The organism is Streptomyces sp. NPDC005794, from assembly GCF_042871445.1.
Classification (GTDB): Bacteria; Actinomycetota; Actinomycetes; order Streptomycetales; family Streptomycetaceae; genus Streptomyces.
In genome coordinates this window covers 1-115,343 of record NZ_JBIAIN010000025.1, presented here as the reverse complement: position 1 = coordinate 115,343, position 115,343 = coordinate 1, and the positions used below count along the sequence as shown (strand labels likewise).

At 71.6% G+C, this 115,343-nt stretch carries 61 protein-coding genes and 10 pseudogenes (1 of these 71 running past the window's edge); 33 read left to right on the top strand and 38 right to left on the bottom strand.

Annotated elements, in window-relative coordinates; genetic code table 11:
• The 4 genes and pseudogenes from ACFYQ5_RS31440 to ACFYQ5_RS31425 form a co-directional block, all read left to right on the top strand.
• Positions 1 to 105, top strand: partial view of a hypothetical protein gene (locus tag ACFYQ5_RS31440; RefSeq protein ID WP_389202479.1) — the final stretch only. Its footprint begins 219 nt before the window's first position; the window shows 105 of its 324 coding nt (coding positions 220-324); its start codon lies off the left edge, out of view; the stop codon is at positions 103 to 105.
• 675 nt (positions 106 to 780) lie between these two features.
• Positions 781 to 1,203: pseudogene (locus ACFYQ5_RS31435) on the top strand (transposase); the annotation flags it as partial.
• Positions 1,204 to 1,254: 51 nt separating this feature from the next.
• Positions 1,255 to 1,641, top strand: a pseudogene (locus ACFYQ5_RS31430) (LLM class flavin-dependent oxidoreductase); the annotation flags it as partial.
• A gap of 97 nt (positions 1,642 to 1,738) precedes the next feature.
• Positions 1,739 to 1,882: a hypothetical protein gene (locus ACFYQ5_RS31425; protein ID WP_389202489.1), complete on the top strand. Its 144-nt coding sequence runs from the start codon at positions 1,739 to 1,741 to the stop codon at positions 1,880 to 1,882.
• Positions 1,883 to 1,924: 42 nt separating this feature from the next.
• On the opposite strand, the gene ACFYQ5_RS31420 is transcribed toward ACFYQ5_RS31425, so the two are convergent.
• From ACFYQ5_RS31420 to ACFYQ5_RS31400, 5 genes are all read right to left on the bottom strand, one after another.
• Positions 1,925 to 2,515: an antibiotic biosynthesis monooxygenase gene (locus tag ACFYQ5_RS31420; RefSeq protein WP_389202478.1), complete on the bottom strand. Its 591-nt coding sequence runs from the start codon at positions 2,513 to 2,515 to the stop codon at positions 1,925 to 1,927.
• A gap of 27 nt (positions 2,516 to 2,542) precedes the next feature.
• Entirely contained in the window at positions 2,543 to 3,982 is a 1,440-nt protein-coding gene (locus tag ACFYQ5_RS31415; protein WP_389202477.1) for an aldehyde dehydrogenase family protein, read from the bottom strand.
• Positions 3,983 to 4,140: 158 nt separating this feature from the next.
• Positions 4,141 to 6,912, bottom strand: coding sequence for an ATP-binding protein (locus ACFYQ5_RS31410; RefSeq protein WP_389202475.1), 2,772 nt, complete (start codon positions 6,910 to 6,912; stop codon positions 4,141 to 4,143).
• Positions 6,912 to 7,814 carry an LLM class flavin-dependent oxidoreductase gene (locus ACFYQ5_RS31405; RefSeq protein ID WP_389202472.1) on the bottom strand — a complete coding sequence of 301 codons (903 nt, stop codon included), beginning with the start codon at positions 7,812 to 7,814 and terminating at the stop codon, positions 6,912 to 6,914. Before ACFYQ5_RS31405 ends, ACFYQ5_RS31410 begins: the two co-directional genes overlap by 1 nt.
• Positions 7,811 to 10,051 carry an LLM class flavin-dependent oxidoreductase gene (locus tag ACFYQ5_RS31400; protein WP_389202471.1) on the bottom strand — a complete coding sequence of 747 codons (2,241 nt, stop codon included), beginning with the start codon at positions 10,049 to 10,051 and terminating at the stop codon, positions 7,811 to 7,813. Before ACFYQ5_RS31400 ends, ACFYQ5_RS31405 begins: the two co-directional genes overlap by 4 nt.
• Positions 10,052 to 10,170: 119 nt before the next feature.
• On the opposite strand from ACFYQ5_RS31400, the gene ACFYQ5_RS31395 reads away from it, so the two are divergent.
• Positions 10,171 to 10,563 carry a helix-turn-helix domain-containing protein gene (locus tag ACFYQ5_RS31395; protein ID WP_023536348.1) on the top strand — a complete coding sequence of 131 codons (393 nt, stop codon included), beginning with the start codon at positions 10,171 to 10,173 and terminating at the stop codon, positions 10,561 to 10,563.
• A gap of 109 nt (positions 10,564 to 10,672) precedes the next feature.
• Here the strand turns inward: ACFYQ5_RS31395 and ACFYQ5_RS31390 are convergent, their stop codons facing one another.
• Both ACFYQ5_RS31390 and ACFYQ5_RS31385 read right to left on the bottom strand, forming a co-directional pair.
• Complete coding sequence (locus ACFYQ5_RS31390; RefSeq protein WP_389202484.1) at positions 10,673 to 11,605, bottom strand: zinc-binding alcohol dehydrogenase family protein; 933 nt, start codon at positions 11,603 to 11,605, stop codon at positions 10,673 to 10,675.
• Between the two features lie 415 nt (positions 11,606 to 12,020).
• Positions 12,021 to 12,389, bottom strand: a complete 369-nt coding sequence (locus ACFYQ5_RS31385; RefSeq protein ID WP_389202469.1) for a hypothetical protein — start codon at positions 12,387 to 12,389, stop codon at positions 12,021 to 12,023.
• Between the two features lie 72 nt (positions 12,390 to 12,461).
• Between ACFYQ5_RS31385 and ACFYQ5_RS31380 the strand changes: the two genes are divergently transcribed.
• The 5 genes and pseudogenes from ACFYQ5_RS31380 (at position 12,462) to ACFYQ5_RS31360 (ending at position 16,936) form a co-directional block, all read left to right on the top strand.
• Positions 12,462 to 12,800: a hypothetical protein gene (locus tag ACFYQ5_RS31380; RefSeq protein ID WP_389202468.1), complete on the top strand. Its 339-nt coding sequence runs from the start codon at positions 12,462 to 12,464 to the stop codon at positions 12,798 to 12,800.
• Positions 12,801 to 12,961: 161 nt separating this feature from the next.
• Complete coding sequence (locus ACFYQ5_RS31375) at positions 12,962 to 13,156, top strand: hypothetical protein (protein ID WP_389202467.1); 195 nt, start codon at positions 12,962 to 12,964, stop codon at positions 13,154 to 13,156.
• A gap of 56 nt (positions 13,157 to 13,212) precedes the next feature.
• Positions 13,213 to 14,347: pseudogene (locus ACFYQ5_RS31370) on the top strand (IS630 family transposase).
• 630 nt (positions 14,348 to 14,977) lie between these two features.
• Positions 14,978 to 16,438 (top strand): tetratricopeptide repeat protein, encoded by a 1,461-nt coding sequence (locus ACFYQ5_RS31365; RefSeq protein WP_389202465.1) that lies wholly within the window; start codon positions 14,978 to 14,980, stop codon positions 16,436 to 16,438.
• A 159-nt stretch (positions 16,439 to 16,597) separates the two neighbouring features.
• Complete coding sequence (locus ACFYQ5_RS31360) at positions 16,598 to 16,936, top strand: GNAT family N-acetyltransferase (protein WP_389202463.1); 339 nt, start codon at positions 16,598 to 16,600, stop codon at positions 16,934 to 16,936.
• 53 nt (positions 16,937 to 16,989) lie between these two features.
• Here the strand turns inward: ACFYQ5_RS31360 and ACFYQ5_RS31355 are convergent, their stop codons facing one another.
• From ACFYQ5_RS31355 to ACFYQ5_RS31340, 4 genes are all read right to left on the bottom strand, one after another.
• Positions 16,990 to 17,373 carry a toxin Doc gene (locus ACFYQ5_RS31355; protein WP_389202461.1) on the bottom strand — a complete coding sequence of 128 codons (384 nt, stop codon included), beginning with the start codon at positions 17,371 to 17,373 and terminating at the stop codon, positions 16,990 to 16,992.
• A 207-nt stretch (positions 17,374 to 17,580) separates the two neighbouring features.
• Entirely contained in the window at positions 17,581 to 17,856 is a 276-nt protein-coding gene (locus tag ACFYQ5_RS31350; protein ID WP_389202460.1) for a hypothetical protein, read from the bottom strand.
• A gap of 722 nt (positions 17,857 to 18,578) precedes the next feature.
• Positions 18,579 to 19,328: a hypothetical protein gene (locus tag ACFYQ5_RS31345; protein WP_389202482.1), complete on the bottom strand. Its 750-nt coding sequence runs from the start codon at positions 19,326 to 19,328 to the stop codon at positions 18,579 to 18,581.
• Between the two features lie 4 nt (positions 19,329 to 19,332).
• Positions 19,333 to 20,151 carry a FadR/GntR family transcriptional regulator gene (locus ACFYQ5_RS31340; protein WP_389202458.1) on the bottom strand — a complete coding sequence of 273 codons (819 nt, stop codon included), beginning with the start codon at positions 20,149 to 20,151 and terminating at the stop codon, positions 19,333 to 19,335.
• 115 nt (positions 20,152 to 20,266) lie between these two features.
• Between ACFYQ5_RS31340 and ACFYQ5_RS31335 the strand changes: the two genes are divergently transcribed.
• From ACFYQ5_RS31335 to ACFYQ5_RS31300, 8 genes and pseudogenes are all read left to right on the top strand, one after another.
• The gene (locus ACFYQ5_RS31335) at positions 20,267 to 21,313 is read left to right on the top strand and encodes an ABC transporter ATP-binding protein (RefSeq protein WP_389202456.1); all 1,047 of its coding nucleotides are present in this window, start codon (positions 20,267 to 20,269) and stop codon (positions 21,311 to 21,313) included.
• 58 nt (positions 21,314 to 21,371) lie between these two features.
• Positions 21,372 to 22,577: an ABC transporter substrate-binding protein gene (locus ACFYQ5_RS31330; RefSeq protein WP_389202454.1), complete on the top strand. Its 1,206-nt coding sequence runs from the start codon at positions 21,372 to 21,374 to the stop codon at positions 22,575 to 22,577.
• Between the two features lie 6 nt (positions 22,578 to 22,583).
• Positions 22,584 to 23,468, top strand: a complete 885-nt coding sequence (locus tag ACFYQ5_RS31325) for an ABC transporter permease (RefSeq protein ID WP_389202453.1) — start codon at positions 22,584 to 22,586, stop codon at positions 23,466 to 23,468.
• 43 nt (positions 23,469 to 23,511) lie between these two features.
• On the top strand, positions 23,512 to 24,330 hold the full coding sequence (locus ACFYQ5_RS31320) for an ABC transporter permease (RefSeq protein WP_389202451.1): 819 nt from the start codon (positions 23,512 to 23,514) through the stop codon (positions 24,328 to 24,330).
• Between the two features lie 508 nt (positions 24,331 to 24,838).
• A pseudogene (locus tag ACFYQ5_RS31315) lies at positions 24,839 to 25,014 on the top strand (transposase); the annotation flags it as partial.
• Between the two features lie 209 nt (positions 25,015 to 25,223).
• Positions 25,224 to 25,715: pseudogene (locus ACFYQ5_RS31310) on the top strand (transposase); the annotation flags it as partial.
• Positions 25,716 to 25,776: 61 nt separating this feature from the next.
• On the top strand, positions 25,777 to 26,319 hold the full coding sequence (locus ACFYQ5_RS31305) for a transposase (RefSeq protein WP_389202450.1): 543 nt from the start codon (positions 25,777 to 25,779) through the stop codon (positions 26,317 to 26,319).
• A 97-nt stretch (positions 26,320 to 26,416) separates the two neighbouring features.
• Positions 26,417 to 27,207, top strand: a protein-coding gene (locus ACFYQ5_RS31300) for an IS5 family transposase (RefSeq protein ID WP_389202481.1) whose coding sequence is annotated in 2 segments (ribosomal slippage) — positions 26,417 to 26,732 and positions 26,732 to 27,207 — 792 coding nt in all. Because the reading frame shifts where the segments join, the coding sequence is not laid out codon by codon here.
• A gap of 43 nt (positions 27,208 to 27,250) precedes the next feature.
• Here ACFYQ5_RS31300 and ACFYQ5_RS31295 read toward each other — a convergent pair.
• Positions 27,251 to 27,736 carry a hypothetical protein gene (locus ACFYQ5_RS31295; protein WP_389202448.1) on the bottom strand — a complete coding sequence of 162 codons (486 nt, stop codon included), beginning with the start codon at positions 27,734 to 27,736 and terminating at the stop codon, positions 27,251 to 27,253.
• A gap of 89 nt (positions 27,737 to 27,825) precedes the next feature.
• Between ACFYQ5_RS31295 and ACFYQ5_RS31290 the strand changes: the two are divergent.
• Both ACFYQ5_RS31290 and ACFYQ5_RS31285 read left to right on the top strand, forming a co-directional pair.
• Positions 27,826 to 28,016 (top strand): annotated as a pseudogene (locus ACFYQ5_RS31290) (transposase); the annotation flags it as partial.
• Positions 28,017 to 28,026: 10 nt separating this feature from the next.
• Positions 28,027 to 28,278: pseudogene (locus ACFYQ5_RS31285) on the top strand (integrase core domain-containing protein); the annotation flags it as partial.
• Positions 28,279 to 28,420: 142 nt separating this feature from the next.
• Here ACFYQ5_RS31285 and ACFYQ5_RS31280 read toward each other — a convergent pair.
• The 3 genes from ACFYQ5_RS31280 to ACFYQ5_RS31270 form a co-directional block, all read right to left on the bottom strand.
• Complete coding sequence (locus tag ACFYQ5_RS31280; protein WP_389202447.1) at positions 28,421 to 29,158, bottom strand: hypothetical protein; 738 nt, start codon at positions 29,156 to 29,158, stop codon at positions 28,421 to 28,423.
• A gap of 283 nt (positions 29,159 to 29,441) precedes the next feature.
• Entirely contained in the window at positions 29,442 to 29,864 is a 423-nt protein-coding gene (locus tag ACFYQ5_RS31275) for a hypothetical protein (RefSeq protein WP_389202446.1), read from the bottom strand.
• On the bottom strand, positions 29,864 to 31,003 hold the full coding sequence (locus tag ACFYQ5_RS31270) for a molybdopterin-dependent oxidoreductase (RefSeq protein ID WP_389202444.1): 1,140 nt from the start codon (positions 31,001 to 31,003) through the stop codon (positions 29,864 to 29,866). Before ACFYQ5_RS31270 ends, ACFYQ5_RS31275 begins: the two co-directional genes overlap by 1 nt.
• Positions 31,004 to 31,042: 39 nt before the next feature.
• Here ACFYQ5_RS31270 and ACFYQ5_RS31265 point away from each other — a divergent pair, with 39 nt between their 5' ends.
• Both ACFYQ5_RS31265 and ACFYQ5_RS31260 read left to right on the top strand, forming a co-directional pair.
• Positions 31,043 to 32,509 carry a glycosyltransferase 87 family protein gene (locus ACFYQ5_RS31265; protein ID WP_389202443.1) on the top strand — a complete coding sequence of 489 codons (1,467 nt, stop codon included), beginning with the start codon at positions 31,043 to 31,045 and terminating at the stop codon, positions 32,507 to 32,509.
• A 52-nt stretch (positions 32,510 to 32,561) separates the two neighbouring features.
• Complete coding sequence (locus ACFYQ5_RS31260; RefSeq protein ID WP_389202441.1) at positions 32,562 to 33,614, top strand: NAD-dependent epimerase/dehydratase family protein; 1,053 nt, start codon at positions 32,562 to 32,564, stop codon at positions 33,612 to 33,614.
• Here the strand turns inward: ACFYQ5_RS31260 and ACFYQ5_RS31255 are convergent.
• The gene (locus tag ACFYQ5_RS31255; RefSeq protein WP_389202440.1) at positions 33,589 to 34,701 is read right to left on the bottom strand and encodes a sensor histidine kinase; all 1,113 of its coding nucleotides are present in this window, start codon (positions 34,699 to 34,701) and stop codon (positions 33,589 to 33,591) included. The two genes, ACFYQ5_RS31260 and ACFYQ5_RS31255, sit on opposite strands and share 26 nt — an antisense overlap.
• A 6-nt stretch (positions 34,702 to 34,707) precedes the next feature.
• Positions 34,708 to 35,418, bottom strand: coding sequence for a response regulator transcription factor (locus ACFYQ5_RS31250; protein WP_389202439.1), 711 nt, complete (start codon positions 35,416 to 35,418; stop codon positions 34,708 to 34,710).
• A gap of 114 nt (positions 35,419 to 35,532) precedes the next feature.
• On the opposite strand from ACFYQ5_RS31250, the gene ACFYQ5_RS31245 reads away from it, so the two are divergent.
• The 3 genes from ACFYQ5_RS31245 to ACFYQ5_RS31235 are packed head-to-tail and all read left to right on the top strand — an operon-like array spanning position 35,533 to position 37,555.
• Complete coding sequence (locus ACFYQ5_RS31245; RefSeq protein ID WP_389202437.1) at positions 35,533 to 36,252, top strand: glycosyltransferase family 2 protein; 720 nt, start codon at positions 35,533 to 35,535, stop codon at positions 36,250 to 36,252.
• On the top strand, positions 36,249 to 36,884 hold the full coding sequence (locus tag ACFYQ5_RS31240) for a DUF2064 domain-containing protein (RefSeq protein ID WP_389202435.1): 636 nt from the start codon (positions 36,249 to 36,251) through the stop codon (positions 36,882 to 36,884). Before ACFYQ5_RS31245 ends, ACFYQ5_RS31240 begins: the two co-directional genes overlap by 4 nt.
• Positions 36,881 to 37,555: a class I SAM-dependent methyltransferase gene (locus ACFYQ5_RS31235; protein ID WP_389202433.1), complete on the top strand. Its 675-nt coding sequence runs from the start codon at positions 36,881 to 36,883 to the stop codon at positions 37,553 to 37,555. The genes ACFYQ5_RS31240 and ACFYQ5_RS31235 overlap by 4 nt, the downstream gene beginning before the upstream one ends.
• 168 nt (positions 37,556 to 37,723) lie before the next feature.
• On the opposite strand, the pseudogene ACFYQ5_RS31230 reads toward ACFYQ5_RS31235, so the two are convergent.
• From ACFYQ5_RS31230 to ACFYQ5_RS31220, 3 genes and pseudogenes are all read right to left on the bottom strand, one after another.
• Positions 37,724 to 37,869, bottom strand: a pseudogene (locus tag ACFYQ5_RS31230) (relaxase domain-containing protein); the annotation flags it as partial.
• A gap of 1,300 nt (positions 37,870 to 39,169) precedes the next feature.
• Complete coding sequence (locus ACFYQ5_RS31225) at positions 39,170 to 40,264, bottom strand: endonuclease/exonuclease/phosphatase family protein (RefSeq protein WP_389202431.1); 1,095 nt, start codon at positions 40,262 to 40,264, stop codon at positions 39,170 to 39,172.
• A gap of 597 nt (positions 40,265 to 40,861) precedes the next feature.
• Positions 40,862 to 41,635: an NADPH-dependent F420 reductase gene (locus ACFYQ5_RS31220; RefSeq protein WP_389202429.1), complete on the bottom strand. Its 774-nt coding sequence runs from the start codon at positions 41,633 to 41,635 to the stop codon at positions 40,862 to 40,864.
• A gap of 110 nt (positions 41,636 to 41,745) precedes the next feature.
• On the opposite strand from ACFYQ5_RS31220, the gene ACFYQ5_RS31215 reads away from it, so the two are divergent.
• Complete coding sequence (locus ACFYQ5_RS31215) at positions 41,746 to 42,594, top strand: LysR family transcriptional regulator (RefSeq protein WP_389202427.1); 849 nt, start codon at positions 41,746 to 41,748, stop codon at positions 42,592 to 42,594.
• Positions 42,595 to 43,016: 422 nt separating this feature from the next.
• Here the strand turns inward: ACFYQ5_RS31215 and ACFYQ5_RS31210 are convergent, their stop codons facing one another.
• Positions 43,017 to 44,027, bottom strand: a complete 1,011-nt coding sequence (locus tag ACFYQ5_RS31210; protein WP_389202426.1) for a methyltransferase domain-containing protein — start codon at positions 44,025 to 44,027, stop codon at positions 43,017 to 43,019.
• Positions 44,028 to 44,876: 849 nt separating this feature from the next.
• Between ACFYQ5_RS31210 and ACFYQ5_RS31205 the strand changes: the two genes are divergently transcribed.
• The gene (locus ACFYQ5_RS31205; protein ID WP_389202425.1) at positions 44,877 to 45,494 is read left to right on the top strand and encodes a DedA family protein; all 618 of its coding nucleotides are present in this window, start codon (positions 44,877 to 44,879) and stop codon (positions 45,492 to 45,494) included.
• Between the two features lie 10 nt (positions 45,495 to 45,504).
• Here the strand turns inward: ACFYQ5_RS31205 and ACFYQ5_RS31200 are convergent, their stop codons facing one another.
• From ACFYQ5_RS31200 to rraA, 14 genes are all read right to left on the bottom strand, one after another.
• The gene (locus tag ACFYQ5_RS31200) at positions 45,505 to 46,353 is read right to left on the bottom strand and encodes an ABC transporter permease (protein WP_389202423.1); all 849 of its coding nucleotides are present in this window, start codon (positions 46,351 to 46,353) and stop codon (positions 45,505 to 45,507) included.
• On the bottom strand, positions 46,350 to 47,372 hold the full coding sequence (locus tag ACFYQ5_RS31195; RefSeq protein WP_389202422.1) for an ABC transporter ATP-binding protein: 1,023 nt from the start codon (positions 47,370 to 47,372) through the stop codon (positions 46,350 to 46,352). The genes ACFYQ5_RS31200 and ACFYQ5_RS31195 overlap by 4 nt, the downstream gene beginning before the upstream one ends.
• Positions 47,372 to 48,331 (bottom strand): TauD/TfdA family dioxygenase, encoded by a 960-nt coding sequence (locus tag ACFYQ5_RS31190; RefSeq protein ID WP_389202420.1) that lies wholly within the window; start codon positions 48,329 to 48,331, stop codon positions 47,372 to 47,374. The genes ACFYQ5_RS31195 and ACFYQ5_RS31190 overlap by 1 nt, the downstream gene beginning before the upstream one ends.
• Positions 48,332 to 48,434: 103 nt before the next feature.
• Positions 48,435 to 49,223, bottom strand: a complete 789-nt coding sequence (locus ACFYQ5_RS31185; protein ID WP_389202419.1) for an FkbM family methyltransferase — start codon at positions 49,221 to 49,223, stop codon at positions 48,435 to 48,437.
• A gap of 126 nt (positions 49,224 to 49,349) precedes the next feature.
• Positions 49,350 to 50,291, bottom strand: a complete 942-nt coding sequence (locus ACFYQ5_RS31180; protein WP_389202417.1) for a TauD/TfdA family dioxygenase — start codon at positions 50,289 to 50,291, stop codon at positions 49,350 to 49,352.
• Positions 50,292 to 50,302: 11 nt separating this feature from the next.
• Positions 50,303 to 51,097, bottom strand: a complete 795-nt coding sequence (locus ACFYQ5_RS31175; RefSeq protein WP_389202415.1) for an alpha/beta fold hydrolase — start codon at positions 51,095 to 51,097, stop codon at positions 50,303 to 50,305.
• Positions 51,098 to 51,209: 112 nt separating this feature from the next.
• A complete protein-coding gene (locus ACFYQ5_RS31170) occupies positions 51,210 to 51,446 on the bottom strand; it encodes an MbtH family protein (protein WP_389202413.1) in 237 nt (78 codons plus the stop codon).
• A 2-nt stretch (positions 51,447 to 51,448) separates the two neighbouring features.
• The gene (locus ACFYQ5_RS31165; RefSeq protein ID WP_389202411.1) at positions 51,449 to 58,612 is read right to left on the bottom strand and encodes an amino acid adenylation domain-containing protein; all 7,164 of its coding nucleotides are present in this window, start codon (positions 58,610 to 58,612) and stop codon (positions 51,449 to 51,451) included.
• Positions 58,612 to 74,343 (bottom strand): amino acid adenylation domain-containing protein, encoded by a 15,732-nt coding sequence (locus tag ACFYQ5_RS31160; protein ID WP_389202409.1) that lies wholly within the window; start codon positions 74,341 to 74,343, stop codon positions 58,612 to 58,614. The genes ACFYQ5_RS31165 and ACFYQ5_RS31160 overlap by 1 nt, the downstream gene beginning before the upstream one ends.
• Positions 74,343 to 80,738: an amino acid adenylation domain-containing protein gene (locus ACFYQ5_RS31155; RefSeq protein WP_389202406.1), complete on the bottom strand. Its 6,396-nt coding sequence runs from the start codon at positions 80,736 to 80,738 to the stop codon at positions 74,343 to 74,345. Before ACFYQ5_RS31155 ends, ACFYQ5_RS31160 begins: the two co-directional genes overlap by 1 nt.
• Positions 80,735 to 99,574, bottom strand: a complete 18,840-nt coding sequence (locus tag ACFYQ5_RS31150) for an amino acid adenylation domain-containing protein (protein WP_389202404.1) — start codon at positions 99,572 to 99,574, stop codon at positions 80,735 to 80,737. Before ACFYQ5_RS31150 ends, ACFYQ5_RS31155 begins: the two co-directional genes overlap by 4 nt.
• A gap of 117 nt (positions 99,575 to 99,691) precedes the next feature.
• Complete coding sequence (locus ACFYQ5_RS31145; RefSeq protein WP_389202402.1) at positions 99,692 to 99,970, bottom strand: acyl carrier protein; 279 nt, start codon at positions 99,968 to 99,970, stop codon at positions 99,692 to 99,694.
• Between the two features lie 155 nt (positions 99,971 to 100,125).
• Positions 100,126 to 101,922: a fatty acyl-AMP ligase gene (locus tag ACFYQ5_RS31140; RefSeq protein WP_389202400.1), complete on the bottom strand. Its 1,797-nt coding sequence runs from the start codon at positions 101,920 to 101,922 to the stop codon at positions 100,126 to 100,128.
• Between the two features lie 1,380 nt (positions 101,923 to 103,302).
• Positions 103,303 to 103,785 carry a ribonuclease E activity regulator RraA gene (gene rraA / locus ACFYQ5_RS31135; protein ID WP_389202398.1) on the bottom strand — a complete coding sequence of 161 codons (483 nt, stop codon included), beginning with the start codon at positions 103,783 to 103,785 and terminating at the stop codon, positions 103,303 to 103,305.
• 160 nt (positions 103,786 to 103,945) lie between these two features.
• On the opposite strand from rraA, the gene ACFYQ5_RS31130 reads away from it, so the two are divergent.
• The 5 genes from ACFYQ5_RS31130 (at position 103,946) to ACFYQ5_RS31110 (ending at position 112,058) form a co-directional block, all read left to right on the top strand.
• Positions 103,946 to 104,824: a GntR family transcriptional regulator gene (locus tag ACFYQ5_RS31130; RefSeq protein ID WP_389202396.1), complete on the top strand. Its 879-nt coding sequence runs from the start codon at positions 103,946 to 103,948 to the stop codon at positions 104,822 to 104,824.
• A 260-nt stretch (positions 104,825 to 105,084) separates the two neighbouring features.
• Complete coding sequence (gene acnA, locus ACFYQ5_RS31125; RefSeq protein ID WP_389202394.1) at positions 105,085 to 107,724, top strand: aconitate hydratase AcnA; 2,640 nt, start codon at positions 105,085 to 105,087, stop codon at positions 107,722 to 107,724.
• A 205-nt stretch (positions 107,725 to 107,929) separates the two neighbouring features.
• Positions 107,930 to 109,102, top strand: coding sequence for an ABC transporter substrate-binding protein (locus ACFYQ5_RS31120; RefSeq protein WP_389202392.1), 1,173 nt, complete (start codon positions 107,930 to 107,932; stop codon positions 109,100 to 109,102).
• A gap of 69 nt (positions 109,103 to 109,171) precedes the next feature.
• Entirely contained in the window at positions 109,172 to 110,959 is a 1,788-nt protein-coding gene (locus tag ACFYQ5_RS31115; RefSeq protein WP_389202390.1) for an ABC transporter permease, read from the top strand.
• Positions 110,952 to 112,058, top strand: coding sequence for an ABC transporter ATP-binding protein (locus ACFYQ5_RS31110; RefSeq protein ID WP_389202389.1), 1,107 nt, complete (start codon positions 110,952 to 110,954; stop codon positions 112,056 to 112,058). Before ACFYQ5_RS31115 ends, ACFYQ5_RS31110 begins: the two co-directional genes overlap by 8 nt.
• A gap of 428 nt (positions 112,059 to 112,486) precedes the next feature.
• Here ACFYQ5_RS31110 and ACFYQ5_RS31105 read toward each other — a convergent pair.
• From ACFYQ5_RS31105 to ACFYQ5_RS31095, 3 genes and pseudogenes are all read right to left on the bottom strand, one after another.
• Positions 112,487 to 112,944: pseudogene (locus ACFYQ5_RS31105) on the bottom strand (transposase); the annotation flags it as partial.
• 104 nt (positions 112,945 to 113,048) lie between these two features.
• Positions 113,049 to 113,684, bottom strand: coding sequence for a peroxiredoxin (locus tag ACFYQ5_RS31100; RefSeq protein ID WP_389202387.1), 636 nt, complete (start codon positions 113,682 to 113,684; stop codon positions 113,049 to 113,051).
• Positions 113,685 to 114,051: 367 nt separating this feature from the next.
• Complete coding sequence (locus ACFYQ5_RS31095; protein WP_389202386.1) at positions 114,052 to 114,867, bottom strand: 2-dehydropantoate 2-reductase N-terminal domain-containing protein; 816 nt, start codon at positions 114,865 to 114,867, stop codon at positions 114,052 to 114,054.
• A 34-nt stretch (positions 114,868 to 114,901) separates the two neighbouring features.
• On the opposite strand from ACFYQ5_RS31095, the pseudogene ACFYQ5_RS31090 reads away from it, so the two are divergent.
• Positions 114,902 to 115,343, top strand: a pseudogene (locus tag ACFYQ5_RS31090) (IS5 family transposase); the annotation flags it as partial.

Here is a 115,343-nt window from a genome sequence, read left to right as displayed (position 1 = left end):
CCGTGCTGCTCGGTTTCTATGCGCGGATCATCGCCGCGGTCGACAAGGGGACTCCTGGGCAAGCGAGCGAGGCGCGTCGTTCTGTCGCGATGTACAGCTTGCTGATCGCGTCGGTCCTGCTGTCGCCGGCGCTCGTGCTCGCTGTCATCGCCCGGGCCGTGGACACCGCGAGCCGCGGCGACCTGTTCGTCATCGTTCCGGTGAGCGTCGTCGTCTACGCGCTTGCCATCGAGATGGGGCGTTTCATCGTGTTCGATGCCGCGGAGCGGCAGGCCTCGGCGGAGTTAGCGATCGCAGCGGCCGAGGCGAAGCTGAGGCGATTCCCGGTGAGAACGGCGAGGCCCGGATGGCTTCTGCCGCTCACCCATGTCGTGTTCCCGGCCGTGGCAGTCGGGGTCACGACGTGGTTGCTCAACCGCGGCACTGCCGACGCAGCCATCGCGGCTGCGATCGTGGGGTTGACCGGCGGCATGCTGGCGCTTGGCGGGGTCGGCGCTGCCTACCTCTGGTACGACTCGCGAGGGCGAGAACGATTCGGCATCGTGATCCCGCTCGTGATGATCGTGCTGACGATGCTTCAGGGGGCGTTGGCACTCGCGCTCCGTCTGGGGTGGTCGGGAGTCGCGAGTGGCCTGTTGATCATCGTCGGCGGGTTTATCACGCTGCGGTATCCGAGGCGCTCTGCGGCTCGGCCTGTGACCTGGACGGTCAAGGCGTGGGCGCTGGCGAGCGTGCGCCGCTCGATCAAACGCGGTCGCGACCGGGCTCAAGCAGAGCGAGCTCCACACTGGCGCGGGACTGCTCACAGACCGCCAGCACGCGCGTCTCGAGGCGCTGTTCGCCATCTCCGAGCACGTCGAGGTCGAGGCGACCTGGGGCATCTACCAGCGCATGATCGCCGCTTACCGCGAGCCCGGCCGCTCCCTGGGGAAGAAGGCCATGCAAGCGGTGATCGACGCCCTCGCCAGCGGCGTCCCGGCCGCGCTCGTCGAGTTGCGCAAGCTCGGCCGCACTCTGAAGCAACGCGCCGCGGACGTCCTCGCGTTCTTCGACCTGCCCGGCATGTCCAACGGCCCGGCCGAGGCGATCAACAACCGCCTCGAACACCTCCGCGGCACCGCCCTCGGCTTCCGGAACCTGACTCACTACATCACCCGGCCGCTCCTCGAAGCCGGCGGATTCAGACCGCGACTACACCCCTGATTGCGAAGAGCCCTACATGACACGGACACGATTCCGTGGCAGCTGCGCACCATGCTCGACCCGTTCGTGGCGCTGAGCGTTGCCGCGAGCGTCACCGAACGGGTGATGCTGGGCACATCCACCCTCGTCGCACCCTGGTACTCCCCCTTGCTGCTCGCCCGGTCGCTGACCGGTGTCGACGTGGTGAGCGGGGGACGTCTCATCACCGGCCTCGGAACCGGCTGGTCGCCCGAGGAGTACCAGGGAGTGGGCGTTCCCTGGCAGGAGCGGGGTGCGCGGCTGGACGAGTGTCTGGACGTGCTGGAAGCCGTGTGGACCACCGAGCCCGTCGCGCGGCACGAGGGCAGGCACTACACCTTCCCCGCCGCCCACATCGGGCCCAAGCCGCTCCAGCGCCCCCGGCCCCCGATCTACCTGTCCGGCTTCGCCCCGGCCTCCCGACGCCGGGCGGCCCGCCGCGCGGACGGCGTACTTCCCGTCGCGGTGCCCGTGCATCGACGCCATCCTGAGGATCAACCCCACCACCGAGTCGACCGTGCCGGAGATCGCGGACATCATCCTCCGTACGGGAGACGAGACGGACGTCGACCACGTCTTCGTCGACTTCGTCCACCTGGCCGACCAAGGCGTGGACCAGGCCCTGGAACTGCTGCGTCAGACGATGGAACTGTCCCGCTGAAAGCCGAGCCGCAAGACGGCGCGGTCCGCCCCGAGGGCCGCGTCATCGCGTCGGTCCCTCGCGCGCGGTCGAGGTGGCGGCATAGAGCCAACGGCGCAGGACGAGGGTCACAGCCGGCATCATCAGATACGTCATCAACGTACTGAACAGCAGCGCGAGCATCAGCACCCGCGCCACAAGCGGCCAAGCACGGAGCGTCGGCCCCAAAAGACCGTTGCCGATCAGGGAGATCGGGAGTACGGCCGCGAAGGCGGCGAGCGCCATCTTCCACCGAGGCGGCGCCGTCGTGGGCGTGTCGTGCGCAGTGGTGAACAGGGTCTCCATTCCGGAGAGTTCGCGACGCGCCACCTCGCTCTGATGATGGCCCTCACAGTGGTCGAAAAGTGCGGCCCGCTCAGGTGACGTCGTCCAGTGCCGCGCGGCCTCCTGGTCGCGGAACCGGTGGATCAGAACCCATGGCCCGGCGGCCGTGGCAGGCCGGAACAACCCGTCCCCCAGGTGCCCGGGAAACGCTGAGGCGGTGTCGGTCACCCGCCCGAACCACTCCCGGAAGTCCTGCTCGTAGCCGGGTTCCACAACGCGCGCGGTCAGCAGGGTGACGTCGGCCGGGCCGACGTCGTCCGTCTCGGTCATCGATTCTCATTCCGCCGTCGAGAGCTGTCAGAGCTGCGGTGCCACATGCACGAGGTGCTTGGTCTCCTGGAACTCCTCGATCCCGCGGATGCCGTTCAGGCGGCCCACTCCCGACTGCTTGAAGCCGCCCTCCTCGAACTGGTCGTGGACCATGGCCCAGGTGTTCGTCCAGACGGTCCCGGCCTGCAGTTCGCGGCCGACGCGCAGGGGGCGGTCGACATCACGGGTCCAGATGCTCGCGGCCAGGCCGAACTCGGTGGCGTTGGCACGCGCCACGGCGTCGGCCTCGGAGTCGAACACCTCGAAGGTGGCGACCGGCCCGAACACTTCGCGCTGCACGATCGGCGAGGACACGTCGGCGACCTCGATCAGGGACGGGCCGAGGAGCGCCCGATCCCGCTTGCCCCGCACGAGGACGGTGGCGTAGTCGGCCGCGGCGGCCACGGTCTGTTCGACCCGTTGGGCGTTTCCTTCGTCGATCATGGCGCCCATCTCGCTGGCGGGGTCGTCGCCGGGCCCGACCCGGACCGTTTCGAGGGCGGCGACGAGCCGCCGCCGGAGTTCGTCGGCCACGCCGCGCTGGACCAGTACCCGGCTGCCCGTCATGCAGAACTGGCCCGCGAACATGGTGACGGCCTTGGTGAGCACGGGCATGACGGCGTCCAGGTCAGCGTCGTCGAAGACGAGCATCGGCGTCTTTCCGCCCAGCTCCATGGACAGCGTTTTCAGCGTCGGGGCGGCCTGTTCCATGATCACGCGGCCGACCGCGGTGGAGCCGGTGTAGCTGATCACGTCGACATCCGAGGAGGAGACGAGTTCCGGAGCCCCGGCGTTTCCGCTCTCGGTGAAGACGTTGAACACGCCCGGGTCCAGGCTCGGCGTGTCGGCGATGATCTCGCTCAGCACTCCGTTGACCAGGCCGGTCTGCGCCGGCATCTTCATGACCACGGTGCAGCCGGCGGCCAGGGCGGGTGCGAAGGATCGCGCCGAGAGGATGACCGGTGAGTTCCACGGCACGATCACCGCGGCGACGCCCGCGGCTTCGCGCAGGGTCATCGAGTACATGCCGGGCCGCACTTCCCCGGCCCTGCCGTGGTCGGTGAGGGTAAGCGCCGCGTGGTAGCGGAGTTTGGGGATGGTGCCTTCGACTTCGAGGGCCGCCTCGGCGAGTACTTTTCCGTTCTCCCGCGCAAGGAGGGTGATCAGTTCGTCCTTGCGGTGCTCGAGCCGGTCGGCCAGTTCGTGCAGCGCTGCCGCACGCCGGTGGCGGTCGCGGGGCCATGCGGTGGAGTCGAAGGCCCTTCGGGCCGCGGCCACGGCGGACCACGCCTCCCGCGCACCGCCGTCGGCGAAGGTGCCGAGCAGGCCGTTTGTCGCGGGGCTGCGTGACTCGCCGCGGGAGCCGGATTCCTGCCACTGCCCGTCGATGTAGTGGCGCGCGTGGGGCAGGGTTTCGGATGTGGGCATGAGGTGACCTCTCGTCATGCGTCGCACGGCGTTTCGCCGCGGGTCCGCGGGCCAACGTCAGCGACGCTACAAATCAGGGCCGGTGAGCGAATCGGGCGGGCAATCCGTCGTTTCCGCCGGAGGCGTCGTGCGCCCGCTCCGCCGCGGCCTCTCTGCGCTCACGGCGGCTCACAACCGGCGTGAAGGTCGCTCAGCTCGGTTCGCGTGTTGATGCCGAGCTTGGCGAACACGTTCCCGAGGTGGTGGCCCACGGTGCGGTGGCTGATCCGCAGCTGTACGCCGATCTCGCGATTCGTCAGCTCTTCGGCGGCCAGTTGGGCGACTCGCTGTTCCTGGGCGGTGAGCCGGTTCATCGCCCTGGTGTCCGAGCTCCCCCGGCGTCCCCGCGATCCGGCGAGGTCCTGCTCGCGCTGCGCGCGTTGGCGCAGCGGCTCGGCACCGAGCCGGTCGAACGCCTCCAAGGCGGCGCCGATCCGGACGCGCGCATCGGTCCGCCGGCGGCCCCGTCGCAACCACTCGCCGTAGAACAACTGAGCGCGCGCGTAGAGCAGCGGGTGGGATCGGGCACCCGGCACGTCGAGTGCGGCCCGGAAGGCACCCTCGGCCTGGGCGCCGCCGAGGAGCCCGCGCGTTACGTGCGCGGCACAGCGGGCCCACGGCGCTCCGGTGCGCCGCGCCCAGGCTTCGAGCACCCGTACCCGTTCGTCCGCGAGGTCGCTTCTTCCGACGCGCACGGCCGCCTCGGCTGTGTCGAGAGCGGCCAGGAGCGCGAAGGTCGGGTGTTCCGCGCCATGGCCCGGCTCGGTCAGGCGCACCAGGATGTCCAGTGCTTCCTCGGGACGCTCGTGAAACAGCGCGGCCATGCCGCGGTTCCAGTGCGCGGCGGCGCTCAGCGCGCGGACGCCCTGCGGGAGTGACGTCTCCAGAGTCCTGGCGGTGGTCTCCGCGACGGCGCACTCGTCACCACGCGCGGCGGCGAGCCAGCCCAGGCTGGTGCGGCAGTGGGAGGCGATGTGGTCGGCACCCAGGTCCTGGGCCAGCCGCAGTCCCTCCGCGGCCGAGGACTCCGATTGCGGCCAGTGGCCGGCAGCGTTGTCGAGCATCGCGGTCTGGGCCAGGGCGGCGGCGAGCCGACCGCGCTCGCTGCGCCGCCGCAGGTGCGGTAACCGGCGGCGCAGCGCATCCGCCATGGGCTTGTCGATCCCCCAGGCCAGGGCGAGGGGTGTCGGCGGCAGCAACGGCAGGATGGTCGTACGGGCCCGCGCGGCGGCATCACCTAGGTCGGGGGTGTCCGCCGGCGCCGCGTCGGCAGACACGTCGTCGCTCCACCAGGCAAGCGTGCCGGGTAATCCGGTCCGGCCCTCGACGTCGTCTTCGAGCAGCAGTTCCAGCGCTCTGTCCCGCAGGTCGCCGCGTCCGACGGACCAGGCGGCGCGCATGGCCAGCGTGCCCAGTTCCAGCGCCGTTCCCGGTTCCGGGACGCGCTTCATGTCGGTGATCAGGAAGTGGTGCGCCATCTCGGGCATGCCTCGGGCGAACTCCATGATCCCCCGCAGACCCCGGCTCCGCCGGGCGACGTGAGCACCGGGGGCCAGCCGTTCCGCGTCATCGAGCAGGCGCTCCGCCGTGTCTGCCCACCCGGCGTCCCAGGAAGCCCTGGCCGCCTCGGCAAGGCGTTGTGAGGCGTCGATCGGTGCGGCCGACAGTTCGGCGGCCCGCCACCACGCCCGTGCCGCCGTGTTCGTGGCCCCGCGGAGCCGGGAGCGGGCGGCGGTCCGTTCGAGGAGCCGCGCGACGTCCTCATCGCGTCCGTGGGCCAGGGCGGCGAGATGCCATGCGCGCTCCTCCGCCTCGTCCGGCATCGTGGCGGCCAGGGCGCGGTGAGCCCGGCGCCTCGTCGCGGCACCGCAGCCCTCGTAGACGGCTCTGCTCACGACGGGGTGCCGGAAACCGACGCGGTTGCCCGCCACGTGGAGCAGGCCCGCGTTGGTCACTTCCTCCCAGACGGCGTCACCGGCACCCAAAGCACGGCCGGCCCGCTGCACCGTGAGCCGGTCGCCGTGCTCCTCGGCCGCCGCGAGCACGGTCAGCAACTGCGCCGGAGGGCTCAGGGCCTCGATCCCGGCACGGAAAGCCTGCTGCAGGCGCGGCCCGACGGGCGGTCGTCCTCGCTTCCGGCGTTGCTCGGCGTCGTCAAGGTCGCCCCCGAGCGTGGCCAGTTCGTGCAGCGCCAAGGGGTTGCCCCCGGCCTCCCGGACCATGTTCCGCGTCGTCGCCTTGTCGGTGAGCGGCGCCACGGCCGCCACAAGCTGCCGCGCGCTCTCGTCGCTCAGGCCGTCGACCCGCACGTCGGCCACGCCTTCCCAGGGCCGGGCGGCCGGATCGCTGTGATCGGCGAGCACGACGACCACGGGATGCGCTCCTACGCGTCGAGCGACGAACCCCAGGCACAGCGCGGTGGCCTCGTCGAGCCACTGCCCGTCGTCCACCACGAGGAGCACGGGCTGCCGCTCGGCGAGTCCGCAGAGCAGCGACAGCACGGCCGCCCCGACCACCAGGCGGTCCGTCGGCTCACCGCTCAGCCCGAGCGCGGTACGCACAGCGGCGGCCTGGGCCGTCGCCAGCAGCTCGACACGATCGGCCAGCGGTCGCAGCAGCCCGTGCAGCCCCGCGAAAGCCAGGTTCGACTCGGGCCGGGTGGCCGAGTGGCTCAGCCGGACGAAGTCCGCGGCCTGGCCGTGCAGGTGGCGAAGCAGAGCTGACTTGCCGATACCCGGCTCGCCCCACACCACGAGCGCGCCACCGCTCCCGCCGCGGGCCTGCGTAAGCAGCCCGTCGAGAACCGCGGTCTCCTCGCGGCGTCCGAACAGCTCCGTCGGCGCCGCCGCTGTCGCAGCTCCGTCACCAGGCCCGCCACGCGCCCACCGCATCACGTCACGCGTTCGGACTGGACGAGTTCGCGGGCGCGCGGCGCGACCTCGTGACCGAAGAGGTTCAGGTCGGCAGGCTCGTCCGAGGCGAGGATGAACCCGGATACGCCGTACTGCAGGGCGAGGTCGGCGATCTGTTCGGCCCAGTCGCCGGGAGTCCCCTGCAACAGGCCGCCGGCGGCGCCGGACGTGAATCGGCCGCTCAGGTTGAGCAGGCGGCTGACCGCCGCGGGCTCTCGACCGGCGGCGGAGGCGGCCTCGTCGATCTGCTCGTTCATCGCGCGCAGCGATGCCGGGCCCTCGGGCAGGAAACCCAAGGAGGGCAGCCAACCGTCGGCGATCTTGCCCGTCAACCGGAGCATGCGCGGCTTGTAGGCACCGATGCGGATCGGGATGCGATGGGCGGGTGCCGGGCCGCGCTTTGCGCCGTTCACGGTGTAGAACTCCCCGGTGACACGGAGGGGCCCGGTCTCGTCGGTGGCCCACAGCCCTCGGATCACGTCCACGGCCTCCTCCACCGCCCGCACGGCCTGGGCCGGTTCGAGCCGGCGGCCTCCCATCGCGACGATGCCGTCCCAGAACGCGCCCGCGCCGATGCCCAGTTCGACTCGCCCACCGGTCAGCCGGTCCAGGCTCGCGGCGGCGCGGGCCAGTACGGCGGGGGGCCGCAGCGGAAGGCTCAGCACGTTGCCGCTGATCCGGATCCGTTCGGTGCGTGCGGCGACGTACGACATCAGGGTCCAGGTGTCCTGGAACGCCGACTGGTAGGGGTGGTCCTGGAAGCTGACCAGGTCGAGGCCGGCCCTCTCGGAGGTCAGGGCCAGCTCGACCGGCGCCTGAGGCGGGCGGGCGGTGGGGGTGATGAAGCTGCCGAACCACAGTTCGTGGCCGTAGTCGCTCATGGGGTGCTTCCTCCGGGGTGGTTCGCCGCGGGCGTGAGGGCGAAGTTGTCGCCGAACACGCCCTCGGGGTCGTAGACGCTCTTCAGCTCGCGCAGACGCGAGAGGGTCCGTGGGGGCCAGGCCGCGGCGATCCGCTCGGGCCGGAGGCTGGACTCGAAGCTGATGTAGAGACCGTCGAGGAAGGGGCTCAGCCGGGCCCAGGCCCGGTCGACCACCTCGTCGGCACCGCCCATCACCACGAGCGAGAAGTTCGCGTCGCGGTGGGCGTAGGCCGTGGCGTCCGCGGGAACATCGGCGACGGCGCCGCCGACCGAGCGGAGCTGGAACCATCCGATCGCGCCGCTGCGGATCATGCGAGCCGCCGCCGCGGCGAACTGCGGGGTCACGTGCCGGAGCAGACCGCTGCGTGAGACCGGTTCGCCGTGGGAGACCGGTGGGTCGTCGCTCGCGTTGTCCATCACGGCCGCGTAGGAGGTGATGACGACGTCCTGGGCGTACATCGCGGAGATCGCGGCCAGTGGCTCCAACCGGGCGCGCACGGTCTCCGGGTCCGAGGAGTCAACCATGGTGCGGCTCACCGCGAGCGCTGGTCGTCCGCCGCGTGGGGGCGCCACGATGACGAAGCTGGTGAGGTCCCGCGGTGAGTCCTCGACCGCCCGGCCCCACTCGACGAGGTAGCGCTCGAGGTCGCTCGCGTCCTGAGTGAGCCGGGCGAAGGCGACCGCGCCCACGTCATCGGCCTCGAACTCGAAGGCAGTGACGATCCCGAAATTCGCGCCCGCCCCTCGCACGGCCCAGAAGAGATCGGGGTTCTCCGAATCGTCGGCCCGCACGACGGAGCCGTCCGCGAGCACCATCTCCACGGCCCGCAGGCGGTCGATGGTCAGTCCGTGCCCGCGCGCGAGGTACCCGATGCCCCCCGCCGTGGCGAGGCCGCCCACCCCGACACCCCCGTAGTCGCCCGAACTCAACGCCCAACCGTAGGGCTCCAGTGCGGCCGCCACCTCCGCCCAGCGCGCACCCGGGCCGATGCGCACCCGGCGTGTCTTCCTGTCGAGCACCTCGATCGCATTCATCAGTGACACGTCGATGACGATCCCGCCGTCATTGGTGGAGCGGCCGGAGACCCCGTGTCCGGCGCTTCGCCGAGACAGGGCCACGCCGGGATGCCGGCGGGCGAACGCGAGCGCCTGGGTCACCTGCTCGTTCGTCGCCGCCCGCAGGATGATCCCGGGCGCACCGCCGCGCAGGTACCCGGACCGCAGCCGGGCGTAGGCCGGATCACCGGGCTCGACGACCTCGGCCACCTCCGGCGGAGCGCCCTCGTAGTCGATCCCCGGCAGGCGCCTGGCGCGCACGGCGGACCGCCGGACCCGCGCGCCCGACCATCCGCGCGGAAGCACCGCGTCCACGGCCGCCCGCAGGGCCGGGGCGACCTCGCTCGCGAAGCCTGCCGCGACGTCTCGCTCCACGGTGTCCAGCACGATGGTGCCCACCCCGTGCTCGACGACGAGTGGCAGCAGGTCGTTCACCCAGTCCGCGGCGGTCCCGGTGAACCTGCCTGTCCGCTCGCCGAAGCCACCGCGGATCGTGACCCGTCTGCGGATCTCGCGGGGATCGCGGCCTGCCCCTCGCGCCGCCTCGTCGACTGCGCGGTTGCCCTGCGTCAACGTGACGGCGTCGCACCCCGTCGACCACTCGTCAGCCCGCAGCCCGACCAGCCGGAGCAGGTCTTGGCCCTGGCCGTCCACGGAGATCGGCACGTCGTGCGCGGGCGCGGCCTTCTCAGCTCCCGCGAGACGGTAGAAGCGGCCGGTGAACCGGCCAAGGCCACGGTCGAGGACATTCCAGAGCTCGCGAACGACGGCGATCGCTTCACCCAGTGCCGCGACCGAATCGGCTGTCCCGGACGCGGCGGCTGACGGGCCCGCTCGGAAAGCCAGTTCGACCCTGCCTTCGGTGAGCCGATCCAGGCTTGCGACGGCTCGTGCGAGCATCGCCGGATGGAGGGTGGCGGGGCGTGCCTCCAGCACCAGTCCGAGAGAGACCGTCGCCGCGGCGATCCAGGACGCCACAGTCGACGGTTCGAGATCGTCGCCGGCGGTTCCGGCCGGGACGACCAGCAAGTCCAGTCCCCACTGCTCGGCCAGGCCCGCCGCCGCGACCAACCGGCCGGGCCCGCAGTCGGCGTCAGAGGGCAGGTGCAGCCCGAACCTCAGCGCGTGCCCGTAGTTCATAGCGCGTGGTGACAGGCCGAGTGTGCGTTCATGGACCAAGGCTGCACGGCGATGATCACAGGCAACAAACGGGACATGACCAGGTCATTAAAAGTGACACGCTCCAGTATCGTGACCGTATGACCGGTCCTCGACAGCCCGATGATTCCTCCGCCACCGCGGGCCAGAGCCGCCCGGAAGCGGGCTATGAACACATCGACGACGACGTGTGCCGCAGTTTTCAGCGCTCGGTCGAGATCGTGGGCAAGAAGTGGAGCGCCGCGGTGCTCCTGGCGGCGATGCGGGGCGCGCGCCGATTCGTCGACTACCGAGCGCGGATCCCCGGAATCTCGAACCACCTTCTGTCCCAGCGTCTGCGTGAGCTCGAGGGTCACCGACTCATTGAGCGGCTCGTGGTACCGACGACGCCGGTCCAGATCACGTACCGGCCCACCGAACAAGGCGCCAGCCTGATGCGTGTCCTGCATCCGCTGATCGAATGGAGCGCCAAGAACGAGGACATGGATACCTGACGAGCTGGTCGCATGCCGCCCACGCACCCGATCCGTTGCGGACTGGGACCGGTGATTGCGCGGGCGGCCGCTCGCGGTGTGGCTTCAGCGGTGCGGGGACAGGAACGGGTTACGGGACCAGGACGATCTTTCCCGTGGTGTGGCCGGCCATGATCTCGCGGTGGGCAGTGGCGGCCTCGCGCAGGGGGTAGCTGTCCGCGATCACGATGCGCAGGCGGCCTGCTGTCGCGGCTTCCGTGAGCTGCAGGCGGGCGGCTTGGCGGATCTCGGTGCCGGGATCCGCGCCCGGCACACCACCCAGGAGCTTGATTCCCGCGCGAGCCCCGCGCTCGTGGCCCGCGATGGTGGCGATACGCAAGCGGTCCGGCACGAGCTCCACGGAGACGTCCACCGCCTCCTCGGTGCCCACGAGATCGGCGGCCGCGTGCACGCCCTCCGGCGCCACCGCGCGCACCCTGTCCGCCAGTCCCGGACCGTAGACGACCGGGATCGCTCCCAGCTCTCGCAGGAGGTCGTGCTTGGCCCGGCTCGCCGTGGCCACGACCGTCGCGCCGCGTGCCACCGCGAGCTGCACGGCCACGAGACCGACGCCCCCCGCGGCACCGTGGATCAGCACCGTATCGCCCTTGCCCAAGCCGATCGCCTCAAGCGTGTGTACGGCTGTGGCCCCGGCGGCCAGCAGCCCGCCGGCCTGCTCCCAGGACAGGGCGACAGGCTTCGGCACCACGGACGGGGCCGGTACCACGATGTCGGCGGCGTAGGCCCCCGGTGCGGAGTAGGTGATCACTTCGTCACCCACTGCGATCGCACCTGCGGGGCCGATCGCGTCGGTACCGACGGCTGTCACCACGCCCGCCGCCTCGACACCGAGCCGCACCGGCAGTCTCTCGGGATCGGTACCAAAGGCACCGCTGTATGACTGGTAGTCGAAGGGATTGACGCCGGCCGCGCGGACCTTGATCCGTACCTCGTTCGGCCTCGGCTCCGGGACGGCGACATCGATCACCGACAGGACCTCGGGACCGCCATATGCGCCCGCCACTACCGCAGTTGTTTCGCTCATACGAGAGGACAACAGGTGCGCGAGGTGCCCCATTCCCTCGGTCCGACGGGACCGATCGCCCGGGCCAGGCACGGTCGCGTCGCTCAGGGCCGGGGCGCCGCCCCGAGCGGGGACTCGTCCACGAATGCACAGCGAGAGCTATCTTGCCGCGCGGGCGTCCGCGTCCTTGGTCGACGGAGCCGCCTTCCAGAAGGCTGTGGGCGTGGGCGACGTCGGCCAGCGGCAGCACGGCGCCGATCACCGGCCGGAGTGCTTTCCGAAGCTACCGAAGGCGGTCAGTTTCATGGCGGTGCCGCGTTCAGCTCGTGTGAGCAGGGGCTGACCGAGGTCTCGCTCGAGCCGATTGGGCTGCTGGGTGAGCGCCGGTGCGCCGGTGCGGTGCCTACGTTGTGGGTCACCTCCGCCTGGGGCGGCCAGGGTAGGACCCTGCGGGGCGGAGCGGGACATCGTTCTTGAGGAGAGCCAGACGCACCGAGGCCAGGCTCGTTCCTTCACGGTCAGCGATGTCCTGGAGTGACAGGTGGTCCTGCTCGTACCAGGTCCTCCATTGGCCGACACGCATGGCTGTCTGCTGAGTGTGCCGGAAGCGGGGCGGGCTCCAGTCGACCGGATGCTGTGACAGCAGGTAGATGGCGTGGGCTGATGTGATGTTGAGCGCCTGTGCGACGCGGGAAATGGAGAAGTCGCCGGCGCGTACGGTCCGGTGGAGGTTGGCCACGGTGATGCTGCCCGGGTCGGGGCCGGGCAGTTGCAGGCGGCGCATGTCGACGGAACTGAGCGTCCGTCCGGGCCGACTACCGACTGGGGGTGGACACCCGCACGGGCGGCGCTGGGAATGCTGCCGCAGGTCGTCGTTCTCATCGCTGGCGGCGCGTTCATCGGTCCGTTGGTCACGCGCGTCGGTCTCGACAAGGCCGCCTGGCTCAGCGCCGGAGCGGTCGTGTGCGGGCTCGCCGTCTACGGGCTGCTGGGCCGCTTCGGATACGTGTGGGTCGCCCTCGCGCTCGTGCTCGTCGTCGCCGGTATGCGCGTCGCGGGTGGCTCCGGCTCCAGGGCCGGGGCCAGGGGTGTGCCCAGCCCGCGATGCACACTGTACGGCCGTCCGCGCGTCCATCCCGTGGTACCGGGGCCCGGACCCGGCACGAAGACGCTGCCGAAACCTTTCGACGACTGAGGTGTTGAGACCATGCACGCCCACGGCTGAGGGTGATCCTTGGCGGAACCAGGGACAACGGAGGCACGTGTCTGATGGAGTGACGTGGGGAAGGCATCTGGTACGGCACGTGCCCCCCGGCTGATCTCTCCGGAGAAGGGACGAGGATGTTGTCGGAGGCAATGACCGCGCTGGCTGCCGCAGGAGGAACTGCGGTGGTGGAGGCCGCCAGCACCGACGCATGGGCAGGGCTGCGCCAGCAGCTAAGCCGTTGGTTCGGCAGGGGAAACACGCAGTGCGAGAGCGCCGAACTGGAGCACCTCGACCGGACCGCAGGTGAGCTAGTGCCGGATCAGGCAACGTTTGCCCTGTTGTGATGTGACGCGCCGTCCGGGTGCTGTGCCGATTGGCGCGTGACGGTCACCCTGTTCGGGTGGCGATACGAGTGCAGGTCCGTGAGATCGATGATGACGAGGGGCGGCGGCTGCTGCGGATCATCCGCAGGGGCACCGGGTCGGTGGTGACCTGGCGGCGGGCCCAGATGGTGCTGCTGTCCGCGCAGGGCATGCCGGTGGCAAGGATCGCCGAGGTGTCGTTCACCAGCGACGACCGCGTTCGGGACGTGATCCACAACTTCAACACCGACGGTTTCGACTCGCTGTATCCGAAGTACTCCGGTGGTCGGCCGAAGACGTTCACGCTGCCTGAACGCCGCGAGATCAAGAAAATCGCCAAGTCCAAGCCCACCGAGCATGACCTGCCGTTCTCGACCTGGAGTCTGACCAAGCTGGCGGACTTCCTGGTAGCCGAGGGGGTGGTCGACGACATCAGCCACGAGGGCCTGCGCATTCTGCTCCGCGAGGAAGGCGTCTCTTTTCAACGCCTGAAGACCTGGAAGACCTCGCGTGATCCGGATTACGCGGCCAAGAAGGCCCGCGTCGAGCACCTCTATGCGATCGCCGACGGCGAGGTCATACCCGAGGACGGCGAACCCGAAGTCATCTTCTGCATGGACGAGTTCGGACCCCTCAATCTGATGCCGCACCCGGGCCGACAGTGGGCCGAACGCGGAGGCAAGCACAAGGATCCCGATCGTGAGCCCCGCCGGCGGCGCCGGGCGACCTACAACCGCTACGGCGGCGTGCGACACCTGTTCGCCGCCCTGGACCTGGCCAAGGACAAGCTCTACGGCCACATCAAGCCGGTCAAGAGACGGACGCAGTTCCTGGAGTTCTGCCGCTACCTGCGCACGCTCTACCCGCGAGAAATCCGGGTCGCGATCGTCAGTGACAACTTCTCCCCGCATCTGACCACGAAGAAGTGCCAGCGCGTCGGCACCTGGGTGACGGCGAACAACGTCGAGATGGCCTACACCCCGACCAACAGCTCCTGGCTCAACCGCATCGAGGCCCAGTTCACGGCCCTGCGCTACTTCACCCTCGACGGCACGGACCACGCCGACCACAAGGAAGCAGGGCAGCATGATCCGCCGCTACATCATCTGGCGAAACCGCCACGCCGACGACCAACGCCTACGCGCCGTCGTCGACAGGGCAAACGTTGCCTGATCCGGCACTAGATGCAGCGGGGCCGGCCGAGCTGGAGCGGGTACGCATCCGTCAAGAGGCGGCGTGGCAGGCTCGTATCGCGGCCCTGCTGGAAGGCCTCGAATACACCGAGCGGGCCCAGGCCGCCGAGCAACTGAGCGTCTTGCTTGACCAGCGCATCCCTCCAGGTGGGGTATCGGCCAGCCAGAGTGGGCAGGCCGTCGGCGGAAACGTAGACATCCGTGCCGTCCACGCGTCCGCAGCCGCCTGGAACATGGGCAGCGTGACTCTGGGAAACCCTCCGCAGCCGGCACCGCCCCAGGGCTGAGCGGACCCGGCACCACCTCAGTCACGAGCCCCGCACCGTCCGCATCTGTACGGGCGACACATGGCGGGGTCGCCGCCTACAGCATCGGGCAGCTCCACCAGCATATTTCCGAGAAGCGGAACGTTGCCCGGATCGATCGCCCTCGGCCTGTCGCGTCGTGGACAGCGCAGCAGCTCGGCGTCCACCCCGCCATTCATGGCACCACCCCACCGGATGACGAGGGCGCTTTCGTACTCCCGGACTACATCGAACGCGACCACGACCGGCAGCTGCGCGACCAGCTGGTTAAGGCGGCCTCCGCCGGTCAGGCGACGCTGGTGCTCGTGCGCGGAGAGTCCTGCACGGGCAAGACCCGCACCTCCTTCGAAGCCATCCGCGTCTGTCTGAAGGACTGGCAGCTGGTTTTCCCGAAGAACGCCAGGAGGCTCCTCGCCCTGCTCGATGCCAACGACCTCACCCCGCGCACTGTCCTGTGGCTCAACGAAGCCCAGAATTTCCTCACCGGGACCGACGGAGAGGAGGCCGCCGCCGCATTACACAGCCAACTGGAGCAACCTGCATCGGTCGTGATCCTGGGCACGCTGTGGCCCGAGTACCACCGCACCCTGACCACTACGCCGGAGCCCGGTAAGGACGCACACTCGAACGCCCGCGCCTTGCTCAACCAGGTCAAACCGGTCGACGTTCCGGCGTCCTTCACCGCCACGGCCCTGCGAAACTCGATCGTTGACCGCGACCGATCGCTGGCCACGGCCATGAGCACGAGCACCGGCGGGAGGATCACTCAGACCCTCGCGGCAGGCCCGCAACTGGTCGATCACTACCAACAGGCCACCAGCCACAGCCCCTACGGCCACGCCGTTATCACCACGGCCATGGACGCCCGCCGCCTCGGCCACACCTCACCCCTGCCGACTGCACTTCTCAAGGCCGCTGCCCCGGGCTACCTGACCGAGCAACAGCGTGCCGCCGCGGACCCCGACACCTGGTTCGCCCACGCTCTCGACTATGCGCGGGAAAAGGTTAAGGGCGTGGTCGCAGCCCTGGAACCCGTCGCCAACCCGGATGGCATGGGCGCCCTCCCAGACATCTACCGCCTGAGCGACTACCTCGACCACCACGCACGCACCATCCGCTGCTACGCATTCCCGCCGGACTCCTTCTGGACCGCGGCCCGGGACCACGCAGCCAGCACAGCAGACCTGGAGGCCCTGGCCGAAGCGGCCGATCAGCGGGGCCGTTACGGCATCGCGGCAGACTTGTACCAGCGGGCCGCCGACGCCGGGGGCACGGGTGCCCTGGCGGAGCTGGCCTGGCGGCGCGGGCGGGCCGGGGATCTCGACGGCGCGGAACCGCTCGCCCAGCAGGCCGCCGAGGCCGGCGACACGGGCCCCCTGGTGGAGCTGGCCTGGCGGCGCGGGGAGGCTGGGGATCTCGAGGGCGCGGAACGACTCGCCCAGCAGGCCGCCGAGGCCGGCGACACGGGCCCCCTGGTGGAGCTGGCGTGGCGGCGCGGGGAGGCTGGGGATCTCGACGGCGCGGAACGACTCGCCCAGCAGGCCGCCGATGCCGGAAACATCAACGCCCTGGTGCGGCTGGCACGGCGGCACGAGGAGGCTGGGGAGCTCAACGGCGCGGAACGACTCGCCCAGCGAGCTGCCGACATCGGAGGCAGAGACGCCCTGGTGCGGCTGGCGCGACTACGCGAGCGGGCCGGAGACGCCGAAGGCGCGAAACGGTGGAGGCGATTCGGTCTGGAAGCTGACGGCACTTCAGCTCAGTAAAGGTCTACCCACAGGGCCCCGGTGGCTGAGCGGACCCGGCAGGAGCATGTAGCGGAAGGTGGTGCTGAGCGGCGAATTAGGCCGAGTGCCTGCTGCCCACCATGATCAGAATGGACGCCAAGACCGTAGCCATCGAGATGGTGCGACAGTTCAACTACTTTGCCCCTGCCGGCCCGTGGACTGATCGGGTTCGGCCGCATTGCCACCGATCCTCACCAACCCCGCGGTGCCACCTTCGGCTTCGCGCTGAACTCCAAGGTCTGGGCATTCGGATACGGCGTCGAATCGGTGCGCCTCCTCCTCGCGCTCGGCTTCGAGGACCTGAAGCTTCACCGCATCTGGGGAGCACGATCGCCTTTGAACGAGGCGTCGGCAAGGACCATGGCGAAGGCGGGCATGGTGGAGGAGGGCGTCATCCGACAGCACATCGAGAGAGCCGGAAAGTGGCGTGACTCGGTGGTGCACGCGATCGTCGAGGACGACTGGGCCGCTGCGTAACTACGCAATCTAATTCAGGCCGGGAGCGGTGGGCCACGCCGCCCCGGCCTCGCTCACAGCTCTGTCCGCAACGACCGCAGACGCTCGGCGATGTCGTACGAGTCCAGCTGCAGGCCGCGAATGTCGGAGATCAGCTCACGCCAGGCTTCGAACTTCGTGTTGACCTGCTCTCCGTGCATCCCTAGGTACGCGACGGCCACGCCGAAGCCGTACAGCTCGTTGCGAGCAGGCAGCGGACGCAGGACGACGCACTCCTCCAGCATCACGGCGGCCCGCCAGAAGGCGTCCGGGTTGTGCTGGTCGTGGCGGGGCGGGTCAATCTTGTGCCTGGCGGCCAAGCCGGCGAACACGGAGTAGTCGTTGACCGCCAGGTCGTCCAGTAGATCCGCCTGACGTTCCAGGAACCAGCGGTAGTCCACGTAGTACTCGGCAGGCACAGGTCAGGCCGCCCGCGGGGCGAGCGCGGCCGCCGTGGGGCCTCCGTACTCGGCGTCGAACGCCGTGGCGGTCGCCCGGGTCGCCGGTCACCCGGCGCTGGGCGTTTACGGTCCCTCTGCCGCCGCCTGGCCAGGCAAGTGCTCAGCCTTGCCGTGCCCATTTATAGCTGCGTGGCGCAGCAGGCCTCGTAGTGGCCTGGCTGATGCTCAGGACCCAGCGGGTGCGTTGACCGGCATAGCGTTTTTGAAGTCGGTGAACGTGATCGTCGCTGCGATGTCGGGGTCGGACGCGAAGTGGATCTTCTGGCGTACGCGTACGACTCGGCCCTTGTTGTCGATCCATGCGTCTGCGTCGATTGTGGTGGCAGGTCGCAGATTGCGTCCGACGGCCCTGTCCACCGATTCGATGTCCTTCGGGGTGAGGCGGGCCGATACGCGCATAGGTTCGCTGTCCTGGTGCACGGAGGCGCTGTGATCGAGCATGAGCCGCACGTACTACGGAAGCCGGTCCGTGGGTATACCCCCTTTTGCCGCCGACGCAGGGAACTCCTGCCATGGCCCGTGGGTTCCGGCGGCGCGCCGGTACACCTTCTGCCGGGTGATCACGACGTCTTCGGTGTACTGCTCTGTTGTGTCTGTCGTGCGCCCTGTGAATGGCGCGTTGAGGTTGACCCGCCCTTCCATGAACTGGAGTTGTTCGGGCCCTGACTGTGTGATGGCTCTGAGCGCGGCCGAGTACGGGACGTCGTCGGCCGCGGCCAGCCGATCGCGGACTACCTGCGGGCCGCCGTTCGGTGGTGCGGGCTGGCTCGAGGAGCATGCGGAGAGCATCAGCCCCAAGAGCACCAGAGTCAGGGGCACTGTCCGGCGGTGCGACACAGGTGGATCCTCTGAGTGCTGAGCCCGAGCAGGAAACACTCAGGCCGCAGGTGGATGGTGGACTCATCCTGTCCGGCCTCGGAGATCAGGCGGGGCTCAGGGAGAGGTGGTGTGATCAAGATTGCGTCAGACAGTTACGGAATTGCCTTCTCGGCCCGCACAACCTTCCGACCGGCGTACGTCGCCCCTGCACAAGCTGGTTGACATCCATCACATCGATATCAACGACCCTTCACCACACAGAGTCACCACCGAATGTGAGACAGAGCCGCTTGTTGGACAGACCCGGCCACGGCACGCATTCGTGGCTTCCGGCAGAGCCAGGCTTACGGGCGTCCTGCCGGGGGTGCCGCCGTCACCAGAATGAGGGGGACACCGTCGCAGGGCCGCAGGTGCAGCCCTCCGTGTTGGGCGCCGTCTGCCGGTCCGGTCAGTACCGCCGCGAAGTCCGGACCCTTGGTGAGCGATCCGACCAGGTGGCGGGGGTCGGTCGAGGAGGCGACGCGGCCGCGCGCGTTGACCAGGCGGGCAGGCCCTGGGAGGCGTTGGAGCAGAGGCATGACGACCGCTTCGAAGCGCCGCAGATAGATGTCTGCCGCGGCCACCCCCGTGAAGCGGCCCTCGACTGTCACCGGCGCGGCGAGGGTGAGGCTGTACTCGTCGGAGCAGAGGTAGTCGACATAAGGTCCCGCGACCGCCCGCTGTCCGGTGTCGCGGGGCAGGGAGAACCAGTCCCAGTGGGTGTAGTCGTAGTACGCCGAGTGGTCCGGGTCCAGGTCGAGCAGCAGCGGATGGACGGCCCCATCCGCGCGGGTCTGCCACCATTCCAGCCACCCCGGTACGTCGTCGAGGAGTCCGGGCGTCGCCACGAAGCCGATCCCCGAGACCAGGTCGTACTGGGTGAGGCAGGTGTGCAGGCCGGGGCGGAGGGCGGCCAGATCGGCCGACATGGGACGGCGGCCGTCCCGCATGGCCGAGGCGAGCACCGCGTGTGTGTCCGCAGCGATCCGGCCCACGGCTTCGAAGACTCCTTCGAGGGCGTCACCAACGCGGGCGTCTACGTCGGCGACCGTCATCACCTCAAGGACTGCCGCTCCGGCGTTTGCGAGACGGGTGTTGCTGCTCAAGGGAGCCCTCTTTCAGACGGGGACCGCGCTCGCCGTCGGTATAACCGAGGCGGAGTTCGATCAGGCGCGCCATGGAGGTCTGCACGCATTGTTCGGCCAGAGCCCCAGCAAGGTCGCCCGCACCATCATGCACGGCGGAGATTACGGCGCGGTGACGGTCCACAACGTCCTTGAGGTACTCGTCCTCGCCGAGCACGAGACGCAGCAGCGCCCCCAACTCGCCCCGGAAAGTGACTTCTTCCCTGGTCAGTCGGGGTGACTGGGCCGCCGCGGCCAGCTCCACATGGAAGCGCCCGAGGATACGGCTCCGCGCCGCCGTGCCCTCGGCCTCCGCCAACTCTCCCAGGGACCTGCGCAATTGGCGCAGATCCTCGGGGTCGGTGCGCTGGGCGGCGAGCCGGGCGGCGGCACCCGAGACGGCCGCCCAGTGGTCGGCCAGATCGCGGAGTTCCTCGGTGCTCCAGTCGGAGAGCCGGGCGCGCAGCCGGTCTTCCGCCGGCCCGGCGGGCACGGTGACGAAGCTGCCACCGCCACGGCCCCTGCGCGTGATGACCAGGCCCTGCTGTCGCAGCGCCATCAGTGCTTCGCGCAAGGTCACGGTGGAGACGCCGAGCTGCGCGGCGAGGTCGGTCTCGCCGGGCAGCTGCTCTCCGTCGGCCAGCAGCCCGAGGTCGATGGCGTCACCGAGCCGCCGGACCACGGCATCCACGCGGGCCAGGGTGTCGACGGGTGTGAAGACGGCGTTACGGACGCCGGGTTTGTCGTGGTTCACGTAGTACCACCTCGCTGACTGTACCAAAGCTTTACCTTAGCCGGGTATTGAAATTAGAACTATGACTTCATATGTTTAGGGCTAACGCCCGTCAGCACCAGAAAGGTTCCCACCCATGGAGGGGAAAGCCATCCGGCTGCAGAGCCTGCGCAAGTCCTTCGGCCGGACAGATGCCGTGGCCGGAGTCGACCTGGAGATCGCGGATGGCGAGTTCTTCTCGATGCTGGGCCCCTCCGGCTCGGGCAAGACCACCGTGCTCCGGCTAATCGCCGGCTTCGAGGCACCCACCAGCGGCACCATCGAGCTCGCCGGCTCCGATGTCACCCGCCTGGCCCCCTTCGGACGGGACGTCCACACCGTCTTCCAGGACTACGCGCTCTTCCCCCACATGACCCTGGAAGAGAACGTCGCCTACGGCCTCAAGGTCCGCAAGGTGTCCAAGACGGCGCGTACGAAGCAGGCCCGGGAGGCACTGGCGAGTGTCCAGCTCGCGGACTTCGGTGCGCGCCGCCCGTCCCAGCTCTCCGGCGGCCAGCGGCAGCGCGTGGCGCTGGCCCGGGCACTGGTCGGCCGCCCGAAGGTGCTGCTGCTGGACGAGCCACTCGGCGCCCTCGACCTCAAATTGCGCGAGCAGATGCAGGTCGAGCTCAAGGCGATCCAGCGCGAAGTCGGCATCACCTTCGTCTTCGTCACGCACGATCAGGAGGAAGCGCTGACGATGAGCGACCGGATCGCCGTGTTCAACCAGGGCCGCATCGAACAGGTCGGCACCCCCGCTGAGATCTACGAGCGGCCCGCCAGCGCCTTCGTCGCGGGCTTCGTCGGTACGTCGAACCTGCTGAAGGACCGGGCCGCGGAGCAGATCGTGGGCAGCCAGGGAACTTACAGCGTCCGACCGGAGAAGATCCGCCTGTTCACCGAGAGCCCAGGGTCCGCAGCCGGGTACAAGCCGGACCACTCCTCCGCCACCGGCACCGTGGCGGAGGTCGTCTACCTGGGAGACGCGACTCGTTTTCTGGTGGATCTCGACGCAGGCGGCCGACTCACTGCCGTCCAGCAGAACCTGGAGACCTCCTCCGAGGACGTCGCCGCTTTCCGCGGCTCCCGGGTCACGCTCCGATGGCACCAACGCCACAACTTCCGGGTCCCCGAGGCCCGGTAAACGCACCACCCCCCACACGCACCATCCCACCTTTCCCCCCTCTTGTGGAGATATCTCCGTGCGTCTGCACCGATCATCCCGAGCAGCGGCTTCCGCTGTCGGTGTCCTGCTCCTCGCCACCGCTTGCGGTTCCTCGGACACCACGAGCTCTGCGCCCGGCAGTACCGGCTTCACCCCGCCTGAGCTCACCGCGCAGAAGACCCTCGGCAAGTCAGAGGGCCAGGTGAACCTGATCGCCTGGGCCGGTTACGCCGAGGACGGATCGAACGACCCCGCGGTCGACTGGGTAACCGACTTCGAGAAGCAGACCGGATGCCAGGTCAACACCAAGATCGGAGGCACGTCCGACGAGATGGTCAGCCTGATGAAGACGGGGCAGTACGACGCGGTCTCCGCCTCCGGCGACGCGTCGCTGCGGCTGATCGCGTCCGGTGACGCCGCGCCGGTCAACACCGACCTGGTGCCCAACTACAAGGACGTCACCTTCGACCTCAAGAAACAGAAGTGGAACTCGGTCAAGGATGTTCCTTACGGCATCCCGCACGGCCGCGGCGCCAACCTCCTGATGTACAACACCAAGGAGGTCTCCCCGGCCCCCACCTCCTGGTCCGCCGTCTTCGACAAGTCCTCGGCGTACAAGGGCAAGGTCACTGCGTATGACTCGCCGATCTACATCGCGGACGCGGCGCTCTACCTGATGGCGACCAGGCCCTCGCTCGGCATCAAGGACCCGTATGCCCTTGACCAGGAGCAGTTCGACGCTGCCGTCGCCTTGCTGAAGGAGCAGAACACCAACGTCGGCGAGTACTGGAGCGACTACCTCAAGGAGGTATCCGCCTTCAAGAGCGGCAACTCTGTGATCGGCACCACCTGGCAGGTGATCCTGAACGCCGCCCAGGCCGAGAATGCGCCCGTCAAGGCGGTCCTGCCGGACGAGGGCTCCACCGGCTGGTCGGATACCTGGATGATCTCCGCCAAGGCCAAGCACCCCAACTGCGCCTACAAGTGGATGAACTGGATCATCTCCCCCAAGGTGAACGCGCAGGTCGCCGAGTACTTCGGAGAGGCCCCGTCCAACGAAAAGGCGTGCGCCTACACCACGGACGAGGACTTCTGCACCACCTATCACGCAACCGACGCACTGTACTGGGAGGGCGTCCACTTCTGGACCACGCCCATCGAGGAGTGCCTGGACGAACGTACGGACGTCAAGTGCGTGCCGTACACCAAGTGGGCCCAGGCCTGGACCGAGATCAAGGGCTAAGCATTAATGAAGAACACCGTGCCGGCCGCCGGATTCGTCCGGCGGCTTGCCGGGACTCTGCACCGGCATCCCAAGCTGGGGCTGTCCCTGCTCCTCACCGCACCGCTGGCCTGGCTGGTCCTGGCCTACCTCGGCTCCCTGGCCGCGTTGTTCATGTCCGCGTTCTGGACGACCGACTCCTTCACCTCCGATGTGGTGAAGGTCTGGAACACGGACAACTTCACCTCGCTGTTCACCACCGGCGTCTACCGGCAGGTCGCCCTGCGTAGTCTCGGCGTCGCCCTCGCGGTCACCGTGCTCTGCGTACTGATCGCCTTCCCCGTGGCCTTCTACACGGCCCGGATCGCGAGCCCCAAGTGGCGGCCCCTGCTGGTCGTCGCGATCCTCACCCCACTCTGGGCGAGTTATCTGGTCAAGGCGTACGCCTGGCGGCTCATCCTCGCCGAAGGCGGTCTGCTGGACTGGGCGCTGAAGCCGTTCGGGCTCGAGGGCCCCGGCTACGGACTTACCGCCACCGTTCTTGTACTGACGTACCTGTGGCTGCCTTACATGATCCTGCCGATCCACGCCGGACTGGAGCAGATACCCGCCAACCTGCTGGACGCCTCCGCCGACCTCGGCGCCCGGACCGGACGAACCTTCCGCTCCGTGGTGCTGCCGATCATCCTGCCGTCCATCGCGGCCGGCTCGGTCTTCACCTTTTCGCTCAGCCTCGGCGACTACATCGCCGTACAGATCGTCGGCGGAAAGAGCCAGCTCATCGGCAATCTCATCTACTCCAACATCACCCTGGACCCGCCGCTGGCCGCCGCGCTCGGCACCGTGCCCGTAGTGATCATCGTCCTCTATCTGCTCGCCGTGCGCCGTACCGGAGCACTCAGCAATCTCTGATCCGATCCGATCTGTATGCGAACGCACAGTGGAGTCCTGCACGATGAACCTCTCCCGCCCCGCGCGCATCACCCTGCGCATAGCCGCCGGAGTCGGCTTCGCGGTCATCTACATCCCGCTGCTGCTGGTCCTGGTCAACTCCCTCAATCCGGACCGCAGTTCGGGCTGGCCGCCACCCGGGCTCACCTTTGACTGGTGGGCGGTGGCCTGGCACAGCACCGGAGCCCGCGGCGCGCTGTGGACCTCGGTCAAAGCCGGGCTCGGCGCCACCATGATCGCGCTCGTGCTCGGCACGCTCATCGCCTTCGCGGTGCAGCGCTACAAGTTCTTCGGCCGCGAGGCGATCTCCTTCGTGGCCGTCCTGCCGATCGCGCTGCCGGGCATCGTCACCGGCGTCGCGCTCAACTCCGCCTTCCGTACGGTGCTCGAACCCCTCGGCGTGGGACTCGGGATGTTCACGGTGATCGTCGGCCACGCCACCTTCTGCATCGTGGTCGTCTTCAACAACGTGATCGCCCGGCTGCGCCGGATGTCCGGTTCGTACGAGGAAGCCGCCATGGACCTGGGCGCGCACAGCTTCCGAACCTTCGTCGACATCACCTTCCCCCTGGTGCGCTCAGCGCTGGTCGCGGGCGGGCTGCTGGCCTTCGCGCTGTCCTTCGATGAAATCGTGGTGACCACCTTCACGGCGGGCCCCGGCGTCCAGACGCTCCCCGTCTGGATCTTCTCCAACATGGCCCGACCTCAACAGGCCCCCGTCGTCAACGTCGTCGCCGCCGTACTTGTCCTGCTGTCCGTCATACCGATCTACCTGGCCCAACGGTTGTCGTCGGACGCCGCAGCCTCCGGCAGCCGCATCTGACTGTTGCAGCCGCATGGTGCAACCTCACTCAGGATTTACACCGCGATGAGGCGCAGGCTCGGCGCTCCGCTGTCGAGGGGCGCCTTCGCCCGGTGCTGACCGTTGACGTAGCAGTGTGCCGTCAGGACGGCCCGCCGGTACAGCTGGCTGGCCGCCGCGGCAGCGCATTCATTCGTCCGACGGTACCGACGGCCTTCCTCTACCGATACGCGCCCGGTGGATGCGCTGCCGAGTGCACGACATCGCCGGTTCGCACCGGCCGCATCGCGTATATCGCACTGGATGCGCTCAGCGGCCGGCTTCTGGGCCGCGGTGCGGGTCCGGCCACTGGGGGCGGTGCGCCCGCTGGTCGTCCTGGCGCACCGAGTACGGTGCGCCAGCGTCCTCCCGGTCGGCGTACTTCTTCGTCCTCGCACGGGCTCTGTCGCCGGCCTTCGTGAAGGACTGCCCGAGGAATCGACGAACGCGACCGCGTCCCTCTTGAACTCCTCGGTGTACCGCTTCGTGCGTCGCGATGAACGCGGCACTGACGGATTCGATGACCAAGTTGCCCGAACTACGCAAGACCCTCACCTGGGACCGCGGGAGCTCTCCGGCCACGCCCAGTTCGCCATGGAGAGCGGGACGCGGGTGTTCTTTGCTGACCCGCACTCGCCCTGGCAGCGACCGACGAACGAGAACACCTATTGGTGCAGCCTTGGCGGGCCGGGCTTCTTCGACGGGAGAGGCTCGGCGGGACCGTCGGGTGACTCGGAGAACACGTGCCGAAAGGCTTTCCGTTGAGATGTCCACGGCGGTCCACAGGGCGAGAGCTCTGGCCGGGAGTGACTTGATAGAAGCCTGCTGAGCCGTCAACTCGCAATAGGTCTGTCCCCTGGCCAGGGCCCTCGCGTCTGTCCCGTCATCCGCGACAGCAGACAAGAGGACAACTCGATGGTGACAGTGGGGATCGACCGCACAAGCACGTCCACGTCGCAGTGGCCATCGACGCTGACGGCAAGCGGCTGACCAGGCCGTTGACCGTCAAGAACGACGCGAACCTGATCAGCGTCCTGCTGAAATGGATCCGCACGATCGCCGATGGAACCCCGGTCACCTGGGCTATCGAGGACGGCCGCGGCTTCGCCCGCCGCTTGGCCGACGGTCTGCTGCTGACCGGCCACGAGGTGGTCTGGGTCCCCACCCGGCTGATGGCCGCCCACCGCAAGCTCCACGCCGCCACCGGCTCGAAGTCCGACCCCGTCGACGCCGCCGCGGTCGCCCACGCCGCGATCGCCACCCCCGGCCTGGACCGACACCGCATCGACGACCGCGTGCGCGAGCTGCGCGTGCTCGTCGACTCACGGGCCGACCTCGTCCGACGCCGCACCATGGTGATCAACCAGCTCAAGGCACACCCACCTCTGGCTCGACCACACACCCGGCGACCTCACCCGCCGGCCCGGCATGACCTCGCTGACTCTGCTGGTGGACACCACGGACATGAGCGCCCACGTCCGCCGGGTGCTGACCGAGATGACCACGGAGATAGACGGGCTGAACAAGCGCGTCCGCGGACTCGAAACCACGATCCGGGAACTGGTCACCCCACTGGCACCCACGCTCCTGGAGATCACCGGGATCAGCCACGTCTCCGCAGCGGTCCTCCTCGCGGAGATCGGTGACATCACCCGCTTCACCAGCTCAGCGAAGCTCGCCCGCTACACCGGGACCGCACCGATCCCGGTCTACTCCTCCGACAAGGAACGCTACCGACTGCACCGAGGCGGCAACCGGCGACTCAACAGCGTGCTCTACACGACGTCCATCGTCCAGCAGCAATTCCACCCAGGCGCACGAGCACTCCTGGCCCGCCACGAGCCGACCAAGGGAGCCCGCGGAGCCCGACGCATCCTCAAACGCCACCTGATCGACGTCATCCACCGCGCCATGACCCAAGACCGAGCTACCTGGCAGCACCACATCACCCAACACCAGCTCGCCGCTTGACATAGAGCTCGTAACACGATCTTGCTGAAGTGTGCTGGCGGGGCGTAACCGGTGTGACGATTCGGCCGTTCGTGAGGGTGTGGGTACTCGACCGTGGATCGTGGACGATGAGTTGTGGGCGCTGATCGAGCCGTTGCTGCCACCGTGGCCGGGTCGGTCGCCGGGGCCGCAGCCGGTCTCGGACCGGCTCTGCCTGCAGGGCATCCTGTTCGTCCTCTACAACGACATAGCCTGGCAACTCCTGCCGCTGGAGCTGGGGTTCGGCTCAGGCCAGACGTGCTGGCGGAGACTGGACCGGTGGCAGAAGGCGGAGGTCTTCGACCGGCTGCACCGGATCCTGCTCGCTGAGCTGAACACGGCCGGTGAACTCGACTGGTCGCGGGCGTGCGTGGATGGTTCTCACATCCGCGCCAAAAAAGGGGACCCGACACCGGCCCGTCGCCGGTCGACCGCAGGAAAACGGGCAGCAAACACCACCTGATCTGCGACGGACACGGCACCCCGCTCAAGGTCATCACGACCGCGGCCAACGTCAACGACGTCACCCAGACCCTCGCCCTGGTCGACAGCATCCCACCCGTCGCGGGCCGCCCCGGCCGGCCCCGCCGCCGGCCCGACGCCCTGCTCGGCGACAAGGGCTACGACTCCAACCCGAACCGCGACGAACTGCGCAAGCGCAGAATCCTGCCCGTCATCTCCCGCAAGGGCTGCCCGAACATCAAGGGCCTGGGCAAACTCCGCTATGTCGTCGAGCAGACCTTCGCCCTGCTTCACCACTTCAAACGCCTCGCCGTCCGCTGGGAACGTCGCACCGAACTCCATGACGCCTTCGTCTCCCTCGCCTGCAGCCTCATCTGCTGGCGGCGGCTAAGGAAGACAACTGAGTGAGCACCACGATGGGAAGAATTTGACCAAGGTCGCGCATGCCGACCTACTCAGCGTTGCGCCTGCGGCTCCAGTCCCGCTCTCCCAGTCGTCTGATTCGCCAGGCAGGCAGCGGGTGGCTGGCCTCCGTGACGATGAAGTGCGCCATGTCGACCAGCATGCGTCGAACAACCGAGATAGGGACGACCAGATCGTCCCATTGGTTGTAGTTGGCGTGAAGGCGAATCTGATCGTCGGAGACGCGCTCCAGGACACAGCTTTCCACGCCCAGTAGTAGCTCGTCGCCGGCCTCGATCTTGAGCCATTGCAGAAGGACTGACGAGATTGCCCAGTCGGGGCCACACTGGTCAACGAATTCCTCCGCTGCCCATCGCAAAGTCTGTGGCGTGTCCTCGGGGGCCCTGATCAGAGCCCTGCCGAAGACGGGAGGATGCATCGTGCCGTCCTCGCTCACGTCAGCTGCGGCGATCACCTCCAGACCGAAGATCCAGGCGCTTTCGGAGGAACTGGCAATCTTGTTCACATGGCTCATCTGCACGACGATGCCACGCCGTCGCGGCGCGCAGCCCACAAGGATACCTAAGCGCCCTACTCATGATCGTGTTACGAGCTCATAGAAGCGTCAACGGGCTGCTGCGACAGTACTTCCCGAAAGGCACAGACCTATCTCGGTGGTCCGCCGAAGACCTCGAAGCCGTCACGTACGCGCTCAACAATCGGCCCGCAAGATTCTCGGCTGGAAGACCCCCGCCGAAGTCTTCGAAGAGCAACTACGCTCACTTCAACAACCCGGTGTTGCATCGACCGGTTGAACTCGCCCAGTACACGAGCAGGATCTTCGCCCAAGCCTGCAGGTCAGCAGGGATTCGGCAGAGCATGAGCGCGGTCGGGTCCAGCGCGGACAACGCACTCGCCGAGTCCTTCAACGCGACCTTCAAACGCGAGACCCTGCAAGGGCGAAAGAGCTGGCCGGACGAGCGCGAGGCCCGCCTCGACGCCTTCCGATGGCTCCACCGCTACAACATCCGACGCCGACACTCCCGCCTCGGACAACGATCACCGATCGCCTACGAGAACGCCCTCCCCACACACCAACTACGCTGGCGCAAGCCGCATAACCCGTGTTCAGGATTCGGGGTCAAGGCCCGGGGTCGGCGTGGTCCCAGGAGGACCAGGCGTGCACGGTGTGCGCGCAGCCTGGAGAGGGGTGTCGGGCTCACAGTCGTGCCTCCGCGATTGCCGTCAGGGCGCTCGCCCGATAGCTGACGTTGGTGATGTTTTGGGCGATGCGTTCGGCCTGCTCGGTGTCAGCAGGGGCCAGCGCTATGACCAGATCGCGTACGGCGATCGACTTGTACAGGTCGTCGGTGATGCTTTCCGCTGTCCTTCTGGCGTGGTCGGCGTAGGCCGGTCTGCGTTTGACGAGTTTGGCCTGTAGACGCGCGATGTTCCCCAGTGCATGGTCGCGCTCGGGGATCTGGCGCACGATGCGTTCGGCTTCGCGTGCGTAGCCCTCTGCGCGGTCGGGATCGCTCTCGACCAGCGCTTCCCCAGTAGTGATCAGGGCTCTGGCCATGTCGGCCAGGGGAAATTCTCTGTCCTCGTCCGGGAGACTACGCGTGAGGCGTTCGGACTTGCGGACGACCCTGTCGACCCGGTCGGGGTCCGTTCCCGCGATGGCATTTCCGGCGGCGACCTGCGCCCGCACGACAACCTTGAGCGCATACGTTCGATCCTGCTCGGGGAGGCGCTGGGCGATGGACTCGGACTCGCCGAGGAGTTCATCCGCCCGGCCGGGGTTGCCTCTGGCTAGGTGTTGGCCGGCCAGGGCCAGCACACTCACAGCCTCCCTTAACGTCCGTTTTTCCGTAAGGTCGTCGTCCAGTGGTCGGACGATGGCCATCGCCTCGTGGGCGAGGGTCGCCGCCCCCTCGCGGTTGAGCACGGCGTGCACGCGCGGTGACCCGTAGGTTCCGCACGATCTCGCATGGATCGCGAGGATCTGCCCGGTCAGCTCGGATCCCGCACCGCACGAGGACCGGTCAGGGCGGAGCGACGGGCGTGGAAGGCGGCCCGGAGACCTTCATCAGGTCACACGCCCGTTTAACGCTGTGACCTGCCTGCTTCGCCGCCTCGATGAACGGGTGCACCGCAGGTCGACCCTGTCGAGGCGCTCGGGACCATGGTGGAGCTGCCCTGGTGTCAGGGCAGTCCCGCCACCGCGTTCCCGGACTTACTCACTTCGGCTCCTCCCTCAGTTCCCGGCGGCTCAGCCGCACCCGCTTCGTGCAGGCCCAGCCGCCCGCCACCACGGCCACCGCACCGAGGGCGAGGAGCCAGTTCCGTACGTAATCCAATGGCAGCACCGAGGAGTTGGCCACGCCGCCCGGCCGCACCAGCACCGGCAGCACGACCGCCGTCAGGCACCCCGCCACGATGAGTGCTCCGCGCACCACCCCCCGCATCGTCGAAGAGGCCGGTACGCGGCTGAGCAGCAGGCCGGCCGCCAGCACCAGCGGGGCGATGACCGCATCGTGCAGCGCGATCGACCCGGCCAGCCACACCGCCACGTCCCACGGGACACTCGCGCCTGTGAGGATCAACGTCCCGCCGAGCCCCATCAGTGCCACGCCCACCGCACCGACCGCGTACCGGAACATCACCGCGCCTCCACTCGGGAGACCCATTTGGTCTGTAGCACCCCGGGCCGGTTCGGCGCGATGATCCGCGCCGGGTATCCGTGATCGGCGGAGAGCACCTCCCCATTGAGGCACAGGGCCAGCAGGGTCAGCGGATCGCGGGCGTGCGTCCGGCCCATCTCCATGACCCGGTACGCACCGTGCTGCTCCAGGGATACCACCCGGACCCTCGCCCCGGTCCGCGCGCCCGCTCTGTCGAGGAGATCCAGGATCCGTACGCCGCTCCAGTGCGCCGATTTGCTCCACCCCTCCACACAGGCGATCGGCAGCTCCACCTCGTACTGCGGCATGGCCCGCAGCTCGGCGAGCGTCAGCCGGTACGGCTCCGGGCCCGCCACCGTCAGCCGCCAGTCCCTCAGTTCCGCTGCGGAGACTCCTGCCCGCGCGGCCGTGCGGTTGACCGGCAGCCCCTGCGGGCCGTGGTCCGGGTGCCGTGGCGCCAGCAGATCGAACCGCTTGAGCGGGGTGAACGACTGGCCCACGGTCGTCAGCGTCACCGCCCCCACCGCCGCCGTCACCGCGGTCAGCAGCGACCTCCGGTCGGGTCCTTCGGCTGCGGGGAGGGTGAGTGTACCTTCCGACTTCCGCCCCCAATGGGCCCTGATCTGGGGCCACTTCACTGCGAGATGCAGGAGCAACGCCCCCAGGAGCAACTGGGCCACGGCGAAGTGCACGGGGACGAAGGCGAACGGCCACGGGTACCACTGCGCGGTGTTGAGCATTCCGCTGAACAGTTGGAAGAGAGCGGCGGCGACCAGTACAGCTACCGAAGCCCGCTCAAGTCCGTGCCGGAGCGACCGGACCACCGGCCTGGCGAACAGTCGCGGATAGACTGTCCACAATTTCGCGAGCAGCAGCGGAACCGCCGCGATCCCGCTCGCCACATGCAGACCCTGGGTGAGCCTGTAGCCCCAGACGGGGCGACTCGGCAGTGTGTTCGTCAGCCACCCCGGCGGCTGCTGCAGACAGTGGCTGATCAACCCGGTGCCGAAGCAGACCACCACGGCCACCCCCAGCAGTCGGCCGAGCACCGTCGCCGTCCGGGCGTCGTGCAATCGGCCCGAGAACCGGGGGAAGTCGAGGAAGGGAGAAGACCTCACGCCCCCATCTCACCCCCGAAGCGGTCCACACAGGGGTCTTTGACTCCTTACGAAACGCGGACATCGGGGCTGGTGGGCCGGTCCGGAGCGGTGATCGCTGCGACGTTGGAGGGCGTGATCCGCTTCCGCACCGCACTCTCCAGCGCCCTGCTCGCCGCCCTGGTCGCCGCTCTGGCGTGCGCCATCCGGTACGACGGCTACGACACCGATCCGGCGGGCCTGACCTGGTGGTACGCGGCGGGCTGGGCGCTCTTCGCGGCTGCCGCCCGGTCGTTGCGGGGTCTTCCCGTGCGCCGGGCGGTCGTGCTCGTCCTCGCGGGCGGTATCGCGGTCGCCGCGACGGGCCTTCTCGCACCGCCGCGTACCAGCTCGGACTCCTACCGCTACGCGTGGGACGGCCGGGTGCAGTCGGCGGGGATCTCACCCTACGACCACGCTCCGGCCGACCTCGCGCTCGCCTCGCTGCGGGACGACTGGCTCTTCCCTGCGGGGCCCGAATGCGCACTTCCGGAGCGCGCCCGCATCGCTCCCCCATCCGACGTGGAAGGGGGTGCCGTGCACTGCACGCGGCTCAACCGGCCGTCCGTGCATACGATTTACCCGCCGGTGGCCGAGGCGTACTTCTTCGCGGTCGATCGCCTCTCGCCGGACGCCGCACGCCACAAGCCCCTCCAGACGGGGGCCGCGCTGCTGTCGCTCGCCACCACCGGGCTCCTCGTCCTGGCCCTGCGGCGGCGCGGCGACCCCCGTAGCGCCGTCTACTGGGCGTGGTGTCCCGCCGTCCCCGTCGAGGCCGTGAACAACGCCCATGTCGATGTGCTGGGGGTGCTGTTCGCGGTGGCCGGGCTCGTCCTGGTGGCGCGGGGGCGGCGGGTCGGGGGCGGGCTGTTCATCGGGGCCGCGATCGCCACCAAGCTGATGCCCGCCGTGGTGCTGCCCGGCGCGCTCTGCGGGGTACGCCGCGTGCGCGACGCGGCGGCTGTCCTGCTGCCCGCCGCCGCCCTGGTCGCCCTCTCCTACCTGCCCTACGCCCTGGCGTCACGGGACTCCGTCTTCGGGTACCTCGGTGGCTATGTGGAGGAGGAGGGGTACGACGACGCGTCGGTCCGCAACCGCTACGCTCTGCTGCGTCTGGTGCTGCCCGACGCGTGGGCACTGCCGGTCGTGGTCGCGGTCACGGCGGCCGTCGCGGCGTACGTCCTGTGGCGCGGAGACCCCGAACGGCCATGGAGTGGGGCCCTGTTGGTGACCGGGACCGCGTTCCTGCTCCTCACCCCGGGCTACTCCTGGTACGCGCTGCTGCTCGTCGCGCTCATCGCTCTGGACGGCCGGTGGGAGTGGCTCACGGTCGCGGCGGCGGGTGCGGCCAAGTACGTGACGGGCCGCGCCTTCGCCGAGCCCGACGACGTGGGCACCACGGCCTACGCGGTCGCGGCGGCGGCCGTACTCATCGGCTGGGGCGTGCGAAGAAGCCGGGTGGCGCGGGGAGTTCTTACGGCTCCATGACGTGGGCGCGGGACGGGGGGCCGGGGCGCTCTGGGCCCGTAGCGTTCCGGCCATGCGTGTACTCGTCACCGGCGGCGCCGGATTCATCGGTTCCCATATCGTCGAAGCCCTCACTGCGCGCGGCCACGAACCCGTCGTGTTCGACACCCTGCTGCCCACGGCCCATGCCGAGGCCCCGGAGCTGCCGGATGCCGAGTGGATCCCCGCTGACGTACGGGACCCGGAGGCGGTGCGGCGGGCGCTCGGCGGGGTGGACGCGGTGTGCCACCAGGCAGCGATGGTGGGGCTCGGCAAGGACTTCGCGGACGCCCCCGCCTACGTATCGTGCAATGACCTCGGTACGGCGGTGCTGCTCGCCACGATGGCCGATGCGGGGCTACGGAACCTCGTCCTGGCCGGGTCGATGGTGGTGTACGGGGAGGGGCGCTACGACTGCCCGGGCCACGGAACGGTGCGCCCCGGGCCCAGGTCGGTCGCGGATCTGGAGGCTGGACGGTTCGAGCCCAACTGCCCTCGATGCGGCGCCGAGTTGGCGTCGGGTCTTGTGGGAGAAGACACACCGATGGACCCACGGAATGTGTATGCGACGACCAAGCTCGCCCAGGAGCACCTGACGGCGGCCTGGGCCCGGACGACGGGCGGACACGCCGCGTCCCTGCGCTACCACAATGTGTACGGCCCCGGGATGCCGCGCGACACCCCTTACGCCGGGGTCGCCTCGCTGTTCCGGTCGGCGCTGGCCAGGGGCGAGGCGCCGCGTGTCTTCGAGGACGGCGGGCAGCGGCGGGACTTCATCCATGTGGGAGACGTGGCGGCGGCGAACATCCTGGCCCTGGAGTCGGTCGCGGCGGGTGGCGAGCCCGGAACCCTTACCGCGTACAACACAGGCAGCGGGACACCGCACACGGTCGGCGAGATGGCCGCCGCACTCGCGGCCGCGCACGGCGGTCCGGTGCCGGTGGTGACGGGTGAGTTCAGGCTCGGGGACGTACGGCACATCACGGCGGACTCGGCGCGGCTACGAGCCGACCTGGGGTGGCAGCCGGAGACCGGATTCGCCGAGGGGATGGCCGAGTTCGCTAGGTGCGCGCTGCGGGAAGGGTGACCTCGAAGCGGCAGCCGCCGGTCACATTGTGTACGTCGGCGTGGCCCGCGTGCGCCTCGACGATGCCGCGCACAATGGCCAGACCAAGTCCCGCGCCCGCAGGAGGAGTCCGGGCATCGGTGCCGCGCCATCCCGTGTCGAAGACGCGGGGCAGGTCCTCGTCGGAGATACCGCCGCAGCCGTCCGTGACGGACAGGACGACGTGGTCCGCACTGTGTTCGGCGGCGACCGCGACGGTGCCGTCGGCCGGGGTGTGCCGGATCGCGTTGACCAAGAGGTTGGCCAGGACGCGAGTCATCTCCTTGCCGTCGACCTCGATGGGCACGGCGTCGACCTGACCGCCGACGAGGCGCACCCCGTACTCGCGGGCGAGCGGATCGGCGCCGGCGAGGGCGTCGCCCACCAGGTCGTACACGGAGATGCGGGCCGGGGTGAGGGCGAGGGCTCCGGCGTGGATGCGGGAGAGCTCGAAGAGGTCGCCGACCATGCCGTTGAGGCGCTCCACCTCGGTACGGATCTGCCGGTGGTAGCGGGCGGGGTCGTCGACGATGCCGTCTTCGAGCGCCTCGGACATGGCGCGCAGCCCGGCGAGCGGGGTGCGCAGATCGTGCGAGATCCAGGCGACGAGCTCGCGGCGCGAGGTCTCCAGGGCATGCTCCCGTTCCCGGGACGCGGCGAGCCGTTCGCTGGTGAGCGCCAGTTCCCGGCTGATCGCCACCAGTTCGGCGGGGGCCGTCTCGGCGGGCGGCGTGAAGGACCCGCCGTCCCCGAAGTCGCGTGCCGCAGTGGCCAGTTCGCGGCTGCCGACGACGACGCGGCGGCCCAGCAGCAGCGCAGTGGGGAGCGAGACGACCGCCGCCATGGCGACGACCGTGGTGACCACGGTGAGGTCGTGCGAGGACAGGAACATCGCCCACGCCACGGCGAGGGTCCCCGCGAGCATCGAGCCGACCGCGACGGTGGTGACCACGGCGAGGGACGCGCCGATCGAACGGTGCCGAAGCAGCCGCAGCGCCCCCGCGCCGAGCAGGCCGACAGCGGCGGCGCCCAGGAAGGCGTACAGGGCGATGAGCAGCATGTCGCGCACGGCGGATCAGCCTTCCTCATGGTCCGGACGGCTCGGACGGTCCGGATCGAAGCGGTAGCCCGCGCCCCAGACCGTCTGGATCAGCGCAGGATGGGCCGGGTCGTCCTCGATCTTCGCGCGCAGCCGCCGCACATGGACGGTGACGGTGGACAGATCCCCGAAGTCCCAGCCCCACACGTCGCGCATCAGCCGCTCCCGTGAGCAGACCCGCCCCGGGTGTCGTAGGAAGTGCACCAGCAGGTCGAACTCCCGGAGAGTCAGGGCGAGATCACGCGCGCCCTTGACTGCCCGACGCCCCGCCGGGTCCACCTCGATGCCCGCCGCACGCAGCGCCGCGCCGGGCGCGGCAGCGGCGGCGCTGCTCCTGCGCAGCACGGACTCGACGCGCAGCACCAGCTCCCGTGGGCTGAAGGGCTTGGTGACGTAGTCGTCCGCCCCTATCTCCAGACCCAGAATCCGGTCGTCCTCGTCGCCGCGCGCGGTGAGCATCACCACCGGGACGGGGCCGCGCGCATGCAGCTCCCGGCACACCTGGAGCCCGTCCATGCCCGGCAGCATCAGATCCAGGACAACCAGATCCGGCCATCGCGAGTCTGCCGCCCGCAGGGCCTGCACCCCGTCGCCCGCCCGCTCGACGGTGAAACCCGCCCGCTCCAGATAGCCGGTGACGACTTCGGCGACGGTCGGATCGTCGTCCACGACCAGGATGTTCCGCATACCGACAGCCTCGCATCCCGGGGAGGCGAAAGCCTTCCAGCGATCCCCCGCCCCGGTTGATGTCCGTGTTTCGTAAGGTCTCCGGATCCCTTTTGTCCGGTCTGGATTCGTACGGTGAATGCCGTGACCGACTCGAACCCCGCAACCTTTCCCACTCCCACGGACACGGTGGATGTCGTCCTGCCCTGCCTCAACGAGGCCGAGGCCCTGCCCTGGGTGCTGGAGCGCATCCCACCGGGCTGGCGGGCGATCGTCGTGGACAACGGCTCCACCGATGGCTCCGCGGAGCTCGCCCGCTCGCTGGGGGCCGCCGTGGTCACCGAGGAGCAGCGCGGCTTCGGCGCCGCCTGCCACGCCGGACTGCTCGCGGCCGAGGCGGATATCGTCTGCTTCTGCGACTGCGACGCCTCCCTGGACCCAGGCCTCCTGCTCTCCTTCGTACGTCACGTCGCTTCGGACGAAGCCGACTTGGTCCTGGGCCGCCGACGCCCCCAGTCCCTGGGTGCCTGGCCCTTGCACGCCCGCGCCGGGAACCTGGCGCTCGCCCGGATGCTGCGCCGCCGCACCGCGCTGCGCCTGCACGACCTGGGCCCGCTGCGCGCCGCCCGCCGCAAGCCCCTTCTCGCGCTCGACCTGACCGACCGGCGCAGCGGCTACCCCCTCCAGATGGTGGTACGCGCCGCCGACGCGGGCTGGCGGGTGCGCGAGCGGGACGTCCCGTACCTTCCCCGTACCGGAAAGTCCAAGGTCACCGGCACATGGCGGGGCACCTGGCAGACGGTCCACGACATGCGGAAGGTGCTCGCCGACGCCCCCGTGGAGGTGGCCCGTTGAGCACCCTGCTCGTGATCGCCAAGGAGCCGGTCCCCGGCCGGGTGAAGACCCGCCTCTCCCCGCCCTTCAGCCCGGAGGACGCCGCCAGGATCGCGGAGGCGTCGCTGGCCGACACGCTGCAGGCGGTCGCCGAGACCGCTGCCACGCGACGTGTCCTGGTGCTCGACGGGGCACCGGGTCCCTGGCTGCCCCCCGGGTTCGACGTGGTGCCGCAGTGCGCGGGCGGCCTCGACGAGCGCCTGACCGCCGCCTTCGGCCTCTGCACGGGACCCGCCGTGCTGATCGGCATGGATACTCCCCAGGTGACCCCCGCGCTCCTCGGCACGGCACTCGACTTCGGCTCCTCGTCCGAAGCCTGCTTCGGCCCGGCGGCGGACGGCGGCTTCTGGGCGCTGGGCTTCGCCACATCGCCGGAACCGGCACTGTTGCGCGGAGTCCCCATGTCCGTGCCCGAGACCGGGGCGGTGCAGCGTGGCCGGCTGATCGCCGCGGGGCTTGCCGTACGCGACCTGCCGGTGCTGCGCGACGTGGACACGGCAGCCGTCGCGACGGCGGTGGCCACCGAAGCGCCCGGCACCCGGTTCGCCGCCCTGCACGCGGAGTTGACCGGGGCTCGGGCGGTGCGCCGGTGACCGCCGACAAGGACTCGGTGCTCTACGCACCCGCCTGGCGGGCAGACCCCTACACCGACGCCCTGCGCACCGGCCGTGGCCCGCTCTTCCTCAGCCGGGGAGACGGCTGGCTGCTGCCGCTGGAGGTGGAACGCTGGTGCGGAGCACCGGATGCCGCCGATGCGACGGTCCTCGACCGGTGCCGGGGCCCGGTCCTCGATGTCGGCTGCGGCCCGGGCCGGCTGGTCGCGGCCCTCGCCGCGCTCGGCATACCCGCGCTGGGGATCGACGTGAGCGCGGCGGCGGTGGACCGCACGGTACAGACGGGCGGCACCGCGCTGTGCCGGTCGGTCTTCGACCCCCTGCCGAGCGAAGGACGCTGGGGCACGGTGCTACTCATCGACGGCAACATCGGAATCGGCGGCGACCCCGCAGCGCTCCTGCTGCGCATCGCCGAACTCATCGCACCGGATGGGAAATTGATAGTAGAGGTAGCGGCACCGGAAGTGGACGAACGCATCCAGGTGCGTGTGGACGACGGCCGCGGAGCCCGCGGAGCCGCCTTCCCATGGGCCAGAACCGGTGCCGAAGCGCTGCGCACCTCCACCGAGGCCACCGGCTGGACCGGCCAGGAAAGGTGGCGAACGGAAGGGCGCCGCTTCGTATCGCTGAGCCGCCGACTCCATGACTGAACACGGCGGGACAGCCAAGGCGCGTGGCTCATGATGTCGCGGGCGTGAACAGCTCGAGGCCGGACAGCTGGAGGGCGAGTGGGCCCACAAGGACGGCGGTCTCCTGCAACAGGGAGCGAGGAAGTGCGCTGCCCTGTGCCACCGGTGCGCCGTCCCACGGCAGTCTCTCGCTTCCTCGATCCGCTGGCGCCGGGTCGACTGCCAGCCGATGAGCCGCTGGTCGATGCCCGAGATCTCCATGACGGGCCGGCGGCCCGGGTCACCTCGCGCGACTCCCACGCCCACCCGAGCCGGGCGGACACCTCCTCCATGAAGCAGGGGCATTGCACGATTGCGATTGATCCGGTTCGCCGGTCTCACGAGTGACGTGGTGTCATGTCCGTTGTGCGGCAAGGGACCCCGGAGAGCAGAGCAGGCACGGTGCTGGTGATCATGTGGTTGTCGAGACCCATGAGAACCGGTGCCGCCGTGTGGGAGCCGTGTTGATGTGCACGTGCAGACAGCAGCTCTCCGATCGAGTAGGAGGTCATCTCCTCGTAGGCGATCGGGCGAGACTTCTTGAAGACGTCGCGTGTGTCTTGCGGTACAGGCGACGGCTGCTGATGTTCGCCATGGCCTTACCCATGCCCCACCACGCATCCTCGAACTGCTTGATGCCACGCATGCACAGCGCGAGAATCTGTTCCTCTTCGTCGGAGGTCACCAGTGGCGTTCGGACTCTCCACCGGTTCAGACACATCGGAGAGCGTCATCAGCTTTCCGGCTCGCCCCTGCGCGAACTGGGAGCTTGCGTCGGGGGCGGGTAGCCCCAGCAGGATGGGAATCCGGCGAGGGCGGCGGCCTGGTCGACCTGATCGCCGGTGGCATACAGCTTCACTGCGTAGGGGGCTTCCAGCTCACCCACCAAACCCGGAGCAGTGACCAACAGCCCACGTGAAGCAGCCTCGTTCCTGTCATGACAGGAACGAGGCTGCTTATGGAGCGCTGGGCAGGCCTTGCACCTACATTTCCCCGCAGGAAGCGGGGCGTCCTTCCTTGGACGACCAACGCACAGGCAACCGCACCGCCGAAGCGATCCGCGCGCCCTCAAGATCAACTATAGACCAGGCCGGCCGGAGCTCGCACCAGGGCAGACACCCCGGCGGCGAGCGGCGGCTATTCCCTAGGCAGCCGGGTCCCGGGAAGGTCTCTCATCCAGATCTGCTTGTGAACGTCCGAGTCCACAGCAAGAGGCGTTAAGGCGTGCCACCTTCGGTATCGGTGCGCACTGTGGTCCAGTGGGCGCCATGAAGCGTTCTTCCCGTACGCCCGGTGTCCTCGTTCGGTTCTCAGCTGGGATGCCGTTGTTCTTCGCGCTGCTGCTGCTCACCGCCACGGGACCAGCCTACGGAAGCGGGCCGATCCTGTCGCTCGAGGTGTGCGCCGGGGTTGAGGTTCCTGCGGGATACGCCTGCGAGCCCTCCCCCAAGCAGTGCTTCACCACACCGTGCCCGCAGTACGCGGTAGTGCCGGCCGACGAACGCCGGGGGATGCGGGCCGGCGGGCGTTGCGGTGCCAGTGTCCGGTGAGGGCGACCGCCGACGGCGGACGGCCCCTACCAGGACACGAACCGGCTCAGCGCATGCTCACCCGGAACGTGCTGAGCACGGCCTTGTGGTCGGTCGGCCAGGTCCAGGTGGGCTCCCAGAACGTGTCCCTGCCCGATTCCTCCACCCGCTCGTTGCGCACGATGGTGCTGGACGGCCCGACGATCACACTGTCGAGCAGCCGGAGCCGGCGGTCGGGGTGGTAGAAGACAAAGTCGATCCGGTCCCGCTCGTCGGCCTTCGGCGCCCAGGTGAGCTCTCCGACGTCGGCGCCCGGGTTGTCGCTCGGCCAGGTGAAGCCCGGTACACGGACAGGATCCGGGTGGATCACACGGTAGCTGTCGCGGAAACCCGCGTCCTCGATCGCCTTCGTCGTCGACCACTCGACAACGATGCCGTTGTGGTCGAACAGGTTCCGGGTCCGGCGGTTCCAGTCGCGGTGCGAGGGCTCGTTGAAGTCACCGGCCAGCAGCGTGAGCCGCCCCTTGGCGCGCTCCTTCGCGGCGTCCGCGAGCACCGTCCTTGTCACCCTCGTGCGCCCCGAAGCCTCGTTGAGCCGCGTGATCAGGCCCACATCGGTGATCGGGCCGGTCGGTATCTCGCCCCAGCCGTACTCGGAGGTCTCCAGGGGTGCCGGAGTGCCGCCGCCGTAACCGCGCGGGAGGTAGTTGACGTAATAGCGGTACTCCAGATGCCCCGAGTAGGCCGCGACTTCGGTGCCGTCGACCGAGACGACCGCCTTCGACCAGGAGGGGAAGGATGCGTGCTCGACGATCGGGTAGCGCGAGATCACCCCGGGGTCGGTCGGGTTCGCATTGTCGAAGTACGTGAGTCCGCGCGCGGCGAGATCGGCCAAAAGGTTGGCCACCCGCTCGGGGTTCGACTCGCTGAGCATCACCACGTCCGGCTCGACCGCGGCAACGGTGTCGGCGATACCTGCCCGGCCGCCCGGCACCCGGCTGCCGCCGAGCCAGATGTTGAACTGCATGACCTTGAGCGTTCGCTTCGAGGGATGGCGGCGGCTCCGCGCATCCTGCGGCTTGGCTTCGGCCACGCCCATTCCCAGCACTCCGGCTCCGACGGTCGCGCCGACCATCCCGAGCAGCTCACGACGCTTGACCATCCATGACCTCCAGCAATTTCCGTACATCTATGGCACGAGCACACACGGGCGAGACGATGTTTCTACGCTACTCATGTATAAGGCGTGAACCCGGGTGCAACTTTTGAATGTTGAACACTCAACAGGGCATTGTCACGTTGGCTGGCCGGGGAGATGAGCTTCTGGTGGGTGATGCTGGTCGTCGTCGTTGGACAGCGCGCCGCCGTCGTACGAAGGGCACCGGTCCGGCAACCCAAACTGCCGCTGCCGGACCGCTTGGACAATCGCTTCAGGCCGCGCAGGTGAGCGGCTCTCGTGGATGACAACGGCCGCATCGAGCGCGCCTCATACGAGCTGTGGAGCCCGGGCGTGCTGGAACCACGGGCACGCCCCGATGCGAAGCCTGATCCTCAGGGTGGAGACCGATTTCGACGCCCTGGCCCTGCAGGACCGCGCGGAGGTCCGCCAGGCCACCGCACTCCTGCGCGCACGGTCCAACTCGGGATGCCGACCGTCCGACCCACCGCGAGCGGTATCCGGCTCGGACGGGAACCATGAACCGGCCGGTACCGGCCGACCAACTCGCAAGGGCTGTCGTCGGGGGCGGATCAGCCACTACTACATCCGGAAACCCGCGGGCCCTCGCACTGCGGCGGCGGCGAGTTCGCCGATCCGGGCGGCGGGTACGGACACACCGGGCGCTTGCTGGACCCAGGCCACGAATTCCTTGGCAGTGAGGCCGGACGGCGGCTGTCCCACGTACGGGATGGCGTACAAAGGGGTGTTGGGTTCGCTGCGCCAGCTGTCGGACAGTGTGCCGATGTCTACCGCGTCGAAGCCGAGTACGTCCAGCAGGTCGGCCACCTCCTTCTTGGCGTCCGGGTCGTCACCGGAAAGTGGCAGCGCGGTACGGTCGGGGGCTCCGGTCGGGCGGAACAGCTCCATCAACTGCCTGGGGCCGATGTTGTGCAATGCCTTCACCACCCGGGCATCTGCGAGGTGGCGCTGCACCAGTTCACTGGAGGTCAGCTCGTTGCTGTCGAGTTCCGGCACTTCGAAGTTGGAATGTGGCGCGTAGTTCATCGGGTCGATCACGGTCTTACCGGCGAGCTCCGCCCAGGGCAGCTGCTCGTGGGCGGCCAGCGGCACGGATGCGATGACCAGATTGCCGGCGCTTGCCGATTCGGCCGGGGTGGCCGCGCGGGCCCGCTCGCCGAGCTCCGCGACGGTATCGGCCAGGGTCTCGGGGCCGCGTGAGTTGCTCAGGACGACGTTCAGGCCGGCGTCGACGGCGCGGCGGGCGACCGCGATGCCGACCATGCCGGTGCCGATGACGCCGAGGGTTGTTGTGCTCACTCTGTTCTCCGTTCGTGTTTCCCCGCGTCGCGGCATCCAGCGGGTAGGACCGCTCCGGGGCTCGTACTCATCACAGCCGAAGTGACCTGCGCGAACAATGACCAGAAACGCCCGGCAGCAATCACATCATGTGATAGATCAGGCAGATGGAACTGAGAGCGTTGCAGTACTTCGTCACCGTTGCCGAGGAGCTGCACTTCGGGCGCGCGGCACAACGGCTGGGCATAGTGCAGCCGGCGGTGAGCCAGCAGATCGCCCGGCTGGAACGCGAGCTCGGCGTGCGCCTGCTCGACCGCACCTCGCGGCGGGTGCGGCTCACCCTGGCCGGCGAACGAGTGCTCGCAGCGGCCCGTAAGACCCTCGCTGCGGCGGCCCGGGTGCGGGTGGTGGCCGGCGAACCGGCGGCCGTCCTGCGGATCGGGGTGGCGTCCTGCGTCACCCGACGGCTCGACCGGGCGGTGGGCCGCCTGAGCGACGGCGAACGCCCCGCCGAGCCGAAACTGGTCGACCTGCCGGTGGCCGCGCGACTCGACGCCGTCCGCGACGGCGAGCTGGACCTGGCGCTGGTGCGGGGCGCGCTCGCCTCCGCGGCGGTGACCGTGGTGCGCGCCTGGTCTGAGCCGCTGTACGCAGTGTTCGCGCATGAACACCCCGCCGCCCGCAGGCCCGCGGTCAACCTGCACGACCTCGATCCGTACGGTCTGCGGCTTCCCGCCCGAGACAGTGACCCGCCGATGCATGACGCCATCCTCGCCGCCCTGCCCGTGGCCCCGCTGCGGCCGCCTGCCGGGGACATGCTCAACGTGTTGTTCGAGGTGGGCCGGGATACCGAGGGCTGGACGCTGATGGCAGCCGAGCAACTCGACGGGTCCCGCTCCGCGCGGCTGCTCCAGATGCCGCTCGACCCCCCGGTGACCGTCGACGGCCACGTCGTCACCTCACTGGCCACCCCGGAGTCGTGCGTGGCGTCGTACGTAGCCGCGTTCGCGGATTGAACTGCCGCCTCAGGCACGTACTTCGTTCCGGGCGGAAACGCCGTATCCCGCCCGGACCCAGCGGAAATACACTGAGCTCGTTCTTATGGTTTGCCCTGAACGATGTCCTGAACTTGATTGCTCGTACGAGGATTCCAGGGACGTGAACACGGCCTCCGTCTGTCCTGTGCTCCACATGGAGCGGCAGTTGACCGGCACGACGGCCGTGGGGAACAGGTCTGCTGCATCACGATGTTCGGCGGAAGCGTTCGCGGTGGCGTCACACTTTGGGGACTGTACGAACTGACGGAAGCGTTGCTGTGCGCGAACGGGCCAGTAACCCGTTACCCGAGCAGAAGACCAGCGGTTCAGGTGCGCAGGCGCGAGGACACCCGACGAAGGCAGGTGCCCGCGGAGAACGGTACGTTCAGCTCTGGGGGGTGTCAGCGGGCAGCCTTTCGGGCGACGGCGACTATCGCGGCACGAGGCACCTCGGCGACGAAGACGCCATCGGATCGGTAGACGACGGGTGCCGGCGTGAAGTCGACCTTCGCGGGCAGGCCCGCCAGGTACTTCTCGTGCTGGAAGTACTGCTCCAGGACCTGCCAGCAGGCGTCGGTCCCGCCCAGCGTGGCGAAGAACCCGCCGACTCCGTACATGTCGGCCACGTACGCGCACATGCGCCGGCGGGCTTCCTCCTCGGTGTCACCACGGACGACCAGCGGGTCGTACAGGTCGATGACGCGAGCCGGCGTTCCCGCCTCCTCGAAGAGTTCGGCCAGCGGACCGCGGGAGAAGTGCCGGTAGTCGTGGCCCGCCGTGGTGTGGGGGTGGACGATGTCGGTGAAGAAGTGCGCCATGGGGCTGGTGTCGTCGAAGTCGTGCAAAACCACCCTGCCTCCGCCCCTGACGACGCGCAGGCCCTCGGTGACCGCGTTGAGCCTGTCCTGCGGCGCGATGTGGTGGGTTCCATAGGCGAGCAGCGCCGCGTCCATGGTTCCGTCCGCCAGGAAGAGGTGGTCCGCCGCTTGGCGCACGGCGGCCAAGCCCTGGGCGAGGGCCCGTTCGACCATGTCTCCGGAGAGGTCGCCCGTCAGGATGTGCACACGGTTCCGCAGGTCGGGGGCGTTCTCGTGGACCGCGCGTGCGATGGTTCCGTCCCCGCCGAGCACGTCGAGGACGGTGCGGGGGGCCGCCGTGTCCGAGGGGGCGGCCAGTTCCAGCAGTTGCCGCATTCCCCTCCAGCGGACGGATGAGTTCCGCTGCGCCCTGCGGTAGGAGTCGCCGCGTCCGGTGTCGTCGGAATCGAATTCCGTGGTCGTCGCGACCAGTGCCCTCAGCGCTTTGTCGGCGCCCGGGCGGCCGAAATCCACGGACGCCTTCAGGACGGGGTGGGCCTGCACTGTGTCGCACAGATAGGTTTCGAGGGTCATGGACGGCAAGTAGGTGTCCATCCCCGCCGGAGCATCCGCCCGCATTTCCACCAATCCGGTCATTCGATGGATCTCATCGTCGACCACCGGTTCTCCCGAATGCAGGGCGATCACCCTCCGCAGCTCACGAGCGGCCCGCAATTCCGTCGGCCGGCACTGGGGTGCGCGATTGACGGATCTCCGGGGCACCGGCGCCCAGCCAGTCCGGTCCGCAGTTTCACCGTCGCACCCTGTCAGGACCCCGATCCCCGCGTCAAGAGTGCTTTCGGAGGGATATCTCCCCGGCCTCCCCTGGGGGCGCGCGACGCCTGCCGCCTCGGTCGGCGGCGCGAACTCCAGGGAAGAGAAGATTGACTTCGGCCAGATTCCGGATACCACGATTCATGAGTATCCACGCCCCATGGACACGGGGCACCGAGCATGGCATTCGAAGGGGCGAAGCATCTCATATCGACGGATTACCGTCGACGAGCCTGCGACTGTCCCGTCGGCGAGCCCGACCGTGGGGGCAACTTCGTCATCTCGCGCCCGGGGAATCCCATTCCCCAGGCGGTACCGGTCGGGGCCCGACCCCCGGAGCCGGTTTCGGCCGGACGAAATAAACCGTCCATCGGTAGTCCCCTGGTAGATTGGCGCAAATTCGCCCTTCTCCGCGACCTGCACCGGTCGGCCCGGGGTGTACTCGGCGAAGCCGGGAAGCGGTTCTCCTGCTCCACCGTGAGAGCGTGACACGGATCGATACGAAATCATTTCGAGTCCTTCTCGGAAGAAGCATGCGGGATTTCCGGGGAACGGGAACCGCCGGAAGGGTCCCGCGCAGCAGGACCCTTACCGGGCTCCACGATCGAGGAGAGGCGGAGCAGGACTGCCATGTCATGGATTCAAGATGTACTGACAGCGGTGTCGGAGATGAGTCCGGCCGCCAGATTCGCTCTGGCCTCGGCGTTCGCCTTCGCGGAATCGGGGCTTGGGGCGGGCATGTTCGTCCCCGGCGAGGTCGCGGTCCTGGCGTTGAGCGCCGGAACGGAGGGGACCCGTCCGCTGCTGGCGCTCTTCCTCGTCGTGGCGGTCAGCAGTTCGGCCGGCGACCACATCGGCTACTTCCTCGGCATCCGCTACGGGGAGCGGATGCGGGAGACGCGCCTGGTACGCCGGATCGGACAGCACCACTGGGATCGCGCCCAGGTGCTCTGCCACCGGCACGGGGCGGCCGCCGTCTTCCTGACCCGTCTGCTGCCCGTCGTCCGTACGCTCACGCCGGCGACCGCCGGGGTGGGCTCGGTGCGCTACCTCCGCTTCCTGCCCGCCTCCCTCGCCGGAGCCGCGATGTGGTCCGCGCTCTACGTGTCGGCGGGGTCGCTGGTCTCGGCCTCCTTGCGGGAGGCCGAGACCCTGGTCGCCAACATCCTGTGGGTCCTGCTGGGTGTGGCGGCCGCCCTGACGGTCGGCGTCGTGTGGTGGCGACGGAGGCGCCACCGTACCCCCTGACGCGACGCGGTCACTCGTCGGGCGGCCGGCGGAAGCCGCGGGCGGCGAGCAGCATCATCGTCAGCATCAGACCGAGGGCCGCGCACAGCGCCGCGGGCACCTCGCTCCCGACCTGCCCTCCGAGTGCGAGGCTCCGGGACGCCTCCACCGCGTAGCTCACGGGGTTGACGGTGGCGACGGCCGCCAGCCAGCGGGGCAGCACATCGACCGGCACGAACGCGCTGGAGGCGAACATCAGCGGGAAGTTGACGAAGAAGCCGATGCTGGAGAGCACTTCCACCTTGCGCAGCCACGCGGCGAGGGCGATGAAGACCCAGATCAGGGACCAGATCACCAGGGTGGACAGCAGCAGCGCCGCCACCAGGCCTCCCATACCTCCCCTGGCCTGGTATCCGAACAGCAGATGGCCGCCAGTCACCAGGACCAGCAGCTGCATCCCCGAGCGAGTCAGGTCGGCGATCGAGCGCGCCACCAGGACCAGCGGCAGCGACAGCGGCAGGACGCGGAAGCGGCGCACCATCCCGCCTTCCATGTCCCGTACGAGGCCCACCCCTGCGGACTGCGAGGTGCCGATCCCCGTGGTGACGAGAAGGGCGGGCAGCAGGAACTCGATGTAGGACACGCCCTGCGGGAGGATCGAGCGGTCTGCGAGGCTGCCGAAGACCTGGCTGATCAGCAGCAGCATCACCACCGGCTGGGCCACGCTGAACAGCACGACCCTGCGATCCGCGTAGACGAGGCGGATCTGACGCGCCGTGAGGACCCACAGTTGCGCGGCTCTGCCCGGAGTCCTCCAGCGCGGGCCTCCCGACCTCGCTGCGGGGTGGGCGGGGGGCGCCATCGTCCGAGGTGCGTTCACGTGGTCTCCGGGGTGTCGCCGGTGCGCCGGTGCGCCTCCGGGGTGGCGATCCGGCGGGCCGCGTGCGCCGGGGCGGGGCCACTGGACTCCGCACGGTTGAAGGCGAGGTAGACGTCGTCCAGGGAGGGCTCCGAGTGGCGGATCTCGGTCACATTCTGTCCGACGGCGTCCAGCACTCGGATCACCGTGGCCAGGTCCGCCGAACCTCCCGCCGGTACGGTCAGTTCGCGCTGCGCGGCTTCCACGCTGGGCGGGAACCCGGCCCTGTGCAGGGCGTCGGCGGCCACGGCGGTGTCGCCATGCGGTTCGATCCTGAGCGAGATGGAGCCGCTGCCGGCCCGTGATTTCAGCTCGGCCGCCGTGCCGGAGACGAGGACCCGGCCGGCCCCCAGGACGGTGATGCGGTCGGCGAGCCGGTCGGCCTCCTCCAGGTACTGCGTGGTGAGCAGGACGGTGGTGCCGCCGCGTGCGAGCTCTTCGACCATCTCCCACAGTCCGATGCGGCTGAGCAGGTCGAGCCCGACGGTCGGCTCGTCCAGGAACAGGACGTCGGGGCGGCCGACCAGCCCCAGGGCCAGGTCCAGCCGGCGGCGCATCCCTCCCGAGTAGGTCACCGCCTTCCGCGCCCCGGCGTCGCGGAGGCCGAACGCCTCCAGCAGTTCGTCCGCCCGGTCACCGGCCTGCGCCTTGGAGGCTCCGCACAGCCGGGCCACCAGGACGAGGTTGTCGTACCCGGAGAGCTGCTCGTCGAGCGAGGCGAACTGCCCTGTGACCCCGATGCGCCGGCGTACCTCCTCGGGCCGGCCGGTCACGTCGAAGCCGGCGACCGAGGCGGCGCCCGACGTGGGGGGCGTCAGGGTGGACAGGATGTTGACGAGGGTGGTCTTCCCCGCTCCGTTGTGGCCCAGGAGACCCATGATCTCTCCCTGAGCCACCGTCAGGTCCACGCCGTCGAGGGCCCGGACGGCTCCGAAGCGCTTGTGCAGACCGGTGGCGTCGATCGCTCCGTCCGCCGCCATCAGCTCAGCACGCGCCCGTACAGCGAGCGCACGGCCCGGGACCGCCGGTGGTCCAGGTGGACGAAGGCGCGCTGGAGCCAGCGGTCCTCGCCGTCGTAGCGCGGGACGAAGGCCGTACGCCCGTGCAGTGCGACGCGGTTGTCCACGTACACCAGGTCGGCCGGGTCCAGGACGAGTTCCTCGGAGACCGCGCGGACTGCGTCCGCCAGGGCGTCCATGGCCTGCCGGCCCCAGGGGTCCGTCGTGTGGGTGGCGTGGAAGTCGACGCGGATGTCCGGGTCGTCCGCGTCGCCGGTGAGCACGGCGTGCGGCTTGGTCCCGCTGTCCGGCCGTTCGAAGGAGGGAGGCGGTTCGGTGGTGAACAGGGGGCGCCGCAGCGTCTCGCGCGTTCCGGCGTCCACGTGCTCCATCGCGGCGCGGACGGAGGCGACCCGGAGTCCGGCGGCCCGGTCGTGGTCACTGCGGACGCAGAACAGCCCGACGTAGTCGGGGCGATGGAGGTGGAAGGCGTTCTCGGTGTGCATCTCCAGCGGGACGGAACCGGCGTTGGACTGCTGGTCCTCGCGGCCGGGCACGGGCACCACGTTCTGGACGAGCGCCCCCTGCTTCTCGTTGCGGTAGGCGATGACGTCTCCCAGCTCCATGGAGACGGCGCAGAGCACCGAGGCGCTCAGTGTCGCTCCGCGTTCCACGGAGTCCGACTCCTGCGGAGTGGCCGGCACGGAGTCGGCCGCGGGCAGGTTGCGTATGAGCAGCCTGCCCGTGGGGCCGGGGTCGTGTCGGAAGGCGCGGAGCCGGTCCTGGAGGCGGGCGGGCAGGTGGCAGGAGAGGCTGCGGCACCGGTCGAGCCATTCCTGCTCGTCCACGAGGCCGGGGGGCGTGCGCGTCAGCTCCATGGCCAGGAGCTCCACGTCGGCGCGTTCGGCGTCGGACAGTTCGAGGCGGCTTTCGGGGTTCATGCTGTTCCTCCGAGGGGTGGGGAGGGTTCGGTTCGGACCTGCGGCCGGCGGCTCGCGCACGCGGGGCCGCGTCCGGCGGTGTGCGGCTGGGCGGGTGCGTGCCTCAGCCGCGGCAGTGCTCCGAGACGGCGAACAGGGAGTGGCGGTCGCTGCCCGCGTACCGGTCCTCCTGCTCGGTCAGGACGCGGAACCCTCGCCGCTCCAGCTCGTCGGTCATTGCTCGGAGCCGGCCGGCGGTGGCGCTGCCGGGGCTGTCGTGCACCTCCATGGCGATCTGGCGGACCAGCGGCCAGTGCCGGTCCGCCAGGCCCCGCAGCACCTGCTGCTCGCCGCGCTGCACGTCGATCTTCAACATGTCGATCCGGTCCACGGGGTGTTCGTCGAGGACCGCGGAGAGGGGACGGAGCCGGCAGCGCACCGTCTCCTCCCGGAACCTGAAGGCGAGGAGTTCGTCCAGCATCCGCTCGGCCTCGGGCAGGTGATCGGTCCGCACCTGTCCTCTGACGAACGCCCGCTCCGCCTCGGTGTCCGCCAGCGTGCTGCGCGTGGACATGGTCGAGTAGCCCGGGTAATGGGTGAACTCGACCTCCTGATCCGTCTCGGCCAGGCCGTAGGGGTGGGCGAGCCCCGTCACTCCGTGGCGCTCCCGGTTGCGGCACAGGAGCTCGTACACCGAGGGGACCGGCTCGAAGGAGTGGACCGTGGCGCCGGGTCTCTCGGACTGCACGAAGAGGGTGAACATGCCGATGTTGGCTCCCACGTCGAAGACGACGGGGTTCTCCGGAAGGTGCAGCGCCTCCGGCAGGTAACCGCGGCGGGTGAAGATCTCGTCGTAGAGGAACTCGGTCTCGTGCTTGTTCACGCCTTCCACGTCGGCAAGGGTGATGGTCATCGGTGTGGCCTTCCTCTGGGCTGGGGTGGGCGGTGGCCGGGCGGCGTCGGGTCGCCACCGCCCGGCCAGGCACTCCTCCGCCTCGTGGCGCGTGGCGCCGGACAGGCGGGACTTCCGAAACACGCCCTAGTCCGACATGGCGACCAGGATGCGGCGGTCACCGGTGAACGGCCTGCGGCCGTGCGCCGCCTGGACGTTGTCGACGAGCATGAGGTCCCCGGGCCGCCAGTCGTTGTCCACCGCGTGTTCCAGCCCGCGGTCGCGCACCTGCCGCATGTGGTCGGCGGGTATCGGGGAGCCGTCCGCGAAGGTCACCGACTGAGGCAGCTCCTCCGGAGGCAGCATCCCCATCAGCGCGGCGGCAGCCTCGTCGCCGAGCGTGGCCGGGTGCCACTGGTCGCTCTGGTTGAACCACAGCGGTTCGCCCGTCGAGGGGTGCTCGATCGTCGCGGGCCGGACGTGGCTGACCCGCAGCCCGTTGCGCACGTTCCACTGCCAGGTGGCGCCGGTGCGGGAGAGGTAGTCCTCGACCACGGACCGGTCCTCGGTCTCGAAGGTGTCCTGCCAGCTCTTGCCGAGTCCGCGCCCCCCGTGCAAATTCTGGGTGTAGCGCAGGCCGCCCGCGAAGGCCTCGCGGACCTCCCTGTCCAACGCCCGGTACCAGGCGGCATTGTCCACCACCGGTGTGGCGCCGCCGCTGTCGGCCGCCCGCTCGCAGTAGAAGAGCAGCCGGGCGGGCCACTGCGCGGCGTAGGACATCTCGCTGTGCATCGAGATGGTGAGCTCCTTCGGGTACTCCGTGGAGGTGTACACGTTGTGCCCCACCTTGGTGCGCGGGGAGTTGCCGAAGACGTACGCCAGGCGGTCCGGCAGCAGGAGCGGCATGATCTTCTCCAGCTCCTGCGGGCCTACCCCGAAGTCGCGCAGGACCAGCACCTTGTGGGTGGCCAGGAGTTCGTCGGTCCGCTCGGAGTCCTGGAGGAAGCCCGCAAGCGCGGCGGCGGTGGCGGGGAGGGAGTGACTGCCCGGGCTGATCTCGGCGGGCTGCCAGGGGGTGGTCGGTTGCATGGTGTGCTCTTTCATGCGTGGAGGAATTCCGTGATGAGCCGGTTGACCTGGGCGGGCCGTTCCAAGTAGCCGTAGTGGCCGCAGTCGGGCACGACGTGGTAGTCGGCCGCGGGCAGAGCGTCGGCGATCTCCTTCGCCAGGTGCGGCGGCGCCACGATGTCGTCGGCGAAGGCGATCACCCGGCAGGGGGCGGTGATCTTGGCCAGGTCCTCCCCGTGTTCGTCGGCGGTGCTGAGCTCCAGCTGGGAGCGGATGCCGGGGCCTTCGGTCACCGCCAGTTCGAAGAGGTCGAGCCAGTCGGCGATCCGCTCGTCGTCCGCGAGCGTCCGGGGCGAGAGGTTCTGCATCGCCCGCACCACCGCGCGGTAGCGCGGCGGCACAGAGACGCCGCTGTCGGCGAGGGCGATCTCGGCGGCGGTGGAGGCGGTCCTCATCCGGTCCGAGCGGGCCCGCGGCGCCATGAGGACGCACCGGGAGACCAGGTCGGGGCGGGTGCGGGCGACTTCGCGTGCGACCCTGGCCCCCAGGGACGTCCCCACGATCGCGCAGGGGCCGAGACCGAGGTGCTCGATCAGGCCGACGGTGTCGGCCGCCATGTCGTCGAGGGTGAAGGCGGGGCCGCCTCCGCTGGGGGCGATGCCGCGGTTGGTGAACGTGACGGCCTCGAAGCCCGCGGCGGCCAGCGCGGGCACCTGGTGCAGGTGCCAGCCCGTCTTGGCGGTGCCGCTTCCCATGATCAGGAGGACGGGGGGACCGCTGCCGGTGCGGTCGTGGTCCAGGTCGATCCCGTTGATCCGTGCCAGCATCCAGGCTCCCTCGATGTTTGTCGGCGGTCCGCAGGACCGGAGGCGGCCGGTGTACGGGCCGCGAGGGCGCGGGTGGGCGGGGTCCCGGCGGGACCGCCCACCCGCGCCCCGGTCACTCGGCCGCGGTCGCGGACTTCTCGTGGGACTCCATGGCCTCGATGAGGCTCTTGGGGCGCATGTCGGTCCAGTTCTCCTCGATGTAGTCCAGGCACTCCTGACGCGGGCGCTCGCGGACCACCGCCCGCCAGCCCGCGGGGATCTCGACGAAGTGCGGCCACAGCGAGTGCTGGTTCTCGTCGTTGACCAGGACGTGGAAGGCGCCCTCGGCGTCGTCGAAGGGGTTGGTCATCGTCACACCTCTCGTTTCTTCGTGCTGGCTCCCCGCAGGGAGTCCAGTCGGCGGGTCAGGACGCGGCCGACTTCGGCGACCGACATCGGTTCGGTGAGCATGGACATGTGGGCGGCGTCGACGCGGTGCACCTCGACGCTTCCCTCGGTGTGCGCGTCCCACGCCTCGGGGTCGAGGCTGCGGGTACGTTCCGCGGTCATCAGGACGATCCCGCAGCGGACGCGCCCGGGGGTGAAGGAGCGCATGAGCCGTACGTTGTTGACGTAGACGTCCTTGGCCGACGTCAGTTCGCCTTCGTCGAGGTGACCGAGCGAGCTGTCCACCCGGCGCAGGTGGGCGCGGAATTGCTCGAGCGGGAAGTGCCCGTCGCGTAGTTGAGCCTCGTCCCAGGCGAATCCCGACTCCCGCAGGTTGGCCGCGACGATCTCGGACTCCGACTCCCCGGCCCGCCGCCCGCCGGGGTCCCCCGTGCGGTGGGGAGGGTAGGCGTCCAGCACGGCGAGCAGGTCCACCCGCTCGCCGTCGCGCTCCAGCAGGCCGGCGACCGTGTGGGCCACGTGGGCCCCCAACGACCAGCCGAGCAGCCGGTAGGGCCCGTGCGGCCGGACGCGGCGGATCAGCCGGACGTAGTCGTCGGCCATTTCCTCGATGCTGCGCGGCAGTCCGACGCCGTCCGCGGGCGTGCGGGCCTGAAGGGCGTGGAGCGGGACATCCGCGGGGAGCCACGGCAGGAGGCCCGCGTACGCCCATCCCAGTCCGACGGCCGGGTGGACGCAGAACAGGGGCGGCTGGTCGCCGCGCCCCCGTAGCGTGAGAAGGGGTGCCGGGGCGCGGCGCTCGGCGCCCCGCCCGATGCGTTCGGCCAGGCCGGCCGGCGTCGGCGTCTCGAACAGGTCCCGTGCGGCCACGGGCACTCCGAGACGCTCGCGGACCCGCCCGACCAGCCGGACGGCCAGCAGCGAGTGCCCTCCGTTCTCGAAGAACCCGTCGTCAGCGCCGATCGACGTGCGTTCCAGCACCTCGGCGAACAACTCGCACAGGGCAGCCTCCCGTTCGTCCCGCGGCGGCCGGCCGGCCGCTTCAACGAGTGGTTCCGGTGCGGGCAGGGCGTCCCGGTCGAGCTTGCCGTTGGCGTTGGCCGGCAGGGCGTCCAGCACCAGGTAGGCCGCGGGCACCATGTAGGACGGCAGGAGGGCGGCCAGGTGCGTCCGCAGCTCCGCGGCGGTGGGCCGGGGCGGGCCGTCGGCCGGCACCGCGTACGCCACCAGTGCGCGTCCCCCCGGCCCGTCCTCCCGCAGGACGACTGCCGCCTCCCGCACGGCGGGGTGCTCGGTGAGCCTGGCCCGGATCTCGCCTGGCTCGACCCGGAAGCCGCGCAGCTTGATCTGCTCGTCGGCGCGGCCCACGTGGTGGACGCGCCCCTGCCGGTCCCGGCGCGCCAGGTCGCCGGTGCGGTACATCCGCTCCCCCGGCTCCCCGAACGGGCATCCGACGTACCGGCTCGCGGTGAGCCCCGGACGGCCGCCGTAGCCGCGCGCCAGCGACGCGCCGGCCAGGTACAGCTCGCCCGTCACGCCGGAGGGGACCGGTCGCAGCCGGTCGTCGAGCACATAGGCCCTGGTGTTGGGCACGGGGGCGCCGATGGCGGGCGTTGGGCCGCCCGGGGACAGGGCCCCGCTGGTCAGGGTGACCGCGGTGGCCTCGGTCGGGCCGTAGATGTTGAGCACGCGCCGGCCGGGGGCCCAGCGGTCCACGAGCGAGGCCGTGACCGCCTCGCCGCCGACGACGAGGCAGCGCAGGCAGTCCAGCCCCTCGGGGGTGAGGCCGGCCAGCACCGCCGGGGGGATGAAGGCGTGGCTGATCCGGTGCACGGCCAGGGTCTCGCCGAGCAGTTCCCCGGCGAGGAGCGGCCGGTCGGGCAGGACCAGGGTCCCTCCGGTGGTGAGGGCCATCAGCAGCTCCAGCACGGCGCCGTCGAAGGACGGCGACGCGAGTTGCAGCACACGGCTGCCTGGCTCCACCGGGTACCGCTCGCGCTGCGCCACGGCCAGCGACAGCAGACCGCGGTGTTCGGTCACCACTCCCTTGGGGCGGCCCGTGGAGCCGGAGGTGTAGACGACGTACGCGGCGTTGCCGGCGGTGAGGGGGGCGTTCCGGTCGCCGTCGGCGAGGTCGGTGGCGGGCTCCTGGGCCGGCTCGTCGTCGGGGACCAGGACCGGGACCTCGGCGATCTCCTCCCGACCCGCCGCGTACGGCTCGGCTGCCAGGACCAGTGCGCAGGCGCTGTCGCGCAGCATGAAGGCGATGCGCTGCTCCGGGTGGCCGGGGTCCACGGGTACGACAACGCCGCCGGCCTTGACCACCGCCAGCAGCGCGGTGATCTGCCCGAGGGAGCGCGGCATCAGCAGGGCCACCGGGTGTTCCGGCCCGATGCCGCGCCGCACCAACACCCTGGCCAGCCGGTTGGCCCGGGCGTTGAGTTCGGCGTACGTCAGCCGGCGGCCGGCGTGTTCGAGGGCCGCGGCGTCCGGAGTCCGGGCGGCCTGCTCCTGGAACATCACCGGCAGCGTCGCGACCAGGCCCGCGCGCCGGGTGGTGTTCCACTCGGTCACGAGGGTGTGCCGCTCGTCGGCCCCGAGCAGTTCCCGCGCCCCGAGGGGGTTGCCCGGTTCCGCCGCCCAGACCGCCAGCATCCGGCCGAACCTGTCCAGCAGGCTCTGTGCGGTCTCCCGGTCGATGAGGTCGGCGCTGTATTCGAGGGCGGTCTCCATGCCGGTCGGCCGCCCGTCCTCCCCGTGGTTCTCCAGGAAGGTGAACATCAGGTCGAACTTCGACCGGGCGGTTTCCAACTGGTGTGCTCTGACGGTGAGTCCGGGGGGACGGACGCCCTGGCGCCCCATCTGCTCCTCGGTGTTGTTGCAGGAGAGGGCGACCTGGAAGAGCGGGTGCCGGCCGAGTGAGCGGGTCGGGCTCAGGCGCTCGACCAACTGCTCGAAGGGCAGGTCCTGGTGGGCGTAGGCGGCCAGCGCGGTTTCGCGGGCCCGTCCGACGAGCTCGGTGAACGTGGGGTCGCCGGAAGTGTCGGTCCGCAGGACCAGGGTGCTGACGAAGAATCCGACCAGCTCCTCCACCGCCTCGTCGGTGCGCCCGGCCACCGGGGCGCCGATGGGGATGTCCTCCCCGGCGCCCATCCGGGTGAGGAAGGCCGCGACGGCGGCCTGGACGACCATGAACACGCTCGCCCGGCACGCCCGGGCCAGGTCGGCCACGGCGGAGTGGACCGTTGCGGGCAGCGTCAGCCAGACCTGGCCTCCGGTGCGGGTCGGATCGAGCGGACGCGGCCGGTCGGCCGGCAGCCTCAGCTCCTCCGGAAGGCCCGCCAGTTGCTTCTCCCAGTACTCCAGTTGGGCGGCTGCGGGACTGGCGGGGTCCGCGGGGTCGCCGAGGAAGCGCCGTTGCCACAGGGCGTAGTCCGCGTACTGCACCGGCAGCGGCCGCCACTGCGGGGCCCGGCCCGCGCGGCGTGCGGTGTAGGCGGTGAACAGGTCACGCAGAAGCCTCCTGCCCGACCAGCCGTCGCTGGCGATGTGGTGGAGCACCAGCACGAGCACCCGGCTGCGCGGGCCACTCTCCAGCAGCCAGGCGCGCATCGGCGGTTCGGACTCCAGGTCGAAGCGGTGGGCCGCCAGCTCGCCGAGGGTGCGGTCCACCTCCTGCTCGGTCACCGGCAGGACGGTGAGGGACCCGGTCGTCCGCCGGACCGGCAGCACCTTCTGGTACGGACCCTCGACACCCTCGGGGAAGACGGTGCGCAGTGTCTCGTGCCGTTCGGTCACGTCGTGCAGCGCGGCCTCCAGCGCCGGGACGTCGAGGTCGCCGTCGAGCCACAGGGCCCGGTGGATGTTGTAGGTGGCGTCGGGGCCGGTGAGCCGGTGCAGAATCCACAGCCGCTGCTGGGCGTACGAGAGCGGGACGTGTTCCGGGCGCTTCGCTGGCCTCACCGGCGGGCGTCTGCCGTCGTGGGAGTCCAGCAGTGCGGACAGGGAGCGCACCGTGGGGTGCTCGAAGAGGCGGCGCACCGGCATCTCCGCGTCCAGGGCCGCCCGCACCCTGCTGGCCAGGCGGGTGGCCAGCAGGGAGTGCCCGCCCAGGGCGAAGAAGTCGTCGTCGATGGAGACCTGCGGGCGCCGGAGCACATCGGCGAAGAGTCCGCACAGGATCTCCTCGCGGGGGGACCGGGGCGCTCCCCCGGCCGGGGCGCCCGCGGCAGAGGGCTCCGGCAGCGCGGCCCGGTCGATCTTGCCGTTGGGCGTGACGGGCAGCGCGGGCAGTTCCACCAGGTGCGAGGGGACCATGTAGGGCGGCAGGGTCCGGCGCAGGTACTCGACTATGTGCGCGGTGGGCAGCCCGGGGGCGGAGGGGGGCGTGCCGTCCCCGGCCTCCGGCTCGGTGGGGACGGCGTAGGCGACCAGTCGGGCGTCCCCGGGCGTGTCCTCCCGCATCACCACCGCGGCTCGGCGGACGGCGGGGTGGGCCGCCAGAGCCGCCTCCACCTCGCCTGGTTCCACCCGGAAGCCGCGCAGGCTGATCTGGTCGTCCGTCCTGCCGAGGTACTCCAACAGGCCGTCCTCGTTCCACCGGACGAGGTCGCCGGTGCGGTACATCCGCTCCCCGGCGGCGTAAGGGCACGCCACGAAGCGTTCGGCGGTCCTGCCCGGATCGTGGAGGTAGCCTCGGGCCAGGCCGGAGCCGGCGACGTACAGCTCGCCCGGAACGCCGACCGGCACCGGGACCAGGCCGGGGCCGAGAACGAACAGGCGGGTGTTCCACAGCGGCCGGCCGATGGGGACCGGCCCGTCGCCGACCGGGTCGCGCGGGGACAGCCGGTGCTCGGAGCAGTTCACGGTCGTCTCGGTGGGCCCGTAGACGTTGTAGACGGTGACGTCCGGGTGGTCGGCGCGCCAGCGCCGCAGGTGCCGGCCGGTGAGCTGTTCGCCGCCGAAGGTGATCGCCCGGGTCGGGCTCACCTCCCGCGGCAGCCCTTCGAGGACCGGCAGGTGGCTGGGGGTCACCTTCACGAAGTCCGGGGAGGCCTCGCCGGGGCGCAGGACCGGTTCGTCGTCCAGGGAAGCGAGGCGGACCGTGCCTCCGCTGATCATCGGGACGTGCAGGGCACCGACCGTGAGGTCGAAGGAGACCGGCGAGTGCACCAGGGAGCGTCCGTCGGAGGGGTACTCCTCTGAGCCGCGCAGCAGGTAGCCGACGAGGGACCGGTGGGTGGCGACCACGCCCTTGGGCCGCCCGGTGGAACCGGAGGTGTAGATGGCGTAGGCGGCGTTTCCCGGGTCCGTGGGTGCGAGGAGTTCGTCGTCGCCAAGCGGGCCGCCGGGCAGCGCCTTGAGTGCGGCGGTGGTGCCGGGGGCGTCCAGGACCAGCAGCGGGAGCCCGGCCGGCAGCCGGCCGGCCAGGTCGGCGGTGGTGACGGTGAGGAGCGGATCGGCCTCCCGCAGCAGCCGGGCCACCCGGTCGGCCGGGTGGCCGGGGTCCACCGGCACGTAAGCGGCTCCGGTCTGCCACACCGCGAGCGTGGCCTCGACCAGTTCGGGCGAGCGCGGCAGCGCCAGGGCGACGAACCGCTCGGCCCGCGCCCCGCGCTCCACCAGCAGACGGGCCAGCCGCCCGGAGCGGTCCGCGAGCCGGGCATAGTCGACGCTGCGGTCGGCCGTCTCCACGGCGATCCGCCCGGGGGTGCGGCCGGCCTGCCGGAGGAACAGCTCGGTGGCGGTGGTGTCCTCGACCTCGCGCGCGGTGTCGTTGAACTTCTTCAGGACCAGGGCGCGTTCGGCGTCGTCGAGAACGTCGAGCGTGCCCATGGGCAGGTCCGGGGCCGCCAGGAAGGCGTCGACGAGCCGTAGCAGGCGGTCGCGCAGGGCGGCCGCCAGACGCGGCGTCACCGCGCTGGGCCGGTGGCCCAGGCGGAACCGCACCGGGGGCCCGGGGGAAGCGAGGAGGCCGAGCGGGTAGTGCATGGCGTCACGCATTCTCGAGGCCACCACGCGCACGCGTCCCGGCGCGTCGGAGGGACCGCCTGGGAGCTCCTCCGCAGGGCCGGCCGGGTAGTTCTCGAACGCCATCACCGAGTCGAACAGCGCGCCTTGGCCGGCCAGACGCTGGATGTCGGCCAGCCGTAGGTGCTGGTGGTCCAGGAGCGCGCTCTGCTCGCGCTGCAGCCTCCGGAGGAAGCTGGTCAGCGGTTCGTCCACGGGCATCCGGGCCCGCAGCGGGACTGTGTTGGCGAACAGACCGATCATGGACTCGACGCCGTCCAGTTCCGGCGGGCGGCCGGAGACGACCACGCCGAACACCACATCTTGGCTGCCGGTGGTGCGGGCGAGGGCCAGGGCCCACAGTCCCTGCACGACCGTGTTGAGCGTGAGACCGGCGCCCCGCGCGGCCGCGGTCAGACCGGCCGAGGCTGCCTCGGGCAGTTCGAAGTCGAGCCACCGCGGCGCCTCCGCGGCCCGGTCGGCCCGCGGGGCGACGAGGGTGGGGGCCTCCAGGCCTGCCAGGGCCCCTCGCCAGGCGTCCTGCGCCGCCCTCTGATCGCGGCTCTCCAGCCAGGCCAGGTAGTCCCGGTAGCGGCGCGCCGGCGGCAGGGCGGAGGCGTCGCCACCGGTGCGATAGAGCAGCACGAGTTCGCGCAGCAGCATCGGCATCGACCAACCGTCCAGCAGGATGTGGTGGTTGGTGAGGGCGAACCGGTGGCGGTCCTGCGCCGTGCGCAGCAGCAGGAACCGCACCAGCGGCGGCTTGGAGGGCCGGAACCGGCGCCAGCGGTGCTCGTCCAGCCGCCGTGCCGCCTCCGCCTCCGGCTCGTCGGCCGTACGCAGGTCGGCCTCCTCCCAGGGGAGTTCGACCTCTCTGGGGATGAACTGCACCGGGCCCTTCAGGGCACGGGTCGCGAAACCGGCCCGCAGGTTGTCGTGGCGCCGCAGAAGGGCCTCGGCGGCCGCGCGCAGTGCCGGCACGTCCAGCGGTCCGTGCAGCTCCACCTCGGTCTGGACGGTGTAGACGTCGACGGCCTCGTCCCCGACGTACTCGCTGTGGAAGAGCAGGCCCTCCTGCAGCGGGGAAAGAGGCAGGACGTCCTGTAGGGATCGGCGCATCAGTCGGCCTTCCACTCTGCTTCGAGCTGGTCGAGTTCGGCGTCGGAGAGTTCGACCAGGGGGGCCGGGTCCGACGAGGGCGGGGGGCCTGCGGCGGGAGGCTCGGCCGGGGGCGGTTCCGTGGAAGCGAGGTCGTCCAGTTCCCGGAACCAGAGTCCGGCCAGCTCGCGGACGTCCTCCTCCCGGTGGAGCCGGCCGGCCCAGGACCAGGTGGCGATCAGACGGGGGCCGTCGGGTCCCTCGGCGGCGACCGCGTTGACCTCGATCTCGTGGGCCAGTGGGAGCCCTGCCGGCTGGCCGGCGACCCCACTGCCCACCGGCGACCAGTCCGGCTCCGCGGCCCCGTCCCGGTCTCCGCCCGAACCACCGAACCGGCCCAGGTAGTTGAAGCCGAAGCGCGGCGCGGTGAGAGAGGCGAGCCGTTCCCGGGTCCGCGGATTGAGGTAGCGCAGGATGCCGTAGCCCAGCCCGGCGTCCGGCACCCGGTCGAGTATCCCGCCCAGCTCCCGCAGTACGCCGGCCCGGTCGTCGTCGGGCCCGGCGGCCGGGACCCGGACCGGGTGAGCGGCGGTGAACCAGCCGACCGTGCGGGAGAGGTCCGCCCCGGGAACGACCTCCTCCTCGCGGCCGTGGCCCTCGAGGGCCACCGTGACGCCGCCCACGGCCTCCGCCGGACGCCAGCGCCGCACGGCGGCGGCGAACGCCCCGAGCAGGACCTCGGTCACCCCGACGCCCAGCGCGGCGGGCGCCGGGCCCAGCACGGCACGGGTGGTGGCGGCCGGGAGGGTGAGGGAGAAGGCCGCCTCGGTGCTCCTGTCGTCGAGGGCCGGATCGAGGCGGCCGGCCTCCCAGGGCCGCGCCGACTGCTCCTCCCAGTAGGCGCACCGCTCGGCGCGGCGCGGATCGGCGGCGAGCTCCGCCAGCCGCCGCGCCCAGATCCGCAGTGGGGTGCCCACCGGGTCGAGCCGGGGCTCCCGGCCCTCGGCGACCGCCTGCCACGCCTTGCCGAGGTCGGCGGTGAGGATGCGCCAGGAGACCCCGTCCACGACGAGATGGTGGGCGACGAGCGCGAGGTATCCCGGCTCCTGCGGCCCCCGGTCGAACCAGACGGCGCGCAGTACGGAGCCCTCCTGCGGGGCGAGCCGTTCGCGGGCCACGGCGCAGCGCGCGCGGACCAGCCGGTCCAGCTCCTCCTGCGGGACGTTCGCCGCCGGCACCCGCTCCAGTACGGTGGCCGCGTCCACGCCGCCCGCCTCGGCGATCGACATCTGCCAGTGGTCGTCCTTCGGTTCGGCCCGCATCCGCAGCGCGTCATGGTGGTCCAGCAGCGCCTGGAGGGCGCCGGTCGCGACGGCCCCGTCCGCCTGGGCCGGAACGCGCAGCAGCACGGACTGGTTGTATTCCTCGACCGCGCCGCCGAGCTCGGCCAGCCAGGAGCTGATCGGTGTCGGCGGCACCGGCCCGGTCGCCCGGCCGACGAGTACCTCGGCCGCCGGGCCGCCGGGACGCGAGCGGGCCGCGAGGGCGGCGGGCGTCCGCCGCTCGAAGACGTCGCGGACGGCCATCCGGCCGCCGGCCCTGCGCACCCGGCCGACGAGCTGGATGGAGCCGATGCTGTCGCCGCCGAGCGCGAAGAAGTCGTCGTCGGCCCCGACCTCCGCGACCCCGAGCACCTCCCGGAACGCCTCGCACAGCACGCCTTCCCACGCGTCCCGGGGCGGCCTGCGGCCGTGCGGGGCGTCCGCGGGCGCCGGTGGCTGGGGCAGCGCCCGGTGGTCGAGCTTCCCTCCCGGAGCCAGCGGCAGGACGTCCAGCCGGACGATCTCCGCGGGGATCATGTACCGCGGCAGCCGGTCGGCGAGCGCCTCCCGGAGCGCGCTGGGGTCGAAGTCCGCCTCCGGGGCCGCGACATAGGCGACGAGGCGTTCCCCGCGCAGGACGACGACGGCCTGGCCGATCTCCGGGCGGTCGAGCAGCGCCGTCTCGATCTCGCCCGGTTCGACGCGGAAGCCGCGGACTTTCACCTGGCCGTCGCGGCGGCCGAGGTACTCCAGGTTCCCGTCGGGCCGCCAGCGGGCGAGGTCGCCGGTGCGGTACATCCGCTCCCCCGGCTCCCCGAACGGGCAGCCCACGAACCGCTCCGCGGTCATCCCCGGCCGACCGAGGTAGCCACGGGCCACCCCGACGCCGCTGACGTACAGCTCGCCGGGGACGCCGGTGGGCACCGGGCGCAGGCGCTCGTCCAGGACGAACAGCCGGTGTCCCGCCAGGGGGCGCCCGATCGGCACGGTGTCCGGGGGCAGCTCGTCACCCGGTTCCAGTACGAAGTCCGCGCAGCTGACGGTCGCCTCGGTCGGACCGTAGTCGTTGTAGACCCGCATCCCCGGACGCGCCTCGCGCAGCCGGGCCAGCCGGGCTCCGGTCAGTTGCTCGCCCCCGACGACCAGATCGGTTGTGGGAGCCGCCCAGGAGGCGATCTGGTCCAGGAAGGCGAGGTGGGAAGGGGTGACCTTCAGCAGGTCGGGGCGGGCCGGGGCGTCCTGTTCCGGCGCGTCCAGGTCCGCCACCACGATGCAGCCGCCGGCGACGAGCGGGGTGAACAGCGTGGTCACCGTGAGGTCGAAGGCCGGGGAGCCGTGCAGCAGCGCGGTTCCGGCGGCTCCGCGGTACCGGGCGGCCGAGCGCACCAGGAAGGCGGCGAGGGAGCGCTGTTCGACCACGACACCCTTCGGTGTGCCGGTGGACCCGGAGGTGTAGACCACGTAGGCCGGGTCGCGGCTCCCGGCCGGTGCGCGGCGGTCGGCGTCGGTGCAGTCGGCGCCGTCGAGCCCGGCGAGCGCGGCCTCGGTGGCCGGGGCGTCCAGGCAGACCACGGGGCCCGCCCCGGCCGGGAGCGCGTCCTGTGTTCCGGTGAGAGCGATGACGAGCACCGGGCCGGCGTCGTCCAGCATGTGGGCGATCCGCTCGGTGGGCAGCTCGGTGTCCAGGGGGACGTAGGCGGCCCCGGCCTTCTGGACCGCCACCAGGGCGGTGATCAGCTCGGGGCCGCGCGGCAGCAGGACCGCGACGGTGTCCTCGGGGCCGGCTCCCTCGGTGGCGAGCAGTCGGGCCAGCCGGTTGGCCCGGTCGTTCAGCTCGGCGTAGGCGACCTCCCGGCCGCCGTGGCGGACGGCCGGAGCGAGCGGGGTGCGGGCGGTCTGCGCCTCGAACAGGTCCGGGAAGCGGGTGCCGTCCGCGGTGGTTCCGGCGGCGACCGGCCAGGGGTCGGGCTCGGTCCACGCGCCCTCCAGGAGTTCGCGTTCGCCCGGCAGCAGGACGTCGATCTCGCCGAGCGCGGTGCCGGGCGCCGCCACCGCGGTCTCCAGCACCCGGCCGAGCCGCTCCACCACGTGCTCGGCGGTCCTCCGGTCGAACAGATCGATGCTGTACTCCAGCACGCCGCGCAGTCCGGCGGGGCGGCCGTCGCGGGTGCGGCTCTCGGTGAGCGCGAAGGTGAGGTCGAACTTCGACGTGGTGACGCCGAGCCGCTCCCTGCCCACGGTCAGCCCGTCCAGCTCCGGTGCGGCGTCGCGTGCTCCGGCCGTCTCGGCCGTGTCGAAGTTCAGCGCCACCTGGAAGAGCGGGTGGCGAGCCAGCGAGCGTTCGGGGTCGCGGAGTTCCACCAGCCGTTCGAAGGGAAGGTCCTGGTGCGCGTAGGCCGCCAGGTCGGTGGCGCGCACCCGCTCCAGCAGCTCCCCGAAGCTCGGGTCACCGGACGTGTCGACGCGCAGCACCAACGTGTTCACGAAGAACCCCACCAGGTCCTCCAACGCGTCATCGACACGCCCCGCCACCGGCGAACCGACCGGCACGTCCGTCCCCGCCCCCAGCCGCGTCAACAGCGCGGCCAGCGCCGCGTGCACCACCATGAACGGCGTCGCCCGATACTCCCGAGCCAACTCGGCCACCCGCCCGTGCACCTGCGGCGGGACCAGGATCGGCACGCTGTCCCCGCGGTGCGAGGGGACAGCGGGGCGGGGCCGGTCGGCGGGGAGGGCCAGTTCCTCGGGGGAACCCGCCAGGGCACCCTGCCAATAGGCGAGTTGGGCGGCCAGATCACTGCCGGCCTCCTGCTCGTCCCCCAGACGGGCCCGCTGCCACAGGGCGTAGTCGGTGTACGCGACCGGCAGCGGCGGCCAGGCCGGGGGCCGGCCGGCGTGGCGGGTGGCGTAGGCCGTGGCCAGGTCGGCGATCAGCGGCCGCTGCGACCAGGCGTCGGTGGCGATGTGGTGCATGACCAGCAGCAGTGCGTGCTCGTCGGGCGCCGTGGCGAACAGGTGTGCGCGCAGCGGCGGTTCGGTGTCCAGTTGGAACTCGTGGTCGGCCGCCTCCCGCAGGAGGCGGGGGAGCTTGTCCTCGTCGGTACGGACGGGGCCGACGAGCGGATCGGGGCGGCCGGCGGCGGTCAGGACGAGCTGGTGCGGGCCGTGCTCGTCCTCGGCGAAGACGGTGCGCAGGCTGTCGTGCCGGGCGACCACGTCCGCCAGCGCGGCGCGCAGGGCCGCCACGTCCAGGGGCCCGGTCAGCCGCAACGCCAGCGGGACGTTGTAGGTGGCGCTCGACCCCTCCAGTTGCTGGACGAACCACAGGCGGCGTTGGGCGTAGGAGAGCGGCAGCCGCTCGGGGCGCGGGTCTGCCGGGCGCAGCGGGGGTCCGGCCTCGCCCGCGCGGGAGAGCGCGGCGGCCAGGCCGGCCACCGTCGGCGTCTCGAAGACCTCCCGGACTCCGAGTTCGACGCCGAGTGTGCTGCGGATGCGGGCGACCAGCCGGGTGGCCAGCAGGGAGTGGCCGCCCAGCGCGAAGAAGTCGTCGTCCACACCGACCCCGGACGCCCCCAGCACCTCGGCGAAGAGCCCGCACAGGATCTCCTCGCGCGGACCACGCGGCCCCCGGCCGGCACCCCGACCCGGCCTCACCTCCGGCACCGGCAACGCGGCCCGGTCCACCTTGCCGTTCACCGTCAGCGGCAACCCACCCTCCAGCACCACCAGCGCCGACGGCACCATGTACTCCGGCAGCACCGCCCGCACCACCGCCGACACCATGTCCTGGTCAAGCACCCCGCCCCCAGCGGCCGGCACCAGATAACCGACCAGGCGGGCGGAGCCGGCGGGGTCCGGGCGCACGGCCGCGGCGGCCCGGCCGACGCCGGGGGCCTGGGCCAGGGCCCTCTCGACCTCGCCCAGTTCGATCCTGAACCCCCGGACCTTGACCTGGTCGTCGGTCCTGCCGAGATGCTCCAGGTTCCCGTCGGGCCGCCAGCGGGCGAGGTCGCCGGTGCGGTACATCCGCTCCCCCGGCTCCCCGAACGGGCAGCCCACGAACCGCTCCGCGGTCATCCCCGGCCGACCGAGGTAGCCACGGGCCAGCCCGGTCCCGGCCAGATACAGCTCGCCCGGCACTCCGTCGGGCACGGGCCGGAGCGCGACGTCCAGCACGTAGGCGGCGGTGTGGGCGATCGGCCTCCCCGTCGGCACGGAGCCGCCGTGCGTCTGCAGGGTCTTGGCGGTGATGGGCGCGGCGGTGGACCAGACGGTGGTCTCCGTCGGTCCGTACAGGTTGAGCAGGCGGTCGCCGTACGGCGCGCGGCCGGGCTCCAGGAGGGTGCGGGCCAGGGCCGGCGGCAGCGCCTCGCCTCCCACCAGCACGCGCAGGGCGGTGAGGTCCAGGCCGCCGTCCACGGCCATGGCGTGCCACCAGCTGGGGGTGGCCTGGATCACCGTCACGCCCTCTCGGGCGCACAGGGACCTCACGGCCGCGGGGTCGCGCTGGGCGGTGGCGTCGGCCAGGACGACCGAGCCGCCGGTGAGCAGCGGGGCGAAGATCTCCAGGACGGCGATGTCGAAGGAGACCGTCGTGACCGCCAGCAGCCGGTCCTCGGGCCCCAGTTCCAGCCGTTCGGTCATGTCGGCGAGGAAATTGGCCACGGCCGCCCGGGTCACCATGACGCCCTTGGGGCGGCCGGTGGAGCCGGAGGTGTAGATGGTGTACGCCAGGTCGTCCCCGCGGTCCCGCACCCGCGCGGTCTCGGCCGGTGCGGTGCCGGGGGCCGCGGCCAGGCGTTCGGCGGTGGCCGGGCCGTCCAGGACGAGCAGCGGGGCGGGGACCGGGGGAAGGTCGCCGACGAGATCCGCGGTGGTGATGACGCATCCGGGCGCGCAGTCGGCGAGGACGTCCGCCAGGCGGTCCTTCGGGTGGTCGGGGTCCAGGGGCAGGTAGTGCAGTCCCGCCTTCCAGACGGCGAGCAGCGCCACCGGCAGCAGGGCGCCGCGCCGCAGTGCGACCGCGACCGGTCCGCTGCGCCCGGCGGCACCGTCCGACAGCAGTCCGGCGAGCCGGTTGGCCCGTTCGTCGAGTTCGGCGTAGTCGATCCGCTCTCCGCCCGCGACCAGGGCTGTGGACCGGGGGGTCCGGGCGGCCTGGGCCTCGAAGCGCCGCAGCGGCGAGGCCTCGGGCAGTTCGCGGTCCGTGTCGTTGCGCCGGACGAGCACGTCGTCCAGCTCCGCCTCGCTCAGGACGGGAATCCGGCTCAGCGGTGTGCGGGGCTCTTCGGCGGCCGCGCCGAGTAGCCGGGTGTAGTACCGGACCATCCTGCGGGCCGTGCTCTCGTCGAACAGATCGGTGCTGTACTCCAGCACGCCCCGCATCCCGGCCGCCGAGCCGTCGGCCGCCCGGTCCTCGTTGAAGGACAGCGACAGGTCGAACTTGGCCGCCGCGATCTCCACCGTCTCAGGCCGGACCAGAACGTCCGAGGCCCTGTCGGCGGGTCCTTCGTCGGGCGCCGCGCCGTTGTTGAAGGCCAGCAGCACTTGGAAGAGCGGATGGCGGGCCAGCGAACGCACCGGATTGAGCACCTCCACCAGCCGTTCGAAGGGAAGGTCCTGGTGCGCGTAGGCCGCCAGGTCGGTGGCGCGCACCCGCTCCAGCAGCTCCCCGAAGCTCGGGTCGCCCGACGTGTCGACGCGCAGCACCAACGTGTTCACGAAGAACCCCACCAGGTCCTCCAACGCGTCATCGACACGCCCCGCCACCGGCGAACCGACCGGCACGTCCGTCCCCGCCCCCAGGCGCGTCAACAGCGCGGCCAGCGCCGCGTGCACCACCATGAACGGCGTCGCCCGATACTCCCGAGCCAGCTCGGCCACCCGCCCGTGCACCTGCGGCGGGACGGTGAAGGCGACGCGGCCGCCCCGGTACGAGGGAGTGGCGGGGCGGGGCCGGTCGGTGGCCGGCACCAGCTCTTCCGGCAGTCCGCGCAGGGCCTCCCGCCAGTACCGGAGCTGCGCGGCGATCCCGCTGTCCGGGTCGTCCTCGGAACCCAGCGCCTCGTGCTGCCACAAGGTGTAGTCGGCGTACTGCACGGGCAGTTCGGGCAGGGCCAGGGACCCGCCGCGGCGCCGGGCCGCGTAGGCGGCCGCCAGGTCGCGGACCAGGGGACGAACCGACCAGCCGTCCATGGCGATGTGGTGGACGGCCAGCAGCAGCACGTGGGTGCGCTCGTCGAGGGCGAAGAGCCGGGCGTGCACCGGCGGTGTCTGCGCGAGGTCGAAGGGGCGGGCGGCCTCGGCCTCCAGGTCGGCCCGCAGGCGGTCCTCGGTGGTCGGGACCACCTTCAGGCCGAGTTCGGCGGCCTGCGGTGCGAGGACGGTCTGGTGCGGTCCGTGCTCGTCCTCGGCGAAGACGGTGCGCAGGCTCTCGTGCCGGGCGACCACGTCCGCCAGCGCGGCGCGCAGGGCCGCCACGTCCAGGGGCCCGGTCAGCCGCAACGCCAGCGGGATGGTGTAGGTGGCGCTCGGCCCCTCGATCTGGTGGAGGAACCACAGGCGGCGTTGGGCGTAGGAGAGCGGCAGCCGTCCGGGCCGCGGTACCACCGGGCGCACGGCGCCGGGGCCGCGCCGAGGGCCGTCGAGGTGCGCGGCCAGCCGGGCCACCGTGGGCGCCTCGAAGAGGGCGTCGATGGCCAGGTCCACGTCGAGCAGGGCCCTGATCCGGCTGATCACGACGATGGCCAGCAGGGAGTGGCCGCCCAGCGCGAAGAAGTCGTCGTCCACACCGACCCCGGACGCCCCCAGCACCTCGGCGAAGAGCCCGCACAGGATCTCCTCGCGCGGACCACGCGGCCCCCGGCCGGCACCCCGACCCGGCCTCACCTCCGGCACCGGCAACGCGGCCCGGTCCACCTTGCCGTTCACCGTCAGCGGCAACCCGCCCTCCAGCACCACCAGCGCCGACGGCACCATGTACTCCGGCAGCACCCCCCGCACCACCGCACACACCAGGTCCTGGTCAACCACCCCACCCCCAGCAGCCGGCACCAGATAACCGACCAGGCGCTGGTCGCCCGGCTGGTCCTCGCGCAGCACCACCACCGCGCTGCTGACCGCGGGGTGGCTCTCCAAGGCGCGGGCGACCTCTGCGGTCTCGATGCGGAATCCTCGGAGCTTGACCTGGTCGTCGGTCCTGCCGACGTATTCCAGCTGGCCGTCGGACCGCCAGCGGACGAGGTCGCCGGTGCGGTACATCCGCTCCCCCGGCTCCCCGAACGGGCAGCCCACGAACCGCTCCGCGGTCATCCCCGGCCGACCGAGGTAGCCACGGGCCACTCCCGTGCCCGAGACGTACAGTTCGCCGACCGCGCCCCCGGAGGGGACCGGGCGCAGGCCTGGGCCGAGCACGTAGACCCGCACCCCGGCGAACGGGCGGCCGATGGGCACCGGTCCGTCGCCGACCGGTTCTCCCCGCGGTAACCGGAACTCGGTGCAGTTGACCGTGAGTTCCGTCGGCCCGTAGGCGTTGACGACCTGGGCGGCGGGGTGCAGTTCGAGCCACGGGCGTAGCTGCCTGCCGGTCAGCGCCTCGCCGCCGAGGACCAGGGTGCCCCCGTCCGGCAGCACTCCGGGCAGCTCCCGCAGCATGGGCAGGTGGGAGGGCGTCGCCTTGACCAGGGTGGCCCCGGCGGCCTGGGCGGACTCGTCGAGTTCGCCCAGCCGCACGGCGCCGCCGGCGGCGAGCGGGGTGAGCAGGGTGGTGACGGTGAGGTCGAAGGCGAGCGACGTGTGGGCCAGTGAGGTCCCGGCCGCGTCGGGGTAGCGGCGGCACGCGCCGCCGACGTACGCGCCCAGGGCGCTGTGGTCGATCACCACGCCCTTGGGACGGCCGGTGGATCCGGAGGTGTAGAGGGCGTACGCGGGCCCGCCGGGCGTCAGGGGGCGTACCCGCTCGGCGTCGGCCGGGGCGTCGGCCCCTCGTGAGGCGAGGGCGGCCGGGTCCACGGGGAGCACCACCGCCCCGGCCTCCCGCGCGACGTCGGGCCGGCTGCCGGCCGGGGCCACCACGAGCGCGGGGCGGCAGTCCTCCAGCACCCTGCGCACGCGGTCGGTCGGCCACTGCTCGTCCAGCGGGACGTAGGCGGCGCCCGACTTGAGGACGCCGAGCAGGACCGCGAGCACTTCCGGCCGGCGCGGGGCCAGCACACCCACGTAGATCTCGGCGCCGCCGACTCCCTCGGTGCGGTCGGCCAGCCACCGGGCGACGCCGTTCGCCCGCCGGTTCAGTTCGGCGTAGGTCAGGGTGCCGGCGGGCGACGTGACCGCCGGGGCGTCCGGTGTGCGGGCGACCTGCTCCTCGAACAGCTCGACGTAGGTGCGCGGGGCGTCCTCCGGTTCGGCGCCGGTGCCCCAGTCCAGCAGCCGGGCGCGCTCGTCGGCTCCGAGCAGGTCCAGCGTGCCGGCCGGGGCGGCAGGGCGGTCGACGGCCTCGGTCAGCGCGGCGATCACCCTCTCGCCCAGGGAGCGGGCCCAGTCCTCGCCGAAGAGGTCGGGGCGGTAGTCGACCCGGACGGTCAGCTCGGTCCCGCGCATGGCCCCGACCAGGGTGACCGGGTAGTGATTGCGGCTGTAGCCGGCTGTGCCCGACGCGCGGAAGGGCGTCTGACGCGCGGTGATCTCCGCCGGGTAGTTCTCGAACACCATGGTGGTGTCGAAGAGTTCGGACAAGCCGCTCCAGCGGTGCAGGGCGGTCAGCGGGACGTGCTGGTGCTCCAGGAGTTCGAGCTGTTCCTTCTCCAGCCGCCGGACCAGTTCCAGGAGCGGTTCGGCCGGGCGGAGGCGGACGCGCAGCGGGATCTTGTTCACCAGCATGCCGACCAGGTCCTCGGCGCCCGGGAGTTCCGGTGGGCGGCCGGAGACGGTGATGCCGAAGGTGACGTCCGAGCGGCCGGTCTCCTGGGCGAGGACGAGCGCCCAGACGGCCTGCACGACGGAGTTGAGGGTGACCCCTGACTCGCGGGCACGGGTCCGCAGCCGCGCGGAGACGTCTCCCGGCAGGCTCAGCCGCACCGACTCGGGGACCTCACCGACGCGCGGCGCTCCGGGAGCGAGCAGGGTCGGCCCGTCCACGTCCTCCAGCGCCCGCGTCCACGCCTCCTTCGCCGCCCCGAGGTCGCGGCCGGCCAGCCAGTCGGCGTGGACCCGGTGGCCGGGGGCTTTGGGCAGCGGGGCGCCGCCGTAGAGCGCGAGGAGCTCGCGCAGCAGGATGGGGATGGACCAGCCGTCCACGATCGTGTGGTGGGTGGTGATCACGAACTGGTACTGCTCGGGGGCGGTGCGGGCCAGGAGGAAGCGGACGAGCGGCGGGCGCGTGAGGTCGAACCGCTCGGTGCGTTCGGCCGTGGTCAGTTCCTCCAGCCGCCGCTGCGCGGACCCGGCGTCCGCCGGCGCGTCTTCCAGGGCGCGCAGGTCGTGAAAGCGCCACGGCAGTTCCACCGCTGCGGCCACGGTCTGCACCCACTGGCCCGACTCCCGCTGGTGGAAGCCCGTCCGCAGGCTGGTGTGCCGGGCGAGCAGCGCCGCGGCGGCCGTCCGCAGGGCGTCCTCGTCGATCTCGCCGTCCAGGCGGAAGGCGAGCTGCCCGACGTAGACGTCCAGGGCGCGCCGGTCGTACACGCTGTGGAAGAGCAGGCCCTCCTGAAGGGGGGCCACCGGCAGGATGTCCTCCAGGGCGGTGCCACAGCGGCGTTCGAGCTGCTCGATCTCCGCCTGGCCGAGGCCGGGGACGGCCACGTCGGAGGGGGTGAGCCCGCCGGCTCCGACGCCGGTGGCGTGGCCGACGACCGCGTGCAGCGCCAGCGACCAGGACTGCGTGAGGTGGCGCACCTCCGCCTCGGTGAGCAGGCTGGTGGCGTAGGTCCACCGGGTGATCAGCCGGGGCCCGTCCGGGCCTTCCGCCGTGACGACGTTGACCTCGATCTCGTGGTCGAGCGGGGTGGCCGGGTGCTGGCCCGCCGGGCTGCTGCCGAGCAGCGGCCAGCCGTCCTCGCCGGCGCCCTGCTCGGCGGCGAACCGGCCGAGGTAGTTGAAGCCGAAGCGGGCCCGGGCGCCGCGCTGGAGGCGCGGGGACGTGTCGGGGTTCAGGTGACGCAGCAGGCCGTACCCCAGCCCCCCGTCGGGGACCGCCCGCAGTTGCTCCTTGATCCGCTTGATCGCGTCGCCGACGGCCGGGGCGCACCCGGTGAGGTCGGCGGCGGTGACCTTCCCGGCGGCGAGCCGCACCGGGTACACGGTGGTGAACCAGCCGACCGTGCGGGACAGGTCGGCTCCCGGCACCAGTTCCTCGGTCCTGCCGTGGCCCTCCAGGTCCACCAGGACCGGTTCGCCCTCCTCGCCCCGCCAGTGGGCGACCGCGAGGGCGAAGGCGGTCAGCAGCAGATCGTTCACCCCGGCGCGGAAGGCCGCCGGGGCCGGGCCCAGCAGGGCGTCGGTGACGGACTCCGGCAGTTCGCCGCTCAGGACGGCGGAGGTGGCCACGGTGTCCCGGATCCCGTCCAGCGGGCGGCTGCCCGTTTCGGGGCCCTCAGCGGCGAGCGTGGCCGTCCAGTGGTCCAGTTGGGCGGTGACGGCCGGGTCGGTGGCCCGGTTGGTGAGCCGGGTGGCCCAGGTGCGCAGCGAGGTGCCCGTGCGGGGCAGTTCGGGGCGGCGGCCGGCGCGCAGCGCCCGCCACGCCTCGCGGAGGTCGCCGAGCAGGATGCGCCAGGAGACGCCGTCGACGGCGAGGTGGTGGATCACCAGCACGAGCCGGCCCGGCTCGGCGCCGCGGTCGAACCAGACGGCGGAGACGAGGGTCCCGGCGACGGGGTCGAGGGCTTCCCGCGCAGTGACGGACTCGGCGGTCACGGCCTGCGCCAGTTCCTCCTCGGACATCCGGGCCGCGTCGATCCGGCGCAGGCACCGCTCCGCCGCGACCGTGCCGGCCTCTTCCACTCTCAGGTCCCACAGGCGGTCGGGGTCCGCCGCCGGGGCGGCGTGGATGCGCAGCGCGTCGTGCCGGTCCAGCAGCGCCTGGAGCACGTCGCGTACGTCGTCGGGTGCGGCGCCCGGAGGGGAGGCGAGGACGACCGACTGGTTGTATCCGTCGACCGGCCCGCCGGCTGCCAGGGTCTCGACGACCACGGGCAGCGGGGGCAGCGGCCCGACGGCGAGGCCGGGGTCCTCCTCCCGTCCGATGTCGGCCCGGCGGGCCACGGTGGCCAGGCCCGCGGGGGTCCGCAGCTCGAAGACCTGCCGGACGGTGAACTCCAGGCCGGCCCGGCGGGCGCTGCCGACCAGCTGGATGGAGAGGATGCTGTCGCCGCCCCGGCCGAAGAAGTCGTCGTCGATGCCGACGCTCCCGGGACCGAGGACGTCCGCGAACAGCGCGCACAGCTCCCGCTCCAAGCCGGTGCGCGGTCGCCGGCCGGCGGGGAAGTCGGCGGGGTCGGGCGCCGGCAGCGCGGCCCGGTCCAGTTTGCCGTTGGCGTTGACGGGCAGTTCGCCGATCCGCACGAGCGCGGACGGCACCAGGTGGCCGGGCAGCCGGTCGCGCAGGCGTGCCAGCACCTCGGCGGGCCGGAGCAGGTCGGGGCCGGCGTCGGCGGTCCCGACCACGTAACCCACCAGCCGGCGCGTTCCGGGGGTGTCCTGGCGGACGGTCACGGCGGCCTGCGCGACGCCCTCCAGCTCCCGCAGGGCGGCCTCCACCTCGCCGGGTTCGATCCGGAATCCGCGGATCTTGACCTGTTCGTCGCCGCGTCCGACGTGGACCAGGTTGCCGTCGCCGAGCCACCGCGCCAGGTCGCCGGTGCGGTACATCCGCTCCCCCGGCTCCCCGAACGGGCAGGCCACGAACCGCTCGGCCGTCAGGCCGTGCTGTCCCAGGTAGCCGCGGGCCACTCCGGGTCCGGCCAGGTACAGCTCGCCCAGCACACCGGGCGGGACCGAATGCAGCCCGGCGTCGAGGACGTAGGCCCGCCACCGCGGCACGGGCCGCCCTATCGTGCCGTGGGGCAGGTCCCCCAGTTCGGTCACCACCGCGTCGACGGCGGTCTCGGTCGGACCGTAGGTGTTCATCGCGGTCACCCGGGGGGCGGCCGCGCGCAGCCGTTCCCACAGTTCGCCGTCCATCGCCTCGCCGCCCAGGGCGATCAGCGACGGGCAGTGGGCTCTCTCCTCCAGCAGTCCGGCGTCGAGCAGACTGCGGAAGTAGGTGGGGGTGAGGTCGACGTAGTCGATACGGCGGTCGCGGAAGTAGGCCACCACTCCCGGCGGGTCGAATCGCAGGTCCTCGTCGATCATGTGCAGTTCGTGTCCGGCGACCATCGCGAGCAGCGGGTCCCACGAGGCGTCGAAGGAGAAGGAGGAGACGTGTGCGGCGCGGCCGGGGCCCGCCGCGGAGGGGCGGATGCGGGAGAAGGTGACCCGGCGGTGCGCCTGGAGCAGCCTCGCCAGACCACGGTGGTCCACCACGACCCCCTTGGGCCGGCCGGTGGAGCCCGAGGTGTGGATGACGTACGCCGCGTGGCCGGGCAGGAGGGGCGCGGTGCGGTCGGCGTCGGTGACCGGGCCCGGTTCCAGGGCTTCTGTCCCGGCCTCGGTGTGCGGGTCGTCCAGGACCAGCACCGGGGCCGTGAGTCCGGCGACTGCGGCCTCGGTGCCGCGCTCGGCGAGGACGAGGAGGGGGGCGACGTCACGTTCGACGGCGGCCAGGCGCTCGTGCGGGGAGCGCGGGTCCAGCGGTACGTAGACGGCGCCGCTGCGCAGCACCGCCAGTACGGCAGTCGGCCACAAGGCGTTCCGGCCCAGGCAGACGGCCACCCGGACCTCGGGGCCGGCCCCTCGGGAGATCAGCAGCCGGGCCAGCCGGGAGACGCGGGCGTCGGCCTCGGCGAAGGTGAGCGCGCCGCCGCCGCCGACGACGGCCAGGGCCTCGGGGGTTGCGGCGGCCTGCCGCGCGAAGGTGTCGCAGACCGTTTCCAGCCCCTCGTCGGCCTCGTCGGCCGCGGGCTCGGTCGCGGCGAACTCCTCCAGCACGCGCCGCCGTTCACCGGCGGCGAGCAGGTCGATCGAGAGGAGGCGCGCCGTGGGGGCGGCCACCCCGGTTTCGAGAAGGCGGACGAGGCGCTCCCCGATCCCGTGGACGGTGGCGGCGTCGAAGACGTGTGTGGAGTACTCGATGGTGCCGGCGATGCCGTCCGGGCGCCCGTCCGGGTCGCGCTTCTCCAGGAGGTCGAAGGACAGGTCGAACTTGGCCGCCCGCCAGCCCGTGTCCAGCGGGGCTATCTCCAGACCGTCCAGGACGGCCGTGTGCGCGGTGGCGTACTGGAGGCTCAGGCTCACCTGGAAGAGCGGGTGCCGGGCCAGCGAGCGCTCGGGGGCGAGCGCCTCCACCAGCCGCTCGAACGGCACGTCCTGATGGGCGTAGGCGTCCAGGGCGGTCTCGCGGGCCCGCGCGACCAGTTCGTCGAAGGTCGGGTTCCCCGAGGTGTCGGTGCGCAGCACCAGGGTGTTGACGAAGAAGCCGATCAGCCCCTCCAGCGCCTCGTCGGTGCGTCCGGCCACCGGGGTGCCCAGGGGGATGTCCGTGCCCGCGCCGAGCCGGGACAGCAGGGCGGCCAGGGCCGCCTGCACCACCATGAAGGTGCTCGCGCCGTGACGGCCGGCCAGCGCGGCGACCCGCTCGTGGGTCCGGGGTGACAGGGTGAACGGCACGGTGTCGCCGCGGTGGCCGGCGATCGGCGGGCGGGGGCGGTCCAGGGGCAGCTCGATGGCGTCCGGCAGACCGGTGAGCCGCTGCTTCCAGTACGCCGTCTGGCGGCTGAGCAGGCTCTCGGGGTCGTCCTCGGATCCGAGGAGTTCCCGCTGCCAGAGGGTGTAGTCGCCGTACTGGACGGGGAGTTCCTCCCACTGCGGGGCGCGGCCCTCGCTGCGGGTGGCGTAGGCGGTGGTGAGGTCCCGTGCGAGCGGGGTGCGCGACCAGCCGTCGCTGGCGATGTGGTGGATCACCAGGCACAGCACGTGCTCGCGCTCGCCGAGCGTGATGAGCCGCGCCCTCAGCGGTACTTCGCGGGCCAGGTCGAAGCCGTGGCCGGCCTCCTCGGCCAGGACGGCCGGCAGGTCCGCCTCGGTGGACCCGGTGATGGTCAGCTCCACGGCGGCATCGGCTGCGGGCAGGACGTGCTGCCGGGCGCCGTCGCCGGTGTCGGGGAAGATGGTGCGGAGCGTCTCGTGACGCCGCACGACGTCGTGCAGCGCCTCACGCAGCGCGGCGACGTCCAGCGCGCCGGTCATCCGCAGCGCCGTGGGGATGTTGTAGGTGGAGCTGGGGCCGTCCATCGTGTGGAGGAACCACAGTCTCTGCTGGGCGAGGGAGAGGGGAAGCATCACAAGTCCTCCGACCGCGACATCCGTCGCAACGCGGGGCGGGTGTCAGGGCGGCCGGTCCGCAGCCGGGCCGCCAGAGCGGCGACCGTACGTGCCTCGAACACGGTCCGTACGTCCAGTTCCTCGGCGAGTTCCGACCGGATTCGGTTGACCAGCCGGGTGGCGAGCAGTGAGTGGCCGCCGAGCGCGAAGAAGTCGTCCTCGGCGCCGACCTCGGGTATACCGAGCACGTCGGCGTAGATCCGGCACAGGGCCCGCTCGCGCTCGTCGCGCGGTGGGCGGCTGCCTCGTGATCGGTGGGCGGGGGCGGGCAGCGCGCGCCGGTCCAGCTTGCCGTGCGGCGTGGTGGGCAGCTCGTCGAGGACCACGACGGACGAGGGCACCATGTAGTCGGGCAGCGTGCGGGCCACCGTGCCGCGCAGTTCGTCCTCCTGCGGGCGGGCCCCCGCCGCCGGGACCACGTAGCCGGTCAGCCGCCGGTCCCCCGGGCGGTCCTCGCGTACGACGGCTACCGCCCGGGCTACCGACTCCGCCGCGGCCAGGGCCTGCGCCACCTCGCCGAGCTCGATCCGGAAACCCCGCAGCTTCACCTGCTCGTCCATGCGGCGTATGTACTCCAGTTCACCGCCCGGCAGGCGGCGGACCAGGTCACCGGTGCGGTACATCCGCTCCCCCGGCTCCCCGAACGGGCAGGCCACGAACCGCTCGGCGGTCAGGCCGTGCTGTCCCAGGTAGCCGCGGGCCACTCCGGGTCCCGCGACGTACAGCTCCCCGGCCACGCCCGGGGGCGCCGGGGCCAGCCTCGGGTCCAGCACCATCGCGCGGACGCCGGTGAACGGGCGGCCGATCGGCACCGGCCCGTCGGGCACCAGGCCGCCGGGAGGGATCCGGTGCTCGGCGCAGTTGACGGTCAGCTCCGTGGGACCGTAGGCGTTGACGACCGTGGCGTGCGGGTGGGCGGCCCGCCAGTCGCGCAGGGCTCGCCCGTCGAGCGCCTCACCGCCCAGCACCAGGGTGCCTGCCTCCCCCAGCAGCCCCGGGCACCGCTCCAGCAGCGGCAGGTGGGACGGCGTCGCCTTGACGAGATCCACCCGGCTCGCCTCCGCCTTCCGGTCCATCTCCCCCAGTACGACGCAGCCTCCCGAGGCCAGGGGGGTGAACAAGGCGGTGGCGCTGAGGTCGAAGGTAAGCGGCGAGTGGAGCAGGGCCGTCCCCACCGCGTCCGGGTAGCGGTGGACGGCCCCCTCCACGTAGTCAGCCAGTGCTCGGCGCTCCACGCCCACGCCCTTGGGCCGTCCGGTGGAGCCGGAGGTGTAGACGACGTAAGCGAGCGCACGCGGGTGGCTCCGCACGGCCGACAGGGCGGGGCCGCCTGCGGCGGAGAAGAGCGGGTCCGCCAGGCCGAGCACCCTTGTGTCCGGCCCGCAGGACGGGGCGAAGGCGGTCCGGGCGGCGCCGGTGTCACCGGGAGCCAGCAGCAGGCGCGCTCCGGCGTCGGCGGTCACCTGCCGCCGCCGTTCGGCCGGCCACGCGTCGTCCACCGGCAGGTACGCGGCGCCGGACTTGAGCACTCCCAGCAGTGCGGCCACCACGTCCGGGCTGCGCGGGGCGACCACCGCGACCACATCCTCGGGTCCGATGCCGCGCCCGAGGAGCGCCCGGGCCACCGCACCCGCCTTCCGGTCCAGCTCGGCGTAGGTCAGCCGGCCGCTGTCCCACCGCAGGGCGGGGGCGTCGGGGGTGGTCGCCGCCCACCTCTCGAAGCGGGCCAGCGGTTCGTCCGCGCCTCCCTCGATCCAGGGTCCCCGGCTCTGCTCAAGCTCCAGCCGCGCCTCGTCGGGCAGGAGCACGTCCACCTCCCCCACCGGGGTGGCCGGGGCGGCGAGCACCTCGTCCAGCACCCGCAGCAGCCGGTCCACCAACCCTTGTGCGGTCGTGCGGCGGAAGAGGTCGGTGCTGTAGGTGAGCACTCCGGGCATGTCGCCGCCCTCCGGTCCGCCGGGGGCGAGCACGAAGGACAGGTCGACCTTCGCGCCGTCCCGTCGCGTGCGGACCGCTTCGGCGCGCAGTCCGGGCAGTTCGTCCGCCGCTGCCACGGCGTCGTCGAGGTTCTGCAGGACGAGGGAGACCTGGAAGAGCGGGTGGCGGGCAAGGGAGCGCTCGGGGGCGAGCACCTCGACCAGCCGCTCGAACGGCACGTCCTGGTGGGCGTAGGCGTTCAGGGCGGTGCCGCGCACCCGGTCCAGGAGCTGCCTGAAGGTGGGTGACCCGCTCAGGTCCGTGCGCAGCACCAAGGTGTTGACGAAGAGTCCGACGACCCCCTCCACCGCGCTGTCGGTGCGCCCGGCGACCGGGGTTCCCAGGGGGATGTCCGTGCCCGCTCCCATCCGGTGCAGCAGGACCGCCAGCGCGGCCTGGAGGACCATGAAGGCCGTGGTGCCGGTGGTCCCTGCCAGCTCCCGCAGCCGTTCGGCCGCCGCGGCCGGGACGGTGAACTCCAGGTCTTCGCCGCGGTGGGAGGAGAGGGCCGGGCGCGGCCGGTCGGCCGGCAGGGCGATCTCCGGCGGCAGATCGGCCAACTGCCGCCGCCAGTAGGCGAGCTGGTCCCCGAGCGGGCCGCCCTCCTCGTCGGGGCCACCGAGCACCCGGTGCTGCCACAGAGTGTGGTCGACGTAGTCGACGGGAAGCGGGGCGGGCGCGAAGTCCCCGCCGCGCACGCGGGCGGCGTACGCGGCGGCCATGTCCCGAGCGATGATCCGCAGCGACCAGCCGTCGGCCGCGATGTGGTGCACCACCAGGAGCAGCAGGTGGTCCTCCGGCTCCCCGCCGACGGACGGGTCCGCCGTGGCCGGGGACCGGGTGAACAGCCTGCACCGCAGGGGGAGGCCGGCCGTCAGGTCGAAGGGTTCGGCCACCGCCTCGTTCGCCGCCCGGAGCGGGTCGTCGACCGGCTCCGGGTCCAGGGGGAGCAGCCGGGCAGCCACCGAGGCGTCCTGGACGGCCTGGTGGGGGCCCTCCGCGTCCTCGCCGAACGAGGTGCGCAGACTTCCGTGCCTGGCCACCACGTCGAGGATCGCTCCGCGCAGCGCTGCCGTGTCGAGGCGCCCGACGAGGCGGAGTGCGAGCGGGACGTGGTAGGCGGCGCTGCCGCCCTGCATGCGGTGGAGGAACCACAGCCGCCGCTGGGCGAACGACAGCGGGATGCGGCCGGGCCGCTCGTGGACGCGGGAGACCGGCGGCCGGGCCGTCTCGGCCCGGGCGATCCTGGCGTACAGGGCCGCCACCGTGGAGTGTTCGAAGAGGTCTCGCACCGCCAGTTCGGCGCCGAGGGTGGTGCGCACCCTGCTGACCAGGCGGGTAGCGAGCAGCGAGTGGCCGCCCAGTGCGAAGAAGTCGTCGTCGATGCCGGCCGGGCGCACCCCGAGCACCTCCGCGAACAGGGCGAGCAGGATCGTCTCGTGCGGGCCGCGGGGAGCGCGCGCCCGTGCCGTGGCGCTCCGGTCCGGCGGGGGCGGCAGCGCGGCGCGGTCCCGCTTGCCGTTCCCGGTCAGCGGCAGCTCGTCCAGCACCACCAGCGCCGAGGGCACCATGTACGAGGGCACCTTCAGCCGCATGTGGTCCAGGACCGCGCCGGTGTCGGGCACCGTGTCGCCGGGTACGACGTATCCCACCAGGCGCGGCCCGGCGGGCCCGCCGTCGTGCACGGTGGCCGCCGCCTGCCCGACGTCGGGGTGGGAGGCCAGCGCGGCCTCCACCTCCCCCAGCTCCACCCGGTGCCCGCGCACCTTCACCTGATCGTCGGCCCGTCCGACCATGTCGATCTCGCCGCCGGGGCGCCGGCGCCCGAGGTCGCCGCTGCGGTACATGCGTGCGCCCGGCGCGCCGAAGGGGTCGGCGACATAGCGCTCGGCCGTGGTCTCCGGGCGCCTCCAGTAGCCGCGGGTGACGTGGTCCCCGGCGATGTACAGCTCCCCCACCACTCCCTCGGGCACCGGGCGGAGCCAGGGGTCGAGGACGTGAATCCGCACGCCGGGCAGCGGTCGGCCGATGGGGGGCGCGCCGTCCTCGGTTCCGTCCAGGAACCGAGCGGTCACGAAGACCGTCGTCTCGGTCGGACCGTAGAGGTTGGCTACGCGGGCCTGCGGGAAGGCGGCGCGCAGGGCCTCGGCCAGCGGGGCGGGGAAGGGCTCGCCGGCGCAGAGGAAGGTGTCGACGGCGAGCGGCGCGCCGCGCTCCAGGAGCGCTTGCAGGGCCGAGGGGACGGCGTTCAGCAGGGAGGGATCGCCGCCGGTCCGGTCGGCGACGGCCAGCGTGTTCTCCACGATCTCGATGCGGCCGCCGACGAGCAGCGGGATGAGGGTGTCGAAGACCGACACGTCGAAACTCTCCGAGGTGGCGGCCACGGTGCGGTGCAGCCGGTCGGCGCCGAGTCCGGTGGCGGCCCAGGACAGCAGTGCGGTCACCTGGGCGTGTTCGACCGCGACCCCCTTGGGCCGGCCGCTGGAGCCGGAGGTGTGGAGGATGTAGGCGAGGTGGCCCGGCAGCAGCGGCCCGGAACGTTCGGCGTCGGCCGGGGCGACCGGGTCGTAGCGGTCGAGCAGTGCTTCGCTCAGGACGACGCGCTCGACGCCGCTCGGTTCGCTCTCGGGCCGGTCTTGCGCTCCGGGGGTGGCATGCCGGGCCCGGGTGGCTTCGGCGGCGGGGTCGGTGAGCAGGCAGACCGGTGCACTCTCGCGGAGGATGAACGCGGCGCGCTCCTTGGGCAGCGAGGCACTCACCGGGACGTAGCAGCCGCCCGCCTTGAGGACGCCGAGGATGGCGACGGGCAGCCATGCGTTCCGGGTGACGGTGAGGGCGACCCGGCTCTCGGGCCCGACCCCTCGGTCTTTCAGCAGGCGTGCCAGCCGGTTGGCGCGGGCGTCGAGTTCGGCGTAGGTGAGTTCCCGGCCGCCGGCCAGGACGGCGGGGGCAGTGGGCGTCGCGCGCACCTGCGCCTCGAACAGCGCCACGATCGTGGACGGGGGGCTTTCCGGGGCGGCGGCGCGCGCCGGTGGTCGCGGCGCCTGCTCCGTGGCGGGGACGGCGAGCGCGGCGGTCGGGGTGGCGGGGGCGCTGTGGACGGCGGCCAGGGCGCCTGCCAGCAGGCCCGCCGCGTGCCGTGCGGTGTCGCCGTCCACCGCGTCGGGACGGTGGTCGAGTCGCAGGCGGAGCGCCGGGCCGGGCAGCGCGTAGAGGGAGAGAGGGAAGTGGTTCGTGGTGATCCCGGAGCCCCCCTCGACGCGCAGGCCGGCGTGATCGGAGGAGCTGACGGCGGCGAGGTCGTCGGCGGGGTAGTTCTCGAACGCCGTGGAGGTGTCGAAGAGCACGGCCTGGTCCGACCAGCGCTGGATGTCGGACAGTCTGACGTGCTGGTGCTCCATGAGGACGGTCTGTTCGCGCTGGAGCCGGACGACGAGGTCGCCGACCGGCTCGCCCGGCCGCAGCCGCACACGCATCGGCACCGTGTTGATGAAGAACCCGACCATGTCCTCGGCGCCGGGCAGTTCCGGCGGCCGCCCCGAGACGGTCGTTCCGAAGACGACGTCGTCGCGGCCGGTGAGGCGGCCGATCACGCTCGCCCAGGCGGCCTGCACCGCCGAGTTGACCGTCACGCCGTGGGCGCGCGCCCACGCGGTGAGGGCACGGGTGTCCCGTTCGTCCAGCCCGGTCCACACCTGTCGCGGCAGCGGGCCGTTACGGTCGGCGCCCGGCGCGATCAGGGTGGGGCCGGTGAGCTCCGCCAGCGCCTGCCGCCAGGCGCGGGCGCTCTGCTCGGGCGGGCGCCGGGCCAGCCAGTCGAGGTGGTCGCGGTGCGGGCGGACCGGCCGGAGTGCGGAGGGGTCGCCCCCGCTGCCGTACAGCGCGACCAGTTCCCTCATCAGGATGGGCATCGACCAGCCGTCGAGGATGAGGTGGTGGTAGGTCACCGCCAGTTGGTGGCGGTCCTCCCCGGTCCTGGCCAACAGGAACCGCAGCAGGGGCGGCCGGCCGAGATCGAATCCGCTTCGGTGGTGCTCGTCCAGGAGCACCTCCAGATGCTTGTCCGCCTCCGCCGGGCTCCCCGCGGACCGCAGGTCCAGCTCTTCCCAGGGCACCGCGGGGCGGGAGGCGACCAGTTGGAACCACTCCCCCGAGCGCCGCTGCCGGAAGGCCGAGCGCAGCGCCGGGTGGCGTCGCACCAGCGCCTGGGCGGCCTGCCTCAGCCGATCGGCGTCCAGGTCTCCGGAGAGGGCCAGGACCAGCCGGCTGATGTAGGCGTCGGGGACGTCCTCGTCGAAGACCGCGTGGAAGAGCAGCCCTTCCTGGAGCGGAGTGACCGCGAGGACCTCCTCGACCATGCGCTGCGGTCCGCTCACTGCATTTCCTCCCAGTCCGCGCCGAGCTCGTCCTCCAGCTCGGCGAGTTCATCGACGCTGATGGGCCGTGGGGCGGCGCCGGGGCCCGGCCGGTCGCCGGCCGGTCCCTGCTCCGGTTCCCTGTCCTCCAGGGCCGCCGCCAGCGCGGCCACGGTGTGATATTCGAAGACGTCGCGGGTGGTCAGCGGCAGCCCCTGTTCGCGTGCGCGGCTGACGAGCCGGACGGACAGGACGCTGTCGCCGCCCAGGCCGAAGAAGCTGTCCTGGACGCCCACCCGGCCCAGTCCCAGCAGCTCGGCGAAGAGCCGGCAGAGCAGCTCCTCCCGAGGCGTGCTCGGCGGGCGGCGGCCGGCCGCGCCCGCCGGGTCGGGGTCCGGCAGCGCGGCCCGGTCCACCTTCCCGTTGGCAGTCAGCGGAAGGGTGTCAAGGACGACGACGGCAGAGGGCACCATGTAGTCCGGCAGCCGTTCGGCCAGGTGGGTACGGAGTTCGGCGGCCAGTTCGCGGTGGTGCAGCGCGGCGGACGGGTCGTTCGTCCACGGCCGGTCCGCGGCCGGCTCGTACGGCCACAGCTCGGCCGGTGGCGCCACCTCCGCAGCGCCGTCCCCGCTCGCCGGGGCCAACACCAGGTCCACGGTGTCCGGCGGCCCCTCGGCCGACCAGGTCACCCAGGCGGTGCGCCCGGCCGCCGCCGCGATGGCGTACAGGTCCTCCGGGTCCACTCCGTCGACGGGGCCCTCCAGCAGCCGCCGCACCGCGGCGACCGGCCTCCCGTCCTCCAGGGCTGCGAGGGCGGCCGTCTCGCGCCGCACGCGGGCGTTGGGGATCGCGGTGACGCGCAGTGCGCCGTGGTGCGCCGCGCAGACCTCGGCCAGCCGCGCCCGGTCGCCGACCTCCCGCGCCCAGCGCATCTCGGTGGCCGTGGGCGCGGCGGGGGGCACGGCCCCGGCCTCCGGCTTGACCAGGAGGACGTCGTACCGGTAGCGCGTCAGTTCGTTGAACGGCCTCCCGCGCCGGATGCGCACGTCCAGGACGAGCGGTTCGCCGATCGTCCGCCGCAGCCGTGCGTAGAAGTCGGGGGCGACGACGAGTTCGTTCTCCACGGCCGTCCGGCGATCGGCGGCGGCCAGCACCGCGCCGGGGGCGTCGTCCACGGCGGCGTCGCCGGTCTCCACCGAGGCGCGGAAGGCACGCAGCAGCGCCAGGCTGCGGACGTCGCCGACGAAGAGCCGTCCGCCGGGCTCCAGCAGGTCGAGCGCGCCGCGCAGCACCCGGGTGAGGTAGTCGGCGTCGGGGAAGTACTGGACGACGGAGTTGAGCACGATGGTGTCGTAGAAGCCCCGGCGCAGGCCGGTGAAGTCGTGTGCCGGGCGGACGTGGAGCTCCACCTTCTCCTTCAGCGCGGGTTCGGCGCCGACCTGCTCGCGCAGCGTCTCGATGGCCCGTGCGGACAGGTCGGTCCCGTGGTAGGCGGTGCAGTCCGGCACCAGCTCCGACAGCAGCAGTCCGGTGCCCACCCCTATCTCCAGCAACCGCGCGGGCCGCAGCGCCCGGATGCGGTCCACCGTGGCCGCGCGCCACTGGAGCATGTCGTCCAGGGGGATGGGCCGCCCGTCGTAACTGCTCTGCCAGATCCCGAAGTCCTGGCCGAGGACAGCGGGTGCGGAACCGCTGTAGAGGGTGTCGTAGGCCTCCCGCCACTCGTCGAGCCGGGACCGCTCCCGGCTCTCGTCGTGGTCGGCGCGGTGGGGCTCGGGGACCACATAGGCCACCAGCCGCTGCGGGGACGGGCGGTCGGCGCCGTCTCCCGGCGCGGGGGCCGCACCGGGCGCGCCGCGGGCGACCACGACCGCCCCGGAGACGTTCCCGTGCGCGCCGAGAGCCGTCTCGATCTCGCCCAGTTCGATGCGGAAGCCGCGGATCTTGACCTGGTGGTCGGTGCGCCCGAGGAACTCCAGCTCCCCGTCCGCGCGCCGGCGGACCAGGTCGCCCGTGCGGTACATCCGGTTGCCCGGCGCACGGAAGGGGTCGGCGGTGAAGCGCTCCGCGGTCAGGTCGCCGCGTCCCAGGTAGCCGCGGGCCACGCCGGCGCCGGCCAGGTAGAGCTCGCCGGGGACGCCCTCGGGGAGCGGGTTCAACCACTCGTCCAGCACGTAGGCGCGGGTGTTGCGCAGCGCCCGGCCGATGGGCGGGGCGCTCCCGGTGACCCGGTCGAGGTGGGCGGCGGTGGACCAGATGGTGGTCTCGGTGGGCCCGTACACGTTGACGAGTTCGCCGCCCAGATCGCGCAGACGGGACGCCAGGGACGCGGGAAGCGCCTCCCCGCCCACCAGCTTGCGCAGTCCGCGCAGTGCGTCGGGGGCGGTCTCGGCCAGCAGCTGCCAGGTGGTCGGAGTGGCTTGGAGAATGGTGGCACCGCTCGCGGTGAGCAGCGCCGCCAGCTCCTCCGGGTCCCGTGCGGCGCCGCGGTCGGCCAGGACCAGTTCGGCGCCGCTGACCAGCGGGAGGAACAGCTCCAGAGCGGCGATGTCGAAACTGACCGTGGTGACCGCCACCAGCCGGTCGCCGGTGGTGGGGCGCAGCCGGTCCCGCATGTCGGCCAGCAGGTTGGCGAGGTTGCCCCGGCTGACGACCACGCCCTTGGGGCGTCCCGTGGAACCCGAGGTGTGCAGCACGTACGCGGCCTGGTCGGGCAGCGGGGCGGGCGCCTCGGGCACGGGTCCTGTGCCGTGTGCGGCGTCGGCCGCGAGGACGACGACGGCGCCGCCGGCGGCCGCGGCCCCGGTGATCGCGGGGCGGCAGTCCGCCGTGGTGAGCAGTGCCGCCGGGCGGGCGTCGGCCAGGATCGCGGCGATGCGCTCGTCCGGGTGCTCGGGGTCCAGCGGTACGTAGGCGGCGCCGGCCCGCAGGACTCCGAGCAGGCAGGCCACCAGGTCGGTGGTGCGCGGCAGGCACACCGCGACCCGGCTCTCGGGGCCGACGCCGTGCCCGGCCAGCGCTGCCGCCACCCGGCCGGCCCGCTCGTCGAGCTCGGCGTAGGTGCAGCTGTCCCCGGCGCAGCGGACCGCCACCGCGTCCGGCGCGGCGGTGGCGCGGAAGAGGCCGACCAGGTCCTCGGCCGGGCCTGCGGCGGCGTCGTCCCACTCGGCCGCCAGCCTGCCGCGTTCCGCCTCGTTCAGCACCGGCATCCGGCTGAGCCGCGTCGTGGGGTCCTCGACGACGGCCAGAAGCAGGTCGTGGTAGCGCTCGGTCAGCCGGGCGACGGTTCGGGCGTCGAAGAGGTCGGTGGCGTACTCGACGGCGCCCTCGACGGCGGTCGCACCGTCGACCGGGTTCCGGGACTCGAACAGGTTCACGAAGAGGTCGTACTTGGCCGCCACATGGGCGGGGCGCTCCACGGTGACCTCCAGGCCCGGCATGACGGCCTCGCCCCGCTCGTTGTTCTGGAGGGCCAGCAGCACCTGGAAGACGGGGTGCCGGGAGAGGGAGCGGGTGGGGTTGAGCGCCTCCACCAGTTGCTCGAACGGTATGTCCTGGTGGGCGAAGGCGGACAGGTCCGCCTCCCTGACACGGTCGAGCAGCTCTTCGAACGTGGGGTCGCCGCTGAGGTCGGTCCGGAGCGCCAGGGTGTTGACGAAGAAGCCGACGAGGTCGTCGACCGCCTCGTCGCCGCGGCCGGCGACCGGGGCTCCCAGGATGATGTCCCGGCCGGCCCCCAGTTTGGCGAACAGCGCCGCGAGACCCGCCTGCAGGGCCATGAACAGGGTCGCCTGCCGGGAGTGCGCCAGCGCGCTCAGCCGGTCCCGCAGCGGGGCCGGCAGGGTGAAGCGGTGGATCGCGCCGCGGTGGCTCTCCATCGCGGGTCGCGGCCGGTCGGTGGGCAGCGCGATCTGTTCCGGCGCCCCCTCCAGCGCGTCGCGCCAGAAGGTGAGCTGGCGGGCGAAGAGGCTGTCGGGGTCGTCCGCCTCGCCGAGCAGGTCCTCCTTCCACAGGGTGAAGTCGGCGTACTGCACCGGCAGTGGCCGCCATTGCGGGGCGCGGCCCTCCAGGCGTGCGGTGTAGGCCGTGCTCAGGTCGCGGGCGAGCGGGGCGAGGGACCAGCCGTCCCCGGCGACGTGGTGCAGGACCAGGGAGAGCACATGGGCGGTGGGCCCGGTGCGCAGCAGTGTGGCCCGCAGCGGGAGGTCCTCGGTCAGCGTGAACGCGTGTCCGCAGGCCTCGGCGAGGGCGGCGGGCAGCTCCTCCTCGGTGACGTCCACGACGGCCGGTGCGGGCGCGGCCTGTTCGGGCGCGACCACACGCTGGTGGGGGGCGCCGTTCTCGGCCGGGAAGACGGTGCGCAGCGCCTCGTGCCGGGCCACCACGTCCGCCAGTGCGGCGCGCAGGGCGTCGACGTCCAGGGGGCCGCGCAGCCGCAGGGCGAGCGGGATGTTGTAGGTGGCGCTCGGTCCTTCCAGCTGCCCGAGGAACCACAGCCGGCGCTGGGCGGAGGAGAGCGGGACACGGTGCGGCCGCCGTTGCGGGACCAGGCGAGGCCGTCCGGTCCCGGCGGCGTCCAGCCGTCGGGACAGCGCGGCGGGTGTGGGCGCCTCGAAGAGCGTGCGGATGCCGATCTCCACCCCCAGCACCGACCTGATACGGCTGATGAGCCGGACCGCCGACAGGGAGTGGCCGCCCAGGGCGAAGAAGTCGGCGTCCCGGCTGACCTCCTCGGTGCCGAGGACGTCGGCGAAGGCCGCGCAGAGCGCCTCCTCCCGCGGTCCGGCCGGAGCGCCGCCGGTGGCCCGTACCGCCCGGTCCGGGGCGGGCAGCGCCCCTCGGTCCAGCTTGCCGTTGGGGGTCAGCGGCAGGGCCGGCAGCAGCACCACGGCGGCGGGGACCATGTAGCCGGGCAGGGCGTCGGCCAGGTGGGCGCGCACCTCGTGCGGGTCGGGGTCGGCGTCCGCCGCCGGTACCGCGTAACAGACCAGGTACCTGTCGTCCGGTCCTTCCCCGTGCACGGCCGCCGCCGCCTGGCCGATGTCCGGGTGACGCCGTGCGGCGGCCTCGATCTCGCCGGGCTCGATTCGGTAGCCGCGCAGTTTGACCTGGGCGTCGGACCGGCCGACGTAGTGAAGGCCGCCGTCCGGGGTGCGCCGGACCAGGTCTCCGGTCCGGTACATCCGCCCGCCGGCGTCGGACGGGTCGGCGACGAAGCGGGTGGCCGTCAGGCCGGGACGCCGGCGGTATCCGCGTGCCAGGCCGGGGCCGGCGACGTACAGCTCGCCCACGACGCCTGGCGGCACGGGGATCAGCCCTTGGTCGAGCACGTGGGCGCGCAGGTCGTTCAGGGGGGAGCCGATCGGGCTGCCGCCGCGCTCCACAGCGGCGTCGTCCAGCTCCAGGTGGGTGACGTGCACGGTCGTCTCGGTGATCCCGTACATGTTGACCAGGCGGACCGGGCGGCCCCGCCAGGGGGCGAGCTGGGCGGTGTCCAGCGCCTCCCCGCCGAAGACGACGTACCTCAGCGCGTCGGTGGTCTCCGCTGGGACGCCGCGCTCGGTCTCCGCCCGCAGGAGCTGGAGGAAGGCCGAGGGCGTCTGGCTGAGCACCGTGACGCGTTCGCGGCCCAGCAGCTCCAGGAAGTCGCCGGGGGATCTGGCCACGTCGTGCGGGACGACGACCAGCCGGCCACCGTGCGCCAGGGCCCCCCACATCTCCCACACCGAGAAGTCGAAGGCACTGGAGTGGAAGAGCGTCCAGACGTCGTCGCGCCCGAAGTCCACGGCCGCGCGGCAGGCGGCCAGCAGCCGCGAGACGTTGGCGTGGCTGACGACCACGCCCTTGGGCCGCCCGGTCGAGCCGGAGGTGTAGACGGTGTAGGCGGGGTGGTCGGGGAGCAGGGGCGCCCGGCGGTCGGCGTCGGTGACCGGCGCCGTCGGCAGCCCGGCCGCCGCGGCCCCGGTCGGGGACGGGTCGAGCAGCAGCCACGGGACCTCGTCGGCCGCCTCGCCCAACGTGCCGTGCAGGGCCTCCCGGACGGCGGTCGTGGAGAGCACCGCGGCCGGCCGGCAGTCGTCGAGGATGTAGGAGGTGCGCTCGGCCGGGTGGTCGGGGTCGATGGCGAGGTAGGCGGCGCCCGACTTCAGCACGGCGAGCACGGCCACCACCAGGTCCGCCGAGCGGGGTACGGCCAGGGCGACGAAGTCCTCCGGCCCCACGCCGAGTTCCAGCAGTGCGCGGGCCGAGCGGTTGGACCGTGCGTCGAGTTCCGCGTAGTCCAGGGTCGTCCCGCCGTCGGTGAGGGCGGGAGCGGAGGGCGTACGCCCGGCCCAGGCGGCGAACAGCGTGGGCAGGTCTGTGACGGCGGTCGTGGCCCGTGCCCGTGCGGCGGCGGCGGACTCGGCCAGCTGCCGGCGCTCCTCGCCGGTGGTGACGTCGAGCTGTCCCAGTCGCAGCCCGGGCTCGCGCGTCACCGTGCGCAGCAGCGCCACGAACCGCTCAGCCAGGGCGTGTGCGGTCGCGCGGTCGAACAGGTCGGGGCGGTAGCGCAGGGTCGCGTCGAGTTCCGTTCCGTCCGCGGGCGCGGCGGGGCCGGTCTCGTTGAAAGTCAGTTCGAGGTCGGTGTGGGCGGTTCCCTCGGCGGTCGGCAGCAGCTCCGCGCACACACCCGTCAGGTCCAGGAGGTGGTCCAGCGCGCCATGGGCCGCGTTGTCGAAGGTGAGCATCGTCTGCACGAGCGGGTGCCTGCTGGGTGAGCGGGCGGGGTTGACCGCCTCCACCAGCCGCTCGAAGGGCACGTCCTGGTGGGTGTACGCCCGCAGGTCGATCTCGCGCACCCGGTCCAGCAGCTCGGCGAAGGCCGGGTCGCCGGAGGTGTCCGTGCGCAGGACCAGGGTGTTGACCAGGAAGCCGACGAGGTCGGCGGTCTCGGGCCGGTCGCGGCCCGCCGAAGGGGTGCCCACGGGGATGTCGGAGCCGGCGCCGAGCCGGTGCCACAGGGCGGCCAGGGCGGCGTGGAGGACCATGAACGGGGTGGCCCGGTGACGGGCCGCCAGCGCCCGCACGTCCCGGTACAGTCCGGCGTCGACGCGGAAGCCGATCCGCTCGGCGTAGCCGGGGGGCGTCGTCGGCCGCGGCCGGTCGTAGGGCAGCGGAAGCTCGTCGGGCAGTCCGCGCAGCTCCTCGGCCCAGTGGGCGACCCGATGGTCCACGGGGTCGCCGGCGTCCTCCCCGGAGCCCGGCGCGTGGTGCTGGCGGAGCACGTGGGCGGCGGGGCTCGGTGCAGGGGCCGGCCACCGGGGCGCGTCACCGGCGGCGCGAGCGCGGTAGGCGGTGGCCAGGTCCCGGGCCAGCGGCCCCATCGACCAGCCGTCGGCGGCGATGTGGTGGATGACCAGGAGCAGGACGTGCTCGTCTTCCGGGAGCGCGAAAAGGGTGTGGCGCAGCGGGGTGTCCTCGGCCAGGTCGAAGGGCTGGCGGACGGCTTCGCGCACCAGCGCGTCGAGTTGCCGCGCGGAGGTGGGGACGGTGGCCGGGGTGGACGGGGCCCCTGCGGACAGCACGACCTGGTGCGGCCCCTCCTCGTCCTCGCGGAAGACCGTGCGCAGGCTCTCGTGCCGGGCGGTCAGGTCGCCCAGTGCCGCGTGCAGGGCGCCGACGTCGAGGTCGCCGGTCAGTCGCAGCGCGACGCTGATGTGGTAGCCGCCGGCCTCCCTGTCGTAGCGGTTGAGGAACCACAGCCTGCGCTGGGCGGGGGACAGGGGCAGGCGCTCGGGCCCGGCCGGCGGCTCACGGTCCGGCACGGACTCCGCCGGGCGTCGCGGTGCGCCGGGGACCTCGCCGTGTGTGAGCTGTGCGGCGATCTGCGGATCGGCCAGGAGGTCTTTGACGGTGCGGTGGTCGAAGATCGTCCGGATGTCCAGCCGCAGTCCCAGTTCGGCCCGGATGCGGCCCGCGAGCCGGACGGCCAGCAGGGAGTGGCCTCCCAGGACGAAGAAGTCGTCGTCCAGGGTGGCTCCGGGCACGCCGAGCACCTCGGCGAACAGGGCGCACAGGGCGGTCTCCGCGGCGGTGCGCGGCGCCCGTCCGGCGGAGTCGGCGCCGTACTCGGGCGCGGGCAGCGCCCTGCGGTCGAGCTTGCCGTTCTCGGTGCGCGGCAGCTCCGGCAGGACCACGATCGCGGCCGGGACCATGTACTGCGGCAGCGACGCCGCGAGGTCGCGCAGCGCGGCCGCCGGGTCGAAGCCCGCCTCCGGTCCCCCTTCGGGAACCACGTAGCCCGTCAGCCTCCTGTCCCCCGGCTCGTCCTCGCGCACGACGACGGTGGCGCGGGCGACGTCGGCGCGGGCGGCGAGCGCGGCCTCCACCTCTCCCAGCTCCACCCGGAAGCCGCGCACCTTGACCTGGTCGTCGGTGCGGCCCAGGCACTCCATGATCCCGTCGGGCCGCCAGCGTCCCAGGTCCCCGGTGCGGTACATCCGGGCACCCGGGGCGTCGAACGGGCAGGGCAGGAAGCGTTCGGCAGTCAGGCCGGGCCGGCCGTGGTAGCCGCGGGCCACGCCGACGCCGGAGACGTAGATCTCCCCGACGACACCGACCGGCACGGGCTGGAGCAGGTGGTCGAGGACGAACATGTGGTTGCCGGGCAGCGGACGGCCGATCGGCAGCAGGCCGTCCGGCACCTCGTCACCGGGCTCGAAGAGCAGGTCGGAGCAGTTGACGCTGGTCTCCGAGGGCCCGTAGTCGTTGAAGACCCTGGCCTGCGGGTGGCGTACGCGCCAGCGCTTCAGTGTCTCGCCGGTGAGCGGTTCGCCGCCGAGCACGAGCGTGCCGGGGCGTTCCCCGGTGACGTCGAGGACACCGGGCAGCTCGTCCAGGAGGGCGACGTGCGAGGGCGTGCCCTTGACGAAGGTGACGCCGGCGCCCTGGGCGTGTTCGTCCATCTCCGCGAGGAGGAGGGTCCCGCCGGAGATCAGCGTGGTGAACAGGGCCGTCACCGTGAGGTCGAACGCCACCGGGGAGTGCAGCAGCGACACCCCGGCCGAGTCCGGGTAGCGGTCGCGGGAGCGGACGGCGTGTGCGGCCAGCGAACCCCGGCTGATGGACACGCCCTTGGGGCGGCCGGTGGAGCCGGAGGTGTAGAGGACGTAGGCGAGGGTGTCGGCTCCGACCGGGCGGGGCCGCTCCCGGTCGGTCGGCCTCCCCTTCGGGGCGCGGGCCAGTTCGTCCGCGGGCCCGGGCAGATCGACGCAGAGGATCTGCCGCCCCGGCGCCTCGGGCACGAGGTGGGCGTGGGCGGAGGTGGTGAGGACGAGGGCGGGGGAGCCGTCGGTGAGGAGCAGTCCGATCCGTTCGGCCGGGTAGTCCACATCCACCGGCAGGTACGCCGCACCGGCCTTGAGCGCTCCCCACAGGCCGGTGAGCAGGTCGGCGCCGCGTGGGAAGACCAGGCCGACCAGGTCCTCGGCACCGAGCCCCCGGGCGATGAGGAAGCGTGCCATGCGGTTGGCGCGCGCGTCGAACTCGGCGTAGGTCAGGCTGAGTCCGCCGTCGCCGCCCTCGATCAGAGCGAGGGCGTCCGGGGTGCGGGCGACCTGCTCCTCCAGGAGGGCGACGGGGCACTCCCGTGCGCTCGCGGCCTCACCGCGCGCCCAGTCGCCCAGCAGCGTGGCGTGTTCGCGCGGGAGCAGGACGTCCAGCCGGCCCGCCGGGGTGGCGCCGGATGTCGCCATGGTGTCGAGCACCTGCTCGAACCGCGCCGCCAAATCCTCCACCCACTGGGTTGCGAACAGGTCGGGGCGGTAGATGAAGCGGAGCTGGAGGTCAGGGGCGGGGCCGACAGTGACGCTGAGCGGGTAGTGGTTGCTGTCGTGGCCGCGAGCCTCGTGCAGCCGGAGCCCGTCACCGCCGCCGAGGCCGGCGGCGGGGTCCAGCGGGTAGTTCTCGAAGACGAGCGTGGTGTCGAAGAGGTCGCCCGCCCCCAGCCGGTGCTGCACCTGCGCCAGGGGGACGAACTGGTGGTCCAGCAGGGCGACCTGCTCCCGCTGCACACGCCGGACGAGTGCTTCCAGCGGTTCTGCGGGGTCCAGGACGACGCGTACCGGCACGGTGTTCATCAGCAGGCCGACGATCTCCGCCGAGCCGGGCAGGTCGGTGGGACGGCCGGAGGCGGCGATGCCGAAGCTCACGTCGTCCCGACCGGTGAGCCGGCCCAGGAGGAGCCCCCACGCCGTCTCGACCGCCGAGTTGAGCGTGACGCCCAGCCGCCGGGCCCAGGCGGTGAGGCGGGAGACGACCTCCGGGTCCATGGTGCGGTGGTACGGAAGCGGCGCCGATCCGTCGCGGGGGGCGTCCGGGGCGATCAGCGAGGGCTGGAGCCCGGCGAGCGCCCGCGTCCACGCCTCGCGGGCCGCGTCGCCGTCCTGCCCGTCGAGCCAGGCGAGGTAGTCGCGGTACGGCCGCGCGGCAGGCAGGGCGGCGCCGTCGTCCGTCCCGTACAGCGCCATGAGGTCGCGCACCACCAGCGGCAGCGACCAGCCGTCCAGTATCAGGTGGTGGTTGGTCAGGGCGAGGACGTGCTGGTCCGCCGCCATCCGCACGAGCAGGAAGCGCACGAGCGGCGGCCGTGAGAGATCGAACCGGCCGGTGCGCTGCCCGGCCAGCAGCCCGTCCAGACGTCGCTGCCTCTCCTCCCCGGCCACTGCGGACAGGTCGTGCTCCTCCCAGTGCACCGGCACCCGTGCGGCGATCGCCTGGCTCCACTCGCCGGAACGGCGCTGGAGGAAACCCGCGCGCAGCGCGTCGTGCCGGTCGAGGACTCCCTGGGCGGAGTCCCGCATACGGGCGCTCGACAGCGCCCCGTGGAGCTCCAGCGCCAACTGGCCGACGTAGACGTCCTCCGCCTCGTCGTCGAAGGTGCTGTGGAAGAGCAGCCCCTCCTGGGCGGGCGCGAGTCCGAGCAGGTCGGCGATCTCGAAGTCCGCCGCCGCCTCGCACTCCTCGATCTCGTCCTGGTCCAGATCGCCTGCGCCGGTCTCCGAGGGGATCAGGCCGGTGCCCCCGGCGGTGCCGGCCAGGGCGACGAGCTCGCGCAGCGCTTTCTCCCACTCCCGCGCCAGCGCACTCTGCTCCGCCTCGGACAGGGACCGGGCGGAGGCGTTCCACCGTGCCGCGAGGACCGGCCCCCGCGGGCCGTCCTCCAGGACGACGGTCAGCTCCACCTCGTGCGCGAGCGGCAGCTCGGGCGGCTGCGGGACGACGCTGTGACCCGCGAACGCCCAGGCCCCGCCAGGGTCCGTACCGCCGTCGGCGAGGGCTTCGGCCACGGCCACCCGCCCGAGGTAGTTGAAGCCGAACTGCGGGCGGGGCAGCTCTCGGCCGCCCTCCCCCGAGGAGGGCGCCGCACCGCCGTGGCGGAGCGGGTCGTGGCCCGGCCCGGCGTCCAACACGGTGCGCAGCCGCTCCTTGGTCTCCTTCAGCAGCCGTGCGGCCCCGGCACCGGGCCGCAGGCGCACCGGGTGGACGGAGGTGAACCAGCCGACAGTGCGGGACAGGTCGATGCCCGGCAGGAGCACGTCCTGCCGGCCGTGGCTCTCGGTCTCCACCACGAACACGAGCCGGCCGCCCAGCACCCGCGACGCGGCCAGCGCGTATCCGGCCAGCAGCAGTTCGCCGGGCTCCGCGCGGAGTGCCGCCGGCGCGGTGCGGACGAGCGCGTCGGTCAGGTCGGGCGGCAGCCTGTGCGCGGTCTCACGCGCCGAGCCGTGGGTGTCGGCGTCGGGGTCGAGCCGCGTCTCCAGGGCGACCACCTCGCCGTCCGGGTCCCCCAGCCCCGCCGGCGTCTCTCGCCAGGAGGGAAGCCGGCCGGTCATGACGGCCTCGGTGGCGCCTCCGGTGATCCGGGTGGCCCATTCCCGCAGGGAGGTGCCTTCCGGCGGCATGGGAGCACTTCCGGAGGGGGAGGCGGCCGTACTCCAGGCATGGCGGAGGTCGTCCGCCAGGATGCGCCAGGAGACGCCGTCCACGCTCAGGTGATGGGCCACCAGCACCAGCAGGCCGCCCCGGTCCGGGCCCCGGTCCAGCCAGGCCGCGCGCAGCACGGCTCCCGTGCTCGGGTCGAGGCCGTCCCGTGCGTGCCGGGCCTCCCGCGCCACCGCCTCCCGCAGCGCCGCGTCCCCGAGCCCCGCGGCGTCCCGGCAGCGCAGCAGGTCCGCAGCCGCGACCGACCCCGGTTCGTCCACCACCAGGCCGTCCGGCGATCCGTCCCGGTCCCTGGCGGCCCGCAGGCGCAGCGCCCCATGGTGGTCGATCACCGTCTGCAGCACACGCCGGACGTCGTCCGCTCCCGCGTTCGCGGGAGTGGTGAGGACCACCGACTGGTGGAAGCGGTCGGCGCCGCGGGCGCGCATCGAGCCGGTCCTGGCGACGAGCCGCGCCGCGGCCGGGACGTAGGGCAGCGGCCCGCTCGGGGCAAGCCCCTTCGGCGCGGGCCGCCGGTCCGCGTCCCCGGCCGGTCCGGCGGGCCGGGCCACGGCGGCCAGACCGGCGACCGTGGGGTGCTCGAAGACGTCGCGCACGGTGAGGTGCAGCCCGGCTCTGCGGGCGCGGCCGACGAACTGGATGCTGACGATGCTGTCGCCCCCCAGCGCGAAGAAGCTGTCCTCGACGCCGGCCTCGGGCACTCCGAGCACCTCGGCGAAGAGGGCGCACAGCAACTCTTCCCGCGGCCCGTGCGCCGCGCGGCGGCCCGCGTGGCGGCCGAAGTCGGGCGCCGGAAGGGCCCGGCGGTCGAGCTTGCCGTTGGGGGTGAGCGGCAGGGCGTCCAGCTCCACGAGTGCGGCGGGCACCATGTGGTCGGGCAACCGGACGCGCAACCGCTGCAGGAGGGCGGCCGGTTCGGCAGTCCCGCCGACGACGTAGCCGACCAGGCGGGCGGGGGCGGCCGTCTCCCCCAGCTTCCGGTCCGGACCGCCGAAGAGGGCGACGGCAGCCTCCCGGACGCCGGGGAGGTCCAGCAGCGCGGCCTCCACCTCGCCGGGCTCCACTCGGAAGCCGCGCACCTTCAGCTGGGCGTCGGCCCGGCCCTCGTAGACCAGTTCGCCGTCGGCGGTCCACCGCATCAGGTCCCCGGTGCGGTACATCCGCTCCCCCGGTCGCCCTTGTGGGCAGGCGACGAACCGTTCGGCGGTGGCAGCCGGCCTGCCGCGGTATCCGCGGGCGACGCCGGGCCCGCAGACGTACAACTCGCCCGTCACGCCCGGAGCGACCGGGCGGAGGCGGGCGTCGAGCAGCAGCACCCGCACGCCCGCCACCGGCCGGCCCACCGGTACGGGTCCCGAAGGCGCCTTGGCGTCCGGGGCGAGCCTGGACTCCAGGCAGTTGACGGTGGTCTCGGTGGGCCCGTAGCTGTTGAAGACGGTGGTGCCGCTGTGGCGGGTCCGCCAGCGGTCCAGCCGTGCGCCGAGGAGTTGCTCGCCCGCCAGGACGACCGTTCCGGGGGCCGCGGAGCCACCGAACTCCTCCAGCAGCGCCAGGTGGGAGGGCGTGGCCTTGACGAAGGCCGGGCACTCCCGCTCCCACTTGGCGATCCCCGTCTCGTCGAGGTCCCCCACCTGGATGCGACCGCCGGCGACCAGCGGACCGTAAAGGGAGACGACCGTGAGGTCGAAGGCGACCGGGGAGTGCAGCAGACAGGCGCCCCGCAGCGCGTCCCCGTACGCGTCGACGGCGCGCTCGACGAACGCGTCCAGCGCGTCCCGCGTCACGACGACGGCCTTGGGGCGGCCCGTCGATCCCGAGGTGTAGATCGTGTACGCGGCGTTCCCCCCGGCCACCGGCCGCACCTGGCCGGTCCCGTCCTGCGGGAGGGGGGTGCGGCCCGCCAGCTCGGTCTCGGCGTCCTCCTCGCCCAGGATCAGCACGGCGCACCCGGTCTCCCCGGGGAGCGTGCGAAGCCGCGCTGTGTCGGTCACCAGCAAGGCCGGGGCCGAGTCCGAGAGGGCCCAGCTGTTGCGGTCCGCCGGGTGCCCGGCGTCGAGCGTGAGATAGGCGGCGCCGGCCCGCAACACCCCCAGCAGGGTGGCGACCAGCTCCGCGCCGCGGGGCAGGAGCACGGCGACGAGATCCTCGGCGCCGACGCCCCGGGCAGCCAGGGCGCCGGCCAACCGGTCGGCGCGGGCGTCGAGTTCGGCGTAGCTCCAGACCCGTCCGGGCTCGATCAGCGCGGGCGCCCCGGGCGTGCGGGCCGCCTGGGCGGCGATCCTCCCGGCCACCGATCCGGGGCGGCGGCCCCGGTTTCGGGGCTCGCCGGTTCCCCACTCACGCACGAGGCGGTGCTCGGCGGCACTGAGGACGTCGATGGCCCCGACGGGCCGGGCGGGGTCGGCTGCCATCGCGGTCAGCACGTCGAGCAGCCGCTCGGTGAGCCGGCGCGCGCCGGCGGCGTCGAAGAGGTCGGCAGCGTAGACGAGCGCTCCTTCCAGTGCCCGTTCCCGTCCGTCGCGGTGGGTGAAGTGCCAGGAGAGGTCGAACTTCGTCCCGCCGGAGTCCACCGTCTCGATCCGGCTGGTCAGTCCGTGGAACCGGGCCCGGTCCCGGCCCTGTTCGGCGCCGTTGAGGACCAGCATCACCTGGAAGAGGGGGTGCCGTGCGGTGGAGCGCACGGGGTTGACCGCGTCCACGACCCGGTCGAACGGCACGTCCTGGTGGGCGAAGGCTTCCAGGTCGCCGTCCCGCGTCCGGACCAGCAGCTCGGCCACGGTCGGATCGCCCGAGACGTCGGTGCGCAGGACGACGGTGTTGACGAAGCAGCCGACGAGTTCGTCGAGTGCCTCGTCCGGGCGGCCGGCTACCGGCGTGCCCAGGGGGATGTCCGGGCCTGCTCCCATGCGGCTGAGCAGGATGGCGATCGCGGTCTGCAGCACCATGAACGGGGTGGCCCCCACGCTCCCGGCCAGCTCCGCCAGCCGGGCGTACAGGGCGGACGGCACCTCGAACCGCGCGGCCCCGCCCCCGCGGACCGGCTCCTGCGCGCGGGGCCGATCGGCGGGGAGCCGGATGTGGTCCGGCAGCCCGGTCAGGGCCCGGCGCCAGTAGCCGATTCCCTCGGCCTGCGCGGCGGCGTCCTCCTGGCTCCGCTGCTCCCACAGCGCGAAGTCGGCGTACGTCACCTCTGACAGCGGGAGGACGGGGGCCCGCCCCGCGAGCCGGGCCGTGTAGGCCGCGGACAGGTCCCCGATCAGGGGCCCCAGCGACGCACCGTCTGCGGCGATGTGGTGGACCAGCAGCAGCAGTACGTGCTCCCGCTCGGCGGTGCGGTAGAGCCGGGCGCGCACCGGTAAGTCCCGTGCGAGGTCGAAGACGTGGCCCGCGGCCGAGCGCAGCTCCCCGGCGAGCCCCTCGGGGGTGACGTCGCACACCGGCAGCGGAAGGCGGTGGCCGCCGGGGGGCGCGATGTACTGCTCGGGTGCGGCCGCCGCCGCCCCGGCGGCGCCTTCTGCTGCGGGCCGGACGGTGGTCCGGAGCGTCTCGTGCCGGTCTACCACGTCGCCCAGCGCGGCGTGCAGCGCGGGGACGTCCAGCGGTCCGTCCAGGCGCAGGACAGTCGGGATGTTGTAGGCGGCCGAGGCCCCGTGGAGTTCGTCGATGAACCACAGACGGCGCTGCGCGGCCGACAACGGCACCCGCTCCGGGCGCGGCCGGACCGGGCGGACACGGTCGCCCGTCAGCACCCCGTCGCCGAGTTCCTCCGCGAGGCGGGCCACGGTCGGGGACCGGAAGACCTCCCGTACCGTGACTGCCTTGCCCAGCCGGCTGCGGATGCGGCTCGCCAGCCGGGCGGCCAGCAGGGAATCGCCGCCCAGGGCGAAGAAGTCGTGGTCGGCGCCGACCTCCCCGACGCCCAGCACCTCGGCGAAGAGCGCGCACAGGGCCTCCTCGCGGGCGTCGCGCGGCGCCCGCCCCCCGGCCGGGGACGGGCCGCCGGGTGCCGGCAGCGCCGCGCGGTCCACCTTGCCGTTGGCCGTGCGCGGGATCTCCGCCAGCGCCACCAGGGTCGAGGGGACCAGGTGCGCGGGCAGTCGGGCGGCGAGCGCCGTCCGCCAGCGCTCGACGTCCGGTCCTTCCCCGGAGCCGTCCCCGTGCGCGGAGTCGGGCACCAGGTAGCCGATGAGCCTGCGGTCGCCCGGTCGTTCCTCGTGCACGGTCACCAGGGCCTGCGCGACTCCGTCGAGTTCGGTGAGGGCCGCCTCCACCTCGCCCGGCTCCACCCGGAAGCCCCGGATCTTCACCTGGTCGTCCACCCGGCCGATGAACCTCAGCACAGTGCGGCTCTCGCCGGGCACCCGGCGCACCAGATCCCCGGTCCGGTACATCCGCTCGCCCGTCCCGGTGTGCGGATCGGCGACGAATCGGGCGGCCGTGAGGCCGGGACGGCGCAGGTAGCCGCGGGCCAGGCCCCTGCCGCTCAGGTAGAGCTCTCCCGTCACCCCGTCGGGCACAGGTTTCAGCGCGGCGTCCAGGACGTAGGCGTCCACGCCCGCCTCGGTGTTCCCGATGTCCGGCACCCGGTCGCCTCCGGCCGCACAGCGCCCGGAGGTGGCCTGAACGGTCGCCTCGGTCGGCCCGTAGACGTTGAACATCCTCCGGCCGGGCGCCCAGCGGGCGATCAGCGAGGGCGGGGGCTGCTCGCCGCCCGTGACCAGGTCGGTCAGGTCGGGGAAGTCGCCGGGGGGCACCGTGGCCAGCACGGCGGCCGGGGCGAGGGCCGTCGTGACGCGCCGGTCGCGCAGGAACGCCGCCAGCTCGTCGCCGGCGAGTCCGTGCGGCGGGAGGACGAGGCAGCTCCCCGACGTCAGCGCCATCGCGAGTTCGGCGACCGCGACGTCGAACCCGAGGGCCGCGAGCTGCGCCACCCTGGAACCGGGGCCCAGCCGGTAGCGGTCGATCTGCTCCGCCGCCAGGGCGGCGATGCCGGTGTGGGTCACCACGACCCCCTTGGGCCGCCCGGTCGAGCCGGAGGTGTGGACGACGTACGCCGGCAGGTCCACCGGCAGGGCCCCGGGCGCCGGCACATCGGCCTCGGCGCACCACACCCCGGCATCGAGGAGGTCGTCGGCCGACACCCGGGCGCAGCCGTCGACGGCAGGCGCCGTCCCGGCCCCGCCGACCAGCAGGGCGGGGCGGGCGTCGCGCAGCAGGAACCCGATGCGTTCCGCCGGGTACTCCGGGTCGATGGGGAGGTAGGCGCCTCCGGCTCGCTGGACTCCGATGATCAGCGCCGCCAGCTCGCTCCCCCGCGGCACCGCGAGGGCGACGATGCTCTCCGGCCCCACGCCCCGCGCGGCCAGCCGCCGGGCCACCCTGTCGGCGTGGGCGTCGAGTTGGGCATATGTCCACGTGGTGCGGTCCGAGGCGACCGCCGGGGCGTCGGGGGTGCGGGCGACCTGCCGGGCGAAGAGTTCGGGCAGGGTCCGGGCGTGGAGGCCCCGTCTCGGGCTCCGCCCGGAGGCCAGCACCCCGGCCTCTTCCTCCGCTCCGAGCAGGCGGGTCCGGCCGATCGGGGCGTCAGGGTCTTCGCCCGTGCGCGTCAGGAACTCCGCCAGCCGTGCGGCCAGCGAAGCCACCGCGTCCGCCGAGTGGAGCGAGGGGTTGGCGGCGACGGTGATCTCCAGCTCCCGGCCGTCCCCGGGGGTGCCGAGCAGGTTGACGACCAGGTCCTCGACCGGTCCGGCCGACAGCTGGTGCACCGGTGCCAGGCAGTCGCCGAAGTCCAGCACCGGGGCGAAGGCCATGATGTTGACGAGGGTCGTGGCCGGCGGGGCGCCGTGCGGGGGGAGTCCGAGCGCACGGCCGATGTCCTCGGTGCGGTGGCGCTGGTGGCGCACCGTGGTGCTGATCTCGGCCGCGGTCCGGTCCAGCAGCGCGGCGAACGGCATGCCCTGCCGCACCCGGAGCCGGAGCGGTACGACGTTGGCCAGCATCCCCGGTGTGCGCACCGCGGCGGGTGTCACCCTGGCGGTGACCGGGAAGCCGATGACGACCTCCTCTCCCGGCGCGAGACGGCTCAGGAAGGCGGCCACCGCGGCCGTGGCGAACACCGGCCAGGGGCGGCCGCTCTTGTCCGCCTTCAAGCGCAGTGCGGTGGTTTCGGCCTCGGACACGCGCACCGTACGGCGCAGCTCGCCGGGCATGGCGGGCGCGGTGGCGTCGGCGAGGCTGGTGGGGCGCGGGAGGTCCGCGAAGCGTGTCCGCCAGTGGTCGGCGTCCGCGCGGTGGCGGGCGGAGCGCCGGTAGGCGTGGTCCTCCTCGACGAGGCGGGTCAACGGCGCGAAGGTGCAGGGGGGCGGTTCCTGGCGGGCGCGCAGCGCGCGGTACACCTCCGCGAGCCGGTCCAGGTAGAGCGCGGCGCCGTACCCGTCCAGGGCGAGGTGGTGGTAACGCAGGTGCAGGACGGCGCGGTGCCCGTCGAGCGGGATCAGCGTGTGCCGACAGGTGTCGCCGGCTGCGAGGTCCCAGGGTTGCGCTCGCTCCCGGTCCATCCAGTCCAGGACTTCTGAGCGGGACCGGTCGTCCCCGCGCAGGTCGGCGCGGAAGAGGCGTGTCTGCGTGCTCGGCGGCCGGGCGAGCACGTGTTGCTCCAGCGCGCCGTCCCCGTCCTCCTCGAAGGCGGTGCGCAATGCCTCGGTGTCGGCGACCGCACGGCGGATCGCCTCGCTCAGCACCTCCTCCGCCACGTGGTCGAGTTCGAGGTAGAGGCCGCAGGTGTAGAGCCTGTCGTCCGAGCGCAGACGCTGTGCCGTCCAGATCCCGGACTGGGCCGAGGTGGCGGCCACACGGTGTGCCTGGGACTCCAACATGCTTCTCCCGCTCTCGGACTGAAAGGGTGTCGGCACGCTCGGACGCGGCGGCGTCCGCTCGCACGAGTGTCTCGGCACGTGCGTGTGCGTGGTGTGGGGACGAGGGCCGGGCGGCCGTCAGCGCACGGTGTGCGCGGCCAGGCGGGAGGTGAGTCCGTCGATCGTCGGCTCCTGCCAGAGCAGTCCCAGGTCGCATTCGACGTCGAGGTGCTCCTCCACCACGCCGCACAGGGCGGTTCCGGTGACGGAGGTCATCCCGTAGTCGGTAAGAGGGACGTCCGTGGCGAGGGACGCCGGGGGGACGCCGAGGCAGTCGGCGCACTGCTCACGCAGCCACTGCCGCAGGGCGCCGGGGTCCGGCGGAGCAGGCGGGGAGGGGGGCGGGGACTGGGACATGCGGGTAGGACCTCTGTCTTCGGTGGGTGCATCGGCCGGTCTTCGAGGGCGTCCCGGTCGGCCTTCGTCCAGAGGGCCGACCGGTGCGCGGGGTTCGCGTTGCTACGATCGGGGAGCGGGCCCGCCGCTGGAAGCGGATCAGGACGGGCACAAGGTCATGTCGGGGGCGGGAAGGCGCCGCGGAGGCCGTCCGCCTCCCGGAACGCCGCCATCAGCCGGCGGGCGCCGGGGTCGGCGTAGACCTGGGCGAGTTCCCCGGTGCGGAAGAGCCGGGCGGTCAGGCGGCGTTGCACCTTGCCGCTGCTGGTGCGCGGAGTACGGCCGCGGCTCACCAGCACCACGCCGGCCGACGCGAGGCCGAACTCACGGGCGAGTGTCGCTCGTAAGGCGGTCACCAGCTCGGGGCCTTGGTCGGCCCGGACGGATGGGCCCACCTCGTGTGTGACCACCACGGCCTCGCCCTCCTCCGTGGGGAGTGAGAAGGCCGCGCCGACCGCCCCGAGTTCGGCGTGGCGGGCGCGCAGTTCGTGCTCGATGTCGTGCGGGTAGATGTTGCGGCCGTGCACGATGAGGAGTTCCTTGATCCGGCCGGTGACGTACAGCTCGCCCTCGTGCAGGGCACCGAGGTCACCGGTGCGCAGCCAGGGCCCGGAGCCGTCCGCGTCCATGACGAACGTCTCGGCGGTCGCCTCCGTTTTCTGCCAGTAGCCCCTGGCCGTGCTCGCGCCCTGCACACGGATCTCGCCCACCCCGTCGCCCGTGACGGGCTTTCCGGTCGCGGGGTCGACCACGCGGATCTCCAGAGCCGGGGGCCGGCCGCACGAGACGACCTCGCGGGACGGGCGCCCCGCAGCCGCCTCGACGAAGCGGTGGTTCTCCAGTTCCGCGACGTCCACCCGCCGGGTGCGCAACTCCCCCGCGGACAGGGACACCAGCAGGGTCGCCTCGGCCAGTCCGTAGCACGGGGTCATCGCGTTCGGGGGCAGCCCCGCCGGGGCGAACTCCTTGGTGAACGCGCGAAGCGTCTCGGCCCGGACGGGCTCGGAGCCGTTGGCCGCCCAGCGCCAGCGCGACAGGTCGAGCCGGTCCATCTCCTCGGGCTTCACCCGCCGCGCGCAGTAGCTGTAGGCGAAGTCGGGCGCCGCGGAGAAGACGAGGCCGAAGCGGTCGATCAGCGTCAGCCACAGGTACGGCCGGCGCAGGAAGGCGCTGCCGCTCATCAGCACGGCGGCGCCGCCGCTGAACAGTGCCGGGCTCAGCAGCCCGAACAGTCCCATGTCGTGGTACATCGGCAGCCAGCCGCCCAGCCGGGCGCCGGCTCCCAGGCCGAAGCCGGAGAGAAAGCTGCGGACGTTGTCGGCGAGCGCTCCGTGCGTGACGACGACCCCCTTGGGGCTGCCGGTGGAGCCGGAGGTGTATTGCAGCACCGCCACGGTGTCGGCCCGGATCTCCGGTTCCCGCCACGCGTCCGGGTCGGCGTCGTCGGGCAGTTCATCGACGGAGAACAGGGGCAGATCGCCCAGGCCGGTTCCGGCCGCCCACTGCCGGACTTCGGCCTCGGTGTCGGAGACGGTGAGGACGGCGCCCGCCTCGGCGTCCCGCGCGATGCCGACGACGCGTGCGGTCTCCAGGGAAGTCCCCGTGGGCAGGGGCGCGGGAACGGCGGCCATCCCCGCGTAGAGGCACCCGGCGTAGGCCGCCGCGAACTCCGCGGACTGCGGGAAGAGCAGCAGCACGCGCGAGCCCGCGCCGAGCCCCACCGCGCGGAGGAGGACGGCGATGCGGCGGGCCTTGTCGTCGAGCCAGGAGTAGCTCCGCAGCGCATCCTCGCCCTCGTGCTCCGGATGCCGGACGAAGCCGACGGCCTTGCGCTCGGGGTCGGCCTGCGCCGTCGCGGAGATCGCAGCCACCAGGTGGGCGCCGGCCAGCGGGTCTGCCGAAGGAGTGCTCACAGCAGCCGCCCTCGTCTCTCGCTGCCTCGGTGGGCACCCGCTCCGCCGGGGCGCGGCCTCCCGCCCACGGCCGGCTCGCACGGCGTCCTCCTGCATCTTCGGGCCGCCGGTCCAGCGGGGGCGCCACTGCGGACGCCTCGGGTCCAAAGAAGCTTTGACGCTGGTTTCCGGCACACCGATCGGACGGCTGTGCGGTGCGGATCTTCCTGGTCGTACACCCTCTGCTTACCTCCCCCGTAAAGCGGCGGATTTTACAGGTCGTGCGCACGCGCTGATCCCGATGGAAAACCATCCAGCCCGAGACATTCATGCAGGTAATCGGGCCGCTCTACACACACCATACAGGCCTGACCCTCTTTCGAGACAGGCTCGACTCTCTTTTGATCGAAGTCCTCGACAAAACGAATGGAAGAGCTATCCTGCCCAGCAAAACCGCCTACCAAATGCGCACGATTCAGCAACGGCGACACCGTAGACAACGGTAACCGCCGCTTTGTCCGCTTTCCAACTCTGCGACCGCCCCCAGGACCGACGCGCCGGGAAACCGTATACACAGCTTCGATCCCGCCACAAGAGCGCATCGGGGAGAGAGGCCCTCTTGACAGGAGCCCCCTTCACCGGCGATATAGCACGACAGTTCGACTGAGCGTCGAGGCATTCAGGCCACTGCGGAGCACGCTCCGCACGGAGCGGGAGAATCCGCCTCCATTCGCCGCCGCAGCTGAGGACCCGCACCCGGCGCATATTCGGCCGCGCGAAACCTTCTGAATTACTTCACCGGAATGAAATATTCAGTTCAACCCAGACCGGCGACAGAAAAGACATGCACTTTTCCATCCCGCCTCGCAGCGTGGTGAAGAGCGTGGATGGGGACTATCAGGAATTAGGTTCGCCTGCGTGGCCTACAGGTTTTTCGCTGGGCTGGTCGACCTACACTCGTCCGGGGGGTGAGGCGGCCACCTAAAAGGACGTCGAACTCGTCAGTGCTCTTCCAACGGTTATTCCAGCATTGGCGGCCGCACCCGGTGGGGTCGAGGGCGAGGGTGTAGAGGTAAAGGCGTTCGAGCGCGGCCGTTTCGTTGGGGAAGTGTCCGCGTGCCTGGGCGCCGCGCGCCGGCAGCGGGCGTTGAGGAACTCGATCGCGTTGGTGGTGAAGGACGACCTGCCGGATCGCGTCGGGCCGGCCGAGGAAGGGCACGAACTCACTCCAGGCCCGCTCCCAGGTCCCGGCGATCCGCGAGCACCCGCCCATGGAACCCGCGCACCCGCGCTGTCGGCCTCATACTCGATTTCCGGTCCGCTCCCCTGTCGCTCCGAGCGACCGGGAAGCCGCCCGCCCAGAGGCGGGCGGCCCCGGCGAGGCGAAACCCACAGAGCCGATCAGTCACCCGGCAGCAGAACCACGCCGTCTCCGTCGGCGTGCAGAATGTCGCCGGGGGCGAAGGTGACACCGCCGAACGACACGGGTACGTCCACCTGGCCCGCGCCCTCCTTGGCACTTTTACGCGGTGTCGTTCCCAGCGCCTGCACTCCGACCTGGACGCCGGAGAGCAGAGCGGTGTCCCGGACGGCCCCGTGCACGACGAGCCCCGCCCAGCCGTTGTCGCGGGCCCGGGCGGCCATCAGGTCCCCCACCAGTGTGGTCAGCAGGGCGGCTCCGCCGTCGACGACCACTACGCAGCCATCGCCCTGGGTGCGAAGCAACTCGTGCAGGAGTGCGTTGTCGTCGCGGCAGGACACGGTCCGTACGGGACCGGCGAAGGAGCGGGCTGCCCCGTACGAGGTGAACTGCACCTCGCACACGCGGAGTCGGTCGCCGAACCGGTCGGCGAGGTCGGCGGTGGGCACGGGAGTCGTATGCATCGAGAACCCTAGTTCGTCGCACTGCGCGTCATTGTATTATTGCAACTCTAGACACAATTATTGCTCGGCGTGAACCCTACGATGCCGACCAGAAGGGTCAGCGCACCCGAGCTTCTAGGATGAAGCGGTCCGCGTACCCACCCGAAGAGCGCAGAGGCTGATGTCACGGCCGAATCTGACCACCACCCTCGCCACCCGACTGGTCGACCTGCTGCGCCGCAGCGGATTCGAAGAGGGCGCCCATGTCACCGAGCAGTGGGTGGCGGACGAGCTGGACGTCTCACGCACGCCGGTCCGCAAGGCCATGATCTTCCTCGCCGAGGTCGGCATCCTCACCCGGGAGCCCAACCGCGGCTTCTTCCTCGCCCGCAGTGCGGCCGCCCTTTCCCGGACCGACCTGGACAAGGGCGCGGACGTGGAGCAGGACGCGTACTTCCGGATCGCCGACGACTACGTCGGGGGCCGGTTCTCCGGCCCGTTCACCGCGGCGGACGTCAGCCGCGCCTACCAGCTGGCACCGCGTCAGGCCGAGCGAGTGCTGGCCCGGATGGAGAGCGAGGACCTGGTGCGCCGCCGGACGGGCGGGCGCGGCTGGGAGTTCCAGCACGCGTTCTCCACCGTCGAGGCACACGCCCAGAGCTATCGCTTCCGCATGATCATCGAGCCCAACGCACTGCTTGAGCCCGACTTTGCAGTGGACGCGGGACTGTTCGCCCAGCACCGCGCACAGCAGGAGGCGCTGCTGCGCGGTGACATCCTGCTGTTGCCGCGAGCCGAGCTGTTCCAGGTCAACGCCTCATTTCACGAAATGCTGGTGGGCTGCTCGGGCAACCAGTTCCTCCTGGACGCCGTACGCAGGCAGAATCGGCTTCGCCGCCTCATCGAGTACCGCCTCCAGCTCGACCGCTCCCGCCTGGCCGGCCAGGCCCGCGAGCATCTGCGCCTGCTGGACCTGGTGGAGGGCGGCAGCGTCGAGGAGGCTTCGGTGTTCCTGCGTAACCACCTCGACAAGGTGCGCGTCATCAAGACCGGCAGCTGACTCCCGCTCCTCCTGCACCTGCGCAGCCTGAAGGCCGGCCGCCGGTGGTCCGGCGGCGTGACAGGGGCGCCCCCGACAGACGCGCCGCGAGCCCCGGGACACACCTGCGCCGTGCGCGACCTGCTGCCGTTCGGCACCGTGCGCAGATTTCCTCGGCACAACTGTTGTATCAACCAGCACCTTGAGACAATATGGGGCCGCCGACGAGGTCCTCGCCCTGACCGCGGCGTGGACGAATCCCCGGAACGACAGCAGGGATCATGAGCACAGACCACATTGACGTCCTGACCGTGGACGGCCACTCGTACCGCTACCGTCCGCTGGAACGGCTCTTGCCGCCCGCGCGGCTCGCCGCCCTTCCGTACGCGGTGCGGGTCCTGCTGGAGAACGTGGCCCGGCGTTCCCCTGCCGCGCTCGAGGACATGCTCACCCGCGTCCGGACGGGCGACGGCGACTGCGAGGTGCCCGTACACCCGAACCGGATCATGCTGCACGACACCACGTGCCTGCCGGCTCTGGCCGACTTCGCGGCCCTGCGGGACAGCGTCGCCGAACTCGGGGGTGACCCCGAGCTGTTGCAGCCCTCCGTGCCGGTGGACCTGACCGTCGACCACTCGGTCATCGTCGAGGCGTACGGGAGCCCGGACGCCGTCGAGCGCAATCTGCTGATCGACTTCCGCCGCAACGCGGAGCGCTACGCGTTCGTGAAATGGGCTGAGCGCAGCGTGCGGGGCTTCCGGGTCGTTCCTCCTGGGACCGGCATCATCCATCAGGTCAACATGGAGGCACTGGCCCGCGTCGTGTGGCGCGCGGACACGACCGACGGCGGGCTGCCCTGGCTGCACCCTGACGTACTCGTCGCGACCGACAGCCATACGCCGATGATCAACGCGCTGGGCGTCGTCGGCTGGGGCGTCGGCGGACTGGAGGGACAGGCCGCCATGCTGGGCGAGCCGGTCACCATCCCGTACCCGTCCGTGGTGGGTGTGCGCCTGACCGGCCGCCTGCGCCCCGGCGTCGGCGCCGCGGACCTCGCTCTCACCCTCACCGAGCTGCTCCGCGCCAAGGGTGTGGTGGACCGGTTCGTGGAGTTCTGCGGCCCGGGCTCCCTCACGCTCGGCTGGGCGGAGCGTGCCGCGGTCTCCAACATGGCGCCCGAATACGGCGCGACCTGTGTCTACTTCCCGTACGACGACGAGACCGCCGCCTATCTGCGGCTGACCGGCCGGGAGGAGGAACACGTCCGGCTCGTCGACACGTACCTCACCGCCCAGGGACTCAAGCGGACCGGTGACAGCGCCGAACCGCAGTACGACGACCTGATCCTTCTCGATCTGACCACGGTGGAGCCGAGCCTGGCCGGGCCGGACCTGCCCCACCAGCGCCTGCCACTCTCCCGCGTCCCGGACTCCTTCAGGCCGACCGCGGACCTGACGCCGGACGCGCCCAACGCCTTCGGAGAGCCGCTCCCCGCCGGCCCTGTCGCCATCGCCGCGATCACCAGTTGCACCCACACCGCCAATCCGTCGCTGATCATTCAGGCCGCGCTGCTCGCCGAGCGGGCGCTGAAGGCGGGGCTGGCCTCCAAGCCATGGGTGAAGACGTCCCTGTCCCCCGGTTCCCGGGTCGTCGAGGACTACCTGCGCGATTCCGGTCTCCTGTCCGCGCTGGAAGGGACCGGATTCCATATCGTCGGCTTCGGCTGCATGACATGCATCGGCAACTCCGGTCCGCTGCACGACGAATTGGAGCGACTCGCCGCCGACGGCGCGACCGACCCGGTGGCCGTCCTCTCCGGCAACCGCAACTTCGCCGGCCGGGTCAACCCGCGTATCGCCCAGTCCTACCTCGCCTCGCCGCCGCTGGTCGTCGCCTACGCGCTGGCCGGTTCGATCCTGCACGACTTCGACCGCGACCCCCTCGGCACCGATGCCGACGGCTCCCCCGTCTTCCTCAAGGACCTGTGGCCCACCGACGACGAGGTCGCCGCACGCGTGTCCGCATCGGTACGGCCCGAGATGTTCCGGGCCAACGCCGAACGGCTCCGCGAAGGCACCCCCGCCTGGCGCGCCGTGGAGGCTCCCGGCGGCATCCGCTTCCCCTGGGAGGCGGAGTCGACGTACATCCGACGTCCCCCGCACCTGACGAATCTGTCAGCCGCGGCACCGGAGCGGTTGCACATCGACCGGGCCAAGGTGCTGATGCTGCTCGGCGACGACATCACGACCGACCACATCTCACCGGCCGGCGCCATCCCCTCGCGGAGCGCCGCCGGGCAGTGGCTCGCCGAGCGGGGGGTCGCCCCGCGTGATCTCAACCAGTACTCCACGCGCCGCAGCAACCACGAGGTCATGCTGCGCGGGGCGTTCAGCAACGCCGCCGTCACCAACCTGCTGCTCGACGAGCCGGACAGCTACCGGGGCGGCCACGCCCACACGGCCGACCGCACTGCCGTACTGCCTGTGCACGAGGCCGCTCCGACCTACCGTTCGGCAGGCGACGACCTGGTGGTCGTCGCGGGCCGTAACTACGGTGCCGGGTCCAGCCGGGACTGGGCGGCCAAGGCGCAGGCCCTGCTCGGCGTGCGGGCCGTCATCGCCGAGTCCTACGAGCGCATCCACCGCAGCAACCTCATCGGAATGGGCGTACTGCCCCTCGAGTTCGAGCAGGGCGACGACGCGTCGGCCTACGCCTTCACCGGCGAGGAGGTACTCGGCTTCGAAGGACTCGACGACCTGCGGGTCGGTACCAACCCCATCGCCCTGCACATCGAGCGCCCCGACCGCCCGCGCATGACGGCCTGCCTCCGGTTGCGCCTCAACTCACAGCAGGAACTGGCCTATCTCCGGCACGGAGGAATCCTGCCGTACGTGGCCCGCCGTGCCGTCACAGCGTCGTAAGGCCAAGACACACACGTACCGGAGCGCGCCCCGATCGCTCTACCTGTCAGGCCCGGATATATGCCCTGGCCGGACCCCACCGCGATGCCACCATCACCCTGCCCACAGAACCGCCACCCCCCGCGCTCAGACCGGCGCCCACCGGCCCGCCGGTCTCTCGAAGCAGCTGACAGCGCCGTTGGTGCCCCCTACGAGAAGAGCCTCCATGTGTGCCACCCGATCCGGGCCCGCAGCCGCCCCGGCCCCCGAGATCCGGCCGTCCCGCCGCCGCATCCTCCACACCGCCGCAGCCGTCGGCGCCCTCGCCGCCACCGGCAGCACCCTCTCCGGGTGCACGGCGGACGAGGCGGAGGCCGCCGCCCCCCAAGCCCCTTCCTACTACCCCGCCGCCTACGACAAGATCGTCGACGCGTCGCGTCAGGAGCAGAAGCTCCTGATCTACTCCAACACCTCACAGACCAACTGGCAGCCGGCCTTCGACGCGTTCGCCCGGCGCTACCCGTGGCTCTCCGACATCCGCGCCACGAACCTCGGTGGCTCAGCGGTCTACGAGCGCTACTACAGCGAGGCCGCCGCCGGCACATCCCCCGCCGACCTGCTGGTGAACAACGGCGGCCCCCTCTGGGGCGACTACGCGACCCGCGGCCTCGCCGCCGACTACCGCTCCCCCGAGCAGGAACACCTGCCGGACTGGGCCGAACTGCTGCCGGGCGTATGGGCCATGTCGACCGACCCGGTCGTCGTCCTGTACAACCGCAAGACGCTCGCCGCGTCCCAGTACCCCGAGGGACTCCGCTCACTGGCCACCATCGTCGAGGCCAAGCCGTCCCGCTTCCGGGGCAAGATCGGCGTGTACGACCCGACCAACGCCTACGGCTACTCCAGCAACCAGGGCTACACCTCCCAGGTCCCCGACGGCTGGGACACCTTCCGGCGCGTCCTGCCGTTCACGCAGGCGGACCACTCGACGGGTTCACTCGTGGAGAAGGTCGTCTCCGGCGAGTACGACTTCTCCATCAACCTCAGCGGCGGCGTGGCCATCCCCGCGGCCGAGAACAGCGCCGGCCTCCTCGGCTGGAGCTACTGCACGGAGGGCACGCTCCTCATCCCTCGCGGGGTGTCCATCGTGAAGACCGCCCCGCACCCCAACGCCGCCCGCCTCTTCCTCGACTTCGTCCTCTCCGCCGAAGGCCAGGCCGCGGTCGCCGCCGGAGGCCTGGTCCCGTACCGGCCGGACGTGCGCCAGGACGACATGGACAGCCTGCAGGACATCGAACGCCGGCTCGGAGCCGACCGTGTCCACCGCTACCGCTACGTCCAGGTCCCGGAGCACACGCAGGAGAAGTACGTCGCGCGCTGGGAGAAGGCCAAGGGCTGACCTCCGTCCCGCCTTCACCACAGCCCCCGCAACTCCAGTCTCGCACCCGCCTGTTCGTACGGAGTCGTCATGGCCATCCAGACACCCCCGGCACCCGCCCCTGACCGCCGCGCCACCGGCGGCGGCACCCCGGGCCCGCCGCAGTACCGCCGTCTGTTCGGCGCCGGACGCGAAGTCACCATCCACTGGCTGACCCTTCTCGTCACCGCCGCGCTCGTCCTCGCACCCGTCGTACCGATCCTCTACCAGTCCATACGCAACGAGCCGCTGTACGCGGCGGGCGGCTCCCTCACGCTGTCGAACTACACCCGCCTCTTCACCGAGGCGGGCTTCGGCTCGATCATTCTCGACACCCTTTTCTTCGCCGCCCTCACGACGCTCTTCGCGCTCGCCATCGCCGTGCCCATGGCGGTGCTCCTGGAGCGCACCCGCTTCCCCGCCGCCCGAGTGGTGGGACAGCTGCTGCGCTGGCCGATCTACATCTCGCCGCTGGTCCTCGCCTTCGGCTGGATCGTGGTCTACGGACCCGCCGGATTCCTGACCACCGCTGTCCGTGAGGGCCTGGGCTGGGTGCCGTGGAACCTGTACTCGCTGCCCGGCATGGCGTTCGTGGAGGCAGTCGCCCAGGTACCGATCGCCTACCTCTTCTGCGCCAACGCCCTGGCGGCCTCCGACACGTCGCTGGAGAACGCGGCCCGCACGGTCGGCGCCGGGCCCTTCCGGATCCTGCGCTCCGTCGTCGTGCCGCTGCTGCGCCCGCCGATGCTCTACGCGGGACTGCTGATCTTCGGCACGGGGGTGGAGACCCTCTCCATCCCGCTGATCCTCGGTGAACCCGCCGGGATCACACTCTTCTCCAACTTCCTGTACGAGCAGGGCATCGACTCCATCAACCCGGACTACGGCCTGCTGGGCGCGGCATCCACCTTCGTGCTGCTCACCACCATCGGCCTGGTGGTCCTGCAGACGCGGTTGCTCCGCCACGCCCAGCGGTTCGTCTCCGTACGAGGTAAGGCCAACCGGTCCAACCTCCTGGACATCGGCGGCTGGAAGTGGCTCGGCTTCGCCTTCGTCGGCCTCTACGTCGTCTTCGGCGCGCTGCTGCCGATGATCGCCCTCGTCCTACGGGCGTTCACCTCGCTGCTGACACCGCTGGTGAACCCGTTCGACCTGCTCACCCTGGACAACTTCCGGCTGATCTTCGACTACGAGCCCTACACCGAGTCGATCACCAACAGCATCACCGTGGCATTCAACGGCGCGGTCGCCGTCACGCTGCTCGGTACGGTCGTGGTCCTGGTGTCACGCCGTTCCGACTTCCGCTTCGCACGGGTCCTGGAGACGACCGCGCAGTCGCCGCACGCGGTGCCGGGGCTGATCGTCGGTATCGGATTCTTCTGGGCGTTCGCCTGGATACCGGGCGGGGACGCGCTGAGTGGCACGCTGCTCGCGCTGATCATCGCGTTCGGCGTGCGCGCCCTGCCCTCGGCGTACGGAGCGATCTCCCCGGCCACGATGCAGCTCGGCGCCGAACTGGACAACGCCGCCCGCGTGGCCGGAGCGGACTGGTGGCGCACCGTGTCCCGGATCCTCATCCGCCTCCTGCTGCCCGCGATGCTCGCCTCGTTCCTGCTCATCTGGACCCAGATGATCCGCGAGTACGCGCCGGCCATGTTCCTGGCCGGCGCCGAATCGCAGGTCATCGGCACCACCGCCATCGACCTGTGGACCCAGGGCGAGACCGGCTCCGTCGCCGCGCTCGCCACCCTGCAGATCGCCGTCACCGCCCTCGTCGCCGGCCTGGCCGGATTCCTGATGCGGGACAAGAAGGACAAGAAGGAGAAGGCTCATGCCTGAGCTGGCCGTCGAGAACATCAAGAAGTCCTTCAACGGCACCACCGTTCTCGAAGGCATCGACTTCACCGTCGCCGACGGCGAGTTCTTCACACTGCTCGGCCCCTCCGGCTGCGGCAAGTCCACGACACTGTCATGCGTCGCCGGCCTCGATCACCCCGACTCCGGCACCATCCGAGTCGGCGACAGGGTCTTCTTCGACGGGAACCCGCGCACCACCGTGCCTCCCGAGGGCCGCAACCTGGGGCTGGTCTTCCAGTCGTACGCCCTGTGGCCGCACATGACCATCGCCGACAACCTCGCGATGCCGCTCAAGCTCCGCAGGACCTCCAAGCCCGAACAGCAACGCCTGATCGACGACGCCCTCGGCAAGGTCGACATGCTGCACCTGCGCGACCGCTACCCCCACCAGCTCTCCGGAGGACAGCAGCAGCGCGTCGCCCTGGCCCGAGGCATCGTCTACTCCCCCGGTGTGCTGCTCCTGGACGAGCCCCTGTCCAACCTCGACGCCAGGATGCGGGACCAGGCCCGCCTGTGGCTCAAGGACCTCCAGCGCGAGGTCGGCATCACGACGGTCTACGTCACCCACGACCAGGTGGAAGCGATGTCGCTGTCCGACCGGATCGCCGTGTTCATGCACGGACGGCTCCAGCAGGTCGGCACCCCGAGCGAGATCTACGAGACCCCGGCCACCCCGGAGGTCGCGGGTTTCATCGGCCGGTGCAATCTCCTTGAGGGTGTCATCGACGATGACACAGCTGCGGGCCACGGGACCGTGCGCGTGCAACTCGGCTCGACGGGGCAGAATTTGGCTGTCACCACCCACAACAAGGCGGCCGCCCCTGGAACGGCGGTTACCGTCGGCCTGCGCTCCGAACGCATCACCCTCACCAGCCACGCGGACGTCAGGCCCGAGGACACCACGGTCAACGTCCTGAAGGCCACGATCGAACAGTGCTCGTACACCGGAGCCCGCTTCGAGTACCAACTCGCAATCGGCGACCTACGGATCCACGCCGAGAGCGCCGAGCGCCACACCGGCCACGAGATCAACCTGCTGATCCGCCCCCAGGACTGCCTGCTGTACCCCGGAGTGGCCTGACGCATCGACGGGCGGGCGCACCCACACCGGGCACGCCCGCTCGGTCACTCCCCAGGTCATGTCTGTGACGACAGCTCGGATGCGGCCCGGCGTGCTGGTGCACGGCTGGAGCCGGCGATCTCTGATGCCACCGCGCTTCGGGGCCCGCACCGCGACTGCGGTCGGACCGCTTCGATCACGCTATCGGGCATGATCCGCGCCGGATCGCTACCGTCCTGGCGGTGATGCTCGCCGATGGGGCAAGGCCATCGCGGATCTGGCCGCACTGCAACATGAGGCAGGAGTGTTCGGCCCCGTCCCCTTGAAACCCGAAGGCCTCTGATCCGGTCCTCCGGCATCCGCCTTCTGCCCGGATGCCGGTCCACGCCTATGGCACCGAACAGTCGGACTCGGCTGCCTGGCGGGCAGCACGGTCACCCGGAGGCGACTGGGAAGTCGCAGAACGCCAGCAGCTGGTCCTGGTCGTCGGTGAACTTCTTGACGACCTTGGAGAACTTCGCGCCGTAGAACGTGGCGAACCTCTTGATCGCCTGTGCCGCATGGTCGCGGTCTTCGGCGTTGTAGATGTCCTGGACGGCCTTCTTCGCGCCGGGCTGCGCGGACTTCGGCATGGCATCCAGGCCTTCCAGAAGCCCAGGGCGCCGTCGCCGACCGCGAGGACCGGGGCGCGCATGCCGCGGCGGGCGCAGTCGCCCATCAGGTCGGCCCATGACTCGGCGGACTCGCGGTAGCCGTCCTTGAGGGCGACCAGTTCCTTGGAGCGGTCGGCGCGCACGCCGATGAGCACCAGGACGCAGGCTTTGGCCTCCTCCAGGCGGACGTTGAGGTGGATGCCGTCGGCCCACACGTACGCGTAGTCGACCTCGGACAGATCGCGGTCCATGAAGACTGACCATGTAGGACACGGTCTTACTGCACCAGTTCGATGGGGGGGATGGTCCGGGGATACCGGGGCAGGCCGATGCCTCGGGGAACGGCTGGCGACCTGTCTCACGCCCGGGTTGGCTGAGGGGTGTAACGCAGGTAGGGCTTCACGGAACGGTAGCCGGGGAAGCGTTCGGCGGCATCGGCGTCGCTGACTGCCGGCGTGATGATGACGTCCTCTCCGTTCTGCCAGTCCGCAGGTGTGGCGACCTGGTGCTCGGCTGTCAGGCGCAGCGAGTCGATTACGCGGAGGATCTCCGCGAAGTTGCGTCCAGTGCTGGCCGGGTACGTGAGAGTGAGTTTGATTCGCTTGTCGGCCCCGATCACGAACACCGAGCGGACCGTCGCCGTGTCGGAGGCGAGGGGATGGATCATCCCGTACAGCTCGGAGACCTTCCGGTCCTCGTCCGCGATCATGGGGAAGTTGACGGCATGCCCCTGCGTTTCGGCGATGTCGTCGGCCCATGCCTGATGGTCCTCCGCGCCGTCGACCGATACAGCCGCCACCTTTGTGTCGCGCCGGGCGAACTCGTCGCTGAGGGAAGCGACGGTGCCGAGTTCGGTCGTGCACACCGGAGTGAAGTCTGCGGGATGAGAGAAGAGAACACCCCAACTGTCTCCCAGCCACTCATAGAAGTTGATCTCCCCGTCGGCCGTCGCGGCCGTGAAGTCGGGAGCTATGTCGCCAAGCTGCAGTGTCACTGATATCCCTCTCCAGGAACGAAACCCCTACTGATATAACCGTACGCGGTACAGCTATATCGGGCAAGGGTGTGCCTCAGGTTCGTCATCCTGAGAATCCGCGCCACCAACGACGCGGCTTCACCGGGCCGATCGCGCCCTCGGCCTGTCTTGTTCCGGCGTAGGGAGCGCGAGCCTGCCGTCTCTTCAACTCGGCGCACGGGAACCAGGAGTCAGCTGCGCCGCTCCCACCCACCTGAGCAGCGATGACCCCGCTCCGGGGCCAAGGGGCGGGGCCTCGAGTGCGCGCGCATCGTCAAAGGGCCGCCCTGCGGCCGCTGTACGGGCGGTTCCCATGAAGACGGCCGTTCACGGCAGGGAGCGCCGGTTACGGAGTCGATGAGGCGACTCTGCGGTTGTGCAGCCTCAAGCGCAGAGTCGCCAGATCGATGAGCGGCGTGGGGATTCCCAGACGGGTCTCAGTGGAGGACAACGAGGCGAGTACGTTCTCGACTTCAGTCGGGCGATTGCCGATCATGTCCCGGTACAGGGACGGCGCGAAGGGGGAACCCGCCATTGTCACCGTTGAACGTAGCGCGTCGCATTCGGCGGCGGACAGTGGATGGCCGGCCGCCGCCGAGATCGCTGAGGTTTCCATCAGAACGGATGTAGCGAATGTGCTGCCACCCGGCACCGAGGCCACGTCGCCGATCGTTCCCGTCGCAGTGCAGCAGATGGCAGCGACCGTGCTGATGAACACCCACTTGTGCCACATAGCCGTGCGTATACGGCTGGAAAGGCTGAATTCGTATCCGTCGACGTCCAATGTGTCAGCTGTCCGGCGTGCGCGGTCGGAGAGTTCCCCCGTGAGCTCTCCAATCTCCATGCTGGCAGCCGAGCCTGAGACTTCTACCGTCCCGTCTGCGGCCAACTGTGCGACCACCTTGACGACTCCGCCGAGAAGATGCCCGGGAAAACGCTTCTCGATCACCTCAATGTGGTCAATACCGTTAAGGAAAGGCACAATCACGCTTCCCTCACCGATGGCCGGAGCCAGGTCCTCGAGCGCGGCATGCAGAGCATCCGCCTTGACCGATAGCAGAACAACGCCGTAAGCAGCGTCGACCGCTTCCGGTGAAACCAATTTCGGTGTCACTACCGTGGTGCCGTGAGGTGCGGACAGGCGCAGGCCCTTAGACGCCATTTCACTTGGTGTGATCTTGCGGCAGTCTGGGGTGATGACTGCTGCGCTTGTCGAGCGGATGGCACCTGAAGATCTGTGGACTCTTTTCCAGCGGGTGGTGCCGCCGGCGCCGGTCCGTCCGCAGGGTGGAGGGCATCGGCGACGAGGGGACCGCGAGGTGCTGGCCGCCATCGTCTTCGTGGCCACCTCGGGCTGCACCTGGAACCAACTGCCACCAGGATTTGGCCTGTCGGGTGTCACCGTCTTCCGGCGGTTCACCGAGTGGACCGAGGCCCGGGTGTGGGCCAAGCTCCACCGCCTGGTTCTGGACGAACTCGGCGCCCGGGGCGAGCTGGACTGGTCGCGGTGCGCGATCGACTCGGTAAGCGTCCGGGCCCTCAGGGGGGGCAGCTGACGGGACCGAATCCGACCGACCGCGGCAAAAAGGGATCGAAAATCCACCTCATCGTCGACCGCCAGGGCCTGCCCCTGTCGAT

Excerpts from the sequence above, each read along its gene's own strand:
- ACFYQ5_RS31420 (WP_389202478.1), bottom strand. The coding sequence starts at position 2,515 with ATGACCGAGACGGACGACGTCGGCCCGGCCGACGTCACCCTGCTGACC.
- ACFYQ5_RS31415 (WP_389202477.1), bottom strand. The coding sequence starts at position 3,982 with ATGCCCACATCCGAAACCCTGCCCCACGCGCGCCACTACATCGACGGG.
- ACFYQ5_RS31410 (WP_389202475.1), bottom strand. The coding sequence starts at position 6,912 with ATGCGGTGGGCGCGTGGCGGGCCTGGTGACGGAGCTGCGACAGCGGCG.
- ACFYQ5_RS31405 (WP_389202472.1), bottom strand. The coding sequence starts at position 7,814 with ATGAGCGACTACGGCCACGAACTGTGGTTCGGCAGCTTCATCACCCCC.
- ACFYQ5_RS31400 (WP_389202471.1), bottom strand. The coding sequence starts at position 10,051 with ATGAACTACGGGCACGCGCTGAGGTTCGGGCTGCACCTGCCCTCTGAC.
- ACFYQ5_RS31395 (WP_023536348.1), top strand. The coding sequence starts at position 10,171 with ATGACCGGTCCTCGACAGCCCGATGATTCCTCCGCCACCGCGGGCCAG.
- ACFYQ5_RS31385 (WP_389202469.1), bottom strand. The coding sequence starts at position 12,389 with ATGCGCCGCCTGCAACTGCCCGGCCCCGACCCGGGCAGCATCACCGTG.
- ACFYQ5_RS31380 (WP_389202468.1), top strand. The coding sequence starts at position 12,462 with ATGCTGCCGCAGGTCGTCGTTCTCATCGCTGGCGGCGCGTTCATCGGT.
- ACFYQ5_RS31375 (WP_389202467.1), top strand. The coding sequence starts at position 12,962 with ATGACCGCGCTGGCTGCCGCAGGAGGAACTGCGGTGGTGGAGGCCGCC.
- ACFYQ5_RS31350 (WP_389202460.1), bottom strand. The coding sequence starts at position 17,856 with ATGCTCGATCACAGCGCCTCCGTGCACCAGGACAGCGAACCTATGCGC.
- ACFYQ5_RS31345 (WP_389202482.1), bottom strand. The coding sequence starts at position 19,328 with ATGACGGTCGCCGACGTAGACGCCCGCGTTGGTGACGCCCTCGAAGGA.
- ACFYQ5_RS31335 (WP_389202456.1), top strand. The coding sequence starts at position 20,267 with ATGGAGGGGAAAGCCATCCGGCTGCAGAGCCTGCGCAAGTCCTTCGGC.
- ACFYQ5_RS31325 (WP_389202453.1), top strand. The coding sequence starts at position 22,584 with ATGAAGAACACCGTGCCGGCCGCCGGATTCGTCCGGCGGCTTGCCGGG.
- ACFYQ5_RS31320 (WP_389202451.1), top strand. The coding sequence starts at position 23,512 with ATGAACCTCTCCCGCCCCGCGCGCATCACCCTGCGCATAGCCGCCGGA.
- ACFYQ5_RS31305 (WP_389202450.1), top strand. The coding sequence starts at position 25,777 with ATGACCTCGCTGACTCTGCTGGTGGACACCACGGACATGAGCGCCCAC.
- ACFYQ5_RS31295 (WP_389202448.1), bottom strand. The coding sequence starts at position 27,736 with ATGAGCCATGTGAACAAGATTGCCAGTTCCTCCGAAAGCGCCTGGATC.
- ACFYQ5_RS31275 (WP_389202446.1), bottom strand. The coding sequence starts at position 29,864 with ATGTTCCGGTACGCGGTCGGTGCGGTGGGCGTGGCACTGATGGGGCTC.
- ACFYQ5_RS31260 (WP_389202441.1), top strand. The coding sequence starts at position 32,562 with ATGCGTGTACTCGTCACCGGCGGCGCCGGATTCATCGGTTCCCATATC.
- ACFYQ5_RS31250 (WP_389202439.1), bottom strand. The coding sequence starts at position 35,418 with ATGCGGAACATCCTGGTCGTGGACGACGATCCGACCGTCGCCGAAGTC.
- ACFYQ5_RS31225 (WP_389202431.1), bottom strand. The coding sequence starts at position 40,264 with ATGGTCAAGCGTCGTGAGCTGCTCGGGATGGTCGGCGCGACCGTCGGA.
- ACFYQ5_RS31220 (WP_389202429.1), bottom strand. The coding sequence starts at position 41,635 with ATGCCGCGACGCGGGGAAACACGAACGGAGAACAGAGTGAGCACAACA.
- ACFYQ5_RS31215 (WP_389202427.1), top strand. The coding sequence starts at position 41,746 with ATGGAACTGAGAGCGTTGCAGTACTTCGTCACCGTTGCCGAGGAGCTG.
- ACFYQ5_RS31210 (WP_389202426.1), bottom strand. The coding sequence starts at position 44,027 with ATGGACACCTACTTGCCGTCCATGACCCTCGAAACCTATCTGTGCGAC.
- ACFYQ5_RS31205 (WP_389202425.1), top strand. The coding sequence starts at position 44,877 with ATGTCATGGATTCAAGATGTACTGACAGCGGTGTCGGAGATGAGTCCG.
- ACFYQ5_RS31195 (WP_389202422.1), bottom strand. The coding sequence starts at position 47,372 with ATGGCGGCGGACGGAGCGATCGACGCCACCGGTCTGCACAAGCGCTTC.
- ACFYQ5_RS31190 (WP_389202420.1), bottom strand. The coding sequence starts at position 48,331 with ATGAACCCCGAAAGCCGCCTCGAACTGTCCGACGCCGAACGCGCCGAC.
- ACFYQ5_RS31185 (WP_389202419.1), bottom strand. The coding sequence starts at position 49,223 with ATGACCATCACCCTTGCCGACGTGGAAGGCGTGAACAAGCACGAGACC.
- ACFYQ5_RS31180 (WP_389202417.1), bottom strand. The coding sequence starts at position 50,291 with ATGCAACCGACCACCCCCTGGCAGCCCGCCGAGATCAGCCCGGGCAGT.
- ACFYQ5_RS31175 (WP_389202415.1), bottom strand. The coding sequence starts at position 51,097 with ATGCTGGCACGGATCAACGGGATCGACCTGGACCACGACCGCACCGGC.
- ACFYQ5_RS31170 (WP_389202413.1), bottom strand. The coding sequence starts at position 51,446 with ATGACCAACCCCTTCGACGACGCCGAGGGCGCCTTCCACGTCCTGGTC.
- ACFYQ5_RS31165 (WP_389202411.1), bottom strand. The coding sequence starts at position 58,612 with ATGCGCCGATCCCTACAGGACGTCCTGCCTCTTTCCCCGCTGCAGGAG.
- ACFYQ5_RS31160 (WP_389202409.1), bottom strand. The coding sequence starts at position 74,343 with ATGCTTCCCCTCTCCCTCGCCCAGCAGAGACTGTGGTTCCTCCACACG.
- ACFYQ5_RS31150 (WP_389202404.1), bottom strand. The coding sequence starts at position 99,574 with ATGTTGGAGTCCCAGGCACACCGTGTGGCCGCCACCTCGGCCCAGTCC.
- ACFYQ5_RS31145 (WP_389202402.1), bottom strand. The coding sequence starts at position 99,970 with ATGTCCCAGTCCCCGCCCCCCTCCCCGCCTGCTCCGCCGGACCCCGGC.
- rraA (WP_389202398.1), bottom strand. The coding sequence starts at position 103,785 with ATGCATACGACTCCCGTGCCCACCGCCGACCTCGCCGACCGGTTCGGC.
- ACFYQ5_RS31130 (WP_389202396.1), top strand. The coding sequence starts at position 103,946 with ATGTCACGGCCGAATCTGACCACCACCCTCGCCACCCGACTGGTCGAC.
- acnA (WP_389202394.1), top strand. The coding sequence starts at position 105,085 with ATGAGCACAGACCACATTGACGTCCTGACCGTGGACGGCCACTCGTAC.
- ACFYQ5_RS31120 (WP_389202392.1), top strand. The coding sequence starts at position 107,930 with ATGTGTGCCACCCGATCCGGGCCCGCAGCCGCCCCGGCCCCCGAGATC.
- ACFYQ5_RS31115 (WP_389202390.1), top strand. The coding sequence starts at position 109,172 with ATGGCCATCCAGACACCCCCGGCACCCGCCCCTGACCGCCGCGCCACC.
- ACFYQ5_RS31110 (WP_389202389.1), top strand. The coding sequence starts at position 110,952 with ATGCCTGAGCTGGCCGTCGAGAACATCAAGAAGTCCTTCAACGGCACC.
- ACFYQ5_RS31095 (WP_389202386.1), bottom strand. The coding sequence starts at position 114,867 with ATGGCGTCTAAGGGCCTGCGCCTGTCCGCACCTCACGGCACCACGGTA.